Origin of the sequence: Enterovibrio makurazakiensis (assembly GCF_050336585.1) — a bacterium.
In the GTDB taxonomy this organism is placed as follows: Bacteria; Pseudomonadota; Gammaproteobacteria; order Enterobacterales; family Vibrionaceae; genus Enterovibrio; species Enterovibrio gelatinilyticus.
Genome location: NZ_JAKJSE010000016.1, coordinates 1 through 115,343, shown reverse-complemented (window position 1 = coordinate 115,343; position 115,343 = coordinate 1). Strand labels below are relative to the sequence as shown.

General features: G+C 46.2%; 108 protein-coding genes (1 of these 108 running past the window's edge). 67 read left to right on the top strand and 41 right to left on the bottom strand.

Going from position 1 to position 115,343, the window contains the following annotated elements; all coding sequences use genetic code 11:
- Window positions 1-81, bottom strand: the beginning of a protein-coding gene (locus L4D06_RS13300) for a hypothetical protein (protein ID WP_429739886.1). 189 nt of this gene lie to the left of the window's left edge; the window shows 81 of its 270 coding nt (coding positions 1-81); its start codon is at window positions 79-81; its stop codon lies beyond the left edge, outside the window.
- A gap of 182 nt (window positions 82-263) precedes the next feature.
- Complete coding sequence (locus L4D06_RS13295; protein WP_429739884.1) at window positions 264-986, bottom strand: alpha/beta fold hydrolase; 723 nt, start codon at window positions 984-986, stop codon at window positions 264-266.
- 292 nt (window positions 987-1,278) lie between these two features.
- Here L4D06_RS13295 and L4D06_RS13290 point away from each other — a divergent pair, with 292 nt between their 5' ends.
- On the top strand, window positions 1,279-1,572 hold the full coding sequence (locus tag L4D06_RS13290; protein WP_429739882.1) for a hypothetical protein: 294 nt from the start codon (window positions 1,279-1,281) through the stop codon (window positions 1,570-1,572).
- A gap of 93 nt (window positions 1,573-1,665) precedes the next feature.
- On the opposite strand, the gene L4D06_RS13285 is transcribed toward L4D06_RS13290, so the two are convergent.
- Complete coding sequence (locus tag L4D06_RS13285; protein WP_429739880.1) at window positions 1,666-1,980, bottom strand: hypothetical protein; 315 nt, start codon at window positions 1,978-1,980, stop codon at window positions 1,666-1,668.
- A 340-nt stretch (window positions 1,981-2,320) separates the two neighbouring features.
- Here L4D06_RS13285 and L4D06_RS13280 point away from each other — a divergent pair, with 340 nt between their 5' ends.
- The gene (locus L4D06_RS13280) at window positions 2,321-4,294 is read left to right on the top strand and encodes a methyl-accepting chemotaxis protein (RefSeq protein ID WP_429739878.1); all 1,974 of its coding nucleotides are present in this window, start codon (window positions 2,321-2,323) and stop codon (window positions 4,292-4,294) included.
- 160 nt (window positions 4,295-4,454) lie between these two features.
- Entirely contained in the window at window positions 4,455-5,405 is a 951-nt protein-coding gene (locus L4D06_RS13275; RefSeq protein ID WP_429739876.1) for a sensor domain-containing diguanylate cyclase, read from the top strand.
- 170 nt (window positions 5,406-5,575) lie between these two features.
- On the opposite strand, the gene L4D06_RS13270 is transcribed toward L4D06_RS13275, so the two are convergent.
- Entirely contained in the window at window positions 5,576-5,926 is a 351-nt protein-coding gene (locus L4D06_RS13270) for a DMT family transporter (protein ID WP_274164826.1), read from the bottom strand.
- A gap of 103 nt (window positions 5,927-6,029) precedes the next feature.
- Entirely contained in the window at window positions 6,030-6,551 is a 522-nt protein-coding gene (locus L4D06_RS13265; protein WP_274164827.1) for a DUF3332 domain-containing protein, read from the bottom strand.
- A gap of 335 nt (window positions 6,552-6,886) precedes the next feature.
- Here L4D06_RS13265 and L4D06_RS13260 point away from each other — a divergent pair, with 335 nt between their 5' ends.
- From L4D06_RS13260 to L4D06_RS13250, 3 genes are all read left to right on the top strand, one after another.
- Window positions 6,887-7,096: a DUF2986 domain-containing protein gene (locus L4D06_RS13260; RefSeq protein WP_429739873.1), complete on the top strand. Its 210-nt coding sequence runs from the start codon at window positions 6,887-6,889 to the stop codon at window positions 7,094-7,096.
- Between the two features lie 162 nt (window positions 7,097-7,258).
- Window positions 7,259-9,067, top strand: coding sequence for a M3 family oligoendopeptidase (locus tag L4D06_RS13255; protein ID WP_429739871.1), 1,809 nt, complete (start codon window positions 7,259-7,261; stop codon window positions 9,065-9,067).
- Between the two features lie 395 nt (window positions 9,068-9,462).
- Window positions 9,463-10,266 carry a M48 family metallopeptidase gene (locus tag L4D06_RS13250; protein ID WP_429739869.1) on the top strand — a complete coding sequence of 268 codons (804 nt, stop codon included), beginning with the start codon at window positions 9,463-9,465 and terminating at the stop codon, window positions 10,264-10,266.
- A gap of 94 nt (window positions 10,267-10,360) precedes the next feature.
- Here L4D06_RS13250 and L4D06_RS13245 read toward each other — a convergent pair whose 3' ends face one another.
- On the bottom strand, window positions 10,361-11,953 hold the full coding sequence (locus tag L4D06_RS13245) for an ABC-F family ATPase (RefSeq protein WP_274164831.1): 1,593 nt from the start codon (window positions 11,951-11,953) through the stop codon (window positions 10,361-10,363).
- A 317-nt stretch (window positions 11,954-12,270) separates the two neighbouring features.
- On the opposite strand from L4D06_RS13245, the gene L4D06_RS13240 reads away from it, so the two are divergent.
- The 7 genes from L4D06_RS13240 to L4D06_RS13210 all read left to right on the top strand — a co-directional run bounded on the left by L4D06_RS13240 (window position 12,271) and on the right by L4D06_RS13210 (window position 20,098).
- Complete coding sequence (locus L4D06_RS13240) at window positions 12,271-14,091, top strand: diguanylate cyclase domain-containing protein (RefSeq protein ID WP_429739866.1); 1,821 nt, start codon at window positions 12,271-12,273, stop codon at window positions 14,089-14,091.
- A gap of 363 nt (window positions 14,092-14,454) precedes the next feature.
- On the top strand, window positions 14,455-15,480 hold the full coding sequence (locus L4D06_RS13235; protein ID WP_274164833.1) for a sensor histidine kinase: 1,026 nt from the start codon (window positions 14,455-14,457) through the stop codon (window positions 15,478-15,480).
- Window positions 15,468-16,217: a LytR/AlgR family response regulator transcription factor gene (locus tag L4D06_RS13230; RefSeq protein ID WP_429739865.1), complete on the top strand. Its 750-nt coding sequence runs from the start codon at window positions 15,468-15,470 to the stop codon at window positions 16,215-16,217. The genes L4D06_RS13235 and L4D06_RS13230 overlap by 13 nt, the downstream gene beginning before the upstream one ends.
- 312 nt (window positions 16,218-16,529) lie before the next feature.
- Window positions 16,530-17,192, top strand: coding sequence for a hypothetical protein (locus L4D06_RS13225; RefSeq protein ID WP_429739863.1), 663 nt, complete (start codon window positions 16,530-16,532; stop codon window positions 17,190-17,192).
- A gap of 293 nt (window positions 17,193-17,485) precedes the next feature.
- Window positions 17,486-18,022, top strand: a complete 537-nt coding sequence (locus L4D06_RS13220; protein WP_429739862.1) for a DUF4136 domain-containing protein — start codon at window positions 17,486-17,488, stop codon at window positions 18,020-18,022.
- A gap of 44 nt (window positions 18,023-18,066) precedes the next feature.
- A complete protein-coding gene (locus L4D06_RS13215) occupies window positions 18,067-19,347 on the top strand; it encodes a cytosine deaminase (protein ID WP_429739861.1) in 1,281 nt (426 codons plus the stop codon).
- 175 nt (window positions 19,348-19,522) lie between these two features.
- A complete protein-coding gene (locus L4D06_RS13210; protein ID WP_274164838.1) occupies window positions 19,523-20,098 on the top strand; it encodes a chloramphenicol phosphotransferase CPT family protein in 576 nt (191 codons plus the stop codon).
- A 20-nt stretch (window positions 20,099-20,118) separates the two neighbouring features.
- Here L4D06_RS13210 and L4D06_RS13205 read toward each other — a convergent pair whose 3' ends face one another.
- Window positions 20,119-22,791, bottom strand: coding sequence for a M4 family metallopeptidase (locus L4D06_RS13205; RefSeq protein WP_429739859.1), 2,673 nt, complete (start codon window positions 22,789-22,791; stop codon window positions 20,119-20,121).
- Window positions 22,792-23,176: 385 nt separating this feature from the next.
- Between L4D06_RS13205 and L4D06_RS13200 the strand changes: the two genes are divergently transcribed.
- From L4D06_RS13200 to L4D06_RS13160, 9 genes are all read left to right on the top strand, one after another.
- A complete protein-coding gene (locus tag L4D06_RS13200; RefSeq protein WP_274164840.1) occupies window positions 23,177-24,076 on the top strand; it encodes a mechanosensitive ion channel family protein in 900 nt (299 codons plus the stop codon).
- A gap of 232 nt (window positions 24,077-24,308) precedes the next feature.
- A complete protein-coding gene (locus L4D06_RS13195) occupies window positions 24,309-25,625 on the top strand; it encodes an ABC transporter substrate-binding protein (RefSeq protein WP_274164841.1) in 1,317 nt (438 codons plus the stop codon).
- A gap of 65 nt (window positions 25,626-25,690) precedes the next feature.
- Complete coding sequence (locus tag L4D06_RS13190) at window positions 25,691-26,551, top strand: carbohydrate ABC transporter permease (RefSeq protein ID WP_028023983.1); 861 nt, start codon at window positions 25,691-25,693, stop codon at window positions 26,549-26,551.
- 9 nt (window positions 26,552-26,560) lie between these two features.
- Window positions 26,561-27,394 carry a carbohydrate ABC transporter permease gene (locus L4D06_RS13185; protein WP_274164842.1) on the top strand — a complete coding sequence of 278 codons (834 nt, stop codon included), beginning with the start codon at window positions 26,561-26,563 and terminating at the stop codon, window positions 27,392-27,394.
- Window positions 27,391-28,494, top strand: a complete 1,104-nt coding sequence (locus L4D06_RS13180) for an ABC transporter ATP-binding protein (protein ID WP_274164843.1) — start codon at window positions 27,391-27,393, stop codon at window positions 28,492-28,494. The genes L4D06_RS13185 and L4D06_RS13180 overlap by 4 nt, the downstream gene beginning before the upstream one ends.
- Window positions 28,487-29,887: a mannitol dehydrogenase family protein gene (locus L4D06_RS13175; protein WP_429739856.1), complete on the top strand. Its 1,401-nt coding sequence runs from the start codon at window positions 28,487-28,489 to the stop codon at window positions 29,885-29,887. The genes L4D06_RS13180 and L4D06_RS13175 overlap by 8 nt, the downstream gene beginning before the upstream one ends.
- A complete protein-coding gene (locus L4D06_RS13170) occupies window positions 29,884-30,693 on the top strand; it encodes an L-iditol 2-dehydrogenase (protein WP_429739855.1) in 810 nt (269 codons plus the stop codon). Before L4D06_RS13175 ends, L4D06_RS13170 begins: the two co-directional genes overlap by 4 nt.
- 4 nt (window positions 30,694-30,697) lie before the next feature.
- A complete protein-coding gene (xylB, locus tag L4D06_RS13165; RefSeq protein ID WP_429739853.1) occupies window positions 30,698-32,173 on the top strand; it encodes a xylulokinase in 1,476 nt (491 codons plus the stop codon).
- A 14-nt stretch (window positions 32,174-32,187) separates the two neighbouring features.
- Window positions 32,188-33,087: a helix-turn-helix domain-containing protein gene (locus L4D06_RS13160; RefSeq protein ID WP_429739852.1), complete on the top strand. Its 900-nt coding sequence runs from the start codon at window positions 32,188-32,190 to the stop codon at window positions 33,085-33,087.
- Window positions 33,088-33,137: 50 nt separating this feature from the next.
- On the opposite strand, the gene L4D06_RS13155 is transcribed toward L4D06_RS13160, so the two are convergent.
- The 5 genes from L4D06_RS13155 to L4D06_RS13135 all read right to left on the bottom strand — a co-directional run bounded on the left by L4D06_RS13155 (window position 33,138) and on the right by L4D06_RS13135 (window position 36,935).
- Entirely contained in the window at window positions 33,138-33,542 is a 405-nt protein-coding gene (locus tag L4D06_RS13155) for a hypothetical protein (protein ID WP_429739850.1), read from the bottom strand.
- 162 nt (window positions 33,543-33,704) lie between these two features.
- Window positions 33,705-34,463 (bottom strand): SDR family oxidoreductase, encoded by a 759-nt coding sequence (locus L4D06_RS13150; RefSeq protein WP_429739849.1) that lies wholly within the window; start codon window positions 34,461-34,463, stop codon window positions 33,705-33,707.
- Window positions 34,464-34,943, bottom strand: coding sequence for a cupin domain-containing protein (locus L4D06_RS13145; protein ID WP_274164850.1), 480 nt, complete (start codon window positions 34,941-34,943; stop codon window positions 34,464-34,466).
- A 323-nt stretch (window positions 34,944-35,266) separates the two neighbouring features.
- Window positions 35,267-35,602 (bottom strand): DUF1428 domain-containing protein, encoded by a 336-nt coding sequence (locus tag L4D06_RS13140; protein ID WP_274164851.1) that lies wholly within the window; start codon window positions 35,600-35,602, stop codon window positions 35,267-35,269.
- 469 nt (window positions 35,603-36,071) lie between these two features.
- Window positions 36,072-36,935, bottom strand: coding sequence for an MBL fold metallo-hydrolase (locus L4D06_RS13135; RefSeq protein WP_429739848.1), 864 nt, complete (start codon window positions 36,933-36,935; stop codon window positions 36,072-36,074).
- Window positions 36,936-37,052: 117 nt separating this feature from the next.
- On the opposite strand from L4D06_RS13135, the gene L4D06_RS13130 reads away from it, so the two are divergent.
- Window positions 37,053-37,937 carry a LysR family transcriptional regulator gene (locus tag L4D06_RS13130; protein WP_429739846.1) on the top strand — a complete coding sequence of 295 codons (885 nt, stop codon included), beginning with the start codon at window positions 37,053-37,055 and terminating at the stop codon, window positions 37,935-37,937.
- Window positions 37,938-38,020: 83 nt separating this feature from the next.
- Here the strand turns inward: L4D06_RS13130 and L4D06_RS13125 are convergent, their stop codons facing one another.
- The 3 genes from L4D06_RS13125 to L4D06_RS13115 all read right to left on the bottom strand — a co-directional run bounded on the left by L4D06_RS13125 (window position 38,021) and on the right by L4D06_RS13115 (window position 39,436).
- Window positions 38,021-38,437: a BLUF domain-containing protein gene (locus L4D06_RS13125; protein WP_274164854.1), complete on the bottom strand. Its 417-nt coding sequence runs from the start codon at window positions 38,435-38,437 to the stop codon at window positions 38,021-38,023.
- Window positions 38,438-38,608: 171 nt separating this feature from the next.
- Window positions 38,609-38,872 carry a ParB N-terminal domain-containing protein gene (locus L4D06_RS13120; RefSeq protein ID WP_274164855.1) on the bottom strand — a complete coding sequence of 88 codons (264 nt, stop codon included), beginning with the start codon at window positions 38,870-38,872 and terminating at the stop codon, window positions 38,609-38,611.
- An 87-nt stretch (window positions 38,873-38,959) separates the two neighbouring features.
- Entirely contained in the window at window positions 38,960-39,436 is a 477-nt protein-coding gene (locus L4D06_RS13115; RefSeq protein WP_429739844.1) for a MarR family winged helix-turn-helix transcriptional regulator, read from the bottom strand.
- Window positions 39,437-39,569: 133 nt separating this feature from the next.
- Between L4D06_RS13115 and L4D06_RS13110 the strand changes: the two genes are divergently transcribed.
- The 8 genes from L4D06_RS13110 (at window position 39,570) to L4D06_RS13075 (ending at window position 46,980) form a co-directional block, all read left to right on the top strand.
- Entirely contained in the window at window positions 39,570-40,430 is an 861-nt protein-coding gene (locus L4D06_RS13110) for a DMT family transporter (protein ID WP_274164856.1), read from the top strand.
- A gap of 413 nt (window positions 40,431-40,843) precedes the next feature.
- Window positions 40,844-41,320, top strand: coding sequence for a GNAT family N-acetyltransferase (locus L4D06_RS13105; protein ID WP_274164857.1), 477 nt, complete (start codon window positions 40,844-40,846; stop codon window positions 41,318-41,320).
- Between the two features lie 35 nt (window positions 41,321-41,355).
- A complete protein-coding gene (locus tag L4D06_RS13100) occupies window positions 41,356-41,838 on the top strand; it encodes a GNAT family N-acetyltransferase (protein ID WP_429739841.1) in 483 nt (160 codons plus the stop codon).
- 593 nt (window positions 41,839-42,431) lie between these two features.
- Window positions 42,432-42,860: an ATP-dependent zinc protease family protein gene (locus tag L4D06_RS13095; protein ID WP_337992916.1), complete on the top strand. Its 429-nt coding sequence runs from the start codon at window positions 42,432-42,434 to the stop codon at window positions 42,858-42,860.
- 4 nt (window positions 42,861-42,864) lie between these two features.
- The gene (rimK, locus tag L4D06_RS13090; protein WP_028023965.1) at window positions 42,865-43,773 is read left to right on the top strand and encodes a 30S ribosomal protein S6--L-glutamate ligase; all 909 of its coding nucleotides are present in this window, start codon (window positions 42,865-42,867) and stop codon (window positions 43,771-43,773) included.
- Window positions 43,757-44,821, top strand: a complete 1,065-nt coding sequence (locus L4D06_RS13085) for a succinylglutamate desuccinylase/aspartoacylase family protein (RefSeq protein ID WP_274164860.1) — start codon at window positions 43,757-43,759, stop codon at window positions 44,819-44,821. The genes rimK and L4D06_RS13085 overlap by 17 nt, the downstream gene beginning before the upstream one ends.
- Window positions 44,822-45,067: 246 nt before the next feature.
- Entirely contained in the window at window positions 45,068-46,009 is a 942-nt protein-coding gene (locus tag L4D06_RS13080; RefSeq protein ID WP_420791221.1) for a lipase family alpha/beta hydrolase, read from the top strand.
- A gap of 107 nt (window positions 46,010-46,116) precedes the next feature.
- Window positions 46,117-46,980, top strand: coding sequence for a lipase secretion chaperone (locus tag L4D06_RS13075; RefSeq protein WP_274164861.1), 864 nt, complete (start codon window positions 46,117-46,119; stop codon window positions 46,978-46,980).
- An 86-nt stretch (window positions 46,981-47,066) separates the two neighbouring features.
- Here the strand turns inward: L4D06_RS13075 and L4D06_RS13070 are convergent, their stop codons facing one another.
- Window positions 47,067-47,726 (bottom strand): hypothetical protein, encoded by a 660-nt coding sequence (locus L4D06_RS13070; RefSeq protein ID WP_274164862.1) that lies wholly within the window; start codon window positions 47,724-47,726, stop codon window positions 47,067-47,069.
- A gap of 144 nt (window positions 47,727-47,870) precedes the next feature.
- Here L4D06_RS13070 and msrB point away from each other — a divergent pair, with 144 nt between their 5' ends.
- Complete coding sequence (msrB, locus tag L4D06_RS13065; RefSeq protein ID WP_429739839.1) at window positions 47,871-48,314, top strand: peptide-methionine (R)-S-oxide reductase MsrB; 444 nt, start codon at window positions 47,871-47,873, stop codon at window positions 48,312-48,314.
- Between the two features lie 91 nt (window positions 48,315-48,405).
- On the opposite strand, the gene L4D06_RS13060 is transcribed toward msrB, so the two are convergent.
- Complete coding sequence (locus tag L4D06_RS13060) at window positions 48,406-48,645, bottom strand: RNA recognition motif domain-containing protein (protein ID WP_274164864.1); 240 nt, start codon at window positions 48,643-48,645, stop codon at window positions 48,406-48,408.
- Window positions 48,646-48,916: 271 nt separating this feature from the next.
- On the opposite strand from L4D06_RS13060, the gene L4D06_RS13055 reads away from it, so the two are divergent.
- On the top strand, window positions 48,917-49,189 hold the full coding sequence (locus L4D06_RS13055; protein ID WP_028023959.1) for a hypothetical protein: 273 nt from the start codon (window positions 48,917-48,919) through the stop codon (window positions 49,187-49,189).
- 37 nt (window positions 49,190-49,226) lie between these two features.
- Here L4D06_RS13055 and L4D06_RS13050 read toward each other — a convergent pair whose 3' ends face one another.
- The 3 genes from L4D06_RS13050 to rluF form a co-directional block, all read right to left on the bottom strand.
- Complete coding sequence (locus L4D06_RS13050; protein WP_274164865.1) at window positions 49,227-49,691, bottom strand: DUF3429 domain-containing protein; 465 nt, start codon at window positions 49,689-49,691, stop codon at window positions 49,227-49,229.
- A 64-nt stretch (window positions 49,692-49,755) separates the two neighbouring features.
- Entirely contained in the window at window positions 49,756-50,019 is a 264-nt protein-coding gene (locus L4D06_RS13045) for a DUF5062 family protein (RefSeq protein WP_274164866.1), read from the bottom strand.
- A gap of 223 nt (window positions 50,020-50,242) precedes the next feature.
- Entirely contained in the window at window positions 50,243-51,526 is a 1,284-nt protein-coding gene (gene rluF, locus L4D06_RS13040; protein ID WP_429739834.1) for a 23S rRNA pseudouridine(2604) synthase RluF, read from the bottom strand.
- A gap of 297 nt (window positions 51,527-51,823) precedes the next feature.
- Here rluF and yqfB point away from each other — a divergent pair, with 297 nt between their 5' ends.
- Window positions 51,824-52,147 (top strand): N(4)-acetylcytidine aminohydrolase, encoded by a 324-nt coding sequence (gene yqfB / locus L4D06_RS13035; RefSeq protein WP_274164871.1) that lies wholly within the window; start codon window positions 51,824-51,826, stop codon window positions 52,145-52,147.
- A gap of 81 nt (window positions 52,148-52,228) precedes the next feature.
- Here the strand turns inward: yqfB and L4D06_RS13030 are convergent, their stop codons facing one another.
- Together L4D06_RS13030 and L4D06_RS13025 are read right to left on the bottom strand one after the other, a co-directional pair.
- Window positions 52,229-53,482, bottom strand: coding sequence for a cysteine desulfurase-like protein (locus L4D06_RS13030; protein WP_429739833.1), 1,254 nt, complete (start codon window positions 53,480-53,482; stop codon window positions 52,229-52,231).
- A complete protein-coding gene (locus tag L4D06_RS13025; RefSeq protein WP_274164873.1) occupies window positions 53,460-54,095 on the bottom strand; it encodes a 2OG-Fe dioxygenase family protein in 636 nt (211 codons plus the stop codon). The genes L4D06_RS13030 and L4D06_RS13025 overlap by 23 nt, the downstream gene beginning before the upstream one ends.
- A 298-nt stretch (window positions 54,096-54,393) precedes the next feature.
- Here L4D06_RS13025 and L4D06_RS13020 point away from each other — a divergent pair, with 298 nt between their 5' ends.
- On the top strand, window positions 54,394-55,566 hold the full coding sequence (locus L4D06_RS13020) for a GNAT family N-acetyltransferase (RefSeq protein ID WP_429739831.1): 1,173 nt from the start codon (window positions 54,394-54,396) through the stop codon (window positions 55,564-55,566).
- A 58-nt stretch (window positions 55,567-55,624) separates the two neighbouring features.
- Here the strand turns inward: L4D06_RS13020 and L4D06_RS13015 are convergent, their stop codons facing one another.
- Entirely contained in the window at window positions 55,625-57,151 is a 1,527-nt protein-coding gene (locus L4D06_RS13015; RefSeq protein WP_429739830.1) for a sensor domain-containing diguanylate cyclase, read from the bottom strand.
- Window positions 57,152-57,483: 332 nt separating this feature from the next.
- A complete protein-coding gene (locus tag L4D06_RS13010) occupies window positions 57,484-57,858 on the bottom strand; it encodes an NADH:ubiquinone oxidoreductase (protein ID WP_429739828.1) in 375 nt (124 codons plus the stop codon).
- A gap of 467 nt (window positions 57,859-58,325) precedes the next feature.
- On the opposite strand from L4D06_RS13010, the gene L4D06_RS13005 reads away from it, so the two are divergent.
- Both L4D06_RS13005 and arsJ read left to right on the top strand, forming a co-directional pair.
- A complete protein-coding gene (locus L4D06_RS13005; RefSeq protein ID WP_274164878.1) occupies window positions 58,326-59,342 on the top strand; it encodes an ArsJ-associated glyceraldehyde-3-phosphate dehydrogenase in 1,017 nt (338 codons plus the stop codon).
- Between the two features lie 13 nt (window positions 59,343-59,355).
- Window positions 59,356-60,594, top strand: coding sequence for an organoarsenical effux MFS transporter ArsJ (gene arsJ / locus L4D06_RS13000; RefSeq protein WP_274164879.1), 1,239 nt, complete (start codon window positions 59,356-59,358; stop codon window positions 60,592-60,594).
- Window positions 60,595-60,680: 86 nt separating this feature from the next.
- Here the strand turns inward: arsJ and L4D06_RS12995 are convergent, their stop codons facing one another.
- Window positions 60,681-61,028 carry a hypothetical protein gene (locus tag L4D06_RS12995; RefSeq protein ID WP_429739825.1) on the bottom strand — a complete coding sequence of 116 codons (348 nt, stop codon included), beginning with the start codon at window positions 61,026-61,028 and terminating at the stop codon, window positions 60,681-60,683.
- Between the two features lie 367 nt (window positions 61,029-61,395).
- Here L4D06_RS12995 and L4D06_RS12990 point away from each other — a divergent pair, with 367 nt between their 5' ends.
- From L4D06_RS12990 to L4D06_RS12975, 4 genes are all read left to right on the top strand, one after another.
- On the top strand, window positions 61,396-61,560 hold the full coding sequence (locus L4D06_RS12990; RefSeq protein WP_274164881.1) for a hypothetical protein: 165 nt from the start codon (window positions 61,396-61,398) through the stop codon (window positions 61,558-61,560).
- A 258-nt stretch (window positions 61,561-61,818) separates the two neighbouring features.
- Complete coding sequence (locus L4D06_RS12985; protein ID WP_429739823.1) at window positions 61,819-63,666, top strand: GGDEF domain-containing protein; 1,848 nt, start codon at window positions 61,819-61,821, stop codon at window positions 63,664-63,666.
- Window positions 63,667-63,849: 183 nt separating this feature from the next.
- A complete protein-coding gene (locus L4D06_RS12980; RefSeq protein ID WP_429739821.1) occupies window positions 63,850-65,070 on the top strand; it encodes a glycosyltransferase in 1,221 nt (406 codons plus the stop codon).
- 180 nt (window positions 65,071-65,250) lie between these two features.
- Window positions 65,251-65,640 (top strand): response regulator, encoded by a 390-nt coding sequence (locus L4D06_RS12975; RefSeq protein WP_429739820.1) that lies wholly within the window; start codon window positions 65,251-65,253, stop codon window positions 65,638-65,640.
- Window positions 65,641-65,686: 46 nt separating this feature from the next.
- Here the strand turns inward: L4D06_RS12975 and L4D06_RS12970 are convergent, their stop codons facing one another.
- The 3 genes from L4D06_RS12970 to L4D06_RS12960 form a co-directional block, all read right to left on the bottom strand.
- Window positions 65,687-66,418, bottom strand: a complete 732-nt coding sequence (locus L4D06_RS12970) for a UTRA domain-containing protein (protein ID WP_429739818.1) — start codon at window positions 66,416-66,418, stop codon at window positions 65,687-65,689.
- 83 nt (window positions 66,419-66,501) lie between these two features.
- The gene (locus tag L4D06_RS12965) at window positions 66,502-66,816 is read right to left on the bottom strand and encodes a hypothetical protein (protein ID WP_274164886.1); all 315 of its coding nucleotides are present in this window, start codon (window positions 66,814-66,816) and stop codon (window positions 66,502-66,504) included.
- Window positions 66,817-67,127: 311 nt separating this feature from the next.
- The gene (locus L4D06_RS12960; protein ID WP_274164887.1) at window positions 67,128-68,483 is read right to left on the bottom strand and encodes a sigma 54-interacting transcriptional regulator; all 1,356 of its coding nucleotides are present in this window, start codon (window positions 68,481-68,483) and stop codon (window positions 67,128-67,130) included.
- A gap of 795 nt (window positions 68,484-69,278) precedes the next feature.
- On the opposite strand from L4D06_RS12960, the gene L4D06_RS12955 reads away from it, so the two are divergent.
- Entirely contained in the window at window positions 69,279-69,878 is a 600-nt protein-coding gene (locus L4D06_RS12955) for a pentapeptide repeat-containing protein (RefSeq protein ID WP_429739815.1), read from the top strand.
- Here the strand turns inward: L4D06_RS12955 and pdxR are convergent.
- Window positions 69,875-71,395 (bottom strand): MocR-like pyridoxine biosynthesis transcription factor PdxR, encoded by a 1,521-nt coding sequence (pdxR, locus tag L4D06_RS12950; RefSeq protein ID WP_429739813.1) that lies wholly within the window; start codon window positions 71,393-71,395, stop codon window positions 69,875-69,877. The genes L4D06_RS12955 and pdxR overlap by 4 nt on opposite strands.
- A 128-nt stretch (window positions 71,396-71,523) precedes the next feature.
- Between pdxR and L4D06_RS12945 the strand changes: the two genes are divergently transcribed.
- A complete protein-coding gene (locus L4D06_RS12945; RefSeq protein WP_429739811.1) occupies window positions 71,524-72,183 on the top strand; it encodes a pyridoxamine 5'-phosphate oxidase family protein in 660 nt (219 codons plus the stop codon).
- Between the two features lie 150 nt (window positions 72,184-72,333).
- On the top strand, window positions 72,334-73,224 hold the full coding sequence (locus L4D06_RS12940) for an aspartoacylase (RefSeq protein ID WP_429739809.1): 891 nt from the start codon (window positions 72,334-72,336) through the stop codon (window positions 73,222-73,224).
- A gap of 62 nt (window positions 73,225-73,286) precedes the next feature.
- Here L4D06_RS12940 and L4D06_RS12935 read toward each other — a convergent pair whose 3' ends face one another.
- From L4D06_RS12935 to L4D06_RS12920, 4 genes are all read right to left on the bottom strand, one after another.
- Window positions 73,287-73,811, bottom strand: a complete 525-nt coding sequence (locus L4D06_RS12935) for a gamma carbonic anhydrase family protein (RefSeq protein WP_274164892.1) — start codon at window positions 73,809-73,811, stop codon at window positions 73,287-73,289.
- A gap of 83 nt (window positions 73,812-73,894) precedes the next feature.
- A complete protein-coding gene (gene kce / locus L4D06_RS12930; RefSeq protein WP_274164893.1) occupies window positions 73,895-74,827 on the bottom strand; it encodes a 3,5-dioxohexanoate:acetyl-CoA acetone transferase in 933 nt (310 codons plus the stop codon).
- A 36-nt stretch (window positions 74,828-74,863) separates the two neighbouring features.
- Window positions 74,864-75,652 (bottom strand): SDR family oxidoreductase, encoded by a 789-nt coding sequence (locus L4D06_RS12925; RefSeq protein ID WP_429739807.1) that lies wholly within the window; start codon window positions 75,650-75,652, stop codon window positions 74,864-74,866.
- Between the two features lie 133 nt (window positions 75,653-75,785).
- On the bottom strand, window positions 75,786-76,805 hold the full coding sequence (locus L4D06_RS12920; RefSeq protein WP_429739805.1) for a LacI family DNA-binding transcriptional regulator: 1,020 nt from the start codon (window positions 76,803-76,805) through the stop codon (window positions 75,786-75,788).
- A 358-nt stretch (window positions 76,806-77,163) separates the two neighbouring features.
- On the opposite strand from L4D06_RS12920, the gene L4D06_RS12915 reads away from it, so the two are divergent.
- The 10 genes from L4D06_RS12915 (at window position 77,164) to L4D06_RS12870 (ending at window position 87,107) form a co-directional block, all read left to right on the top strand.
- Window positions 77,164-78,201, top strand: coding sequence for a TRAP transporter substrate-binding protein (locus tag L4D06_RS12915; protein WP_429739803.1), 1,038 nt, complete (start codon window positions 77,164-77,166; stop codon window positions 78,199-78,201).
- 15 nt (window positions 78,202-78,216) lie between these two features.
- On the top strand, window positions 78,217-78,807 hold the full coding sequence (locus tag L4D06_RS12910) for a TRAP transporter small permease subunit (protein ID WP_274164897.1): 591 nt from the start codon (window positions 78,217-78,219) through the stop codon (window positions 78,805-78,807).
- A complete protein-coding gene (locus L4D06_RS12905; protein ID WP_429739801.1) occupies window positions 78,808-80,145 on the top strand; it encodes a TRAP transporter large permease in 1,338 nt (445 codons plus the stop codon).
- Between the two features lie 86 nt (window positions 80,146-80,231).
- Entirely contained in the window at window positions 80,232-81,155 is a 924-nt protein-coding gene (locus L4D06_RS12900; protein WP_429739799.1) for a 3-hydroxyacyl-CoA dehydrogenase, read from the top strand.
- Between the two features lie 30 nt (window positions 81,156-81,185).
- Entirely contained in the window at window positions 81,186-82,721 is a 1,536-nt protein-coding gene (locus L4D06_RS12895; RefSeq protein ID WP_429739797.1) for a UxaA family hydrolase, read from the top strand.
- A 265-nt stretch (window positions 82,722-82,986) separates the two neighbouring features.
- Window positions 82,987-83,877, top strand: a complete 891-nt coding sequence (locus tag L4D06_RS12890; RefSeq protein WP_429739796.1) for a LysR family transcriptional regulator — start codon at window positions 82,987-82,989, stop codon at window positions 83,875-83,877.
- 154 nt (window positions 83,878-84,031) lie between these two features.
- Window positions 84,032-85,237, top strand: a complete 1,206-nt coding sequence (locus L4D06_RS12885; protein WP_429739794.1) for an acetyl-CoA C-acetyltransferase — start codon at window positions 84,032-84,034, stop codon at window positions 85,235-85,237.
- Between the two features lie 13 nt (window positions 85,238-85,250).
- Window positions 85,251-85,907, top strand: coding sequence for a CoA transferase subunit A (locus tag L4D06_RS12880; RefSeq protein WP_429739792.1), 657 nt, complete (start codon window positions 85,251-85,253; stop codon window positions 85,905-85,907).
- A complete protein-coding gene (locus L4D06_RS12875; protein WP_429739791.1) occupies window positions 85,904-86,584 on the top strand; it encodes a 3-oxoacid CoA-transferase subunit B in 681 nt (226 codons plus the stop codon). The genes L4D06_RS12880 and L4D06_RS12875 overlap by 4 nt, the downstream gene beginning before the upstream one ends.
- 136 nt (window positions 86,585-86,720) lie before the next feature.
- Window positions 86,721-87,107: a hypothetical protein gene (locus L4D06_RS12870; RefSeq protein WP_429739790.1), complete on the top strand. Its 387-nt coding sequence runs from the start codon at window positions 86,721-86,723 to the stop codon at window positions 87,105-87,107.
- Between the two features lie 84 nt (window positions 87,108-87,191).
- Here L4D06_RS12870 and L4D06_RS12865 read toward each other — a convergent pair whose 3' ends face one another.
- Entirely contained in the window at window positions 87,192-87,482 is a 291-nt protein-coding gene (locus L4D06_RS12865) for a hypothetical protein (protein ID WP_429739788.1), read from the bottom strand.
- A 488-nt stretch (window positions 87,483-87,970) separates the two neighbouring features.
- Between L4D06_RS12865 and L4D06_RS12860 the strand changes: the two genes are divergently transcribed.
- Entirely contained in the window at window positions 87,971-90,166 is a 2,196-nt protein-coding gene (locus L4D06_RS12860) for an immunoglobulin-like domain-containing protein (protein ID WP_429739786.1), read from the top strand.
- Window positions 90,167-90,341: 175 nt separating this feature from the next.
- Here the strand turns inward: L4D06_RS12860 and L4D06_RS12855 are convergent, their stop codons facing one another.
- Both L4D06_RS12855 and L4D06_RS12850 read right to left on the bottom strand, forming a co-directional pair.
- Window positions 90,342-92,516, bottom strand: a complete 2,175-nt coding sequence (locus tag L4D06_RS12855; protein ID WP_429739784.1) for a hypothetical protein — start codon at window positions 92,514-92,516, stop codon at window positions 90,342-90,344.
- Window positions 92,503-92,655, bottom strand: a complete 153-nt coding sequence (locus L4D06_RS12850) for a hypothetical protein (protein WP_429739783.1) — start codon at window positions 92,653-92,655, stop codon at window positions 92,503-92,505. The genes L4D06_RS12855 and L4D06_RS12850 overlap by 14 nt, the downstream gene beginning before the upstream one ends.
- A gap of 535 nt (window positions 92,656-93,190) precedes the next feature.
- Between L4D06_RS12850 and L4D06_RS12845 the strand changes: the two genes are divergently transcribed.
- Complete coding sequence (locus L4D06_RS12845; protein WP_274164910.1) at window positions 93,191-94,654, top strand: lactate dehydrogenase; 1,464 nt, start codon at window positions 93,191-93,193, stop codon at window positions 94,652-94,654.
- Between the two features lie 62 nt (window positions 94,655-94,716).
- Here L4D06_RS12845 and L4D06_RS12840 read toward each other — a convergent pair whose 3' ends face one another.
- Window positions 94,717-95,046 (bottom strand): MaoP family protein, encoded by a 330-nt coding sequence (locus L4D06_RS12840; RefSeq protein ID WP_274164911.1) that lies wholly within the window; start codon window positions 95,044-95,046, stop codon window positions 94,717-94,719.
- A gap of 652 nt (window positions 95,047-95,698) precedes the next feature.
- Between L4D06_RS12840 and L4D06_RS12835 the strand changes: the two genes are divergently transcribed.
- A complete protein-coding gene (locus L4D06_RS12835) occupies window positions 95,699-95,857 on the top strand; it encodes a hypothetical protein (protein WP_274164912.1) in 159 nt (52 codons plus the stop codon).
- A gap of 80 nt (window positions 95,858-95,937) precedes the next feature.
- Here L4D06_RS12835 and L4D06_RS12830 read toward each other — a convergent pair whose 3' ends face one another.
- Window positions 95,938-96,852, bottom strand: a complete 915-nt coding sequence (locus L4D06_RS12830; protein WP_274164913.1) for a permease — start codon at window positions 96,850-96,852, stop codon at window positions 95,938-95,940.
- Window positions 96,853-96,965: 113 nt separating this feature from the next.
- Here L4D06_RS12830 and L4D06_RS12825 point away from each other — a divergent pair, with 113 nt between their 5' ends.
- Complete coding sequence (locus L4D06_RS12825; protein ID WP_429739780.1) at window positions 96,966-97,289, top strand: ArsR/SmtB family transcription factor; 324 nt, start codon at window positions 96,966-96,968, stop codon at window positions 97,287-97,289.
- A gap of 159 nt (window positions 97,290-97,448) precedes the next feature.
- Here the strand turns inward: L4D06_RS12825 and nagZ are convergent, their stop codons facing one another.
- Window positions 97,449-98,453: a beta-N-acetylhexosaminidase gene (gene nagZ, locus L4D06_RS12820; protein WP_429739779.1), complete on the bottom strand. Its 1,005-nt coding sequence runs from the start codon at window positions 98,451-98,453 to the stop codon at window positions 97,449-97,451.
- 141 nt (window positions 98,454-98,594) lie between these two features.
- Between nagZ and L4D06_RS12815 the strand changes: the two genes are divergently transcribed.
- Complete coding sequence (locus L4D06_RS12815; RefSeq protein ID WP_429739929.1) at window positions 98,595-99,689, top strand: anhydro-N-acetylmuramic acid kinase; 1,095 nt, start codon at window positions 98,595-98,597, stop codon at window positions 99,687-99,689.
- A 19-nt stretch (window positions 99,690-99,708) separates the two neighbouring features.
- On the opposite strand, the gene L4D06_RS12810 is transcribed toward L4D06_RS12815, so the two are convergent.
- The gene (locus L4D06_RS12810) at window positions 99,709-102,279 is read right to left on the bottom strand and encodes an EAL domain-containing protein (protein WP_274164916.1); all 2,571 of its coding nucleotides are present in this window, start codon (window positions 102,277-102,279) and stop codon (window positions 99,709-99,711) included.
- Between the two features lie 391 nt (window positions 102,280-102,670).
- On the opposite strand from L4D06_RS12810, the gene L4D06_RS12805 reads away from it, so the two are divergent.
- The 6 genes from L4D06_RS12805 to L4D06_RS12780 all read left to right on the top strand — a co-directional run bounded on the left by L4D06_RS12805 (window position 102,671) and on the right by L4D06_RS12780 (window position 109,461).
- Window positions 102,671-103,663 carry a sugar-binding transcriptional regulator gene (locus tag L4D06_RS12805; RefSeq protein WP_274164917.1) on the top strand — a complete coding sequence of 331 codons (993 nt, stop codon included), beginning with the start codon at window positions 102,671-102,673 and terminating at the stop codon, window positions 103,661-103,663.
- Window positions 103,664-103,957: 294 nt separating this feature from the next.
- On the top strand, window positions 103,958-104,908 hold the full coding sequence (gene tal / locus L4D06_RS12800; RefSeq protein WP_429739777.1) for a transaldolase: 951 nt from the start codon (window positions 103,958-103,960) through the stop codon (window positions 104,906-104,908).
- Window positions 104,909-105,014: 106 nt separating this feature from the next.
- Entirely contained in the window at window positions 105,015-107,009 is a 1,995-nt protein-coding gene (gene tkt, locus L4D06_RS12795) for a transketolase (protein ID WP_429739775.1), read from the top strand.
- A gap of 246 nt (window positions 107,010-107,255) precedes the next feature.
- Entirely contained in the window at window positions 107,256-107,957 is a 702-nt protein-coding gene (locus L4D06_RS12790; RefSeq protein ID WP_429739774.1) for a cupin domain-containing protein, read from the top strand.
- 64 nt (window positions 107,958-108,021) lie between these two features.
- Entirely contained in the window at window positions 108,022-108,663 is a 642-nt protein-coding gene (locus L4D06_RS12785; protein ID WP_429739773.1) for a glutathione S-transferase, read from the top strand.
- 15 nt (window positions 108,664-108,678) lie between these two features.
- On the top strand, window positions 108,679-109,461 hold the full coding sequence (locus L4D06_RS12780) for an MBL fold metallo-hydrolase (protein WP_429739772.1): 783 nt from the start codon (window positions 108,679-108,681) through the stop codon (window positions 109,459-109,461).
- 64 nt (window positions 109,462-109,525) lie between these two features.
- Here L4D06_RS12780 and L4D06_RS12775 read toward each other — a convergent pair whose 3' ends face one another.
- Window positions 109,526-110,488 (bottom strand): LysR substrate-binding domain-containing protein, encoded by a 963-nt coding sequence (locus L4D06_RS12775; protein ID WP_420791222.1) that lies wholly within the window; start codon window positions 110,486-110,488, stop codon window positions 109,526-109,528.
- Window positions 110,489-110,826: 338 nt separating this feature from the next.
- Between L4D06_RS12775 and L4D06_RS12770 the strand changes: the two genes are divergently transcribed.
- A complete protein-coding gene (locus L4D06_RS12770) occupies window positions 110,827-111,933 on the top strand; it encodes a flavin monoamine oxidase family protein (RefSeq protein ID WP_429739770.1) in 1,107 nt (368 codons plus the stop codon).
- A gap of 974 nt (window positions 111,934-112,907) precedes the next feature.
- On the top strand, window positions 112,908-115,343 hold a 2,436-nt coding region (locus L4D06_RS12765; protein ID WP_429739768.1), incomplete at its 3' end, for a calcium-binding protein.

The window sequence follows — 115,343 nt, the reverse complement described above, 5'->3', positions numbered from 1 at the left end:
AATCAGGCCAAACACAGCGGCAAACATCAAAGTAAAGAAGCCGAGAATAAGTGTAACCACACCGATCAGGATTTGTCTCATGTATATTTCCCGTGGATTAAAATCGTATTGACTTCCGATACCGAAGCAACCTGCAAACACCTTTCGCATCAAGTCGCTTGGGTATAGTTGATAAAATGCGCCTAGCAAGGACACTTTTCAAGGGTACTTTACAGATATTTACACTCTTAGTGTGCAACCACTTCTAGCTAGAAGTGCACTTGTCATTGAGACGAAGCAATCATTTCATTGATTTGATTCACTAATACGGGCACATTTTGCCACAATACAAAATGCCCCTCATCCTTGAGTATTTTTAAATTAGCATGAGGTAAGCGCTTTTTTGCAAAGTAAGAGTTATTCGGGTCAGCCAAATCATCGTCTTCACCATGCACCAACACGATAGGCATGGTTAATGACTTCCAATCTTGCGCCGCCAGCTTTTGCAATTCCATCTCAAGCACCATCATTTCTTCATTGGAACGAAGCATATCGTCTGGAATAACCCATTTAGCCAATAGGGTATCAGCCATGTAGTTATACCATTTTGGTGCTTCTAATTGAGGGTCAAACGCAGATGCAATAAGTAATAAACTGTCTACATAATCAGGGGCAAGTAGCGCCAATTGCAACGCAATCGGTCCTCCAAGAGAGTGGCCAACCAACAAGGTTTTTTTCTTCTCTTGCAGTAATGGTAGCAATACTTGAGCTTGTTTTTTCAATGAGGTCTCAACGGGCGTTTGCGATTGCCCGAAACCCAGCCTATCGACAGCCACCAAATCAAGATTTTGCAACGCGGGATGACCGAGGTAGTCGTCATAGCCCTCTTTACTGCCTGGCGAGCCGTGGATGAAAATTATTCGGTGATCTGACTCAGGGTCTCCCGATGCTTTTAGAGACACGGAACGAATATCTGTGCCCTGCTCTGGATAATTTCCCTTATTCATGCTGTTTTCACTATGGCTTGAAGCACTAAACAGACATGCAATCAGCAACATTGTTTTTTTGACTATGTGTACCCTTTCCACAACTATTCACGACCCCTCTTTCAGATTGCTTAAATAGGTAGACCGCTCAAATGGTATTTGAATCCCACCGAATCGCGACAAAATGTGCCGAAAGAGAGACTTTTTATCCGCACTTACTAATGAGACAGATTCACCACTCAACACCGATCTAGTCTACTCATATGTCATCGAAGGCACATTGCCTCAACATGTCAGTAAGAGGATGTTTGGCATGAGTAACCCCCTTAGCATTAAACCCACGATATATATTGTTTGTCTTATCACTGCATTAATCGCCCTGAGTGCGTGTACAAGTTCTCGACACGACCAACTCGCAGACTTAGGGTTTGCGACGCCTTACCTCGAGGGTTATGACGACGGTTGCCACAGCAAAGTCACGGCAGCTAAAACCATTGGCGAGGGTTTTCGACAGGATCCAGAGCGTATGTTCAAAGAAGCACGTTATGCGAATGGTTGGCGTGACGGATATGAGCAGTGCTATGTCGCTAAGCACAGTTTCTACTAATAAGCCTTTATAGAAAAAATCCTGTCATCGCTGACAGGATTTTTGACGACTCTACACGGCTAACCCGCGTATCAGTTTGCACGATAACGGCAACTAGTGATCGCGAGGGATCACAACAGATCGTTCAATCTCTTGTCCATCTTTTAACATTGCGGTGAATACACCCGTCCTCGTGTTCGGGGCAGCTGTCATCACAAACACTCGGCCATTTTCTGGTGTTTGATATTCACCCAGATTACCAGACAAAGTCACGGTGGCACCTTCAACTGGCTCACCATTTTGTATCAGTTGAACCCAAGCACCTTGACCTACGGTAGTTACACGCATATCTAAACCACTGTTCGTTGCTCCCGCGTAAGCGGTAGAAGAAGCCAATATCATTCCCACTGCAATCACAAATTTACTCATCACACCCTCTCTTTTTTAGTTATTGAGATCTATGCCTTTATCTCCTTAAACATAGTTCGCGATGGTGCTCAATGCCAATACAAATGCAGGTAAGCAGATGTCCACGTTGAATCAACTAAACGCTACAGAGCGCACTCAACATTCGCAGAAAAATAACAATGCATCGCAATTAAAAGTGGCCCTGTAATATTTTTGCAACATTTTTCGTGACGCATCATATTTATGTCCTACATTTAAGACAGAAAATGTACAGACAAGCGTATTCAACAGCGTGATATTGAAGCAGTGGTCATCGAAGCGGTAGCTATCAATGCGCAATCAATGATTCATAGGAGAGAACATGCGTAAGCCCATCCCTCAAACCATCAAGGCACAGTTGAGCAGTATTGTCCTTCTGATTTTGGCATCCGTTTTCGTGTTTGCCATCACGTTTCAGCTTTCATTCAAAGAGCTAAGTACGCTCGATAGCGCTTCTGTCGACATTCTAAAAAGCCAAACCTCCGTGCTGATGTTACGCCGCCACGAAAAAGACTTTATGGCTCGTAGTGACGTTAAATATAAAGACAAATTTGATAAAGAATACAATGCGATTAGAGGGAGGCTCTCCAACGCATTAGACAAACTAACGGCCTTGGATATGCCTGGACGAGAAGCAATCAGAAACATGCTGTCCAAACTGAGTAATTATCAACGGGACTTCGATTCTTTGGTGACCCAACGTGTCAAGGTTGGTGTGGAACATGATACCGGGCTTAAAGGGGCTACCCGCACAGCATCACATAGAGTTGAACAAGCAATACAACACGCCCAAGACGACACCATTTACCGAATGCTGCTTATGCTCCGTCGCCATGAAAAAGATTTCCTCCTACGTGCAGATGAAAGGTATATCGACGAGTTCAATGCACTATTTTCGACTTTAGGTCTTGCTCTTACTAAACGCGAAATCCCAACAAGTGATCGTCTCCTGATGACCACCTCGCTGAATGATTACCATCAAGCATTTAACTCGTTAGCGGAGAGTTTGAAGAAAATTGGCCTTAGCCCAAAACAAGGGTTACACGGAAGCTTGAGAGCCACAGTGCAAGAAACAGAAACGCAAATGAAATCATTGAGTGAAGAGCTGATTCACGCCATTGACCAACGCGAACATCAAATCACAAATACACTCACTCTCATCGGTGGCTCACTGGCAGTCATCGTATGCTTGTCACTGATTTTGATTATCCGCCACGTCACACAAAAAATTGCGGTGGCAAATCATCTTATGGCGAACATTGCCAAAGGAAACAGTTCACTTAATGTACGTATGAAACTCCCAGGAAACGACGAATTGTCTCAACTCGCCTCTCATTTCAATCAATTCATCACGAGCCTACAACACACAATGGAAAAGATATCCGCCATTTCTACCGAGCTGTCATCAAATGCTCGACACAGTCGTGTCATGGCCGGATCCACCGCCAACAACGCAGAGAAGCAACGTGCTGAATCAGATTCAGTTTCAACAGCCATGAACGAAATGACAGCAACGAGTCGTGAAATTGCTCAAAGTGTGGCGCGAGCCGCCAGTGTGGCTCAAGAGTTACAATCATCAGCCACTACAGGACGTGAGGTGAACAGTGAAACCTCAGTAAAAGCCACACAACTTTCTGAAAGTATGAGAAGTGCCAGCGACAACATGCAGCGCTTAAATGATGACAGTGAAGATATCGGCTCTGTGATCGACGTAATTCGATCCATTACTGAACAGACAAACCTATTGGCTTTAAACGCGGCGATAGAAGCAGCACGTGCTGGCGACCAAGGGCGAGGCTTTGCCGTTGTTGCGGATCAAGTGCGAGAACTTGCCATGAAAACCCATCAATCTACCGATGAAATCACAAAGATCATAGAGCAGTTACAAGGCGGAATTCGCCATAGCGTTTCCGTCATGAATGAAAGTAGCGAGATGGCCACAATCAGTGTCAATCAAGCACGTGAAGGTGCCGCAGTGATGAGTGCAATGGTAGAGCAAATCGAAGATATTGCAGGGCAAAATATGCAAATCGCCACTGCATCAGAAGAACAAACCACGGTGACAGACAGCGTTGATCGTAACATTGTGATCATCGCAGAACTTGCTGGAGAAACCGCATCTGCCGCTCAAAAATCCAGTCATTCAGCGACCACAATCGAACAATTGGCCAATGAACTAGATGGTCTTGTTGGAACGTTCACAGGAAAACAAGAACATTCGTCTTTACAACATGCGAGCCAAGCACACATAAATGACCAACGAGACCTGACAGATACATCTTTGGTACACGCTTAACGCAACATCTTGATACCCAGAGCCACTTATTCAAATAGCAACCGCAGAGTCAGTGGGTTTGGGTATCCTATTCCTTATACCGAATCAACCTGACTCCAGCATCTTCAAGTAGCTTGGGTATAGGCTATAGTAATGAAATCACCCATGCATTGGATTGCTCATGAAAAAGCCAGCATTGCCTGCAGATGAAGCGCTCAGACTCAAGTCATTACATAGCCTCAATATTGTAGATACAGCAGATGATGAGAGATTTGACAGACTATGCCGGCTTGCGAGACAAATGTTTGCTACCAAAGTGGCAGCCATTAGCTTTATCGACAGCGACCGTCAGTGGGCTAAATCCTGTATTGGCCCGCTTGATCGAACCATTCCACGTGACATCTCTTTCTGCGCCCACACCATATTGAATTCTGAACCGCTCGTGGTAAATCACGCAGCCAACGACACACGATTTCACGATAATCCCTTAGTGACATCTGAGCCCAATATCCAATTCTATGCAGGATACCCTGTTAAGCATGTCAATGGCGCCATCATCGGTACACTCTCGATCATGGATGATGAACCTAGGGGCTTTGACGCGGAAGACCTTAAATGCTTGAAAGACATTGCCGAATTAGTTCAAAGTGAATTACACGCCATTCTCTTAACCACTCAGGATCAGTTAACCGGTCTTCTGAATGCTAATGGGTTTCGGGTTCTCTCTCAAAACAGTCTCAATATGTGTGAGCGCTTGGGAGCCCCAGCGGCCTTAGCCTACTTTGATGTGAGGGATGTGAAACAAATCAACACAATGCAAGGCAATCGTGAAGGAGACCATGCTCTCATGATTTTTGCAGAACTTTTGACCTTTGGCTTTCGCGATTCAGATGTGCTGTCTCGCCTAGCGAGCGACAAATTTTCCGTACTTCTCACCAACACTTCCATCGCAAATACACGAGATATCTTGGATCGCTTCAAAGAAAGAGTGGATAGGTATGCCGTTGAAAATCGGCTTTCATATACGCTTGATTACAACGTGGGAGTATCATGGGTGGATGTCGACGGAGATTATGACTTCGATAACCTTTTTGACGAAGCGAGAAACCTCGCACTAAAAACCAAAACTTGAAAGCTCTCTATTGAAATCGCTCTCTTCATTACTTGCGTTTTATAACTCGTGCTTTGATGCTATCGCTTGAAAGACACAGCAATCAAACCTAACTTAACTTAACTAGCAGGATGCCGCAGTGTAAAAGACGCTTTTCAGCGCCCAAGGGCAACCTTCATATCGTGCGAAAGTTAATGTGCAACGGTCGAAAATAAATTAATTACCACAACGCCAATAATAATCAACGACATACCGAGCATAGCGGCAAGATCAAGTTGTTGACCGTGCCATAACCATGCCACTAAGGACACCAGCACAATACCTGCAGCACTCCAAATTGCGTAAGCAATGCCTAGTGGCATCGTTTTAACGGTAATGGAGAGAAGATAAAACGATATGGCGTAGCACGACAAGACGACAGCAGTGATCACTGGATGAGTGAAAGACTGCGTTTTTGGCATCATAGATGTAGCAATGATTTCGAATAGAATCGCTACCGATAGCGAAGCCAGTGGAGGAACAGTGGATAGAATTTTAATCATAATGCTGTCTACTCTATTTCGGCATCCCTTCGTCGTTTAACGTTCCTAAATAGCAAAGCCTCGTCCAATAAGGACGAGGCTCTATGTATCGAATTAAAACTAATTATACGCGGTTTGCCGCGTACTCATTCAATTCTTCAACAGACACAGTGGTGATGAACTCTTCATTCAAGTAGAAATTCACCATTTCACCGTCTTTCTCGCCGCGCAGTACTTGAGTGGTACCGTCTGCGTAAGCAACTGACATTTCGATAGATTGATCGTTTACTTGCTTAACATCAGCAGAAGAGATTTTGATCGGTGCAGTTGTCAGATCTTTATCCAGCTTTTGGTTGATTCTGAAAATTGCATCAGCAGGCATGTCTGCAACTGCCGGCGACTTACCTGAAATTGGGTTAGTACCTGTCCAAAACTCAATAGAGTTGAAAATGAAAAGGTCAGCAGTCGCTGCAATACCGTAAACTGGGCTCATCAGCAAGTACAGACCCGCGCGAGCATAACGGTTGTCAACAGCAGTCAGGTTCATTTTCATAACCATACCTGAGGTTGCCATTTGGCCAATACAACCCGTTAAAGATGAAGCCAGCACAACAGCTGCAATAGCTTTAATAGCAATTTTTTTCATTGTTTTACACACTATGAGTTCAAAAAGTTGGCGAAGTATACAGCGAATTTTCCATTTTAAAAGCGCAAGAAACATCCGTGAACGGCGAGCAAATAACAGGCAATTAACAGCCATTTGTCAGCGCAAAGTCAGCACAGTTAACATCTAGTTACAACCCAAAGAATGCGAAACAGATCACTTGTATAAAAACCCGAAACCATTGAGCGTGTGAATGAGTGAGGCGGGATTCAATTGCTGTTTATTTGCACTAATAGCGTGATGTTCGGTGTTTGTGCTTGAGTCTATGTGCTATTTGTCCTTACAATCCCCCCTCGAAAAATTGACGGTCATTCCTAATGAACAGAAAAAAGAAAATCATTCAAACGCTAAAGAAACGTGAGAAGAAGCAAAAGGCCAAATTGCACACTTCTAACAAGCCAAAATACGTTTCAAAAGCCGATCGTGAGAAGCTGGCATTAGAAGCACAAGCAGTGGAAGAAGCGCAAGCATCAACCTCAGAAAACTCAGGTGCTGAAGAAAATACCAGCGCTCAAGAGAACGCATGATCTGACTTCCCCAGCAACGTCAAGATGCTCGGGTACCAATGACTGCTGTGGAAAATTTCGAAGCAGTCATCACTTCCAGCTTGGTGTTGTACCGCCACAGTTACGTTCACCCTCTGTATTGCGCTATGGTTACCTCACACTAGCAAGCAAGAGGAAGACGGAATGTCAGCGCCAAGTTGGGATTTTTCATTTGTTTACCAAAGCCTTCAAGATCCAGAAATTAATAACGACTTACTTCTCAGCAAGCAGAATTTAGATGCTCTCGCGCACTTATCTATCGACAATGTTGAAGACTGCCAGCGAGCATTAAGCCTTTACGACGACATCCATATCCTCATTCAGTCCGTATCAAATTACGCCGCTTGTCAGTCTGCTGTCGATGCAACAAACGAGGCAGCAAAAGCGTTGGTGATTAAAACCGATGTGATGCAATCCACACTGACACAAGCATTCAGCCCTTTCGAAAGTCAGCTTGCGGGCTGTGACCCTGTATTTTTTGATGCCGTCATGTCTGGCAATGATGAAACTGGAAGCTACGACCGCCATGCGTTTCGCTTTTCCCGTATGCGTCAACACCGCGTCTATCGCTTGTCAGTGCCTGAAGAACAACTCTTAGCTGCTACGCAAGTCGATGGGCGAAATGCATGGGGAAGACTCTACGACGCCATCACTGGTACAGCCAAGGTGGTGCTGACATTCCCCGATGGCAGCGAAGAAACCATGGGATTATCTCAGGCAGCCAGCCTGTTATATGGTGGAGACACTTATCGCCGTGAACCTGCATGGCGTGCTATTCATCAAGCGATGGAAAAACAAGAAATCACGTTTGCTGCCATTCTCAATGCACTGGCAGGTGGACGTTTAGCTGAATATGAGAAACGCAGCCACACCAAACCGCTTCATTTCCTTTCGCCAGCGCTAGAAGAAAGTCGCATTGAGAAAAAAACGCTTGAAGCCATGATGGGCATCACGGAGAAGCATAAAGCGCTATCCCGCCGAGCCGCTAAGAGCATGGCCAAAATGTTTGGTAACGATACCTTGGCTCCGTGGGATGAAATGGCAGCAATGCCTTCTTTGGAAGCCAAAGTATCGACCAACTACACGTTTGAACAAGCTATCGTCATCATTCGTCGTGCTTTCGACTCTGTTAACCCTGAAATGGCAGAGTTCGTGGATATGATGGTAGAGCAACGCTTGATCGATGCTGCGCCTCAGCCCAATAAAGTCATGGGTGCTTTCTGCACGAAAATCGCGAAAACACGTACCCCATTAGTGTTTATGAGTTACGGCGGCAGTATGTCTGACGTGCTGACGCTTGCACATGAACTTGGTCATGCTTTCCATAATTGGGTGATGAAAGACATGCCAATGGTGGAAACGGATTACCCAATGACATTGGCAGAAACAGCGTCAATTTTCGCTGAGAACGTGGTGCGTGACGCGTTGTTGGAAGAAGCCGAGAGTGACAGCGACAAGCTACTGATGCTTTGGGAAGAAGCCCAAACAGCCGTCGCGCTGATGCTTAACATTCCGGTGCGCTTTGAATTCGAGCGAGCCTTTTATCAGCAGCGACTTGAAGGTGAACTCACGCCACGACAATTACGCAACCTAATGTCCGACACATGGAAGCAGTGGTATGGCGACGCTATGTCTGAGCCGAATGATTTGTTTTGGGCGAGTAAGCTTCATTTCAGCATCGCTGAAATCAGCTTTTATAACTACCCCTACTTGTTTGGGTATCTGTTCAGCACGGGTGTTTACGCACAGCGAAACAGTAAAGGCGAACGCTTTTATGAAGACTACAAATCGCTGCTCAAAGACACGGGCAGAATGAGCGCAGAAGAAGTCGCGCTTAAGCATCTCGGGGCCAACTTAGAACAACCGGATTTCTGGCAGCAAAGTATCTCAATCGCAGAAAAACGCATTGAGGCGTTTGAAGCTTTGGTCGATAAAACGGTCGTTAAACGTTAATTTTTTCCCCCTTTTCAAAAACTGGCTTTTCAATTTTGTTTTTGGGAGGGGGTAAATAACGTACTTATATAGGCCCGTTCAGTACATATAGTTAATCAACATGAGGGTGGTTGGATTTCAGCGGAAAATCCAGTGAAGCCTTACTCATGTTATCTTTTTTGATTACGATAACTACGCTGGGGAATGGGTCCTAAAGTAGAACATCAGAAAAATTCAATAAATAGTCCTCCCTCGGGTTTACACACACATTTGTGCATATTGATTTATATGTTATTGCAAGTGATATCGTGTCGGTTCACACAAATTAATTTACCTCATTTAAATGCTTTGTCTGAGCATTTATTAATCACATATAGTCCTGCGAAATTATTATTAAAGGACTAGGTCATTAACCAATGAATATTTCAGAAATTCGACACCCCAAAGAAGCACTTTACCGGACGATATGTTTGATCGTGGGATCACTCATTTGGTTAGCCCTTCTACTTGGAACTTATTTCTTCGTTCTAATTTTTCTCATTCCCATTGCAATTTCATTGTGGATTGCAGAAAAATTTTTCCAAGTCAGTGTTTATGGAAATGCTGTAAACGTAAACAGCAAACAATATCCAGCTATAGACACAATTGCTAAGGAATTTACTGCTTCTCTTGACCTAAAAAAACAACCTGAAATATTTGTTGTTAACTCCCAAGGTATGACAAATGCGTTAGCCATTAAGTTTCTATCGGGGAAATACGTTCTACTGTACAGTGATTTGGTCGACTTATTGTGGCAAAAAGATAACAAAGAAGACCAATTGCGATTTGTCATCGCACATGAACTCGCACATCACGCTGCTGGACACATGAATTTCTGGACCAATCTAATCATGAAACCAGCAAAGTTAATACCATTCCTTGGTGCAGCCTATAATCGCTCTTGCGAGCTAACGTCCGATCGTATTGCTGCCGAACTGGTCAAAAATCAAAAAGCGAGTATTGATGCACTCATTGCTTTAGCATCAGGTAGTGCAAGTTTGTTTGATTTAACAGATAAAGTGGCCTTCATCGAACAAGAGAATCGCGTTCCTTCAGGCTTTGGTTTTATTCAAGAGGTTGGCTCAAGTCACCCGAGAATGACAAAACGCGTCATGGCAGTGAATGAGTACGGCCACTCCAAACCCGCCGCAGTGCGCAACCCAAACGTTCAGGCTGCGTAACTGACTTTGTTGACCCAACTACAAACGCAAACAAAAACACCCGCCTTAGCGGGTGTTTTTTAACTAATACCAATCGGATCGGTATTAAGCTCGACTAGTGATCAACACCGCGAGACTTAAGGAATTCAGCGTAGGTGCCTTTGAAGTCAGTGATTTTGTTATCTCTGATTTCAATGATGCGAGTCGCTAACGAATCAACAAAAATACGGTCATGCGAAGCGAAGAACAAGGTGCCTTTGAACTGCTCTAAGGCTGTGTTCAATGCTTCGATCGATTCCATGTCCATGTGGTTGGTTGGTTCATCAAGTAACAACATGTTTGGCTTGTGCATCATTAGCTTACCAAGCAACATACGGCCTTGCTCGCCACCAGACAGAACCTTCACAGACTTTTTAATATCATCTTGTGAGAACAGCATGCGACCAAGGAAGCCACGGACAACTTGCTCGTCTTCACCTTCCTGACGCCACTGACCCATCCAATCCATCAGTTTCAAATCTTCTTCGAAATCCGATGCGTGATCCTGTGCATAGTAGCCAAGATTCGTATTTTCTGACCATTTGTAAAAACCGGTACGCGGCTCTAGCACACCAGCAAGGGTGTTGAGCAGCGTCGTTTTACCCACGCCGTTTTCACCGATGATCGCGATACGCTCGCCCACTTCAAAAATACCAGAGAAATTCGAGAACAAGTCATGGTCAAAACCTTGGCTCAAGTTTTCAACTTCAAGCGCGTTACGGAACAGCTCTTTTGATTGCTCAAAACGAATAAACGGCGTTTGACGGCTAGACGCTTTCACTTCATCAAGCTTGATCTTATCAATCTGCTTCGCACGAGATGTCGCCTGCTTTGCTTTTGAGGCGTTAGCAGAAAAACGAGCAACGAAGGTTTGCAATTCAGCAATCTGTGCTTTCTTCTTCGCGTTGTCAGTCAGCAAACGGTCACGGGCTTGAGAGGCCGCTGTCATGTACTCATCGTAGTTACCTGGATATACGCGCAATTCACCGTAATCCAAATCCGCCATGTGTGTACACACTGAGTTTAGGAAGTGACGGTCGTGCGAGATAATGATCATGGTGCAGTTACGTTCATTCAACGTATCTTCCAACCAACGGATAGTGTCGATATCCAAGTTGTTCGTTGGTTCATCAAGCAGCATGATATCTGGATCAGCAAAAAGCACCTGAGCCAGAAGAACACGTAATTTCCAACCTGGAGCAACGCTGCTCATCAAGCCGTAATGCTGTTCCAATGGAATACCCACGGCAAGAAGCAGTTCACCTGCTTTTGACTCTGCCATGTAGCCATCCATTTCAGCAAACTCCACTTCCAGATCAGCAACACGCATACCATCGTCTTCGCTCATATCTGGGAGCGCATAAATGCGATCACGTTCTTGTTTCACGTTCCACAGCTCTTTGTGGCCCATGATAACGGTATCAATCACCGAATATTCTTCGTATGCGAACTGGTTCTGGTTTAGCTTGGCAACACGTTCATTAGGATCAACGCTCACGTTACCGCCGCTTGGCTCCAGCTCACCGCTCAGGATTTTCATGAAGGTTGATTTTCCGCAACCATTTGCACCGATAAGGCCGTAACGATTGCCATCGCCAAACTTAACCGAAATGTTTTCGAAAAGGGGCTTGGCGCCAAATTGCTGGGTGATATTCGCTGTACTAATCAAAGTGATTACAATCCTGAGCTATGAATACAAAACGCCGCAAGAGTACAGAGATTGCTCCATTACTTCAAGCAAACAGCGAATTGAGTCACAGACTTGTCATAAAAAATCGGCTACTGAGAAAGCGAATGATGACTCAGAACAATCATTGTCATTAACACTACCAGTCATTGCCCTAAAAAATGCTAACTGTTCACACATCTCAAAACTTGCTATTTGTTTGACTTAACAGCTGAAAATGTAACTACACTTACAAGCTAATCGGCTCACTTATGAGTCAGACGATCACTAAATATGACAAAAAAGCAGATGAGAACGCTATGAGCAAACGCTTTCTATTTACGGTCACAGCCCTAATCGCTCGATGTTTCAATATTCAATTTGCAAGTATCGTGATGATTTTTCTGCTTTCAGCAAGCGCCGTTTCTCTTTCATCATCGCCCGTCTCAGCAGAAACAAGTGCCAAGAAAATACTGTTCATCAATTCATTCCATCGAGGGTATGGATGGAGTGACGAGGTCGAAAATGGTTTGAGAGAAACGCTCTCCGCTTCTGGGCAGCCAATCGAGCTTTCTGTCGTATACCTTGATACGCTTCGCCACGATGCCGTCCCGATTAAAGACAAACTTGCCGATATTCTTGCGTTGAAGAATGTTAACGAAGCGATTGATCTCGTTATCACTTCAGACAAGCCCGCTATTGAATTTGCATTGACGCATCAAAACACTTTGTTTCCACGACAACCTATTATCTATACCGCACTTACCGACTCTTCAACCGAGACAATGGATAATGGCCCACGTATCACTGGTATTTCGGAATTTACGGATTACCTCAATGCCATTGACGTCGCCCTAACGCTTCACCCAGACGCTGATAGCATCGCGTTTATTGGCTCTGAGCGCGAGGGGCACAACCAACATATGGTTGATGTCATTAAGGATAATGTTCTCCCTACACTTTCAACGAAAATAAACACTGAAATCTATCTCGATAAACCCCTAGATGAACTTGATGAATCACTAAGCCACCTATCAGCCAACACAATCATCTTCGCACTAAGTAATACTATTCCCAAAATGGACGGTAGCCTATACAGCCCAGCAGAAACTGCACGCCTGCTAGCTTCTGTAACACCATTACCTGTTTATTCTTTTTGGCACTCCCACATAGGTCATGGTCCCGTAGGAGGACAAATCGTAACAGGTTTCAGTCAAGGTAAAGCGGCAGCACAGCTCGCCTTACAAGTGCTTAATCAAGACATTGATGCGCCCTTGCCTGCCGATCAGGTTGCACCTGCATCACTGTTTTTTGATTTGGAAGCTGTTGAAAAGCATCAAATTGACTCAACGATGCTGCCAGAAGGTTCTCGGTTCATAAACTACCAAGCCCCCATTTGGCAAGAATATAAAACGGAAGCGCTGACTACCCTTGTCATCGTGTTTGGGCTCAGTTCGATGGTACTTGCCTTTGTATTACTCGCAAGACGCCAAACAGAAACTATACATCAGATGAGCGATGAAAACGTCGAACTTAATCAGGCGTTAGACCTAAACCAAGAAGCACTTGATGACGTTACCCATCAGTTAGAAGAAGTCAATATCGTAGATGAGCTAACCGGATTAGGAAATACTCGTCATTTCAATGATATGTTGGACAAAGAGTTACGCCGAGCCAGTCGCTACAAAACGCCCTTGAGCCTATTGCTCATTTCTGTTGACCAATTTGATGCGTACGTAAATACGCAAGGGCAAGAAGATGCAGACAAGCAATTGATGGTCATTGGTCAAATTATCAAAGACACTTGCCAGCGCTCCTCTGATGTTCTAGCTTTCCTTCACAACGCAAAGTTTGCGATCATTTTGCCACATACAACACGAGACAACTCTCAGGTAGTGTGCCAAAAACTTCATAGTGGACTGAAACACAAAAGCCTTCCATTTATGCTGTCCCAAACAGGGGCTTTAACTCTGAGTATTGGCTTATCTTCACTCGAAAGTACCGAAGATCGCATTAATCCTCAACATATGTTCAATACCAGTGAAATGATGCGCCTTGATGCAGAACGAAAAGGCGGAAACGGCACTCAATCTGATGTTATTTCTGTACACTCTTCGTCAAGCACATCGAATGGAAAATGAGTATCCTCGCCGTTTACTCCAGTTTAAAACCACTTATCGCGTCATAATGACGCTTATCTCATCATACTGACGACAAACACAGTTTTAGTTAACGTGCTTGTGTTGGTTGTTTTTCCAAACTGTTTTCCCAAACATGACGGAAAAGCCACTGTGCATCCGAAATACCTTATCGAAAGGCGCGCATATTTTTTGCTGCGCCTATTTTTTATGAATGTTTCAACATGCATCCATTTTCGGTTCCGAATGATTGAAACCAAATAATTTTAGTTTCCGCGACACTTATCACTCTTATTCATCTATATAGATGTTTCGAATTGCCTTGATAAAAATTAACATCGACTATGACTCAAGAGGCACCGACAAATGGACAATAATCCAACATACAAAGTTATCAATTTATCTAATATTTCATACACCGTTGTTCTATGCTTTATTGTTGCTTTTCTCACCCAATTTCTATTTGCAGGATCCTACCTTTACCATGTCGCTATTTCCTTCGGATATTGCTTAACCTTTACCTTATCCAACAATTTCATTGCTAAAACTTACCCTAATCGACCTCATTGGAAAAATGTCATTGTCGCCACTTTAGTCGGTATGCCCTTTGGTGGTGCAAACATGTTGTTTTGGATGAACTACTACAAGGGATTATCAGAAACAGATAGTATTCTCCCTGCTCTTGCTATCACCACAGCCATTGCTTTTTGTATTGCTTATTTTTTTATTACGCAAGCGCGAGCGACCACAGCAGAGTCACAATTGAAGGACATTAAGCTACAACAAGCTGAGCAAGAAAAAGCACTGATCAATAGTCAATTAAGAAGCCTACAGGGGCAAATGGAGCCACATTTCTTGTTTAACACCTTGGCGAACATCCAAGTATTGATTGATAGCGATTCTCACAAAGCAAAAATGTTACTCGAAAAAATCACAGATCTGCTTCGTGCAAGTCTTAAGCAGCACCGCAAAGATACCATTTCTCTAACCGATGAATTACGACTGTTAGATAGCTACTTATCAATCCAACAAATACGACTTTCCGATCGAATGGGTTATACGATTTCACTTGATGATTCCATTTCGCCACAAACGCTTATCCCTCCCTTTTTGATTCAACCCGCAGTTGAAAATGCCGTTGTCCACGGAATAGAGCCTTCGATAAAAGGGGGACACGTTCAACTTAACATCTCAAAAGAGGGCAATAGGATAACGGTTGAAGTGACGGATAATGGCATTGGTTTCAACGACGCATCAAAAGGTCACGGGCTCAGCATGAAAAATGTGCGACAGCGCCTTTCTGCCCTTTATGGTGAAGGCGGAAAGTTAGAACTTATTCCTCATAGCAGAGGTGGATTCACGACAAGGATCTCTATTCAATGCGAGCAGTGATTGCTGATGACGAACCGTTACTACGACACCATTTGAGCAAGCTACTGGGTGAACTAAGCTCATCTATTGAAGTGGTTGCAAGTGCCAAAGATGGGATAGAAGCCGTTGAAAAAATCAAAGCGCTCAAACCTGATATCGTGTTTTTAGACATTCGAATGCCAGGGCTAAATGGCCTAGAGGTCGCCACCATCATTAACGAACTAGATGTGTTGCCTCGTATTATTTTCGTTACAGCCTACGACCACTACGCGATTGAGGCCTTCGAGCAGGGCGCTGTCGACTACCTCGTTAAGCCAATTGACGAATCTCGACTGCTAAAAACATGTGAGCGACTTGAATGCCAGCAAGAACAGTCGTTAAATCGTGAAGAGTTGATCAACATACTGTCGCAAACTCAAGTTAAAAAAGAAGCGCCGCTTACGTGGCTAAAAGCAGCGAAAGGTGAGGATATCCATCTCATCCATGTAGACGATGTCGAGTATTTTAAAGCAGAAGACAAATACGTCACTGTAGTGACACAGAGCAGTGAATACATTATTCGAACGCCGCTGAAAAACCTCTCGAGGAATTTATGTAGTGACACTTTTTGGCAGATACACCGCTCAATTATCGTCAAAGTCTCATCGATTCACCGCGTATCTCGAGACATAACGGGAAAAATGATCGTCGAACTCAATGGCAGTGCTCATAAATTGCCCGTAAGCCGAAATGCAAACGCGCTATTCAAACAAATGTAACACAACAGAATTACCCTTAATTTCATTCCTTTTCAGCAATCTAAATCCGCAGAATAAAAAAAGACATTCAATCGTTCACTTTGGGTAGCTTGGGTATCAGGTAGCGCTGTAGTTTTATCAATTCGTTTCATCAATTCTTTCCGCCCAGCTCATTACAAACGCAAATGTTTGCCATTCATCGTCAGGATTCACCGTTTGTCGCACCGCACTTTTCATTGTCATTAATCAGGATAAAGTGACCCTAATAACCAAGTATGTTGAAACCACTTGGTACTCATCAAAAACCAGCGGTACATGAATGGAGTCAAGGATATGACCCTTAAAAACAATCTATTTGGTCGGTCACTGATCCTCGTTTTCGTTGTATTAACCAGCATTTTTCCCATTTGGTTCGCCCAAGTGAATGCTGATCCAGCCCCTAGAACACTGCAAGAATTCTTTCTCGACGCATCATCAGGAAGAAGTGAAGCAAGAGAGGTTGTATTGAGTTCAGTCGAGAGCCTACTGAGACAATACCCAAATGACCCGCTACTGACAGCCTATTACGGTAGTACACTGAGCATGAAAGCTCGGGATTCTTGGCTCCCCTGGAAGCAAGAAGAATACATTGCACTTGGCTTAGAAAACCTCAATAAATCGTTAAATCTTTTGAGCATGGATGCCTATTCCAAGCCTTATTATGGCCTTAACGAAGGAATTTTCACTCAATCCATCGCCGCAATCACATTCGTCAACAGCCCCGATTACTTCCATCAAAAAGAGCGTGGGTATGAGATGTTGAAGCACATGATGGCTTCTGAGCAATTACAAAATTATCCCTTTGGACCGCAAGCGTGGATACATATTGGTGCAGTAGAAGCTGCGCTAACCATGAAAGACGACAAAGTGGCTAAAGGGTGGGCTCAAAACATGCAAAAACTGGCACCTACACACCCAATGACTAAAAAAGCACTTTCTCTCACCACCAAAGCTTAATCAAGACGTCACACACGCTCATTTTCTCCATACCCCCATACCCAAGCACCTTTAAGTTGTTTGGGTATAAAAGTCTTTCATTTACTGTCTGTTGAAATCCAAGTTCACTCTCTGGCAACTTTTTCAGATTTTTGGTGGTCTTATTCAAGTCCTGTTCACATTTGGAATGTTAACGTTAATATCGTTCTAAGAAAGCACCTAGGACAATGAAGCAATACCTAAAGCGAATGCCCATCATGCTTGGCCACCTCTCGTTAGCGAAGCATAAATTTCACTGAACCCGAGAAAACACTATGTACTTACGCCTGATTTCACTCATTTTTATTCTGACGTTGGTAGGATGCGCAAAAAGTGTTTATACCGATTATGATCAACAATATGACTATAGCGACATACAGTCTTACAAGATTGTCAGTCCCGCCGGTTCAAACCCGACATCGCTAGACGATGGACGTATGAAGCAAGCGGTGAAAGAGGAGTTGACCGCCATGGGACTCATCGAAACTGGCAGTGAGCCAAACGTAAACGTTCGTTACTTCATTGAGCCCAAAACCGAGAATGTCGCTTATGGTTCATCCGTTCGATTTGGATATGGCTCTCGACGATTCGGCGTGGGTTATGAAACGCCAACTCGCTATGAAGAAAGAAGCTACGGGCAACTCGTTGTAGAAATGGTCAACACGACATCCAACCAAGTGATTTGGCGCGCCGTATCGAAGAGAAAACTGACTGACCGAATGACGCCAGCAAGTAAAAATGCCTTTATACAAGAGCAGATTAAAGAGATGTTTGAAGAGTTTCCGCCGACAGCAACGGAGCCTGAGTATTAATCTTAGGTCGACGATGAATATTCAATGACAGGGAAGATCGCTTGATGACAACTGATTTACTTATTACCAATGCCGTCATTCGAGGCCAAAATGCCCCGTCCAACATATTAATTAGAAATGGGATAATCTGCGCCATCGAAGCCACCGATATTCAAGTTGAATCAAATATCGTGACGATTGACGCTGAAGGCGGATTGGTACTTCCCCCATTTTGCGAGCCGCATGTTCATTTAGACACAACCCAAACGGCTGGCGAACCGAGTTGGAACATTTCAGGAACCTTATTTGAAGGAATTGAACGATGGTCAGAACGTAAAGCAACGCTATCGATTGAAGACGTGAAGGTACGAGCCAAACAAACACTAACATGGCAAATTGCCAACGGTATCCAACACGTTCGAACCCATGTTGATGTTTCTGACCCGACACTCATAGCATTAAAGGCAATGCTAGAAGTTAGAGAGGAGATGAAAGAATGGATTGATATTCAGATTGTCGCCTTTCCACAAGAAGGCATTCTTTCATACCCTAATGGAAAAGCCATTCTGGAAGAAGCCGTCAAACTGGGCGCAGACGTTGTGGGCGCAATTCCTCACTTTGAGTTCACTCGTGAATACGGCATTGAATCTCTGCATTTTGCCTTTGAATTGGCCCATCAATATGGCTGTCTCATCGACATACATTGCGATGAGATTGACGATGAGCAGTCCCGTTTCGTTGAAACCGTGGCAGCACTGGCGCATAAATACAGTATGGGCAGCAAGGTCACAGCCAGTCACACCACAGCGATGCATTCGTACAATGGCGCGTATACCTCTCGATTATTCCGCTTACTGAAACTGTCTGAAATTAACTTTGTTGCCAACCCTCTGGTCAACATTCATCTGCAAGGCCGCTTTGATGACTACCCAAAGCGTCGTGGTATCACTCGTGTCAAAGAGATGCTGGCCTCGAACATCAATGTATGTTTTGGCCACGATGATATCTTTGACCCTTGGTATCCACTCGGTACAGCGAACATGTTGCAGGTACTGCATATGGGGCTACATGTTTGTCAAATCATGGGATATGACCAACTCAACCAATCTCTCGATCTAATTACTCACCATTCAGCACGCACACTAAACATCGAGGCTAACTATGGGATCGCCGTTGGTAAACCAGGGAATCTTATCATCCTGCCTGCTGACAATGATTTTGATGCCGTTCGTCGGCAAGTGCCCGTGAGGTATTCCATTCGCTTTGGACGGGTGATCGCGCAAACCCAGCCTTCAATTACATCCGTTCACCTCAACACCACTGAAAATGTGACGTTTAAGCGCTAAGAACTCTGAACGGATTGAAGTCATACTTAGGGGGAATGAGAAGTAAGTGCAAAAACACTGGCGCTCTCCTAATAAATTTGCGACTCCCTATTCAATTGGTTATGACATGCCTATACACCTGAAAAATCTGTGTGTTTAAATCACTTAATGTCATTCCCGCTAGGTTGAAAACGTCATGTATCCACAAATCATTTTGCTCAATGGTACAGGTAGCTCAGGAAAAACCAGTATAGCTAACACCTTGATTGAACAGTTGCCCGTTCAATACCTTAACTTCAGCATTGATAGCGTACTCTACGCTTTACCGCCTAGTGACCTTGAAAAAATGATGGAAGGAAAAGCCATTACACGCCAAGGATATGATTACCCCACACTGGTACGCGGGTATCACCAAGCAGCAAAAGGGCTTGCAAACGCAGGATGTAAACTCATCCTCGATAATGCATGGATCCCAGATGAAGAAAAACGTGACATGCTAGAAGCATTTTCTGAGTTTGATGTTTGTCTCGTGGGAGTCAAATGCCACTTACTTGTAGCTATGGAGAGAGAACGCCAACGCGGAGATCGCGCCATTGGACTGGCGGAAAGCGAATACAACCATGTACACACCAATATGAACTACGACTTTGAAGTAGACACGACAACACTCTCCCCACAAGCCAATACCGATAAAATAATGACATTTCTAAAGAATAAACCTGTACTTTCAGGCGCATCCATCAGCAAAAAAGAGTTAGAACAGATCGCATGATCTGACATCGATGTCGCTAACTAACGTAGGTGAAGCCTACGATTTTTTGCTTGCTTAGAACCTAACAAGAACATCAACGCGAAGCAGTATAAAAATAGCGTGCTCCCACTTCCCCCTCCGCCTCCCGAATCGACTGTCGATTGAGGCGCCGTTGTTTCCGACATTGACAACGTTGCCCCTTCAAAAGCTTCTGAACCATATATCATCACATAGTATGTGCCTGCACTCATCCCCGACAATGAGCATGACTCCTGATTCGAACTGCCCCCTGACTGACAATCATACGACGTCGTTGTTGGCGCTACCCCTTCCCGAATGTAAAGATCGGCGTCTCCAATCCCCCCTGATAGTGAGACAGTCACCGTAGTAGAAGAAAGCGTTGATGCTCCTACACTTAAAGCGGATTTTAAAGATGATTGGTTAGACGCCAATACACCGGCATTCGTGACGGTGAACGAATAATAAATCGCTTCGCCAACCAACCCTTCAAGATTAGAAATCGGTGAATCTGGATCAATAGGCTGTGCACGCTCTTCAGGAGGCAGTACCACACTCCCCTGCTCGACGGCTAGCGTCACACCTGAGTAGCTACTGTAACCATGAAGCATGATGTAAACATCTTCACCCGCGCCACCAGTCACTTCACAGGTTTCGTTATTGCCATAGTAGTAAGGTCGGCAATCATAGTCAGATTGAGACGGGGCACTGCCCTTATTCACATACAGGTCAGCATCACCATCACCATTTGCAATACTCACGCGCACATCACTGCCATCTTCTGGCATCGCGAACTTATAGAACAGCATGTCACCACGAGAACCCGCTAGGTTCAAAAGGCTGTCGCCAATCGAAAGCACTTGTGGTGGTGTCAATGTGATATCCAACTCAATGGTTACGCCAGAAAAGCTCGTCTCACCCACCAGCAAGACATTGTATTCACCGCTACCTTGGAATGTGACATCACACACTTCATTGTTATCAGACCCTGTCGATGCACAATCATAGTCAGACGGTGAAGGCAGACCATTGTATTTCACAAACAGGTTCGCGTTGCCCGCACCTCCAGATAGCGTCACACTGGCACTGTCTGTGTTAACAGGTAGCGAAAAGTAGAACGACGTCTCTGAACCCAATCCACCACTCACATTGGTCACCGGGACCTCATCGATTAACTCGATTGAGTCCAAACACGCATATACACCGACCTGCTCAAACGCATTCACAACATCGGATGTGCTATAGCCAAGATCACTGGCAGCACGAACAACCCCACATCCGCCATCATCAAAATTCGAGTCGGCCTCCCAATAGAGTTTGTTAGCAAAAGCAAATGCTTCAAACGCTTTTCGTACATCCCAACCAGAGGTTGTGGCAAGAAGATAAAAAGCACGATTGAACACGCCGCTAGAATAATGAACATCCATGCCTGAGTAATATTCATTCGCATGGTCAATAGAGCGTCCGTCATCTGATGGCGTGATAAAATATCGCAGTCCACGACCGGTTTTAAATATGTCCGAGCCAACGACCCAATCAATCGTACCCTTCCAGTAATATTCGGCCGCTTCACCCGCTATGTCAGAAAAAGACTCATTAATACCGCCAGACATACCCGAATAAATCAGATTCGAGTTTTGACTTGTAAATCCATGGCTCACTTCATGCGCAGACACATTGACATCCACCAAAGGATAAAAGGTGCTGTAACCGTCGCCAAACGTCATTGAAGAGCCATTCCAAAACGCATTTTCATAGTTATTGCTGTAGTGAACACGCATGACCAACTGAAACGTTAACGGTGCCATACTTAGCCAGTCGTTATACATATCAAACACTAACTGGCCGAAAAAATGCGCGTCATTCAGCGGAGAGTAAGCACCATTTATCGTTTTGTATGAATTGGTATTACTCGCGTCATTACATGTATAGGAATAAGCCGTCGACCCGGATGTACCATGATTCAAATTGACGGTTTTCACGTTCGCATTTTCCATCTTGCATGTCGTACCCACTTTGTCGACCGCAAAACCCGCGTAATCTGAACCAAATACGTATTGCCCTGTTTTCTCATTGCCACCTGGGCCTCCACCTATATCAGATGCGTGCGCCAGACCTTCCCACATTTTCAAAATTTTACCGGTCTTAGCGTCAATATAAGCATGGGGCCGAGTCGGTTTTGTCGTCGGCATGAAAAAGCTCACTTCATACACGAGGTGGGGTTGAGTGTTTTCGTCAAGCCATACAAATAACTCGCTCGACTCATCTTCCGGCACGACAATATTGTTGTAAGGTGGGGAAGTAGGATGCTGATTCTTTAACAGTTGTCTCGCTCGATGATGGCTAACAGAAGGCGTTGTCTTCGTTAAGGTTTGGGATAGACCAACAACGCGTTTACCCCGTGCATTGGCGAATCCGTCAATGCCTTTGTCTGAAACAACCCGCCCTTTTCGGACAGGCAACCCTTGAAAATACTGCTGGTGCTTAGTTTTAACTTTGCCATTAGGAAGTACGACGGTTTCGGTAGGTACGAAGCCTGAGAATGGCGAACCTTGCTGCGTTGAGTAACCCGTCGGATGAGCATTTGACAAGATAGAGACATCGCCGTGGACAGATTCAACGATAGTTCCACTGGCTGACTCAGCGGAGAAAATTACTAAAAATAGCACTAAGCATTGGCATCGCAGTATCGACATTAACCCACCAGAATCTTATTTGAGACACATGATCTCTAATTAATAATGGTAGAGGTTTTGGAATTGATAAAGGCAGATACCGCAGTTCTTACTGCTTTTTTTTCGTTCACTTTTCACCCAACAAAAAGCGCCTTACTAAACGTTTGATACCGAAAGATTTCAACCTATTTCTGGTCTATGCCTCCAGTAAGCACAATGAACACGGCGTTGACTTTCGCTAACCGCTAGCAATCACCGAGCACGCTAAACTTGAAGCAATCACCTAAGCGCAATCAAGTTGAACTCAAAACAGTCACGTCCCTCTCTTGATAAGACGGTATATAGTCAGTAGTGTGGCAAAAAAGGTTTCTACCTATTGAATACACTCGTATAACAGGAAACGCCAGTGGAACAACTTCAGTCGCTCATCACGTTCTTTACTGAACACAAATTTCTCCTCACCTTACTGATCATTTTCGTTATCTGGACCATTCGACGCATCATGATCAAGCTCATCTGGGGCGATACCAACTTCCTGAGTGAAGAACAACGTAAGTGGATATCACAGACAAAGAATGGCTCTTTTACTCTTCTTCTCATCGTGATGTTTTTGGTTTGGCGATCAGAAATCAACGAATTTGCTTTGTCACTCACCGCCATCGCAGTCGCGGTCGTCGTTGCTTCAAAAGAAATCATTCTTTGCTTTACGGGATCGATTCAACGAGCCAGTTCTCGCTCGTTTCAGATTGGTGAATGGATCGAAGTGGGTTCATTGTGTGGTGAAGTGATCGAACACAACTTAATGGCAACCAAGATTCAAGAAATCGATCTTCACCATGGTACCTATAACTACACGGGAAAAACCGTTACTTTTCCCAATAGCTTGTTTTTTACCACACCCGTGAAAAACTTAAATTTCATGAAACGCTATGTTTATCATGAGTTTAAAATCACCGTAAAAGAAACAGCAAACCTCTACCCTATGGTGCCAAGTTTGCTCGCACGTATTGACGATCACTGTGAAGATTTCTATGAAGTTGCTACAAGATATAACCATATGATTGAGCGCCATGCTGGCGTAGATTTACCCGGTGCAGATCCACATATCCATGTAACATCAACCGATCTTGGCGACCCACAAGTACATATTCGCTTATTCTGCCCCACTGAACGTGCGCCAGAATTAGAGCAAATGATCAGGGAAGATTTTATGACGCTTTACTGTGAACGAATTCTCAAGCAAGCACCCGTTGCGATAGCGGATGACCTCCTATCAGAACTCGAATCGAATGCTCTTCACTGTTGATTCTCGCTAAAACGCACCACAAATCTGCCTAACCTAATGGGCAGATTTGTGTCTTATTTACCATCCAAACTCAGCATCAAATACCCTCTCTAAGTAAAAAAATCATCATTCCACATACGGAAAAGTACTTTTCTTCACTGCTTTTGTTCCCACACGTCTTTTTTTGTACTTTCATTGTTAAACAGATGTTAACAACAACCGATGTGCATCTTATAACCATGAGGAACTAAAAATGCTGTCTACAAGGAAAACGTTAACTGCCTTTGCCGCATGCTGTACCGCTTTCTCAATGTCTGCATACGCAGCTACTGAGTTGACCATTGCAACGGTCAACAACGGTCACATGATTGAAATGCAGAAACTTAGCGAAGAGTTCGAAAAACAAAACCCCGACATTAAACTCAATTGGGTAACACTAGAAGAAGGTGTACTTCGCCAGCGCGTCACCACTGATATCGCCACAAAAGGCGGACAGTTTGACGTGATGACTATCGGTATGTACGAAACACCAATCTGGGGCAAAAAAGGTTGGCTAAAAGAAATTGAAACCGACGAAGCCTATGATGTGGACGACCTACTTCCTGCGATGCGAGCAGGCCTGTCGGTAGATGACAAACTTTATGCTGTGCCATTTTATGGTGAAAGCTCAATGGTCATGTACCGCAAAGATCTCGTGGACAAAGCTGGCATGACAGTACCTGATCGTGCCACATGGGGCCACATCCGTGACGTAGCAGCGGCTATCCACGACCCTGACAACGGCGTTTATGGTATTTGTTTACGCGGTAAACCAGGCTGGGGCGACAACACTGCATTCGTAACCACCATGGCAAACTCATTTGGTGCGCAATGGTTCGACGAAGATTGGAAGCCACAGTTAAATTCACCTGAATGGAACCATGCTGTCAGCTTCTATGTAGACCTTCTCAGCACTTATGGTCCTCCAGGTTCGAGCTCTAACAGCTTCAACGAAATTCTTGCACTGTTCAACGAAGGTAAATGTGGCATGTGGATAGACGCCACGATTGCTGCATCATTCGTCACCGATCCAAAGCAGAGCAAAGTGCACGACAAAGTTGCTTTTGCACAGTCTCCTGTGGCTGTTACCGACCGCGGTGCAAACTGGCTTTGGGCATGGGCTTTGGCCGTTCCTTCTGCCACCAAAAATACGGAAGCCGCACAGAAATTCGTAACTTGGGCTACCTCGAAAGACTACATCAAGTTAGTGGCTGAGAAGAATGGTTGGGCAAGCGTGCCAACAGGTACACGCCAATCGACGTATGAAACACAAGCGTTCCTCGATGCAGCATCGTTTGCAGAAGCGGAATTGGCTGCAATCAACTCAGCAGACCCATCAAACAGCACACAGAACCCAAGCCCATATGTTGGCGTTCAGTTCGCTGCTATCCCAGAATTCCAAGCCATCGGTATTGCAACTGGACAACAATTGTCTTCTGCATTGGCGGGGAAAACCACGGTAGAAAAAGCGCTTCAAAGTGCAAACAAGTCAGCAGACCGCGAAATGCGTAAGTCTGGTTACTACAAGTAAAAGCACCTCCTTTGGCCGGGCAGCTATATGCCCGGCTTCATCTTCAGTTTTATTGGTAGTCGCTCATGCAAAAATGGTTGCCTCGACTGTTGGTTGCCCCATCCTTTATCAGCTTGCTGCTTTGGATGATCGTCCCGCTCTCTATGACGATATATTTCTCAACCATCAGATATAACCTACTTTACCCCGGAGAGAACGAGTTTGTCGGTTGGATGAACTTCGATTTCTTCTATACAGATGACGCATTCTGGCCAGCACTGTTCAATACCTTGACGTTAGTGGGCATGGTATTGGTGGTCACCGTACTCGGTGCGCTGCTGATTGCTATCGCACTCGACAAGCCCTTTTTTGGCCGTGGAATAGCACGCGTTTTACTGATCTCACCTTTTTTCATCATGCCAACAGTAAATGCGCTGATATGGAAAAACATGATGATGCACCCAGTTTACGGTGTACTGGCATCGCTTTGGGAAAGCGTCGGACTAGAGCCTATCGACTGGCTTACCCAGTTTCCGCTGGGATCAATCATCGCCATGATAAGTTGGCAATGGATGCCCTTCGCCCTCTTGATATTTATCACATCGTTGCAATCGATGGATCACGAGCAAAAAGAAGCAGCATTGCTTGATGGCGCAACGGGTTGGCAAGTATTCCGTTACCTCACATTGCCGCACCTAGCACGTCCAATTGCTGTTGTCATGATGATTGAAACTATCTTCATGCTATCCATATTTGCAGAGATTTTTGTCACTACGGGTGGTGGCCCTGGCTATGAATCGACCAACCTCGCGTATTTGATCTTCGCGCAAGCACTGATGCAATTTGATGTGGGTGTCGCCTCTGCTGGGGGACTGATTGCCGTCATTCTTGCCAACATTGTCGCGTTCTTTCTTATCCGAGCAATCGGCAAAAACTTGGTCGCTTAAGGAGGCATCATGGCTAAAGACGTTTCACTCATCGATCAAACCGGATGGCTCCGCCCAATTATTTGCTGGGCGCTGGCACTGCTGGTTTTCTTTCCAATTTTCATGATGTTAATTACGGCATTCAAAACAGAGCAGCAGGCAATTTCCGTTCCTCCTACGTTCATATTTGAACCAACCGCAGAGAACTTTGGCATTGTTCAAGAACGCAGCGACTACATGAAGTTTGCTATCAACTCCGTGATCACCGCATTTGGTTCCACTATTTTGGCTCTGATTATTGCTATTCCAGCAGCGTACTCGATGGCGTTTTATCCTCAAAAACGCACCAAAGATATGTTGTTGTGGATGCTATCCACCAAGATGTTGCCGGCCGTCGGCGTGCTGGTTCCTATCTACGTGTTATGTCAGAAGACAGGACTGTTAGATACCACCTTTGCGCTAACGATCATTTATACCTTGATTAACTTACCCATCGTGGTCTGGATGCTGTTCTCCTATTTCAAGGATATCCCGCGTGACATCCTTGAAGCCGTGCGTCTTGACGGCGCAGACACGCTAGGCGAAATCCGCCATGTTCTGCTGCCCTTATCACTAGGTGGTATTGCGTCAACAGCGCTTCTATCCATCGTGCTGAGTTGGAACGAAGCATTCTGGTCAATCAACCTGACTTCAGCCAATGCTGGAACCCTCGCCACCATGATTTCGACGTATTCCAGTCCGGAAGGGTTGTTCTGGGCGAAGTTGTCTGCTGCGTCCACACTCGCGTGTGCGCCTATCGTCATTCTTGGTTGGTTCTGTCAGAAACAACTGGTTCAAGGATTAACCTTTGGGGCTGTGAAATGAGTTACTTACAAGTCAAAAATCTCTATAAAAAATACGGCGAAACGCTGGCACTTAAGAACATTGATTTCGAAATCAAGAAAGGCGAGTTTGTGGTTTTTGTTGGCCCATCAGGCTGCGGGAAATCAACATTGCTTCGTACCATTGCGGGTTTAGAATCTTCGTCAGACGGTGACATTCATCTTGATGGTGAATCCATCATTGAAACCCATCCGTCAAAACGCGACGTGGCTATGGTATTCCAAAGTTACGCCTTGTATCCCCACATGTCGGTCAAAGACAACATGTCTTTTGCACTTAAGCTGGCGAAACGACCTCAGCAAGAAATCGAAGAAAAAGTTGGGAAGGTCGCAAAAGCGCTCAAGCTGGAAGCCTTGTTAGATCGCAAACCCAAGGCGCTTTCTGGTGGTCAACGCCAACGTGTTGCCATTGGGCGAGCCATTGTGAGAAACCCAAAAGTCTTCTTGTTTGATGAGCCTCTGTCTAACCTCGATGCTGCGTTGCGTGTCGAAATGCGTATTGAGCTTTCACGACTCCACCAAGAGTTAGAGAGCACCATGATCTACGTGACACACGACCAAATCGAAGCCATGACGCTCGCTGACAAAGTGGTGATCATGAGCCAAGGTGAAGTCGCACAAATCGGCACACCATTAGAACTGTACCATCAGCCAGCCAGTCGCTTTGTGGCGACATTTATCGGTACGCCTAAGATGAATGTCTTGCCCGTGAATAAGGTCGGTGATGGTGACACTCTTGATGTTCATTTTAACGATGACGCCAACATTCGCTTGTCCAAATCGGCCTATGAAGATCGCGCATTGTCTTCAGCCAGCATTGGTTTTCGCCCTGAATCGCTAACCCTTTGTGCCCCAGAAGATGGGGATCTCAAAGGCGATGTTGAAGTTATCGAGCAATTAGGTAGTGAAACGCTGACCTATGTCCGCACGTTAAGCGGAGAAACTATTGTGGTAAGAGCGGACCCCATCTACACACCGAAACTGCGTGACACCGTTGGTATAAAGCTAGATTCAGAAAAAGTGTACTTGTTTGATAGTGATGATAAAACCACCAACATCTACGGTGAGGTAAGTCATGTCTGAAAACAATCGTCTCGTTCACTTTGGCATCGGTGCCTTCCACCGAGGTCATCAAGCCTATTACCTGCAATTGCTGAACGATACCTTACCGGAAGAAGAGCACTGGTATTACACGGTCATCAATCTTCGGCAGGAAACACGAGCGATTCCAACGGTGCTGAAAAAACAAAACGGCAGTTACCACTTTAAACGAATTGCGCCGAATGGGTCGGCGCAATTCGTCAACATACGCAGTATTAATGCCGTTGAAGATGCCTCTGAAGACACAAGTGTGATTGCACAGGTTTTCAATGATGACAAGGTCAAGGCCATCACCATTACAGTGACCGAAGGCGGTTACTATTTAACGGATAGTGATGACCTCAACCTTGCACATCCCGAAATTGCGCACGATGTTGAGGTAATATGCCAACAACAAGGTCAGCCCAAAACGCTTTTTGGTTTTCTCACCTTGGCACTGATAACGCGCCAGAAAATGAAACATGGCGCTATCACTGTCGCGACTTGCGATAACTTGCGTGACAACGGTAATCGACTAAGAAATGTGTTTTATCAATTCCTTGAAGCCACCAAGCTAACTGACCTTATCGCTTGGCTTGATGAGAATGCTACATTCCCATGCTCCATGGTCGACAGAATTACGCCCGTACCCACTACATCACTGGTCGAAGAGGTTAAACAACACACCGGCATAGATGATGAGTGCCCCATCATGGGCGAGGATTTTGAACAATGGGTGATAGAAGACAAATTTGCGACAACGTTCCCGCCGCTGGAAACAGTAGGCGTCACGCTCACTAACAATGTCCATGCCTATGAGGAAGCAAAAATTCGCATTCTCAATGGCGGCCATTTCCTGCTGTCCTATGTTGGGGCACTGCGCGGTTACGTGACTTTTGACGAGAATATTCGCGATCCGGAACTCAATGAGTGGCTCAAGCAATATCACCAGAACGAAGTGATACCAACCATTTATGATCGTCCGTTTGATCTTGAAGCATACAGGGAAGTGATTATCTCCCGCTTTAGTAATCGTTATATCGCAGATTCCATTGAGCGCATCGCAATGGACAGCATTAGTAAGTTTCCGCAGTTCATTTTACCTACATTGAAACTCAATCTTGATAGGGATTACATGCCGACAGCCGCCATTAGGTTGATCGCATATTGGTATTGCTTTCTTGTACTCAATATCAGTGATCGTTTTGAGTTCAATTATAAAGATCCGTATATCTCAGTTGCACGAAAATGGATGCAAAGCCCTGAGCCGATCGAGGCATTTCTAAATGATTCTGATATTTGGCACGGGTTAACAACTCGCTTTCCCATGTTTAGCCAAGCCCTAGCAAATCAAATTCAGCAAACCTTAAACATCTACGAGGAGCGCTACCCATGACACTTGCACTAGAACACGACGGAAGGCCACTGCTTCAAGGAAAAGTGGCGTTGTTAACCGGTGCAAATGGAGGTATAGGTCTCGCAGTCACCGATGCTTATCTCGCCAGTGGCGCAAAGTGTGTTGTGGCTGATTTACCCAAGGATCCGTCAGCGGGTATTTCAGCCTTACTTGACCAATACGGTGACAGCCTTTGCTACCTGCATGCTGACATTACCAACGCAGAATCTCGTCAATTATTGGTGAGAACTACCTTGTCACAGTATGGCTCTATTGATGTGCTATTTAACAATGCCGCCGTGTTTGACATGGGCCCATTGCTTGACGCAACTGAAGCACAATTTGATCGGCTTTTCGATGTCAACGTCAAAGCCATGTTTTTCCTGATGCAAGCTGTTGCGAAAGAGATGATACAAGCAGGCAATGGCGGCAAAATCATCAACATGGCGTCACAAGCAGGTCGACGAGGAGAAGCGTTAGTTGCCCACTACTGCGCAACCAAAGCCGCCGTGATCAATTACACCCAATCTGCCGCCTTAGCATTGGCTGAGTATGGCATTACAGTGAACGGTATCTCACCTGGCGTCATAGATACGCCAATGTGGGACAATGTCGATGCCCTATTCGCAAAATACGAGCATCGCCCATTAGGCGAAAAGAAAAAACAAGTTGGCGAAGACGTCCCGCTGAAACGCATGGGTGTGCCCAACGATATTGCGGGTACAGCGTTATTTCTTGCCTCTCCACTTTCCGATTACATCACTGCCCAGACATACAATGTCGACGGCGGCAACGTCATGAGCTAAACAAATGACAGCATACCTAGGTATTGATATTGGCACTTCTGCCGTCAAGGTTCTTCTCGTTGACTCGCTTGGCAATGTCCTTGATAGTCATTCAGAAACCTACGGTATCGACTCACCAAAACCGTTATGGAACGAACAAAATCCTGACATTTGGTGGCGTGCAACTTGCTCATCAATCCATGCGCTTAAATCAAAGAACACAACGGTATGGCAAGATATCGCGGCGATCGGACTATCAGGACAGATGCACGGTGCCGTATGTTTAGATGAGAACGGAACACCGCTACGCCCCGCTATTCTATGGAACGATGGGCGAGCCTTTGAACAAAGCCAAACGCTTAACCGAATATGTCCCAATATCGGGCATGTCGCCGGCGTACCCGCTATGCCGGGATTCACTGCACCCAAATTGCTGTGGCTACACGACAACGAACCCGAGTTGTTCCGACGTATCCACAAAGTGCTTCTACCGAAAGACTACGTTCGCTTGCAGCTCACAGGCACTTACTTTACCGATATCAGCGACGCGGCGGGTACATTGTGGCTTGATGAAGCAAAACGAAATTGGGATGACGACATACTTGGTGCATGTCACCTTAATCGTTCGCAAATGCCCTCGCTAGCAGAAGGCAATGAAAACACCGGAGCGCTGCTCGCCCATGTTGCAATAGAATGGGGACTTTCCCAAGATGTCTTCGTGGTAGGGGGAGCAGGCGATGCGTCTGCTGGCGGCATAGGTATTGGCGCGATCAACGAAGGGGACGCCTTCCTATCACTAGGGACGTCTGGGCAGATATTTGTTGCTAAGGAGCAATACACCGCAAACCCAGATGCATACATCCATGCGTTTGCGCATGCGTTGCCGAACCGATGGTGTCATATGGCGTGCTTACTCAATGGTGCCAGTCCGCTGAACTGGTTCGCGTCAATCACATCAACCCCCATTGCTACGCTACTTGAAGAAGCAGAGTCACATTACGACATTCATCAAACCGTATATTTTCTGCCCTATCTCACGGGGGAGCGCACTCCACACAACAATCCTTTTGCAACGGGCGCTTTCGATGGGCTAACAGCCCACACGCAACGCTATGACATGGCTGTGGCTATTTTGGAAGGTATCGCTTTCAGCTTCCGAGATTGCATAGAAGCGCTTAACCAAAACGATCACCCATTGACTGCGCTAGGTGCTATTGGTGGTGGTACAAAAAGTGCGTTCTGGCTTCAAATTCTTGCGGATGTGTTGAACGTATCGATTCATAAGTACCAAGGCTCGGAAACAGGCCCCGCTATGGGGGCAGCGAGGCTCGCCATACTGGGCCATACTCAGCAAGATATTGAAGCGATTTGCACAGCCCCTAGCGTTGAGAGAGTGTTTCAGCCGAATAGAAACAGGCACAGTGTTTATTTAAAGAAACATGCACACTTTGGCCAATTGTACCAAGCATTGCTACCAACCAATCGACAAGAAACGTGTTAGAGAGGAAACCCCTGATGTCAGCTGAGAAAGATCCAGTTTGGGAGTTTATTCAGATTGAAGACAAGTCGGTGTTTTACAAGGAGCATGGTGTTCCTCATCACAGCATCCACTGGCATGTCCACGAACAATATGAATTACATCTCATCGTAAAAACCAATGGGAAAGCCATGATCGGAAACCATCTTGGTCCCTTTTCACCCGGTCAACTCACACTGGTTGGCCCATGGCTGCCCCATAACTGGGAAAGTCAATTAACACCAGGAGAAACTCACGAACTCCGTGACATGGTGATATTGTTCAAGCCGGACTTGTTTTACACAGCAGCAAAGTCATTCCCAGAATTGGTCCAGTTTGGTCCACTCTTAGAACAAGCAAAAATGGGAATCGAGTTTTTGAATGTGCCTTTTGACACTGCAGTGGAATACTTCATGAAAGTGAAAGAAAGCCAAGGCGTAACGCGACTAATTAATTTTCTCTCCTTTATTAACTATCTCAGCCGAAGCAACACACGCTTACTATCAAACATGCCCGCTTCGGAAGTAAAAGATGCGGGTACCTTGCAAAGTCGAATTAACGAGGTAGTTGATTATGTCATGCAAAACTATCAACACCCTCTTCGATTAAAAACACTCGCCGACAAATTAGGCATGTCAGAATCTTATTTCTCTCGATTTTTTCACCAGTCATCGGGACACCGATTCACCGACTTCGTCAATCGCGTGAGGATCCAGCGTGCCTGTATCTTATTAAGTGACACCAATGACACCATTGCAGACATTAGCCAAACAGTTGGCTTTCATAACCTTGCCAACTTCAGCCGACAGTTCCGCAGGATCAATGGGCTAAGCCCATTGGCTTATCGCAAGAAACACGCAACTCCTACTCGCAAAGTTAACCTCGACTTGTCTCCTTGAATGACACTTCGTTGCAGTTAACGCTAGGTTTGAACACTCGATAATATCCTCTACCGACGTGTATCTAGGCTCTGTATCTGACCAGTTTTAGGTATTTGTGCCTTTTCCAGTTCTTCATTTTCGAGGAAACGCGTCAAAGCCATGCTGGCATCACAATAGCTCTGATTTTCAGTAAACACTGCGCGTGCAACATCAATACTCTCTTCAGCAAGCCGTCTTTCTTCCAAGGGTTGTCGACTATCACTGAATACGATTTGCTGCTGCAATAACAGTGTTCGAAGTTTGTCTCGGCAAATTGGTTCACTGATGTTCACCTGCTGATGATCATATTTGTCGGTGCTGAATCCAACCGTTGAACGGGTCAAATACTCCGCAGAAAGTGCTGTTGGCGCATTCAATATGAATAAACATACAACAAGGGAAATTTTGGAAGGTCGAACAAGAAACAACATCATACTTATCAGCCATTTATGATGTTCAGCATTATTTCACAAATAGGGAAAGTTGTTTATCCTAAATCACATTTTTTGAAGCAAGGTATGTAATCAAACACCCTGACATTCGAGCCAATCCCGATCACACAAAGCCACCGAGAAGGCCCGGTATGTAGAGCCCTATTAAATCCCCCCCGAAACGTCAATGATACTCCCCGTGGTAAACGACGACGCGTCAGACAAAAGAAAGCAAATTGAGGCAGCCACTTCATCCGGACGACCACCGCGCTGCATAGGGATTTTGTCCTGAAGACGATCAATGCGGTTCGGCTCTCCACCATCAGCATGAATATCCGTATGAATTAGCCCCGGGCGGACACCATTCACTCGAATACCTTCTCCAGCCACTTCTTTGGATAAACCAATGGTGAACGTATCCACTGCGCCTTTGCTCGCAGCATAATCAACATACTCATTAGGAGAACCTAACCGAGAAGCCCCTGAAGAGACATTCACGATAGATCCCCCTTTACCCCCATTAGAACGCGCCATACGCTTCACAGCTTCTCTCGCACACAACAAGGAGCCAGTCACATTAGCGAGCAAAACACGATTAATACGCTCGGCGGTCATATCCACCAATTTGCTTTGTTTAAACAAAATACCGGCATTGTTCACCAAACGAGTGAGAGGTAAACCGACATCATCGATACTGGCAAAAAGCTGGAGCACTTCCTCTTCCTGAGAGATATCAGCTTGAACGGCGAAAGCTCGCCCACCAGCATCATCAATCGATTGAACCACAGCAAGCGCCGCATCTTTTCTTGCTTGATAGTTAACACACACCACATATCCTTGTGCAGCGAGCTGTCTTGCAGTCGCTGCACCAATACCCCTGCTTGCACCTGTTACCAGCGCAATTTCACCATAAGAATGCGACACTTATTTCTTTCCTGCATTTGGAAAATCAATCGTATCAATATCTACCACTTGCCAAGGTCTTCCTTGGTTGCGAAAAATTCGCTTATTGAGTCGTGGATAATCCGCCTCATCATGGGCGAGGCGCTGCCCAACCACGATACAACGCAACGTGGTATCGCCCGTATTCACCATGGTATGAGGTAGGCCACCAGCGGGATAGCCAATAAAGTCGCCTTCTGCGACAGGAAATGCTTCCTCTCCAATGGTCACTTCCGCGCTGCCCGATAGTACATAGACGCATTCGTCTTCAAAGTAGTGAACATGATATTGCGTAGATTCATAGGTTGGTTCGATTTCAACAATATGAAATCCAATACCCGTTAAGCCAACGAGATCACCCAGTGATTTATTCGTTCTCACTGCGTTGGGATTCAAAAAATGGGTTTTAGTGATCCCTTCCATTGATTCAATCTTGTCTTTTTTCACAATGTAATCACTCATCGCAATATTCCTTATCAACGCGCCAACAAACGAACAGAATAACAACACTCCCCGTCGAAATAACAGGCAATATAAAACGTTCCTTGGATAACAGGAGAAAAGGGTGCGAATCAGGTCTCAGAAAGTGGATTTGTTTTGGTTAGCTTTGCTTTGATTAGCTTTGGTTAGCTTTGGTTAGCTTTGGTTAGCTTTGGTTAGCTTTGTGGAGCCTAGTCCTTAGGGGATGACATCCATGCCTCGTGCACTCCAAATATATTGTTCAACGAGCCTCAATTCATATACGCCGAGGTTTTTCGGTAAGACGAAGGGATTGAGGCGGGCTGTTAATGCAACTGTGGAAATAGCGAGTCATCAAGATCGATCCTCTCTCCGTCGAAAGACGCCGGATTCATGACATCATCAAAACGCGGATCGGAAAGCATTTTTTCCATACCCTGATCACGAACCTCACGCGACGGCCATACAATCCAAGAAAACAACACGACCGAGGCTGCTAATCGATGATTCGAGCGCGATTGAGCCACACTTTCATCCGCACAATGCACCACATTCAATGCGCCATAGGTTCTCATTAGAGGGATCACTGACGTCACTAATCGTCGGTAGATTTCTTTATTCGTCACCGGCAACGCTGTAATTAAACCATCAACATAAAGCACGATCCATTTCCTCAACTCTTCGAAGTATTCACTATCGCAACCGAGTAAGCATCATCATGTCTAACCACTGACTCTGCGCTCGCGCTGACCCTTTTCTGAGTTTCTAGTTCTTGAACTACAAATAAAACAACATATGCCAATTGAAATTCAGTTGACTGATATCATTAGGAATATTCCAAAATCTGCCCACCCATACGAAAACAAACCTCGCATTTAGACACTTAACAGAATTCTAATGCAGGCGCTCTGGTTAGAAATGAATCAACCATGAGAAATGCAAATAGTCTCTTATACTCTGTTGGTTTTATTGATGAATGATGACAAGAAAAAATTAGCGGCTACGTAACATAGGAACGAGTGAACAACACAACAAAGACAATGCGATTACACAATGAACTCTAAGGAACCCGAGCCACCCACCATGGCGGTGGCAGTTCACCCTAGATAGGCAAACTGCCTGATTCGCTCATTACCACTGAACCTCACCTTCGTGCACCTGTGCGCCGAGCTCAAGCGTGAAGGTCGCCCCTAATTCTGGGTAAAAACCGACCATGGTATCTATCACGCCTTTGCTGTCCTTGCTCTTGGCTTTTGCATCAGCAAAGCGTTCAATCCAAGTTGCCGTGTATTCGATGGTTGAAGGATCCAGCTTGCCCTTAGTTTTCATATGTCCAGGGATCACCAGTTCAGATTTCAGTGACTGCATTTCATGGAGTTGCTCTAGCCAGGCTGTCACTTCTTCTTCAGTTTGAGTGTCTGCCATCCAAACGTGCATCCCTTCTACGATACCGACATTACCCAGAATCGCTTTTTCTGAAGGAATCCAGAGGTAAGGTCGATGCGCCAGCACACCGTCAGTACCCTTGAGTTGGATAACTGTGTCATCAATTTTCAGCTCCTTGCCTTTGAATACATCCGGCACACGTGGTTGTTGAGGGGCATTAGCTCCCATTTTCGGGCCCCAGAAACTGATTTTAGTTTCCAGTTTTTTCACGATCTCATCCCTTACCGCTTGGGTCGTCACCACATTCACGTGGGGGAAAATTTCCAGCAATTGCGAAGCACCGAAGTAATAATCCGGGTCTGCCTGACTGATATAAATGGTGTTCAGCTCTTTACCGGAATCCAACACCTTGGCGGCAATCTGCAGGGCGTCTGCACGAGTAAAGCCAGTGTCGATTACCATCACTTCTTTTTCGCCTGAAACGACAGTAGAAGTCACGTTAAAGCTATTGTCGTCACCGTAGTAAACGTCAAATGTCAGTGGTGTACTCTGTGCCATCACTGGAGTGACGAGAGCAAAAGATAGCGCGAATGCGATTGCTGTTTTCATTGTTTTACTTCCTCTTTATTTGGGCTTGGGAAGAAGCATAACGATTGGATATGCTCGGAAATAGCGCCTATTCTTTGCATCATTGTTTCTTAAATCACTCCAATAAAGACTGAACTTATGGATAAGTTAACTGCCGCAAGAGTATTGCTAGATGTCGCCCAAACCGAAAGTTTCACTGCTACCGCTGACAGGCTGGCAATGTCTCGCCCTATGGTGACACGCTATGTCGAAGCGATGGAAAACTGGCTTGGGGCAAGGCTTTTGAACCGCACCACCCGCAAGGTATCACTCACCAATATGGGTAAGCAGGTACTGCCAGATATGCAGCGATGGGTTGAACAAGCATTACATTTAGAAGAAAGCCTGATGCCGGGTGAATCCCTGAGTGGATTCATTCGCATCAGTACCAGTATGTCTTTTGGTTTTTCCCAACTCATGCCCGCGTTACACGAATTTCGGGAATGTCATCCGGGAGTGATCATCGACATTGATGCTCAGGACAGAGCTGTCGATCTGGTCGCTGAGCGCGTCGACCTTGCCATACGCACAGCCAGTAACCCAGATCCCTCACTGATTGGCCGCCCACTCGCCCCATGTGAATCAACATTGGTTGCATCACCTGCCTACCTAAAATCGAAGCCACCGATTAAAGTACCTGAAGACCTCAGGGAACATGAATGTCTGGGCTACAAAAACTTTGGCCGACATGAATGGCATCTCACCCAAGGCCACAATAAATGCAGCATAGACGTGACTTGTCATATCACGGGGAACGAAGCCACGGTGCTGCTTCACGGTTCACTGGCAGGCATGGGGATTTCAATGCAACCCACCTATCTGGTCGAAGAGATGATTGATAAAGGTGAATTGGAAGTGGTATTACCGGAATGGGAGTTGAATACCCTGACCATCTATCTGCTTTATGCCTCACGCAAACATCTTTCAAGGCCGGTGCGTGCCTTGATTGATTTTCTTGTCGAGTATTTTGATGGGAAGTTCTAATGTCTACTGGCTTTGGTTGCCAAAAAATTGGCCATCACCTTAAAGGAGAAACGGTCAATTACYTGTATGTACTCTCCACGTAACTACCAAATGCGTTTGAATTGTTCGATAAGATAGATGACATCAGGGCCTATTTCACCAAAGTCTTCTGCTGTTAACTGTCGTTCAAGAAAGTCGTTGTAACCACGCAACTGAGTTTTATCAAACTGCTCGAGGTTTTTGAAACCCATTGACCAATTCGGAAAGTTTCGGTGAGTGATTTCACTCCGATCAAGCACCACAACACTCGTATGACGTTCGTCTTGCTGTATCCTGCTAAATAGCACCTCGACAGCCGATTTCTCACCTTCCAATACTTGGAAGAAATTTCCCTTTGCATAGAGTAGAAGCCCGCTCACATTGGCAGTTTCATTGTTTGATCTTGCCTTACCCAACAATTGCATCAATTTTGATTCTGAGAAATCGCAAGTCGCTGCGCTTGCATAGATAAGACGAATCATTCAGTCCACCCAAAATACGTATATCGTACTGTTAAATAGTTTATTTTCCTTATTAGTTTACTCTAGCAGTTAATCACCGCTCTACGCATTCCCTCAGCACCCCTTCATAAGAAAATCGCTTAATCATGGCGTTACCTCGACTTTCTCTGATCGTGGGATGAGCGAGGGAAGTTAGGGGATATCTGATTGGAAAATTGATACCGGGATGCGCAAGTCGTTGCCAGTTTCTTTAAATATTTTAAAGGCGGCAGAGATACGATGACCACCATCTTGCAGGATATACGTTTTACCACAGGCACATCGAATCAACTGGATGGCTTCGTTAATCCCCTCACCTTGTTTTAGGCTTCTCAACACAGATTTAAAGCGATTATCTTCACCACGCAGCCAATGTAGATCCATCTTCACAAGCTCACTGATAGGCATGAATTCCATGCAATCTCCTTCTTAGCCAATTCAATACAGTATGTCGCGCACGCTCATCACTGCGTCAACTAATAGTGAGAAAAAGCCGCTTTAACGCTATTCGTTCGCAACAAGCCATTTTTTAAGTAACATCGCCAATTGCGCTTGTTCCTCTTCCGTTAAGGCGAGAAGCATCTGGTGTTCATTTGCAACATGCGCTTCTACCACCTTATCGATTAATGCCAACCCTTCCGTTGTCAGCGTCACGAGACAACTTCTTCGGTCTATTTCACTTGCTTGTCGCTCAACCAATCCGCGTTTCACCAACCCGTCAACACGTGTGCTCATAGCACCAGAAGAGAGCATCAAGGTTTGGTAGAGCTCAGTTGGCGTCACCGCCTCTCCTAAGCGTCTTAGTGAGGCAAGAATATCAAACTCTATACTGCTCAACTCATAACGTTTATAGACGTCATCAAGTTTGTTCGTCATCAGCTGTCTTGCTCGTCCAACTCGTCCAATAACGCCCATAGGTGAACAGTCTAAATCTGGCCTTTGTTTCTTCCATTGCCCCAATATTGTCTCTACGTGATCCATCTCTAATACCATCACTTGAAATATCTTTTTCAAAAGATACTTGAATGAAAGTTAAAAAGCGAATACTTTATCTTTCAGGAAAGATACTTTCTGATAAGAAAACCTTGGTTCACAATAAAAATAGGAGCTCAATGTGGCAAACTACTTACTCGCGGCACTCGTCCCTTTACTTTGGGGAAGCACCTATGCCGCTGTGAGCCTCTTCTTACAGGATTTGTCGCCATTTTGGGTCGCCGTTTGGCGTGCGTTACCCGCAGGCTTGCTCTTGTTGCTCCTAAAACCCGGCAAACCTCCTCTCCCTTGGGGAAAAATGACGCTGCTCAGTGTGTTTAACATTGCCGCCTTCTTTCCCCTGCTTTTTATTGCTGCTTACAAGCTCCCTGGGTCAGTGGCGGGTACACTCGGCGCGACACTACCTTTACAACTCATGTTTATGCAATGGCTAGTAGAAGGAAAAAGACCCGAATTTAAAATGTTACTGCTCGCCATAATTGGGCTGGGCGGTGTTGTGCTGATTCTTAACCCCAGTGCCGACATCGATCCAATCGGCGCCGCAGCAGCGCTGTGCGCTACGGCTTTAGTCGCGAGATCTTCGTTGTGGTTAAAGAGCTGGCCCGTCACCGATATTTTCAGGCTGACCGCGTGGCAATTAACGCTGGGGGGACTGCTGTTAGTGCCTATCGCGTTTCTCATTGAGGGCATGCCAAAAGCCATCACTCTTCATGAACTTCCAGGCCTACTTTGGGTTAGCTTACTGAATAGTTCGTTTGCCTACTGGGCATTCTCACGCTCCATTAAGAAGATAGGCGCTGATTCCATGGCCATGATCAGCATGTTAAACCCCGTTGCTGCGGTCAGCTTAGGGATCCTCTTAGTGGGAGAAGTGCTTGGCCCCTATCAATGGATGGGCATTGGCGTGGTGATAATTAGCCTTTTGTTAATGATAAAAATAAAACAAAAAGCAGCGCGTACGCGTATCCAAAGACCTCTTTAACCTGCAATAAGCGTGACCCATTCGCGCTTTAAACTCGGATCGTCGACCTCTTTACATCAGTGAGAAATACGCCATTGGCGTATTTCTCTTTCTATTCCTCTTTCTCTTCCTATTTAATTAAGAGTTCAAAGCAACAAATATTGGTAATAAAAGCGCTTTCAAACACACTAATTGTGTGACTTACATCAGAAAATAAAACTCACACACATACATCCCCCCTCCCATTTCGTTTGAATCAATCCACCACAAAATAAGTGCAACTCAGTGAATAACGTTACTCATACAACACGCATTGGGTATTTACCACTCTCCTATTCCGAATATCGCTCCATATCTTCCAAGTTTTCAAACTTGAACAGCGCCGAAACACAGTGCTAAATGCTGATTGAATTTAGTTTTAGGAGGAAATGATCATGGAAATACGAATAGACGATCTTAGCGGCAAAGAGATTCAAGCCCTCCTCCAGCAGCACCTAACACGTATGCATGAAATTAGCCCCGCAGAAAGCGTTCATGCACTTGACCTCTCTGGATTACAAAGCTCCGACGTAACGCTTTGGAGTGCATGGATTGACGGTCAGCTTGCGGGCTGTGGCGCACTGAAAAAGCTCAGCCCAACACACGGTGAGATTAAGTCAATGCGGACGTCAGAAAACTTTCTCCGTCGAGGCGTCGCTGCGAACCTGCTCGCACATATTCTTCAAGAGTCACGCAGGCGCCAATACTCACGTCTAAGTTTAGAGACGGGCACTGAAATAGAATTCGACGCTGCGCGAAAACTGTATGAACGTTTTGGTTTCGAAATCTGCTCCCCGTTCGCTGACTACGTAGAAGACCCTAATAGCGCCTTTTATACTCGTGCACTGCAGCAGTTCAGTCCAGCCCTCTAAATTCAGCAAAATAGACGTTTGATTCAGAAGAGCCTATGAACCCAAGAATTGAGATTGTTGACTACCACCCACGATATACCGAACAAACGATTGAAATGTGGCGCTTGAGTAAAGAAAAAGCCTTAGGTATTCCTGAAATGCACGACCTTGATGCTCATCGCTACTACTTGAACAGAATTCTTGCCGCAACCAATCGTATTTACCTCGGCATTGAACGCAGAACAGGCCGAGTTTTGGGAATGATTGCCGCCGACGGCGAATTTATTACGCAACTTTACGTCGCGCCAGGTTCTCAACGAATGGGGATTGGTTCGTTACTCGTGCAATTGATCAAGGATACGAGCCTCGGCGATCTCAAGCTTTATACTTTTAAAATTAACCATGGTGCTCGTACATTCTGGCAAAAGCACGGTTTCGTTGAATGCCAAGTTGGTCAGCACCACAATGAAGAAGGGTTAGTCGATATTCTTTGTGAATGGCGCAATGCGACAGCATACAGCCATATCAGCTATGCCTAAGTAAGCTTTGGCTAAGCAAGCTACGCCTAAATATCAGCCACACTATTTACTCTACTCTTACACGAATAAAACTAAACAGATGGCGCTGTTTTAACACTAAAATATCGCCACGTTTAATTCATATATCACTCTGTTACAGCAAACAAAATCTCGACTTCTCATTCCCTCAGCAAGGCATCAGGCACACCGCGAACTCGCTAGTGTCATACCTTTCAAACCGCCCCCTTTTTTACGCATTAAACTCACACATAACATCGATAAAATAAATTCATCGTCACGAGTTAAAGATTGACTTGTCGACCACAATGCAAAGCTGTAACTTGCGCCCTCCTTAGTGCGGTGCTGTCAATGTGGATGCGATAATTGTGCCGCCGGAGCTGTAACGATAGTGTTGATTATTCAATCGGTTCTTATAAATGTGAGCGGAAAAAATTCGCAGAGCAGCTATCGTTTTACTTGAGTTAGTGTCAACGACTGGCGCGCTCACTCCATCATACCGAAATACACTATCCGGGGCATTGACAGAGATGACTGACAACAACGCAGCTCGACCAACACAGGTCGAAGAATCAAACCAAACTAAAGCAAATGCAATGACGACTGTCGGCTGGCGTGAATGGGTGGGCCTTCCAGAGCTAAACATCTCTGCAATTAAAGCAAAAGTGGACACCGGGGCTAGAACATCGTGCCTGCACACTTTTGGTATTGAAGAATACGAAAAAAATGACGAAAAATGGGTGAAGTTTTGGGTTCATCCAATTCAAGATGACAGCGTTACAGAGCAAGAATGCCACGCGAAAGTCATCGACATGCGAACAGTTCGCGACTCGGGCGGTCATGAGACTTTCCGCTATGTCATCCTAACAACATTAGTTATTGGGACAATGCGCTACCCAATAGAGATGACATTAACAGCACGCGATAACATGCAATTTAGAATGTTACTGGGACGAACCGCTATGGAAGGCCGACTACTGGTCGATTCAGAAGCATCATTCATCGTTGAAGCGCCACAAGGTTAAGTTTATGAAAATTGGAATTCTATCTCGCAACGCAAACCTTTACTCGACCCGTCGCCTGATCGAAGCGTGTGAAGCACGTGGGCACGAATACAAAATCATTGACGCACTGCGCTGTTATATGAACATCAACTCAACACAGCCTTCTATTCATCTTATGGGTGAAGATCTGGTAGGTTTTGATGCTGTTATTCCACGTATTGGTGCTTCTGTGACCTTCTATGGTTGTGCCGTATTACGTCAGTTTGAAATGCTGGGTATCTACACCGTTAACGATTCAGTGGCTATCTCACGCTCACGTGACAAGCTTCGTTCGCTTCAATTACTGTCTCGTAAAAATATTGGTATGCCCATCACAGGTTTTGCAAGCAAACCAGGTGATATTAAAGACCTTCTGAGCATGGTTGGTGGCACACCCGTTGTTATCAAGCTGTTGGAAGGCACACAAGGTATTGGTGTGGTTTTGGCTGAAACGCGTAAAGCTGCTGAGAGTGTAATCGAAGCCTTTATGGGTCTGAAAGCTAACATCATGGTGCAGGAATACATCAAGGAAGCTGGCGGTGCTGATATTCGCTGTTTCGTTATCGGTGACAAAGTCATCGCAGCGATGAAGCGTCAAGCTCTGCCGGGTGAATTCCGTTCAAACCTTCACCGTGGTGGTAGTGCGTCACTTGTTCGCATTACACCAGAAGAACGTAAAACAGCGGTTGCTGCTGCGAAGGCTATGGGCCTACATGTTGCAGGCGTTGATTTACTGCGCTCTGAGCGCGGCCCCCTAGTGATGGAAGTTAACTCATCACCAGGTCTAGAAGGGATCGAAACTGCAACGGGTAAAGACGTGGCAAGTTTGGTCATAGAACATATAGAGAAAATAGTCTCTTCTCCGAGGACAAGGACACGTGTCAAAAGCCAATAATAAAAATAACGCATTTGAAATTGGCGGGATAACCATCCCGCCAGGTGAACGCGCAAGCGTTGAATTTGAAGTTGCCAAGCTTTATACACACTCGCCGCTGTCAGTGACAGCGGAAGTTATTCATGGAAAGAAGCCCGGCCCTGTTCTAATGATTAACGCCGCCATTCATGGCGACGAATTGAATGGTGTTGAAGTTGTCCGTCAGACGCTAGAACGCATTAACCCAGCGACGCTGAAAGGCACGCTTATTGCGATTCCAGTCGTCAATGTTTTCGGCTTCATTCACAAGTCTCGTTATCTTCCAGATCGCCGAGACCTAAACCGCTGTTTCCCAGGTTCAGAACGTGGCTCGATAGCAGGACGCATGGCATACCAGATCTTCGAACAGATCGTACGCCGATGCACCCATATTATGGATCTGCATACTGCCGCTATCTATCGTACAAATTTGCCACAAATTCGTGCAAACTTGTCTAACGAAGAAACCAATGAAATGGCCATTGCATTCGGTACGCCTGTTGTTATCGATGCTGCACTTCGTGAAGGCTCTCTACGTTCTGAAGCCGAGAAAATTGGCATACCTGTAATCACCTATGAAGCGGGTGAAGCGCTTCGATTCGAACCGTATGCGATTACTGCAGGTGTGAACGGTGTGAAACGCGTAATGCAGCACTTAGGCATGATCCGTAAGAGTGCACGCAAGTCGAAAGTTGAACCTGTTATTGCTCGCGCTACGCGTTGGCTTCGTGCAGAGTCAGACGGTATTTTGCGTTCACACGTATCCCTAGGCCAGCGTGTCAGTAAAGGCCAACTGTTAGCATCAATCAGCAGCCCAGGCGGAAGCGAAGAAATCCAGACCATTGCTCCACTAGGTGGCATCATCATTGGTCAGCAAACGTTGCCGTTGGTTAACGAAGGAGATGCAATTTTCCACATTGCTTACTTTGAAGAGCCAGATCGCTTGGTAGAACAACAAGTAGAACATTACTTGGATGAAGTGACCGACGATTCAAGCAATGAAATCAAGTTTGGTATCGGCGTTCAATAAGCTATCCCATCATTGATTTAACACATCGGATAACCTCGCTTCTAACAGGTTATCCTGCATTAAAGAGCTGCCGTTCTCACGCAGCTCTTTTTTTTGCCTGCTCCTTGCTGACAACCCGCTCTCTCCGTTAGTTTCCACACAATAAAATTTAACAATTAACAAACATCTCACTAATGAGACAAAAACCATAGTTAACAGGTGGCTAATATGTAACCGACATCAGAGGACTGACCAGAGGTAATTATTGTGAAAGGATTCATACTGTCACTGCTACTCGCAACAACGTCTATTTCTGTTTTTGCAGGATCAAGCACCAGCGGCACCTCCACGACAGGCTACACACAAACAAAATATCCCATTGTGCTGGTTCATGGCCTATTTGGGTTTGACCGGATCCTCGGTGTCGATTACTTCCACGCCATTCCTCAAGCATTAACACGCAGTGGCGCTAAAGTTTTTGTTGCTCAAGTCTCTGCGACTAACAGTTCGGAAGCACGCGGCGAGCAACTATTACAGCAAGTTCGTTGGATACGCGCCGTCACTGGTGCGCAAAAGGTTAATCTCATCGGACACAGTCATGGCAGCCCAACAGCGCGCTATGTGGCTTCTGTAGCACCCCATTATGTGGCATCAGTCGCCAGTGTTGGCGGTGTCAATAAAGGCTCTGAGTTTGCCGATGTGGTGAGAAAAGCATTTGCTCCAAATTCTGCAGGGGAAGCCTTAGCGGTCAGTGCCGCTCGCGCTTTATCGGGTTTAATTAGTGCCCTGTCTGGTGGCAGCCATCTGCCTCAAGACCCGCTTGCTTCCCTTCACTCTTTAACCACCAAAGGTTCACGAGCGTTCAATGCCAAATATCCCGAAGGCATTCCGACTTCGCGATGCGGAGAGGGTCGCTACCGTGAAGCCAATGGCGTTTACTACTACTCATGGTCAGGCACTAGCACTGCCACCAACATTCTTGATATCACCGACCCAGCGCTGTTTGTGACGGGGCTGTTCTTTTCAGAACCTAACGATGGCCTTGTCGGTCGCTGTGCAACGCACTTGGGTCGTGTTATTCGCAGTAACTACCGCATGAATCATCTGGATGAGGTGAATCAGTTTTTCGGACTGCACCACTTGTTTGAAACCGATCCAGTGACGATTTTTCGTCAACACGCTAATCGATTAAAACGACAAGGTTTGTAATAAAGCGATACCGAACATCGGTACACGCCCAGAAATTAACGCTCACCCCTTGCAAGAAAATTGACTCGGTACTTGAGCGTTAATTCAACGATGACAAGGAGCACGCCATGCGCATTAGCTTTACAACTTACAAAATTCTTCTATTGCTTGTGGCAGGCGTCATCTTTGCCGTGTTTGTTTCGGTTTACTCAAAAGATGAGAACGAGGAACAGTCACAAGTGCGCTCACACCAAGGCACAGACGTTGATATTTCATCAGATCGCGATACGTTTGAATATTTTCTTTCAACGTTGGGCGAACAAAACCTAGCACAGCTTAATGAATCCTATACCGACTTTGCGGACACAATGAGCTTTGGTGAACGCCAAAAAATACTGTTTGAAAAATATCAGGCGTATCGTCAATCACTGGCTCTTATCACACCGCCACAATCACTTTCTGGCATTGATTATTTGCAATATATCCATCATCAAAGCCTGTCGATGCAATCAGAGCATTTCAGTGAAGAAGAACAAAAACGTCTATTCTATGAACAAAACCTGACGCGAGAAATGGCGATAAAGCGATTGGAGATTGAACTACTAGGGCTGGATGAAGACAGCTACCAAGCACAGTGGCAGTCAGAACTCGACCAACTAACCCCTGACATGAAAGAGAGCTACCAAAATGCCGCGCTGATTGGGCAACTAAGTACCGCCCTATCACTCGATGACAAGACGAAGTCGGAGAGAATTCGTGACCTCGTCGGGGAGGAAGCCGCATCACGACTTGAGGCTCTTGAGACACAAGAAGCCGCCTTTAAACAAACATTTCAACAGTATCTTGCCCAACGCAGCGAAATACTGCAAAAGGCCACACTATCGAAGGATGAGCAAGATCAGGCACTCGCTACACTCAAGCATTCTCACTTCGATCTCGAAGATTTCCGTCGCGTTGAAGCCTTAGAGACCCTAAGTGAGCAAAGCCAATGATCCAGCGTGATGTTCAGGCTTTTTCTCATTGAAGAACATACATATGGATATGGCAATAGTCTTGAGAGCAAACAGTCGTGATCAAATCATTGCAGATAGTCAGAGGGTGCCAGTAAAGACACACGGAAACGAATCTGCTCACCAAAGCGCTGACGAATACGTTGGCGGGCTGACTTAGATTCATCCACAACTTCTACGGCAACAATCTCGTCGAACTCATCAACATAGACACGCAGATTGCCAATGTACACGGCAACATCGTCGGCACGCACAAGTACAGTAAACCACTCAGGCAGCACCAAGTTGACATAACGCAACGATTCTCCCTCACGAAGAGCACGCTCAAGTCCAGTCAGCATCTGGGTTTGTTTTGGGATCGCTATATAAAAGGGAATGTTCCAGTCAGCCAACAGACCAAGCGCACTGCTCGAGGTCACGGCCATTTTCCCACGGGAGTCATTTTCTGGCACATTCGTATCCAGCCAGACCAGCACCCGTTCACCGTCAAATGGCATAAAGGTGTCAGTCTCTTGTTTTAACGACGCCCCCACTACTGCGGGGAGCACGGTAACGCGACCAACAAGAAGAACCTCATCATCTTTGATCTGAGAAAAATCCGACAACGTATCTGTCGTAGAGTTTGATGTGGAACAACCACCAGCAGACACGATCAGCAAAACCAGCCATGTGCGTAACACTGACAAACTAAAGCACTGTTGGAGCAATAAATGGGGATAACGAACCATGGATCAACCTTAGTACAAATCATCCCACACTGAGGTCACGTTGTTCATAATGAAATATTTGTTGTGGCACGTCGGTCTTTTCATTCACCACGCGTGTTCATGCGCGACGTGGGTTATCAATTAAATAGATAGGAAGGTGACACTATGCTTAACTGGGAGTCTGTATTAACCACAGCAAAACACGGTAACCCTACCCCTCCACGTCGGGTTGAGAAAACAGAAGTGGAATGGCAGGCCGAGCTAAGCGAAGAGCAATTTTATGTCACACGTAAGCACGGCACCGAGCGTCCATTTAGCTCAGAGATGTGCGGTATTTTTCAGCCCGGCGTTTATGCCTGCGCATGCTGCGCCACTCGCCTGTTTGATGCGCAAGAGAAATTCGACTCTGGAACAGGTTGGCCGTCATTCACCGCACCACTCGAGGAAAATGTAGTGGCGTATACCATGGATATTTCGCACGGAATGACGCGTGTTGAAGTGACATGCAACGTGTGTGATGCGCACCTTGGTCATGTCTTCCCTGATGGACCTGAACCCACCAAACTTCGTTACTGCATTAATGCTGTCGCTATGAACAAAGAAGCGTAGCCACTAACAAGCACTTAATGTTCATAGAAGTCTAAAGCAAAAAAGCCAGCCCGTTGAAAGGCTGGCTTTTAAGGTTTTAGAGAAAGCAGAATTAACGATCAGCTTTCTTTACGCGGATCTTGCTCTTGGCAACATCGCTAAGATTTAGGCCAGCAATCGCTGCTTTTGCTTCATCTTCATTTGGCATTTCAACAAACGCAAATCCCTTCGATAGACCCGTTTCTTGGTCTAGAACAAGCGTACACTCTCCCACTGAACCATGTGTGGAGAAAAGAACACGGATTTCATGCTCAGTCATGGTGCGCGCTAGGTTGCGAACTAAAAGTTTCATATTAAGCCGTCTGATATAAAAATTACCGCTGAATTGTCTCAGGTAAGCATGAGCAAACCAAGAAAAGAATCATCACATTGACCGTTCGTTGCTTTTTTGGTCCAGTTTTATCCTTGAACCTCATCCAGCGAGCACTTTCGACCGAACTCTCGAATGCCAGTTTCAGTCAAGGGAGTAAAAATTTTGTCGTCTCGGTGGCGAGAAGTACGCTTTTTGCCGTACCATACAGCGGTAAAAACTTAATAACAACGCGAGCGCAAGGCGAAAATTCATGAACGATGACGACATCCTCACCAGCGAACATCTTTTAGAGATCGTTGAAAACCAACTCAACGACAATCACCCTAAAAAAGTGAAAGAAACATTGATGCGTCTGCGTATGACAGGTTCTTCACAGGAAGAAGCCATTGAGTACATTGCATGTGCGCTGATGGTCGAAGTCTATGACGTGGCAAAAGGTGGTGGTGAGTTCAACCTTAAACGCTACCAAGAACATTTAGATATGTTGCCTGAAATGCCATGGCAAGATGATTTAGAAGACTAAAGCAATAGAGAGAAAAAAGCGCCCTTAGGCGCTTTTTTTATGCTGCTTGTGTGGCTAGCCCACTCATACCGTTGCCTTCCAACCAGTAAAGCAGGAACACATGGCAAACCACCACAACCGCCGTAAGTACCGCTCGCATTAACGTGTACCAAAACGGATAAATCCCTTTGAACATCAGCCCAACTTCTAACGCAAACAAAATCACAAAGGACGCGATCAGTAAGTAGAGTGAGTAAGGATACGGCATCAACAATGCGCCCACCGCAACCAAAGAGAAAACAATGCCTACAGTAAGACCGTTTGTCGGTTTGTCAGGCTTTGCGCCACTGATTGTCATTCCCCAGACTGCGCCAGAAAGAAAGGCCAAAATCACCGCGCTATAACTCAAGAAGGTATGGATTAGAGCGCCTTGCCAATCAATAGGCCAAATGGGCAACAAGATGCCAAAAGCAATAAACGGGATTAATCCCATTGCGCCGTAGATAAGTGCTGTTTTTTTCATGCTCAGAACCTCTCATGTTGCTTTAGCTTATGGTCAATCTACGTAGATGACTTGCAGTGGGTTATCAGTCGACGAGAAGTGGGTGCCCTTCGGGAAGCTGTTTTTGAATCCAAAGCACCAGTTTATGCTTCATATTTGGGCCGTCTTCTTTGTCAGAAGCAAGGGGAACTATCACTTTATCATCCACCAACAAGCGGTAGATGCATTCAATTTTTATCTTATTAGACGTTCCTTCATCAAAAGTTATGTACCCACGCTTCTTGGCGTATTGCTCACCAATACTCAATGCCTTTTTTAATAACTGGGCTTCGTGCTTAATTTTTTTCATTCTTTCACTCCAGCGTAATTCCTCGAACCAGCATATCAGAGAGATAACGATACTCAAACTGGCTCAATGGATGTGCTCCATTAAATACTGTTAGCTCAGTCAGTTAATCTCTGCGATTAACAAGCTTCACCTTTCCGTATTTCGTTCTGTTTGGCAACGCCAATGAAAAAGGGGAGTGACATTATCACTCCCCTTTGTATATCGCTATGCTAAAACGCAGCCCTTATGGACGGCGATCTTTTGGTTTACGCCCACTCGGTGCGCCACCGCTTCGACCACCCTCTTTGCGAGAACCCTCATTACGCGAGCCATGTGAGCGATCGTTCTGCGGACGACCGCTTGGACGTGGGCGCTGCTTGCGCGAGTCACCATTGTTAGAACCCGTTGGACGTGTATCGTCGCGGCGAGGTCTCCCCTCATTACGCGGAGCATCTTTTTTCGGGCGCTCACTTCGATTGTCATCTCTACGACCATTACGGCGGGCATCATCAGAACGCGCATTCTCTTTGCGATCACTCTCTTTGCGATCATTGTCTTTGCGTCCGCCATCTTGGCGAGATGACGGCGAACGTCCGCCGTCCTTACGTTGACCACCCTGACGTTGCCCCTCCTTAGAGAAAGAACGTTGGCCTCCACGACCGCTGCGAGCCGCCGGTTTAGGTTTGGCAAAAGAAATTTTGCCGGAACTCAAGTTCTGTTTTGCCGCATCGCTAGCAGCACTTTTTACATCGCCGTTGCCAATCCCTTCCTCAGAAAACGCCGCATCAGGTTCAAAGGTGCTCTTTGAATCCACTACAGCTGCGTTAATGTCGTCCATTTCCTGCGCCGTCAGTTCACGCCACTCGCCCAATTTCAGCGTACCCAAACGCACATTCATGATGCGGATACGCTTTAGCTTGGTGACCTCAAAACCTAGATATTCACACATGCGGCGAATTTGGCGATTCAAACCCTGAGTCAGAATGATTTTGAAAACAAACTTACTCTGTCTTTCTACAACACAAGGTTTGGTCACGGTATCTAGGATCGGGATACCGTTAGACATCAGCTCAACGAACTTAGGTGTGATAGGACGATCAACGGTCACCAAGTATTCTTTCTCGTGGTTGTTACCAGCGCGAAGAATCTTGTTCACGATATCGCCATCGCTCGTGAGAAAGATAAGCCCTTCTGATGGCTTATCTAGACGTCCGATAGGGAAAATACGTTTAGGATGACCAATTGCTTCCACAATATTCCCGCGCACATTTCGCGCCGTCGTACAGGTGATACCAATTGGTTTGTTGTAAGCAATGTAAACACGATCGACTTTGCTTTCAGGCACTTTATCGATGCGTTTGTTGTTCACCATGACTTCATCACCCGGCAACACTTTCGTGCCAAGCTCAGGGATGATGCCATTGATGGTGACCTTTTGCTGTTCAATGAATTTGTCTGCTTCGCGGCGCGAGCAAAAACCAGAATCACTGATGAATTTATTTAGACGTATTCCGCTACTTGTGTTCACAAACGTTTCTTATCTCAAATTGTACTGTTCTCGTTCAACCAAGCGATCAAAGCGCTATGCCATTTTGAAGGCTGGCGCTCCGCGGTTGACGCGGGTATAACCGCTAATTATACGTTAAACCAAACCCTGCAAGATAGCGGGATACAGGCTTTTATCTATGCCAATCGCTTTAACCCTCCCCCCTCGCGTCGTTTATCACCAAAAAATCGGCTTCTTTCTCTAAAATCCCAATGCAATCGCACCACTCTGTGCTTTAATGCGCACCTATTGTCATCTCACTTATTTGAGGCAATCTCTGTGAGCCAAGCACCCACTAAAATCACGTTCTTTGAATGGCTGACGCCGCTTGTTGCGTCAGGTAAGAAAACCATCACGATCAGAGATGAATCTGAATCCCATTATGTTCCAGGCACACGCGTGGATGTTCATACGCTGGAGAAAGACGCATACGTCTGTCAGATTGACATCGTATCAGTCGAAAAAATTGGCTTTGATGACATCAACGAAGAACACGCAGCTCAAGAGTTCATTGCGCTGGATGAACTCAAGCCGCTGATCCGCGAGATCTACCCGAACGACGAAGATTTCTATGTGATCACCTATACGTTAGTCGGCGAATAAATCCCTATTGCCAAATAACGAAAGAACGCCGACCCAAAAGGTCGGCGAATCATCAACGAACGCATTACAACTTACTGGTTGTTAGGGCTGTGTTGATAAAACCTCTTTTAGTGCATCGAAGAAAACATCGATCTCTTCTATCGTATTGTAATGCATCAAGCCCACGCGCAAGATGCCGCCTTTCGCAGTCACACCAAACGCGTCAGTGAGTTTATCGGCGTAGAGATGACCGCTCCAAACATAGATTTGTCGCTTGCCTAGCGCCTCTGCAACCACCGTTGGGTCTATGTCACCGAATCTCAGAGCAAAAGTCGCCGTGCGCCCTTTTACCTCCTCGACACCATACAACTGCACATTTTCCAGCCTCTGTAACTGCGCTAAGAAATAAGCGGATAGCGTTATTTCATACTGATGAATGTTGTCATATCCCGAAGCCAATCGTTCACGAAGTGTTTCACCATCGCCCAGCGAGGCTAAATAATCCACAGCTGCAACAAATGCACTTAGCGCTTCAAAATTCAGTGTGCCGGTTTCCCAACAATTTGGCGTAACGGTTGGCGCAGGCTCAACTTTATAAGGGGGAATTGACGAGAGCCACTCCTGCTTACCGTACAGAAAACCAAGATGTGGGCCATAGAATTTGTACGCAGAGCCTGCAAGAAAATCGACATCCAATGCGTGTACATCAACCAGTTGGTGCGGCAGTAAATGCACCGCATCCACAAATACTTTCGCGCCCACGTCGTGGCTCATTGCAATCACCGTTTCCAAATCAGTCATGGTGCCAGTGATATTGCTGGCAGCGGTCACAGCCACCAGCCGAGTTCGGCTATTCAGTAAGGCTGCCAACGCATCTAAATCTAACGCACTGGAATCATCGATAACGGGAAGATAATGCACCGTCACGCCTCGGTCTTGTGCTGCCATGACCCAGCTTGATCGGTTCGCACCATGATCAGCCACAGAGACAATCACTTCATCCTCACTTTGCCACTCTTGGCTTAGTGCTCGGCTAAAAGAGAAGGTTATCGACGTCATGTTTGCGCCAAAGAAAATACCCTCTGTCGAAGAGGCCCCCACCAGCGCAGCCGCACTAGCACGAGCACGATCCACCAACGATACCGTTTCCTGACTGACGAGAAACTTGCCACCTAAATTTGAGTTTCCACTGCGAAGGTAATGTCCAAATGCATCAATCACCGAATCTGGAAGCTGAGTGCCACCAGGGCCATCTAGGTATACCGGCGACACGCCGTTAACGGTTCGTTTCAACGCGGGAAACATTGCCCGCAGCTGCTCTACATTGTCTTGATTAAGCAGTGAAAACGAAGACATCACGCACTCCCTCCTCGCCGGCTTCGCTCGACAGCGTTTCTGATATGTGGTGGTAGTATCGCTGATCATCGAGGATCACGAATTGATTAGGCTCGAGTACGGTATTGAGGTGTGGGTGTTGCTCAACGGGCGAGGTATAGATTTGAGTGAATCCACCCGCGATATTTTGGCGCTGAACACAGAAAATACCCACAAAACGAAATCCGTCTTGATGAATGCCCTCTGGCGCGGGGGCACTGGTGTCTTGCGCTGAGCAGGTCACTCGAATTTGGTGCACATCAATATCGCCACTGGCGTGATCCAAACCTGTTGCAGATGCGAACGAGCGCAATAGGTGAACAAATTCAGGAAGTGCCACCATGTCATCATCCATCGGTGCAAAGTGACGTTCAACATCCCCCACCACCCGATTAACATCTGAAGACTGCATAAATGATTGATGAGGTAAGCGTGTTATTTCGCCCCTGTCGTTTAACGTAAAGCGCGCGTAGCTTCTAAAGCGTACGTTACTGTCGACATACGGGTCTTCACTCAGTTTGGCAAAGTAAGGAAGTAACGTTGACGATACTTCTTCTGGTGTTTGGAAAGCTTCGATCAGAAATTTATTTTGCATCTTTCATTCCCTGTTAACCGTAGCAGAACCCAACCTGTTATCAGATTGTTAATGAAATCTTATGCCACACCAAAGGCAAACATCAAGCCCAAAACACCAATAAAGACTGATAAGCCAGTATTAAATATCACCACACTGTCAATCTGGCATATTGCATTGCTTTTGCTCCCGCCGTCGGTATTTTGTACCTCGCTGGGGTATATACCCCTCAATTCTGTGGGTTGTTATTTAACCAAGGCTCAATCAAGATGCGAGTAGAAAATGCTGACGGTTTAAAGCGAAGGACACGAAAAACGGAATGAGTAAGCAGCAAAACGAAACAGACGAATTAACATGCCACGTAGTCTCTTCTATCGCAGAGATTGCAGAAGAAGAATGGAATGCGCTTCTACCGGATGATTATCCGTTTGCTCGTTATGCATTTTTTACCACCCTAGAACAAAGTGAAGTCATTGGTCGAAAAAGCGGTTGGCTACCTCAGTATCTAGCGGTTTACCATCGAAACCACCTTGTTGGCGCAATGCCTTGCTTCTTGAAAACTCACCCTTATGGAGAATATGTGTTTGATTGGTCATGGGCTGAAGCTTATGAAGATGCGGGTATTGAATACTACCCAAAGTTGATCTGTGCGATTCCGTTTACTCCTGCTTCCGGTGAGCGTCTTTTTGTTTCACCAACACATGACCAGCGTGCAGTGAGAGCTTACCTGCTCGGTGGCATGCGCTCTCTCGCCAATCAGTTGGGCTGTTCAGGCACTCACATATTATTCCCGACCGAAACGTCACTCTCTTCAATAACCCATTACGGGTATATGGAACGGCGTGCCGTTCAGTTTCATTGGTTCAATCGAGGTTACGAAACGTTCGACAATTTTCTCGCCACGTTGACATCACGCCGAAGGAAGAATATTCGTAAGGAACGCAAGAGTATTTCGGTGCAAAACGTTAACGTTGAGATACGTGAAGGTGATGATATTTGTCCATCAGATTGGCAAACCTTCTACCGTTTTTATCAGCGAACATATTTGAAACGTTCGGGGCACACTGGCTATCTCAATCAGGCGTTTTTTGAGCAATTGGGTGCCTCTTTAACAGACAACCTTGTATTAGCTCTGGCATTTATTGACGATGAACCGGTTGCTGGCGCACTGTATTTCAAATCGACACACACTCTTTATGGGCGCTACTGGGGATGTCTAGCAGAATACGAAAATCTTCATTTCGAGCTTTGCTACTACCAAGGTATCGAATACTGCATTAAGCATGGTCTTCACCGTTTCGATGCGGGTGCTCAGGGTGAACACAAACTTATGCGTGGGTTTGAACCCATACTCACCTACTCAGCCCACCACTTAGAACACCAAGGCTTTCATCAAGCGATCGGCGATTACTTACAGCGAGAACATCACCTTATTCAGCAATACCTAGAAGATGCCAAGGCACACCTGCCATATCGAATGGAATCACAATAACCTCACCATTCTCGAACTTTGCAACGCGCCACAACACATCCTGGCTATCCCAAATTGGCTAGTTGACCAATTTGGGCCGCCGCAATGATCTGAAATGTTGCTGTCGGTTTCGCCCTTGCGCTTTTGCAGCGTACAGCGCTTTATCCGCTTCTTTGAACAAGGTTTCCACGGAGCCTGAAGCACGATTGGGCGACATAGAAGCGATGCCAATGCTCATTGTGATCCGGCAATCCCACGAATATGGCAATTTAGAGAAGCTCATACACACACGGTCCGCGAGACACTCTGCTTCTTCTGCGCTCAATTCTGGACAGACAACCATAAATTCATCGCCTCCCCATCGGCCAATATGATCCACCTTGCGAAAGACATTGCGGAGGTGATCTGCTGTCATTACCAACCCTTCATCACCGGCTGTGTGACCTTCACTGTCATTTAGCTCTTTAAAATGATCAATATCGATGAGTAACACTGAAAGGTTTCGCCCATATCGCTTGGCACGTTTCACTTCGACACCAAACAACTGCTCCATCGAGCGGCGATTTCGCAGATTCGTTAAAAGGTCGTATTGAGACTCTTTTTCAAGTTTCTTGTGATGTGATAAGTCGCGAACTATCGCAATATTTCGATGCGTTTTATTGTGCTGAAAAGACGCAATCGTCACGGATAGAGGCATGGTATCACCCGACTTTGACAGCCCTCTCACTTCAGTTGATGAGTTTGACATTCGCCTCATTCGAACAGCCTCTGAAAAATCTTCTCGATATTTAACATGAGCTTCGCGTAAAGATTCGTCCATCAAGCTTTCAATTTCCATTCCCATTAGCTCTTTCTCGTTGTAACCAAAAATTGTTGTTACAGCATGGTTCGTTCGCAAGATACGGCCTTGATCGTCTACGTATATGCACCCATCTGGAGATGAGTTAAAAATTGCATCTGTCTCTTGTAACCGATAGAACAAACGCCGAGCGATAATAGAAACCGAAAGTGCTAGAGCAAGGATCACGACCAAAGGGAATGATGAAGACACATAAAGCCAGAACTGATTTTTCTGATTACTTTCATTAATTGAGGTGTATTTCAAAGAGACTTTTGTTTCTAAGTCCGCACGAAGACGTGTCAGTGCTTTTCGAGATTCGTTGTCATCAACCTTAACGAGTTTGTCCACTTCAACGGCAGGTTCATACTTATACTCCACATAGATTAGGTTCAGCATTTGAAAGTACTCATTCAATGTGCTTTGGACAACAATGAGATCTTTCATGTGGGTTTCAGACAGATCAGCAAGAAACAAATTCAACAAGGCATCATTGGCCTTCCAATAGCTCTCAGTCGCCTCAATGTAGTAGTAGTCCGTTCTTCTCAAAACATAATTTTTAAAATGATGAATAAAACCCAAATAGCCAAATGCGCGCTCTAGCGCCGCCAGCTCGAGTGCCACATTCACCTGTTCTTGTGACTCTATGTGCCAATCTTCATTTAGCTTTTCAATGTAGTCAGTCTGCTTAACGGTATAGCCTAACGAAATCGTCAGCATGGATATGCACAAAGCAAAGAGAGTGAGATTTAGGTTTCTCTTCGACATGCTTCCTCGAAAATTTATTTTATTTATTAGTACTATGTATTGTAGTAAAGAGACCGAGAGTGCAGTGTGTTACACCAAATTCTGTGAGTCCTACGTCAATGCAACTCGACAAACCCGCTGATGGATGTTTAGGAAAGCGAAAAGAAGATCAAACAACAGAAATAGAACGGGAAATTGTTACGGCTATCAAACACGTAACATGGTTAGGCAGAAACATCGTTACGCAGAAACAGTTAACCGGCAGCAGAAGAGTGTGGTTTAAGGTTGAAAACAAAAAAGGTGGCATAGCCACCTTCTGTTTTCATCGAAACGGTTTTATAGATTTACCTGCATTAGCCTTCGCTTGTTTGCAGTTTCGCCTTCACTGCGTCAATTCGCTTGCCCATGTATTCTCTGTACTTGAAGTAGCCATACGTGGCGACCAAAGAGAAGAACAAGTATGACAATGCAAAAATAAAAGGCGATGTGAGCAATTCTCTTTCAACACTCCACATAACACCAAATACGGTGATGCCCATCTTGACGGCGAAACCCGAAATAAGCATGAGAAGAGCAAGTTGTGGGTATTTCGTATGGCGAAAACTTAGCCAATAACAACAGCCTACCGCCAATGTGGCTAGTGAGAACCCCACCATGTACGAGTGGAAATGATCACCAGCAAGGATGCCGCCGACAACCGATAGAAAAATAACCACAAAAAAGGCCATCTCAACTCCTACAACCATAAAGAATGAACATACTGAGCACCTTTTGCTCGCTGATGCGTATTTTTGCACACTTTGTAGACAGTTGCTAAAACATAAAATGTTACATTTCAGCTACATTTCTTTACCAATTCATACCTTTGTATACAATGAAACATCTATTTTTCTTTGGGTTAGCATCAAAATTCCGAGTTAATAATTTGTTGTCTTGTTACCGCTGGAAACATATTGTTACGAATTAAATAATTTTTTTGCGACTCAGCGAGTGTTACCGTTCTGCATACGCTACTTTTTGTTCGACTCAAGCTCTGGATTTCGCCACACAGTCCTTCAGTTTTCCGGGTTTTCGCACTCTTCTATTTACTGTCAACGAAGTTTCACTTTACATATGTTATTTCGTATATATGATTTTCCGCATATTAGTTTTTCATCGCATTCCGTTTTCACGGAGAGATAAGTAAGGATCAAGAATGACAATCAAAATCGGCATCAATGGATTTGGAAGAATGGGCCGCCTCACGTTTCGAGCTGCATTTGATCAAAGCGACGTAGAATTTGTTGCGATCAATGACCCAGAGGGCGATGCTGCAACACTTGCTCACCTTGCAAATTTCGACTCTGTTCATGGCCGCTGGCATCACGAAGCACACGCTGACGGAAACCAAATCACCGTCAATGATACCGTGATCACATGCAGCCAAAACCGCGCCATTGAAGATACTGATTGGTCGGGTTGCGACATCGTTATCGAAGCATCAGGCAAAATGAAAACCAAATCATTGCTAGACGCTTACCTCGCACAAGGCGTAAAACGCGTGGTTGTGACTGCACCTGTCAAAGAAGATGGCGTACTTAACGTTGTCATGGGCGTTAACCACGAAGACTACGACCCTGAAAACCACCCCATTGTGACCGCAGCATCTTGTACAACAAACTGCTTGGCGCCTGTCGTTAAGGTCATCCATGAACAATTGGGGATTGTGCATGGTTCAATGACAACGATCCACGACATTACCAACACACAAACCATCATCGATGCGCCACATAAAGACCTTCGTCGTGCTCGCGCCTGTGGAAGTTCACTTATTCCAACCACAACGGGGTCTGCAACTGCTATTACGCATATTTTCCCTGAGCTTAAAGGCAAGCTTAACGGTCATGCTGTGCGCGTTCCATTAACCAACGCGTCGTTGACTGACTGTGTTTTTGAAGTCAGCCGCTCCACAACCGAGCAAGAAGTTAACCAAATGCTCAAAGAAGCTGCTGACGGCGCTCTCAAAGGGATCATGGGATATGAAGAACGTCCATTGGTGTCGATCGACTACCGAACCGACCCTCGCTCTGGAATCATAGACGCCCTATCCACCATGGTGATTAACGGCACTCAGGTTAAGCTCTACGTCTGGTATGACAATGAGTGGGGTTATGCAAACCGTACCGCCGAACTCGCACTCATGGTTGGTCGCAAAGACAAAGCGACACAGTAGGAGATAACAATTCATGGCATTGGCGTCTCTTTCGTCAGAACTGAAACAATACCTGATTGTTACTGGCAACTACTGGGCATTCACGCTCACTGATGGTGCCTTAAGAATGCTGGTTGTCCTTCACTTTCATAGTTTGGGATACAGCCCGCTTGATATCGCGTTACTGTTTTTGTTTTACGAACTGTTTGGTGTCGTCACCAATCTCGTGGGTGGGTGGCTAGGTGCACATATCGGCCTGAATCGCACCATGAACATCGGATTGGGCCTGCAAATCTTAGCGCTAGGCATGCTATTGGTGCCGACTACATTGCTGTCTGTAGGATGGGTCATGGCAGCACAAGCAGTGTCAGGTATCGCTAAAGACCTCAATAAAATGAGTGCTAAGAGCGCGGTCAAAACACTTGTTCCTGCCAATGCAGAAGGCAAACTCTATCAATGGGTCGCGGTGCTGACAGGGTCAAAGAATGCGCTCAAAGGCGCGGGGTTTTTCCTGGGTGGTGCGTTACTTTCGCTGTTCGGCTTTCAAGGTGCGGTTGGGCTGATGGCTGCCATGTTGACCATTGTGTGGATAAGCAGTTTGTTTTTCTTACATGCCGATATTGGGCAAGCAAAGAACAAACCCAAATTCACGCAACTGTTCTCAAAGAGTGCACCAATCAATGTGCTGTCTGCTGCGCGTATGTGCTTGTTTGGCGCCCGAGATGTTTGGTTTGTCGTTGCACTTCCCGTGTTCCTTGCAAGTCAATTAGGTTGGAACCATTGGTACGTCGGCGGATTCCTCGCATGCTGGGTGATTGGCTATGGCATAGTGCAAGGATTCGCGCCTAGTATCACGGGTAAAGCATCGGGTAAGGTTCCCGATGGGCGCGTGGCCATGATATGGGCTGGAATGTTAACCGTGATACCGGCGCTCATTGCATTGGCGCTGGCTAATGGTATAGCGCCAATATTTAGCGTCGTGATTGGATTACTAGTTTTCGGCGGGATATTCGCAGTCAATTCGTCTCTTCACAGCTATCTCATTGTGAGTTATGCACGAGAAGACGGGGTATCACTCGACGTTGGGTTTTACTACATGGCGAATGCCATGGGCCGTCTACTTGGGACACTGCTATCAGGGTGGATATACCAAGAACATGGACTAGTAGCGTGTTTGTGGGCTTCCAGCATTCTGCTCGCCATTGCCTGTACTGTCTCTTACTGGTTACCCACTGGTAGTCAGAATGTGTCGAGCTCTTCGTCGCGTTTGTGATTTTTAAACTTACCTAGTACAGTACAGACACAAAAATGCCGAGCAAAATACTCGGCATTTTTTCATCTATAGACCAATGCTATTGGCTATGCCACAGGGCACATTTCCGCGCATTCGCGCTGCTTTTCCAAATAAGCGTTATTCAGTGCGCTGACTTCAACAACAGGCCCTAGCATTTTGACGCGCATTAATGCGCCATGTGAACCCGAGATTTCTGCAACATGCCCCTCTGAGTAGTCACTCTCGTAGGAAAATGTCTCAATGGCTAAATGCAGCAAGTTGAAATCTTGTCTGCGGACAGAAAGGTAAGAACGCCACATCAGAGCATCAAAAACTTCTGAAGTGCTATAGGCTCTAATGACAAAACGCCACCCTCTGTCTGCCCCATAAAAATCTAACGGGAAGAACTTTCTGATTCGTTTTTTAGTTTTCAATGTTGTATCTCTTTTCCATGTGAAAACCGAGGTGTACAAGAATTGAGTATAGAGGGAGATCGTAGGGATGCCATRAAATCATTGGAAATAAATTGTTGTTTTCATTACAGTCTATACTTTCAATTTTACAGATCTGGGTCTATCGGCTCAGCATAATCTGCTAACACGAAGGCTCGACCGTTCCCATGAGTTTTATAGCCTAATCTTGCCTTGAAGCCACCTCGACGTTGCCTATCACACCGATCAAACCGATTGCTTCATCCATCACAGAGCACTGGCACTCGTCGGGAGGGTATACTCGATGAGGTATACACGATAATCTGATGTCACTCGAAATGATTGGCGAACTTTGGGGCGAGAATATTACATGAAATTAAAGATTTTCCGATGGGTTATTGTCGTCGTACTGGTTTTTGGCGCATTCATTCTTGGTGTCGAGTTTCAAAAATTCACCTACTTAGATGCTTGTCTCGACATGGGTGAAGAAAGCCAAGTAGGTAGTCATCGTATCTGTGTCTTGCAAGAACAATAATCCTAACCAAAATCGAACGTTAAAGTCTTGAGGTGACTCTCGAACAAAACTTTCTCAAGGTCGCTATCCTGACGCTACGGTTCAACGCATTGAGGCTTTTTCATTAAAGATAACTCTTTGAATGTCCCTTCATTTTAATGGATAATGATAATATGCTCAATTGATACTATAAACAGCAGATCAATTTAAACTGAGTTGGGCACCTTTTGAGGTAAACTATCAAAAAGACAGTGTTCTGTTCATCACAATGAGTCGTGCATGCAAAATCCTTTTTCAACATTGCGCCAAAGTATCCAGTCAAAAATTACTGCAATAGTCCTTGGATTAAGCCTTACATTCGCTGTCGTTTCTATTTCCGTGCAACTTCACCTCAATTATACCGGTATCCATTCATTAACGGTCACTGCACTAGAAAACAGAGCAAAAGACACCTTGTCGACCATTCGCTACTCCCTGAAAAAACAAGATACGTCTTTGCTTTTTCATCAATTGCTTAGCCTTGCTGATATGCCCTATGTGTCAAATGTCTACTTCGTCACAAGCAATGGTGAAGAGTTTTGGGCAGACAATGTGACCCGAATAGACCAAGAAGGTCAGAATAAAGAACACACTATATCAATAGCGGAGGATGGCGTCGGCGAGCTCAATATCTATTTAGCACTTGATACAATCGAAAACGATGCCTTCAATCATGCCTTGCCTTCTGCGCTGATCTACCTCGTCGAAGCGTTAGCTATCGCAATGTTATTGCTGATCACGCTGAGAAAAACATACATAAAACCTGTTAAAGCTCTCGTTAATAGTATCGACAAAATTGATCTATACCGTGTCAACAAGTTCGCGATCCCAAAAACGCTAACACGCCATGAAGATGAAATTGGTCAAGTAGCAAGATCTGTGCAAGAGCTTTACATGCGTATTCGCGCCGACGCTATCGAAAAACGACTGAGTGAACGCACATTGAAACAACATAAGTCGCTGTTGTTAGAAGAAGTCAACGCGCGCACTCAAACTGTCGAGTGGCAAAATCTCGCCAATAAATTACTAGCCGATTTATCACTAAGACTCTTAAAAGGCCACAAAACCAATATCGAACATGATGTTCGCTGCAGCATGCCAAGATTGGCGGAGCTATTCGGATCTGACCATATTTTCTGGTTGTCGTTTGAACAAGACATGATTAGCTATCGCGCTTCGTTTCCAGAAGACAGCCATCAGCCAACCATCGACTTCAGCAACATGTATAAAGTGAAGCGATGGTTGATGGAGGCGCAAAGTGTCGCCGTGGTCGACATTGAAAACCTCAGTGACAACGCGTTGGCTGAGCGTGATTTCCTTGAAGATGTCGGCATCCACAGCTTGGCTATGTTCCCCCTCACTGATGGTCGAAAGAGCTTTGGGCTGCTCGCCGCGACCAACAATCACACCTCACTTGATTGGAACGAGAATAAAAGTCTGCTTCTAACACGTTTTGCCACCATGCTCAGTGAACTGACCATTCGCGAGCGTGACCACTTCGCAATGACTGAGCTACAAGAAGAACTCATCATGGCTAATGAAAGACTGCGGGTGGAAGCAGAAACCGATGAACTGACGAACTTACTAAACCGTCGCCCTTTTAGTCGTCAGTTAAGTGCTGCCTTATACAACGCTGTAGATGACTCATCCAGTGTGGCGGTGATGATGATCGATATCGACCACTTTAAAGCATACAACGACATCTACGGCCACCTGCAAGGTGATAACGTTTTGTCTCGTGTTGCACACGCAATGAGCCGAGTTGCTAAAGCTTGGAATGCGCCCATTGCTAGATTCGGCGGCGAAGAATTTTCCGTTTTAATACCCAACTGTAACTTGGATAAAGCGCAAAAAATTGCCTGGCAATTGTGCCAAACCGTCAGAGATCTGTGTATCTCACACCAAGGCAGCGTAAACAGCGGGATTATCACTATCAGTATTGGCGGTGTTACTTGTGAACCACATGGTAGGACCAAGCCTAATGAGCTTTTAGAATCTGCTGATCAGAGTTTATACAAAGCCAAACATGCGGGTCGAAATCGGGCTGTCATGCAGCCTTACCTTGCTTTAGACAAAGAGCACCTTTAGCCCATTTTAATACTCATTTGTACCGACGCCCTGCACTCTTAACGTCGGTACGCCTCTCCATTTAACGTCAGCACGCCTAATTTCAGCCATTTTTTTCGCTTTTGTCTCTGAATTCAGAAAAGTAGCCTTGCGCAACCATGCGACTATGTGAACATCGTCTTCGTTTGTGTAAGAGTCACTGAAATGTTAGTTGAACCTTCACCTATTCATATCTGCCACATCGTGAGCTCAATGGGCGACGCGATGCAGAATGATCAGGTATTCTCTAACATTCGTCAGTTTCGACAACCCGAATTTGAACACACTTTAATCGTACTTAAGCGATCGAAAATATTATCTACCAAACACTTACCCGCAAACGTCTCTTGTTTAGAATTAAACGTCGGAGACTCGCACCTCCGCCAATATCTAGAGTGCAGAGATGCGCTCATTGCCCTTAAACCTCATGTTTGTGTGACCTATGGCAGCAAACTCTATCCAATGCAGTGGGTAGCAAAAAGGCTGAATGTACCAGTAAAACTGCATGTTCATCGTCAGGAAGAAAAGCCGCGTAATGCGCTCAGTGTGTGGTTTCATGAGTGGATGCATCGCACGCTCTCACATTCATCTGACTTCGTGGTCGCTCCTTCGGATAAGTCGCTGGCTTGGCTAACCCAAAATGCAAAGATCCCCAGCGCCAAAATCAAGTTGATTCGCCAAGGTATCGAGAGCCAAAAATTCTGCCCACCACTGAGAGCCGTTGACAACACAATTACCGAAAGCCTTGTTGGCAGTGTTGCTGTTCCCTCACACCGCTTGGTGATTGGCTTAAGCGTGTCGGGTCTAAGTAAGCACGTCATAACCGAATTTTTTGACGAGTATTTTGCCGCTTGCTTACACTCTCCCATGTTTGCACAACAAACGTTGCTGCTAGTTGTTGGTAAGACGCCATATCAAAACACGTTACAAAAAGAAGTCGACAATCGCGGATTCACTGAGAAGCAAGTCAGTTTCACGGGTCATTTGAACAACCTCACTTTCTTTCTCAAGCATATCGACATCTACGTTTATCTGCAGCCGCAAGAAATGGCGGTTTCGTTGCTTAAAGCCATGTCTATGGGCCTGCCCATTGCTTCAACTCGACCGGCCAATCAATATCCAAACGATAACGAAGCGCATCCGATTTATTGGTCAACGGATACGGAACATGATCTGCTTCGAGATCAACTGTTGGATCTATTTTTGAAAAGCAACAAGCGATTGAAATTGGGCCGAGCTTCACGGCGCTATGTCCAAGATAAACATCACCCCGCCGTCTATGAAGCTCAATATCGAGATTTGTTTAAACGCAGCAAATTACCAAACGCGTCGCAGGTCTCAGACAACGATTCAAGTCATATTCATTCTTCGCGGATTAATCACTGATCCGCGACAAGCTTACTCAGCGCTAACACCCTCAAACACACCACTTCACGCTAGCAGCATGGATAATGTCTGGCTGCTGGGCGCCTATGTCTTTCCAAAATCCTCTTTAAAGCCGCTCGAAGTTACTGAGGTTTGGGCTATATTTTATTCAAGCAGCCGATTTTAAGGTAATTCTCATCGATGAAAATTCTGGTCGTGGATGACATGACATCCATCAGACATGTCATGCTAAATTTGCTCAGAAGCATCAATTACTTTGATCTAGAGGAAGCGACCAATGGTTGGCAGGCTTTGCAAATGGTCAAAAAGAATCGCTATGATCTGCTGATCACTGATTTAAATATGCCTAAAATGGATGGACGAGAGTTGCTCAAAGAAGTTCGAGCAGACCCGACACTCAAACACACTCCCGTACTAGTTGTTTCTAGTGAACAAGATAAAGAACGCGTTAAAGAACTCATACAGAATGGCGTCAATGGATTCGTCATAAAACCCTTTAACGCAGCGACGCTACAAAAGCAGATCCAACGGATAGAACGCCAAATAAAGTTAAAGTCGGCCGATAAATAAGCGTTATATCACCTCGTCATGCAGAGAGTCGCCTGATGCCATTTCTCTATGATAGCGATGTGAATTCAATCGCCATATCCAACGTCACTGCATTATGACGCCAATGCTCTACGACGTATTCTTGCGCGACACCTGTTTCGTCAACATTCACTTTAGAAATACGCAAAGCTGGCGCGCCCATTGTCGCTTTTATCTTGCTTGCAATATCATCGTCAAAGGTCGAAGAACGCACCGAGTATTTGCAGGATGTGGTAATTAGCTGCCAATGTTCACGATAGAGCGAGGATAAATCTCCATCCAATGGATGCTGAAGTAGGTTGGGAACCCTATCCGCTCGCACATAATGCTGGGCATACATCACCGCTTTACCATCGAGGTAGTGAATACGCCCAAACGCGAAGACTTCCGTAAAGGGGGGAAGAGATAGATATTGCGTGCTTTCTTTATTACCCATCACACTCTCAGCAACGTCCAACTCAGTACGAGAAGAGCGCCCCTGAGCCTGAGCTACCGATGAAAATGCAAAAGGTACGGACAAGTCGAGACGAAGTGCACGATGAGCAATAAACCAACCACGCCTGTCTTCGCGATAAATCAAACCATCAGCTTCAAGCAACGAAAGCGATTCTCTCAAGGTAACTCGGGTAGTTTTGAAAGATTCAGACAGTTTTCTTTCAGAAGGAAGCTTTGCTCCAGCCGCTAACTGACCACTTTGAATTTGCTCTTTGATGGCATTCTTGATTTTGATGTATTGCAAGGTCGTGATTTCGCTCAACAATTAACAATCGTTTTAGCATACCGCAGGTACAGAGAGAATACAGCTTAGAGAAACACGATAGGTGGACGTTCGAAGGAAGTTTTTTAGCTCTCACGAACGCCAGTAAGCCTGATTATGTCCATACGCTCTAGCTCTTGAAGCAAACGTCGAGCGTATTGAGCTTCGCAAACAGACAAAGCAGACAATGCCGCTCCAAGAGGGAGGTTCTTTTCTATCAGAGACAAGAAGACGCTAGTTGCACTATCACAAATCATCACATCATCCGTGTTAGGGCTAAATAGAACAAGCTGATCGCCAGATTCGTAGCTACACACATCAAGTGAAAAATTTTCAGAAAGAGATACATCGACTTCAGCTTTCAGAACCAAATTGCTATCCACTAATTCAGCCACTCTCATCCTGCTACTCCATATCGCTATCGCCAAAACGCCACAAACAAGGGAAACATCAACAAGCGAGGGTTGTGGAAACACCGCTTGTTGCTACAACAAATTTTCATCAAGAAGAAGTAGGCAGGTTAATTCAATTTACGTTGACGTTATTCGTGCCAGAGACAATCAACGACACATACATCAACCGCTACAATTAACCCATACCTATATTCACTGTATATGCTCCTCAAAGAAGCCAAAGCAAAAGGAACACCTATTTCACCTTCAGTCTCACTATTGACTCAAGCCACGATAACCAACTTATGGCACAGCGTTGGTTAGCGCTGCAGCGCATATTTATCAATCAAGGTGTATAAAGTCGGACGAGAGACTCCTAACAAGTTTGCAGTTTGAGACATATTTCCTTCCGCTCTAGCCAGAGCACGCGTGACTGCTTGGCGCTCTGCTTCCTCTCTTACCTGGCGGATGTTCAGTGGTAAGCCTGAATCCTTCTTGTGTTCTTTTGTTAGCGCCAAGTCGGATGCTGTAATGTGGTTTCCATCGGCCATAATCACGGCAGACTTAATCTTGTTTTGAAGCTCCCTAACATTCCCAGGCCATACATGAGCCTGCAAGGCTTCCAAGGCATCTTCAGTAAAGCCTGAAACATTACGATTCATCGACTGATTAAACTGAAGCAAGAAGGTCTTGGCGAGCAATAGAATGTCATCGCTGCGCTCTCTTAAGGGGGGAATGGAAATTGCCACTTCGCCAACGATGTTTAACAAATCATCTCGAAAGCGCTTTTCCGAACTCTTTTGCCTCAAATCCTGATGTGTCGCGCAAACAATTTTCACATCGACAGGAATGGCATGCCTACCTGAAACACGGTCCACGAGCCTACTTTGCAAGAATCGTAAAATCTTGCCTTGAATGTGCAGTGGCATGTCGCCAATTTCATCCAAAAACAAGGTTCCACCATGTGCAGATTCGATTTTACCCAGCTTCACTCGATGAACACCGGAGGTGTCATTTTCAACACCAAATAATTCGTTTTCGAGCAATGCTTCTGGAATAGACGCACAGTTAATCGTGATAAACGGTTTCTCACTTCGAGAACTACGATCATGAACTGCTCTAGCAAGCAGACCTTTTCCCGTCCCACTTTCACCAATGATAAGAGTGTTGATATCCGTTAACGACACACGGTCAACCATTCGTAGCAACTGCATCATCTGTGGGCTTCCACCCACAATAGAATCTTGCCGACGCTCAAAACTCTTAAGACGATAAACTTCTTGTTCCAACTTAGCGACATGACGGGCACGGCGCATAAGCAGCCTTAAGTATTCATCACTAAATGGCCGCTCTATCACATCAAATGCGCCAGCTTCTAAAGCAAGCACGGCATCGCTGTCTTTGTCATTTTCTACCACAACCAAGATTTTCGTGCGCGGCGCATAAGACAGCATCTCTTTTATCAAAGACAAGGTATTTGCGTCACACCGCCCAATCAAAACAACTGCGGTCAAAAACTGCTGCAAAGATGCAGATACCCCCAAAGAGTTCGCAGTGAGTAAAGAGCCTTCGCCTTCCAGCGCTTGGCTATATTTTCTTTGTGTTTCTGGGTCATCCTCTACAATTAGCAGCGCTTCATGTAACTGAGAAGCCAAACCCTGATGAGTATCGACCATGGTTCTCCCCCTTTATGGGTATTAACACCTTATGTGTGAAAGGCCTCAGGCCAAGCGTGAGTGCATTGCAAGCAGTCACATTCGGAAGCAACACGGAAGCCGTGTTTATTGCCTTTTTGGCGCATCAAACCCATTGGAGTAAATCTGGCTAAGGAATCAAACTACACACTACTTTCCACTCGCCTTAAGTTATTATTTTGATTACCCCATTGGTTTTATTAAAGTCACAGGTGTTATGTCGTTATAGCTAAAAACGATATACATCGAAAAAGTAACAACAGAGAGTGCCGGAAATCTATTTTGATATAAGACCACATTTCTGACTCTCTCAGCGAGATAATCAAGAGCATATAGACTGAGAACAATTGCCCACAATAATATGCAATAAGATGCGCCTATTGCGTTGCATTCAATATGTACCCAGCCTCTTCAATCACACGAATACCCAGAAAGAATCTTTTGCTTTCTCCTGACAATTCTGTTCCGTGAAAGGTATCCAACCCTCGTCAAGACCAACACCAGAACAGTCAAGCGCAATAGCAGACCACGCCTAGACCTATTCATATCCGCATGATTTCTAACCGCTCGATAGTCACTCTAGCAGCACGGATTAACGTCGCGTTGCGCAATATTTAGAATTACGTTTAATTCTTATTTTCTAGGCACATTCTTTGATCTTGAATGGCGATCTGCACAGCAAATTCTTTACGAAGTTTGCAGGAACTCCTCTGTATAATCGCACCATTATCCGTCCTTAATTGGTCGGGATACGCCATTACAAACAACGAGAGCACCATGAATAAACCGCAAAGCCACTCTGAGTACTATGATCAGACTTTCGACCGAATTGATTTAACAGGAGAAAACCTCGAATCTATTGAATTCGAAGAGTGTGAATTTCGAGACTGTCAGTTCTCTGAATCAAGATTTAGACAGTGCAAATTCATCAACTGCACCTTCATTCGATGCAATCTGAGCTTAATGAAAGTCCCCTTTGCCCGCTTTTCAGAGGTTTCTTTCATTGAGTGTAAGCTCGTAGGCATTGACTGGAGCTTGGCTGATTGGCCGAATTATCGCGCTGATGCCGACATGTCTTTTCGCCAGTGCATCATGAACGACAATTCGTTTTTTGGGTTAACCTTGAAAGGACTGATTCTCAAAGAGTGCAAACTTCACGACGCGGATTTTAGAGAAGGTGATTTCAGCGATGCGTCAATGACCTACTGTGATTTCACTCATAGCGTGTTTATGCGTACCAACTTACAAAACGCAGATTTTACGGAGTCCACCAACCTGTTTCTTAGTGTTCTTGATAACAATCTCACCGCCGCCAAATTTTCTCGCTATGAAGCGCTTGGCTTGTTAGAAGCGCTGGGTATCGAATTGGTTGACTAAACCTGCTGGTTGGAAAAACAATCCGCCAGTTTTTTTACGCCTTCTCGGATATCGTTCAGCGAACTGTTACCAAACCCTGCTACCAAGGTTCGCTGCATCCACTCGGGCATGTCACTCACTGAGTCGGCATCGCAGTAAAACAGCAATGTGCGGATCGTAACCCCCTTCTCTTCTAACAACGCTTTCGCTTCAAATGCGGTTAATCCACCTTGCCATCGGAAGGTGACATGCAACCCTGCCGCTTGGCTGATCACCTCCACTTCGCCACCGAAGTGCTGATATAAAGCTTCAACAAACACGCGCTGTTTTTCTTGATACAAGGTGCGCATTTTTCGGATGTGCCGGAGGTAGTCTCCTTCTGCAATGAACTCCGCCAACACTTCTTCGATGTGCATGGCAGTATCGCCACCGATGGCATCTTTTACACTCAAGCATTTCTCGACAAGAGACTCTGGCACCACCATGTAGCCGACACGAATGGCGGGCAGCAAGGTTTTACTAAACGTACCAACATAAATGACGTTCGCGGCGTCGCCATGAAACTTGGTTGCTAAACCTTGAAGTGAAGGATAGGGGCGATTCGCGAATTGAAATTCGCTGTCGTAATCATCTTCGATGATCCACCTTGCGTGCTCTCCTTGGGTTTTCTTCGCCGCCCATTCAATGCATCGCATCCGATCATTGGTGTTGAGGCTCGTTCCCATGGGGTATTGATTACTTGGCGTCAGGTACACCGCTTTGCCATCAAACTGATCGAGCAATGAAATGTCTGCCCCCGTTTTTGCGTCCACAGGCAAATAAGAAACATCAATCTTGCTGCGATCGAGCACCTTACGCATTTGCGCGTAGCCGGGGTTTTCCATCATCACCTTCTCACCCGCATCAAGAATGGCGTTAATGGCGATATACAACGCTTGTTGTGCGCCCACGGTAATGATGATGCGCTGCGGCAACGCATCCACTGAGCGGCTAAATGACAGGTAGTCACTCAGGGCTTGGCGAAGCGCAAGATTGCCTTGAATGTCATTCTGCCCTCCGAGGATGGATCGTTGAAAATGACATTGCAGCGAACGTGCCCACTTTTTGTAGGGAAATTGCACAAGATCGGGCACCCCAGGGGCGAAAGGTCGATTTCGAACATGTGCATCAAACGGCGGACGTTGATGCGTTTCCTCCCCTTCTAAGGGCAAGTCTGAAAGAGAAGGAGGCGGCACAGATCGTTGAAGATCGCCCTGCGTGTTCGTGTGTAGATAGTGATCCGGCGTTGCCCATTGAATGAAATACCCCGCTCCCCGGCGACTCTCAATGTAGCCTTCCGCTTTCAATTGCTCATACACCGCCGTGACCGTGTTGCGACTGACGCGTAATTCCTCCGCCAACAAGCGAGTGGCGGGTAAGCGTCCGTTTGTCGGCCACTGGCCATTCAAAATCTTGTCTTGAATCGCAAGGTACAAGGCGCTTTGCTTAGACGTATTGCCCGCATCTAAGCGTAAATCACCGATATCAATGGGTTGCATGGTATCCCGCCTCAAAATTGGATCTATTGAGTTATTAAAACTGGCTCTATTTAAGGTGCCAGTTTATCCGTAGATTGCAAGTCAACGGACAAACAAACGCAAAACAGTACCAAAAGAAGGGAAAGGTTATGACAGTAGGAACAACAGAAAGAACACGCGTAAGAAAAGGCGCACACAAAGCCGTGAAAGACCAAGAAGCGCTTTACAGCATCATTGATGAATCCAAACTCGCGCACGTCGCGTTCAATGACAAACGCGGCCCTACTGTCATCCCTATGCTTGCATGGCGTATTGGTAACAACATCTATATTCATGGCGCGAAAAACAGCCAAATGCTGAAGCACCTTAAAAATGGTGAGCCATGCAGCATGACGTTCTCAATTTTGGATGCATGGGTATTGGCACGCTCTGCCTTTCACCACAGTGCGCATTATCGCTGCGCAATGGCTTTTGGTCGCTTTTCTGTCGTGGAAGACAACGACGAAAAATCCTTTGCACTTGATGCGTTTCTTGAGCAAATTGCCCCAGGAAGAAGCAAGGAAGCACGCCCTGGGAATGAGAAAGAACTTACCGCCACTGAAATGCTGGTGATGCCACTCGATGAAACCTCGGTAAAAATTGGACGTCATGGCGTGAACGATGATTTGGCAGACATGGACATTGATGTATGGGCGGGTATTTTGCCGTTTCGCACTGTCGTTGGGCCGCTGGAGCCGACATCTGACAACAAAGTCACCGCTGTACCAGACTACTCGAGCGCGTACGAAGGCCGTTGGCATGAAGAATAGATTAAAATAGATGCATGACTATGCATCCCCAAGTGTCTACCCAAACAATCTGAAGATACTCGAATTCGAGTTGCTTGGGTATGTCGAAGCACTTGGGGATTGTTCATCTCCCTGATATATTGAATTTTCGTCTATCAGGAGAGGACAAGGATGAGCACATTCAATCGGGTAGCCATTGTCGGCGGTACCCACGGAAACGAATTCAGCGGAATTTACCTTCTTAAAAAATGGCAGGCTTCCCCTGCACTGATCAGCCGCTCAAGCTTTGAAACGGAGACGCTCTTTGCTAACCCCAATGGTTTTCGCGATAACAAACGTTATCTCGACGTCGACCTAAACCGACAGTTCCTTCCTGCCGACCTCGCGAACATGGAATTAAGCAATTACGAGCAAAGCCGCGCCAAAGTGATCAACGCTCAGCTTGGACCGAAAGGCAATGCCCGCACCGATTTGGTTATCGACTTGCACAACACCACCAGCAACATGGGCCCGACCATCATCTTGCTGAAAGCAGATGCGTTTAACACCCAGCTAGCCGCGTATGTGTCTGCCCGTATGGCCAACGCCGTTATCCTGTTTGAAGACCATTGTTCAATGGAAGAGCATTACTTCCTCTGCTCCATCGCAGACCAAGGCATCATTGTTGAAATTGGCCCTCAGTCTCAATCAGTGGTTCGCCAAGATGTGCTGGATTGGATGGACGAAATGACCGCCCACATTCTGGATTTTGTAGAGCTGTTTAATAAGAACGAAGTGCCTGAACTGCCTGCCACCGTTTCTGCCTACCGCTACGAAGAGACGCTCAAATTACCTGAAAGTGAAGACGGCGAACGCCTCGGTATGGTGCATAAAAATGTGCAAGATGCTGACTTCACCGTGCTGCGCAGCGGCGACCCAATCTTCACCCTGTTTGACGGCACCGAAGTCTGCTGGGAAGGCGATTACGATGCTTACCCGCATTTCATCAATGAAGCCGCGTATTACGACAACAACCTTGCTATGTCGCTCGGTAAGAAAGTCGAGATTGATGTGATTCGTTAATTATTTACGGATTCGAATTAGATAAGAAAGCGCCGTTCACACGGCGCTTTTACGTTGTCACTTTACTGTTGAATTTTAAGCCCTTCCCGAAAACGAATACCATTTTCCACATAGTGTTTTGCAGACTCGTATAAGCCCTCTTTCTCTGCGTCTGAAAGCTGTCGTTTCACTTTTCCTGGAGAGCCAATCACGAGTGAACCGTCGGGAACATTCATTCCCTCAGGTATCAGCGCGTTCGCGCCAATTAAACAATTCCGACCGATTGATGCACCATTTAAGACAACGGTATTAATACCAATGAGACTGCCATCACCGATGGTACAACCATGAATCACGGCTTTATGGCCTATAGTCACGTTGCAACCAATGTGGAGCGGATAGCCGGGATCGGCGTGTAAAACGGCACCATCTTGGACATTGGTTCTCATGCCAACCACAACTGGGCTAGTGTCTGCTCGTACAACAGCATGGAACCATACACTGACAGACTCGCCTAAAGTGACGGAGCCAATCACATCTGCGCTTTCTGCAATAAAACAGTTTTCTGGATCATAGTGAACTTGGGCTTCATCCAGCTGATATATCATGATTATGTTCCTTTCATTTCAGATTACGCGTCATGTGCTTGGATCCGGTGTATTTTGCGTCTAAAAGCATGCTTATCGCTGAACTAGAACGCGACGTTATTCGCCCCTTTCAGCGCCAACATCTTTCTTGCTTCTTCTGGCGTCGCGATGTCGAGCGAAAGCCCGCTAAGCACTTGCCGAATCATCGATACCTGAGTGGCATTTGACTCGGCCATACGACCGGGGCCAGCCCAAAGAGAATCCTCTAGTCCTACCCTCACATTAGCCCCCATGGATGCACCCATAGTGGCGAGCGAGATCTGACTACGCCCCGCACCCAGAATTGACCAATGATATTCATCACCAAACAACCGATCAGCGGTCCTTTTCATGTGCATCAGATCTTCCGGATGTCCGCCAATCCCGCCTAACAGCCCAAAGACTGTCTGAACAAAGAAAGGGGGTTTTACGAGTCCACGGTCGACAAAGTGCGCCAAGTTATAGAGGTGAGAAGTGTCATAACATTCAAATTCGAACCTTGTGCCATTATTGCCGCAAGTTTCCAATATGTACTCAATGTCGGAAAAGGTGTTTTTAAACACCAAGTCACGGCTGTTCTCTAGGTGTGCTTTCTCCCACTCATGATTGAAATCTTTAAACCGCTTCAACATCGGGTACAAACCAAAATTCATTGATCCCATGTTTAGCGAAGCCAATTCAGGCTGAAATTTCAGTGCGGGTTGTAATCGCTCCTGAACCGTCATGTGGGGGCTGCCGCCCGTTGTAATGTTAATGACCGCGTTGGTACTTTCTTTGATGTGTGGTAGAAACTTTTCAAACTCTGCGGGTTCTTGAGTCGGTCGCCCATCAATGGGGTCTCTGGCATGCAGGTGAAGCACTGCCGCACCCGCTTCCGCTGCTTCAATGGCAGATTTCGCAATGTCCTCTGCCGTCACGGGTAAATGAGGTGACATAGAGGGCGTATGAATTGCACCTGTCACCGCACAAGTGATGATTACTTTGTTCGATTTAGCCATATTATTTCTCACTAGGTTGGGAACACGATTCACGCGCTACAGCGATTCAACATTTCCACACACGCTGATAGATTGTCCAGATATGTTGCCCCCAGCAGGCATACACAGAAACAGCGCCATGTCAGCGATGTCCTCTGCTGACACCATTCGCCTTAGTGAAATTTGATCTAAGCTCTGCTGCCTAGTTTCTTCATAACTCGTTCCAGTAAGCTCAGCACGGGCGCGAATCACTCCCTCGATACGTGGACCTTCGACGATGCCAGGCAAGATACTGTTTACCCGAATGCCATCAGGCCCCAACTCTTTGGCTAAACTCGCGGTCAGCCCAACTATTCCCCATTTCGCAGCGGCGTAGGGAGTGCGGTTGGCAAAGCCAAAACGGCCGGCTTGAGACGAGATATTAATGATCACACCATCACCTTGTTGTTTAAGGATTGGTGCCGCTAACCGTGTACAGAGGTACTGACTGCTTAAGTTGATGTTGATCGTCTGATTCCACTGTTCTTCATCAATGTCTTCTATTGCCGCTGTTGGCCCAGCGATACCGGCGTTATTGATCAGCACATCAAGACCACCAAGATGGTGGATAGCGTCATTAAATAGCTGTTTAATTTGAGATGAGTCACTGACATCACAACGCGTCACCCCAAATTCTGGGCGCTCTTTCTGAACACGCACAAGCGCTTCTTCCGAAATGTCACAGACATGCACCTTGGCACCACTGTCAGAAAAACGTTCCGCCATGGCTCTTCCAATGCCAGAGGCACCAGCCGTGATCAAAACCCTTAGCCCCGGTTTTAACGTAAACCGCTCCTGAACTTTCATGATTTACTCCTTGTGTGGCGTCACTGTTTTTCATGACAATCACGCCGGTTTAATCGTTTCACGAAAAGGTAATCGTTTACCCTGTTCGTTTAAAAAAAACGGCGCAGAATGACGCCGAATTTTTCTTTTGGTATTAAACCGAAGTTCTTTGTGTAACAGAAAATGGCAAAATCGTTTCCATTTCCTGTGAGCCTGATTCATTACCCCAAGTGCGTTCGAACGCACTCACGACTGCAGCACCAAAACTGTCATAGGGTGCATGAATGGTACTCAACCAAGGTGCTAACCATTGATTAAGGGGATTGTCATCAAATCCGAATAGCGCGATATCTTTAGGTATCTGTAGGCCCAGATCTTGGCAGCGTCGATAAGTCCCGTAGGCAATCGGATCGTTTCCGCAAAATATTGCTCTTGGAAAAGACTTGTCTGAGGCTGTCAGCAAAGATGAAGCGGCAGAGTAACCTGATTCAATGGTGAGCTTCGCTTCGCGTACCCATTCTGGTCGCAATTGAATCCCTTCTTGCGATAGCCTATCAACGTAGCCTTGATAGCGATCCTGCTGCGCTGGCGAGTGCAATGGTCCATGAATCGCGGCACATTCAGTGTACCCTTGATTGATAAACTGCTCGGCGACACAGGCTCCAGCCGCATAGTTGTCTATTCCTATAAAGGGAGCCATCAAACCTTTCGGCGCTTTACGGTTAATAAAGACAACAGGAAATCCGCTGTTTACCATTTTTTCAAGTTCAGGACTGGGCACAGCACCGAGTAAGGCCACCCCACTGACCAATAGCGAGCGCATCTCTGTTAAATAGAGATCTTGTGTGTCTGCGTCTTCATCTGAGTTACACAGAATCATCGAGTAACCTTTTTGGCGAAGTGCTGACTCGACGGATGTAGCTACCGCAGCGTAAAACGCATTATTCGCGTCTGGTATCACCATCGCGATTAAATGGGACTTGTTGCGGCGCAGTGCTCTACCTACGCCAGAAGGCTGGTAATTCAGTTCTGCAATCGCAGCTTTTACTTTACGCACAGTGTCGGGCGAGGCTTTTTTCGCCACGCCATTAATTATCCTCGACACGGTGGCAACAGACACACCGGCAAGGTTTGCAACATCTGTGATTTTCGCTTTTTTGGCCTTGTCTGCCACTCTATTTTCCTATCTCTAATTGTGCCGATTATCCACTCACATCGACCAGTATTGTGAAAGTCAGGTGAACACATGAAGGGTAATCGATTTACCTAAAATAGTGGCTATGACGTACATCTTTGTCAAGCAACATAACATACATTCAGCACCTGAATGTCGCAATTCAATTCTTTTAAATAAAATATATTTCTTAAGTAACAATCATTTAAGTTAATAAAATTACAGAATGGCTGACGTTGTCTCAGCACAACTACAATTGCAATGTTGACAAATTGTTAATCAATCAGCAGACTTTTAGGTAATCGTTTACCCTGTTTTTATTTCCATAATGTAACGCTAAAACGTTTGGAGAAAACGCATGAAGAAACTATTGATGAAAAGCATGGTTGCTGTTTCTGCGATTGCTGTACTAGCAAGTGGAGCCGCGTCTGCCAAAGAGTTAGATGTTCACTTGAGTATCCCTAAAGACCTCGTTTTTTTAAGTGACAGTACAAAACTCATGGATAAAACGTTGAGAGATATGTCGGGTGGGAAAATGGGTTTTAAACTCTATGGTGCAGGTGAACTCGTTCCTGCAGGAGAGATCCTTGAAAGCGTCGGCTCAGGCGCAATTCCAGCAGGTTGGACATTCCTCGGTCAATGGGGTGGACAAGTTCCGGTCGCTAAAATTGCTGCAACCCCATTTGGCGCTGACCCAAGTGTTTTAGCTTCATGGCTACACCTTGGTGGCGGCCTTGAAATCATCCAACGTGGTTTTGATAAGCTGAATGTCAAAGTACTCGCATGCCACGTGACAAACCCAGAGCCAGGCGGTTGGTTTAATAAAGAAATCAATTCCATCAAAGATTTTAACGGGTTGAAAATGCGTATGGCCGGTGTCGGTGCCCGCGTACTGAATGAACTCGGTGCCTCTGCACAGTATTTACCTGCTGGCGAAATCTATCTGGCATTGGAACGCGGACGTATCGACGCGACCGAGTTTTCCCTCCCAATCATTGATAAGCAACTGGGCTTTAATAAAATTGCCAAGTTTTACTACTACCCAGGTTGGCATCAGCCAGCCAGTGTCGACACGTTACTGATCAACATGGATGTGTGGAAAAGCTACTCCAAACAGGAGCAAGCAATGATGGAAGCTGCGTGTCAGACCAGCCTAATGTGGACGCTGAACGCAGCACCTCCGGCACAAACACCTCAAATCGAAGCGTTTGAGGCGACGGGAACTGTTGTAAAACGATTCCCTGATCCGGTATTGGCGGAACTCCGCACGGTTGCAGAAGCAGTGTTGGAAGAAGAAGTGGCAAAAGACGCACTGTATGGCGAAGCCTATCAGTCAATGAAAGCCTACGCTTCTGCAGCGGACCGCTGGAACTCGCTTCAATCAATCCCTAAATAAAGCAGGTTGGCAGTAATGAGTGATGAATTAAAAACTCATGACAGCCAGCGCGGTATCACCCAAACAGTCCTGAAAGGGATTGTTTGGGTGAGTGAAATCGCAGCGTGGCTCATTATCCCGATAGTCTTCCTTGTGGGCCTTTCAGTTTTGGCCTCCCTTCTAGACATTGGCAAAATTGCTGAATGGAAGGACGACATCCTACTCTTTGGCTCGCGATTGACGTCAGCAAGTCTTGGTGATCTTCAATGGCACCTGTTTGGTCTTATGCTGATGCTAACCATTGCAGGTGGACTGGTGACAGATTCTCACGTCAGAGTCGATTTTATCCGCCAGAATATGTCTAGCCGAACCAAACGTATCGTAGACACGATTGGGCACATCATTTTTCTACTCCCGTTTTGCTATGTCGTTGTTGATCTTGGCATAGACTCCACGGCTCGCGCATTAAGGATTGATGAAGGGTCAGACTATGACGGTTTATATGACCGGTTTTTAATTAAATCAACCATCCCAATTGGCTTTGCTTTATTAATGGCCGCAGGCGTTTTCCTTATCATCAAGAACATTAAGCGTTTAATTAAACCCAACCAGAGTGAGGGTAAATAAATGGAATATATCCTCCCGTTATCCATGGTTATTTGTTTAATGATGGGTATTTTTGTTGGCTATCCTGTTGCCTTTGTTCTTGGTGGCGTTGGCGTTGTTTTTGCCTTTGTCGGAGATTTACCATATGCATTTCTCGGCATCGGTGTGTCACGTATTTATGCCAGTGTTATTTCCAACTGGCTTCTTCTCGCTGTTCCCCTTTTTGTTTTCATGGGCACGTTATTAGATAAATCAGGGCTTGCTGAAAACCTTCTTTATTCATTGGAACGCCTTTTAGGGGGTCGACGAGGTGGGTTAGCAATATCCGTGGCGTTACTTGGCATCATTATGGCGGCAAGTACGGGTATTGTGGGGGCATCCGTCGTTATGCTGGGTGTGCTAGCCTTGCCGGTCATGTTGAAAGAGAAATATGACCCCAAGCTCGCCGTCGGGACGATTGCCGCATCCGGCACCTTGGGGATATTAATTCCGCCCTCCATCATGTTGGTGCTTGTGGGCGATATCCTACAAATATCAGTAGGAGATCTCTTTCTTGCTGCTGTCTTCCCCGGCATGTTGCTTGGCGGGCTCTATATCGGATACATCATTTTCATTTCCATTATCAAACCCGACGTCGCACCCGCTGTGAAGAAAAGGGAAAACGAAGGTTCGCTATTCCTTGCTTTATGTCGAGACCTCTTTGCGCCTTTGGCGCTCATCCTGACCGTTCTTGGCACCATTGCTACGGGAGTTGCAACGCCAACAGAAGCGGCAGGCCTCGGGGTGATTTGTGCAATTATCCTTGCTGCTATAAACCGAAAACTCACGTATCAAAATCTGAAGACATGTGTTCTCGAAACAGGAAGGACATCAGGGATGATTTTGGCCGTTCTTGTTGGTGCGACGCTGTTCAGCATGGTTTTTAAAGGGCTTAAAGGCAATGGAATGATTGAAGCTGCCATCTTTTCATTCGATTTTGGCCCATACGGAACCCTTTTACTTTTGTTGGGAATCATATTTGTTCTGGGCTTTTTCCTTGAATGGGTAGAAATCAGCTTCATTGTGCTCCCGCTTTTCGCCCCGATTATTGCCAATATGGATTTTGGTCTTGGCCTAACACCCGAACAACAATTGCTATGGTTTGCGATGTTGGTGGCGATTAATCTTCAAACCAGTTTTCTCACACCACCTTTTGGCTACGCGTTGTTTTATATAAAGGGTGTCGCTAAAGGCATCAATATTAAAACCATATATCGGGCCATTATTCCCTTTGTCATCATTCAGGTTTTGGGTTTGGCTATTGCATTAATTTGGCCGCAACTCACTCTATGGTTACCTCTTACGATCTTGGGTGAATGACATTATTTAACCCTAACAGTGAGACATTCTATTTTGAATGATTTATCTCACCACCAATTAAAGCAGATACTGAAAAGAGAATATTCATGTTTAAAGTCACCGTAATTGGTTCCGGGCTCATTGGCTCCTCATGGGCTATCGCATTTGCTAATGCTGGCTATGACGTTCATATATATGACAGAGATGACACATCCTTTGCGAACTCTGAGCGTTATATCCGACAAGAGCTTGCATCGTTAAACACAAGTGCGAATGCGGATGAGGTCATTCAACGAATCAAGTACACCGCATCGCTGGCTGAAGCGTTAAATGGCGCAGGTTATGTTCAAGAGTCGATTTTTGAAACACTGGAGGCCAAACAAGAGATTTTCTCGGCTATGGATAGCTTGGTGGATGACGATGTCATTCTTGCCAGCTCGTCATCCAGCATTCCCTGTTCGGCATTTTCTGAAGCGTTAAGCCACAGAGCGCAGTGCCTTATCGCGCACCCTGTTAACCCCCCGCACTTGATCCCTTTAGTTGAAATGGTGCCTGCCCCTTGGACAGATCCAAATGTCACGGAGAAAGCCACGGCGCTAATGAACGACATTGGTCAAACCCCTGTGGTGGTGAGCAAAGAAATAGAAGGCTTTATTTTGAACCGACTGCAAGGCGCGCTGCTCAATGAAGCATGGTGGCTATACCAAGAAGGTTATGCGTCCGTCGACGTCATTGATAAGTGCATAAGCGACGGGCTGAGTCATCGCTGGGCATTCATGGGGCCATTTCAAACGATTTCTCACAATGCTCCAGGGGGATTGGTTGATTACGCGGAAAGGTTCAGAGGCTTTAACTTCGGTATCGCTCAAAGTCGTTCCAACCCAACTAAGTGGGATCTTAACGCTGCTAAAAATGCCGCTGCCGAGGTAGATGCGCTTGAGAAAGAGATGGGATTGAAGGATGCGGTTGCGTGGAGAAACGACATGCTTCGTTCATTTAAACAATGGAAATCTAACGGCTCTGAAAGCTAGAGCGTTCGTTTGGGAAAAGGGAAAGTCGCTATGAGCAACCCATCAATAAAGAAAGTCGCACTCCTCAATGAAAAAGACAGTGTCGCACTGGCACTTGAAGATATTCCTGCCGGATCCCGCATCTCGGTAGGCGATCTGGTTGTAACAAACGGCATCCCAAGAGGTCACAAGGTGGCGATTAAAGCCCACAGAGAGGGTGATGAAATCACCAAATATGCGCAGGTGATTGGGTTTGCCAGAACGGCTATTTCGGCTGGGGATCATGTCCACAGCCATAATTGTGGCGTAGAAGATGTTGAACGGGATTACGATTTCTGCAGTGATGCCAATCGGTTTACGCCTGATTTAAGTCAGGCTGACCGCACCTTTATGGGCTTTAAGCGTAGGTCTGGAAAAGTGGGAACCCGCAACTACATTGGTATCCTGACCAGCGTGAACTGCTCAGCTACCGTGGCAAAACTGATCGCCGAAGCAGTAAAGGAAAGCGGCATCCTCAAGAATTATCCCAATATTGATGGCGTCGTGCCGCTCGTGCATGGCGCAGGTTGCTGCATCAAATCTGATGGCGAGGGATACCATAACCTTCAACGCACATTTATGGGTTACGCTTGCCACCCCAATTTCGCATCCGTGCTCATGGTGGGATTAGGCTGCGAAGTCATGCAAATCTCTCGAATGGTCGAAGAAACGGGCATCGTGGAAGGCGAAGGATTTCGAAAGCTCATCATTCAAGATGAAGGTGGGACACGCAAAACGATCCAAGCTGGCGTCGAGCTCATCAAAGCTATGCTGCTCACAGCCAATGAGAGCAAGCGAACAGAGCAGCCAGTATCAGAGCTCACCATCGCACTCCAGTGCGGAGGTTCTGATGGTTATTCGGGGATCACTGCCAATCCTGCATTGGGTGTCGCTGCCGATCTGTTGGTGAGCGCAGGCGGGACGGTAGTGCTTTCTGAAACCCCTGAAGTGTATGGCGCGGAACACCTGCTCACAAAGCGAGCCGCAACGCTAGAGGCTGGGCAAAAGTTGGTAGAGAGGATCAAGTGGTGGGAAAACTATGCTGCTAAAAACGGTGGGGAAATGGACAACAACCCAACGCCCGGCAACAAAGCGGGCGGGTTAACCACCATTTTCGAAAAATCATTGGGTGCTATCGCCAAAGCAGGAACCTCTCCGCTGATGGGTGTGTACTTATACTCAGAAAAAATTGATAAGAAAGGCTTTGTCCTTATGGATGGGCCTGGTTATGACCCGTGCGCCATCACAGGACAAGTCGCCTCTGGATCAACACTGATTTGCTTTACCACAGGACGTGGCTCGGTATTTGGCTACAAGCCCGCACCGTCGATCAAGCTAGCCACTAACTCCAGCCTCTACGAAAAAATGGAAGAGGATATGGATATCAACTGCGGTGACATCATCGATGAAGGCGTTTCCTTACAAGATAAAGGAAAGGAAGTCTTTGACCTGATCATTGCCGTAGCTTCTGGGGATGCGTCCAAAAGCGAGCAGAATGGGCTGGGTGATCATGAATTTGTTCCTTGGCAACTTGGGGCACAAATGTAGTCAGTTCCGTTAGATTTACAGTCTCTTTTCCACCGCGCCTTGGTTTCGTTGCCAAAGCGCTTTTTTAGGTTTATCCCGTATTCAATCGCCGTAGCATGTAAGGCCGACGAAATCGCGGGTAATGACCACCAACCATTCGAATAACCGCTATCCCCGTGATAACAACGCACTAAATCTGAAAACTGCTTGTTGCGCACGTGCAAAAGTTAACCGAATCTTTTACAAAGGGATTTAGCATATACCCAAACAGCCTCGGAGAGATTTCATGCTCGATAAAATGGCATTCTTTATCTACGTGATCCGCACAGGGTCTATCTCTTCGGCGGCGCGTCAGTTTAATGTCTCCGTCTCTGCGGGAAGCCGTTGGCTTCAAGAATTGGAGCAACATTTCGGCACTACCCTCTGCCACCGCTCGAACCGCTTGTTAGAAGCCACACAGGCGGGTCAAACCCTCTATGAAGAATTCTCACCCATCGTCGATAAAGCGGAGCGCGTCACTCAGAAGCTAGCTGGGTTTCAGGATAACGAAAAAGGCCACATCAACATTGCCTGCACGCCTGTTTATGCCAACCACTATTTGATGGACAAAATCACCGAGTACACCCGACTCAACCCGAAAGTGACGTTCAATATTAACGTGACGCCTTGGGCACTCGACCATGCGAGCACCAGCGATTTGATGATCAGTGCCAACGCCCGCTTTCAGGGCTACCGAGAAAAAGACTTACTCTTGGTCAAACGGGAACTGTTGGCCTCTCCGTTTGTGGTGGTGGCTGCGCCGCACTACACAGAAAAACAAGGGCTACCCACCCAACCGGAAGATTTGCAGGATCACGCCTGTTTGGTCGCGACCACACTCACGGGCAGTAACGAATGGATCTTTCAAAAAGGCGTTGAAAACATCGTACTGAAAGTGCCGAAAACCATTGAGGTGAATGACAGCGACCTCTTATTGCGCGGCGTCTCCCAAGGCGCGGGGATTGCTTACCTTCCCCAATTCGTCACCCAAGATGCGGTTGAAAACGGTGCGCTTATTCCCTTGCTGCAAGACTTTACGACCAGTACTTGGAGTTTGAATCTTTACTATCACCCTGCTTCGGTGGCCTCACCTGTTGCCAGTAAATTTAAAGATTTCTTACTGGATAATCCTTGCTGACTCCTTGCTAACGCATCTTCACACGCCTCATCCCCCTGCTTTGCATTTTCGCAAAGCCACTTTGAATTTCTGTCTATATCGCCACTCGCTCCCCTTCCGTAAGCTAGAAAGCAGTTAGCAAATAACACATCGCAAGCATGGGAGTAGTGGTGACATGGAACGCATCTATATTGTGGCGGCAAAGCGCACGCCAATAGGCAGCTTTAACGGATCTCTCGCGTCATTGTCAGGCGTTGAGCTTGGCGCACATGCAATGAAAGCCGCACTTGAACAGGTAGACATCACGCCGGATCTTATCGACGAAGTGATTGTGGGCAATGTGCTGACCGGCGGTGCGGGTATGGGGCCAGGCCGTCAAGCTGCCATCAATGCAGGTGTTCCAGATACGGTGCCTGCTTACACGCTGAACATGATTTGTGGCAGCGGCATGAAAGTCATCATGGACGGTGCGAGCCACATTCGTGCTGGCGATGCACAAATTGTTCTCACTTGCGGCATGGAAAGCATGTCCAACGCGCCGTTTATCACCTCTGGGCAAATTCGCCGCGGCGTTCGTATGGGCCAACAAATGCAGGAAGACAGCATCATCAAAGACGGCTTAACGGATGCTTTCCATCACTACCACATGGGTGTGACCGCAGAGAACATCGCCTCCCAGTGCAATATCAGCCGCGAAGCGCAAGACCAGTTTGCCTTGCAGAGCCAACAGAAAGCCGTGAACGCCATTGAAAACGGTCATTTCGAAGCGGAAATCGCATCAATCACTGTGACAGAGCGAAAACGCCAGTTTGACGTCAAAGACGATGAATACCCCAAAGCAAACGCCACCTTTGAAGGGCTTCAAGCGCTGCGACCAGCCTTCGACAAACAAGGCAGCGTGACGGCGGGCAACGCGTCTGGCATTAACGATGGCGCATCCGCCATTTTGCTGGCATCAGAAAGCGCGGTGAAACGTCACAACCTCACCCCACTGGCTGAGTTGGTGGAATACGGACAGGGCGCCATTGCACCAGAAGTGATGGGACTTGGGCCTGTTTCAGCCATAGCCAACACGTTAACCAAGGCCAAAATGGCCATCGAAGACATCAATGTATTCGAACTGAACGAAGCGTTTGCGGCACAAGCGCTTGGTGTGATCAAAGACGTCGCTGAAGAGCATCAGATCGAACAAGACTGGCTGTTGGAACGCAGCAACCTAAGCGGCGGCGCGATTGCCCTCGGTCACCCGATTGGCGCGTCTGGCAACCGTATTGTCACCACGCTGGTTTACCAACTGCAACGCACGCAGCAAGAGTATGGTCTGGCGTCGTTGTGCATTGGTGGCGGCATGGGCACCGCACTCATTCTGAAACGTTGCTAAGGGAATGGACACCATGAAAAAAGCAGCGACCGCCCAACAGATTGAACACCTTTTGCATGACGGCATGACCATCATGATCGGTGGCTTTATGGCGACAGGCGCACCAGAGCGCTTGATCGATCTCTTGATTCAAAAAGACATCAAAGACATTACGCTGATCACCACTGACACCGGTTCTCCCGGTCGTGGTTCAAGCCGTTTGATTGCTGATAAGCGAGTGAAAAAACTCTATGCCTCTCACATTGGGACGAACCCTGAAACGGGCAAGCAAATGAACGAAGAGACGCTGGAGGTTGAGCTGGTTCCTCAAGGCACGCTCGCGGAGCGTATTCGCTCTGCAGGTGCAGGGTTAGGCGGCGTACTCACGCCAACAGGGCTCGGCACCATCGTCGCGGAAAACAAACGCGTGATAGACATCGATGGGCAACCATTTTTGCTCGAAACACCGCTAAAAGCCGATTTGGCTTTGATCAGGGGTTCAAAAGTCGATCGTCGTGGCAACGTGTTTTACAGCAAAACCACCCAGAATTTTAATCCGCTCATGGCGACCGCGGCTGAAACCGTCATTGTCGAACCTGAACAACTTGTTGAGCTTGGCGAGATTGCACCTGAAGCGGTTCATACCCCAAGCATTTTTGTCGATCACATTCTGGTGGAGGACACGCAATGACAGCGCAATTAGACAAAAATACCATCCGACGTCGCATTGCATGGCGTGTCGCCCGAGAGATGAAAGACGGCGACGTGGTAAACCTGGGTATTGGCTTGCCAACACTGGTCGCCAACCATGTCGACAAAGAAGTAGAGCTATTACTTCATGGGGAAAACGGCCTGCTAGGCATTGATCAACTGGCGTGTGAAAACACCCTAGATGCCGATCTGGTGAATGCGGGTGGTCAACACATTACTGCCGTAAACGGGGCGTGTTACTTCAACAGCGCCGACTCTTTCGCCATCATCCGTGGCGGCCATGTCGATGCCACGGTATTGGGCGCGCTGCAGGTTGATGAAAAGGGCAACCTCGCCAACTGGATCATCCCAGGAAAAATGGTGCCGGGCATGGGCGGCGCAATGGATCTGGTCGTCGGTGCCAAGAAGGTGATAGTTGCTATGGAACACACCGTAAAGGGGCAACCCAAGCTGTTGAAGCATTGCTCCTTGCCACTCACAGCCGCGAATCAAGTCAACCTGATCGTGACAGAAATGGGGGTATTTGAAATCAATGAACGCGGTATGGTACTCACTGAGCTTGCCCCTGAGTTTTCCATCGAAGACGTTCAAGCCGCCACAGAAGCCACGCTTTTGGTATCACCTGATTTAGCGCCGATGCAATTGCCAATTGGCTAACTCATTCGCGTCTATCTAAGAACAAACATGTTTAGAATAATTTGACTCATTCAGTACTCAGAAAATAGGATATAAAGGTGCATGATAATCATGTTCCGTGACATGCCGTATATCTTAATGAGTAAGAGCAATCCCAATGCCTAATGTCGTTCAGTTCTCTAAATTTAGTGGTAGCAAAAAGACCAACACTACGCCAGCAACCCAATCGCCAAGCCCTAAAGCGTTAAGGGAAGAGGCAGCATTGAAGCAAGATAATCAATGCTACTTCTGTGGCGCACGTAAAGAACCCAAAGAACTGCACTGGCTGGATAAGGTAGGGTTTAAGCAAAAAACACATGTTGTCTGTGGTACGTGTAGCTCTGAGGCTAAATCACGTTCAATGGACGAACTGAGGATCATCCTTGCGCTCAAGGCGATGGATTTCAGAACCGTGAAACTCAAGCAATACCTTGAGCTGAGAGAGAAAGGCGTGCAGATAGACGGTGTGCGCGAATACAAATTCCACTTTGAAACGATTGAGTGATGATGAGAATAAATACACATACCCATGAAACTGATACATGGGTACTTTTCTTAAAGCGTGCCCCAGTTGTTTTTCACACTTACATTACTCAGGCAAATCTACACCGCCCTCGCTCGCCGTAGTGCCGAACAATCGCTCACAATGGATCCAATCGGGCGCCTGATCTTCGCTCTTACTGACATTAACGACACACTGGCCAGTTAATAAACGCACTTCCGTTTCTTTCTTCAAGTCATACTGCACTTTCCATCCGTAGATGAAATCCGGTAAACGATACGCATACAGTCCCGCAACCGTAAGAACAACCAATAATATAGGAACCACTATTTTCTTGTTCTCTTTTGCAAAGTCTAATAAAACTTCAAAATTGCTCATTCGCATTTCCCTGCTTTGAATATGATCCCGTCGCTCTGCCAGTATACGGGCATAAAGTGAATATAAAAGTCCATTGGCTGGAAAAGCAGCCCTTTATAGGATTGCTCTCAAGCGACAAAATAGTAGAGCACTCACCCAAGGATGAAACCAGAACAAACGTGCCTATATACAAAAGCATCGTCACGGCTGTCTGGAAACTCATTATATGCCTGAGTTTTTATTGTTCAACACGGCGACTCCTGACATTCCCCTGACGTTTTTTCATCATTGCCCTGATATTTCGCCTACATCCCACCCCTACAATTCGCGCCGATTTTCAGTGAGTTACACAGAAGAATTTTGTATAGCCTTGTCAGAATAGTGGACAAGGCGTGATCGTACTTCCATGTAAAAAAAGCAGACATAGATTTCGCTTATGTCTTTTAAAAACATCCCGTAACTTACTGGCGAAAATACCTGTCTCTTCTTTTTTAAGGAATAAAACGGCCATGACGTTCAAGCCGAATGCAATTTGTGCTGCGCTCTTTCTGGGCTTAGCGAGCTTCTCTTCCCACGCTTCTGTGTCAGCGGTAAACGGCGACGCTATGGTGAACCCTAAGGGTGGCGTTGTTGTGGGTTACTGGCACAACTGGTGTGATGGTGCAGGTTATAAACGCGGCAACGCACCGTGTGTCACGTTGGAAGAAGTGAACCCAATGTATAACGTGGTCGACGTGTCTTTCATGAAAGTGTTCGATACCGCAGAAGGCCGCATTCCTACTTTCCGCCTTGACCCTATGATTGGCTTGTCTGAGCAAGATTTCATTAACGAAATCGCTGAGCTAAACCGTCAAGGTCGTTCTGTCTTGCTAGCTCTTGGTGGTGCGGATGCACACGTAGAATTGAAGACTGGCGATGAACAAGCATTTGCCGATGAAATCATTCGTCTTACCGACCTGTACGGCTTCGATGGTTTAGACATCGACCTAGAACAAGCGGCGGTTACCGCGGCAGACAACCAAACCGTGATTCCTGCTGCACTGCGTATGGTCAAAGACCACTATGCGGCGCAAGGTAAAAACTTCCTGATCACCATGGCACCAGAGTTTCCCTACCTGACAGAAGGCGGTAAATACGTGCCTTACATAACGGCTCTGGAAGGTTACTACGATTGGATCAACCCACAGTTTTACAACCAAGGCGGCGACGGCATTTGGATTGATGGTGTGGGCTGGATTGCACAAAATAACGATGAGCTAAAACAAGAGTTTATCTATTACATCTCTGATTCGTTGATCAACGGTACCCGTGGCTTCCACAAGATCCCGCACGACAAACTGGTATTCGGTATTCCTTCAAGCGACGATGCGGCAGCAACCGGTTTTGTAAAAGATCCTGCCAAGCTATATGCAGCCTTTGGACAGTTAAGTAACCAAGGTCAGCCACTACGCGGTGTCATGACATGGTCAGTAAACTGGGACATGGGAACAGATGCAGCGGGTAACCAATACAACGAGCAGTTCATTAAAGATTACGGTCCATTTATTCACGGTCAAACGCCACCACCACCAGCGGAAGGCAAACCTGTGTTCAGCGGTGTGAATGACGCTCGCGTTCGCCACGGTGATGAATTCGATGCCATGGCAGGCGTTTCTGCCATGGACGAAGAAAATGGCGACCTGACCTTTAGCATTGTGATTGACGGCAGCGTTGATACCTCGCGTTTGGGTCAATACGTGCTGGTTTACAGTGTTTCTGATGAAGACGACAACGAAACCAAAGCAACGCGCACTGTTGAGGTTTACAGCCAAAAACCTGTTTTCTCTGGCGTGGAAAAACTTACCCTAAAACTGGGCACTGAATTCGACGCAATGGCAGGCGTAAAAGCCACTGATGCAGAAGATGGCGACCTAACCAGCACCGTATCGGTTGAAAGTAACGTCGATACATCCCTTGTTGGTAAATACAACATAAGTTACAGCGTCACTGATAGTGCACTTCAAACCGTGACAGTAGACCGTGTCATTTCTGTTACCGACGGCAGCACCTGTGCAAACGCATGGGGTGCCTCTGAAGTTTACAACACGGACGATATCGTGAGCCACACCGGAAAAACCTGGCAAGCGGGTTGGTGGACGCGCGGTGAAGAACCTGGCACAACGGGCGAATGGGGTGTTTGGCGCGAAACAGGCGACAGCGATTGTGGCGACACTGGCACGCCAGCGGCATCGTTGAAACTGTCAGGCGTTCAAAGCACCTACACTGCCGACAATGGCAGTATCACGCTAGAGCTTTCTCTGGAAAGCAACCAAGTGATGACAGCAGATATTTCTGTGTCAGGCGCTTCAATGGTGTCTGGCGGCGAAACTCAAGTCACCGTTGACGGCAAACTGGCTGTGTCTTTGTCACTGAGCAACGTTGAAGTTGGTCCGTACTCAATCTCTGTTATTGGTACAACGGAAAATGGTACGACCGTGAAGAAAAACGCGGCGTTTACCGTGAAAGATGAGGCAATTACGCCGCCTCCGGGCGGAGAATATCCTGACTATGTATCAGGCACGGCTTACGCGGCGGGCGATTTGGTGACAGGTGTAGACGCTAATATTTACGAATGTAAGCCTTGGCCTTACACCAGCTGGTGTGCCAATGCGTCTTACGCACCGGGTGATAGCCTTTACTGGGCTGATGCGTGGGATAAGCGATAACAAAACCGCTGACGGTGATCTCTGTTCATCATGAATATCTCCTGCATGAACATCTTCAGCGGTGAACTTCAGGTGAACCACTGAGGGACAGAACAGCTAAACAAGAAAAGCGCCAGATATTCTCTGGCGCTTTTTCCGTTGTAACTCCCAAGATCCTTCCGCGTTGACAGCCGCGCTACTGAGTAACGCCAGCTATTACTGAAGGGTCACCTTCAACAATCGGCATAGTGCCAATATCGGCAGAACCCGTAACAGAGGTCGGTACTGCAACCGCTGGGTCACTCAAGGTTAGCGCCGAACATTGCCCTGTCGCACTTTGCATCGATTGCTCAATTTCACGCGCTTTTATGACATACTCGTTGGAAGCGCCCATTAATACACCATCCGCTAACGAAAATTCAGGCGTATATCGCTCGTCTGTTTGAGAGTACGGAATTCCCCAAAAATCGCCATTCCCACCGTAATTAACGAGGAAGGTTTGCCCCGCAAAATTACCAGCATTCCCTGAACGGTCATTCGCATCAGCGTGGGTATAAGCAAATTGAATTGGCTTTTCAAAACTCACCACATCTCCACTGCCATCAGTGATCGCTGTCAACTGATTCCAATTCTGAAGGCCCGTCTCCCAGACATAGTACTCAGTCACGATCGAAGGATCGTAAATGTCATAGGAGTTAGTTACTGTCGATGTCACCATCGGCCCACTTCTTACGCCCCAACTGTTTGGCGTTGAGTTGATATCGTTTTGTGTCAGGGAAGCATCGTAACGAACTGGCTCAGAGCTATTCACACTCACCAGTGTCAACGCATTACCGCCAGAAGTACTAAAGGTAAACTGTCTTTGGACACCATTGGTTTCAAAAGGCCCGCTCCACGTGCCTAAATCACCAATAGCCAAAGTACCAATAGGGCAATTATCGTAACAGTACAAGGTGACAGAACCACCATTCAGTAATTCGCCAGACCCTGTTTCACTGCCATTGACGAAGCTTTGCTCATAGTACGTCAGTGATGTTTTACCTTGTAGATACTTCACTTCACCACCGAGTTGCTCGGAATACATGTACAAAGATTCATTACTCGACAATACGATTTGTGTCGGGCCAAATGCGGTGATCGTTGGTCCATTTTGTCCCCAACTGAGCTTGCCCGTTTTATAGAAACCATCAGATCCCACACTGTCTTGAGACGCCGTCATGTAACTCACTACCCACTGGTCAAAGCTGCTATCACTGAACACCGAATTGTCCCAGTATGAAAAGCTAACCCCACGCGCATCCGATAAAGACAGGGTTTTCACTGTGTTCTTTATGAGGCGGCCAGGTGCAGTGACGACCGTATAGGGCGTTTGTACTCCCCCATCATCTTTGACGACCGTCTCGCCATTCGTGACAGCACCTTCAACTTCACTCCACAGCCCCCAGTAACCAATGTACCCGTAGCTGTCGTAGTTGGCGTCGTTAGCACTGGCATAACGAATAGGGAAACCTGAGTTAACGTCTATTTGCGCTCCGGTGGATGCATTAAACAAATCATAACGATTCACCGAGCTATCAAAATCCGTTCGGCTAAGACACGTGCCTGTGTTATCGCCCGACTTGTATGGCAAACTACTAAAATCACTCGCATTTTGGAGTAACACATTGCTTGAACTAAACGATAATGCATAAGCGCCACCGTTATCTGATGACGTTAAAGCAATGCCGTCAGATCGATCACTCGACATCACAACACTGGCGCTTTGGGTATATGTACTTGCTCCATGTTGACTCGACTCATACAAGGTAAAGCCAATAGAGCCTTCCACCGAATCAACAGTCAGCACTTCACCGCCGCCTAGTGCGGTTAAGTCAGAAAAATTATCGAAGAAGTCAAAATTGAAGGTGAACTGACCAAAGGGATCAGAATCTGATGCTCCCTCAGTAATCACGGCTTTAAATCGAATGGCTTGTTCATCCGACCCCGTACCCATCTCAGGGATCCAGACGTTGGCAATCAATGGGGACGAGTCAGACTCTCGAGTCACATTTGCTACCGCTTTCAAGTACGATGGCGTATTACTTGCCCCTGATGACTGACCTGTCGAGCCATCTTCTGAATCATCAAAACATGCACCCTCATCGGCAAGCACCAGATAAGGCCCAGAATTGGCAAATTCCGTCATATTGAATTGAGCCGTAAAGCACAAAATACTGTTAACCAGTTCAATCGGTTCTAACGCTTCGTTCCATACATAGCTCTTCGTCGTTGCATTGGAGTACTCAGTTCCTGCGTCGTTAAACGCAGCAATAGAAATCCCTGACCACATCATTGACGAAAGCAATAGGCATGCTGTGTTAGTCGTTTTCATTTGTCACAACCTCCAACTGCTGTGGTAATTGCAAACTGCTGGTTGAAGTCGTACTCGCCGCAGTAGTGCCGCTGTCACCACACCCCCAAAGCACACTGCAAAACGCAATGATACCGATGAGCTGAATTACACCTTTCATACAAACACCCCTTACACGTCCACCTTCCAACTAGAGATTTCCATCTCATTATTGAGATTCAATTTAAGCCTAGTTTTTATGTGGAAATTAGCGACAAAGAAATGCCACACATACAAGTTCACGCTATTAACTTGATTTAAAAGATTTTTCTTGGGTCAGGAAAAAATAGGAAAATTAAGAGGCTATAAAAATCAATTTGTTGAAGCTTAATTACTGACCAGCAATCTAGACGGATACAACCAAAAGTGTGACAAATATCACTAAATAAACACATATGGTAAATTAGGAATGAAAAGACAAATAGAATGCCGACGAATGTGATCATGATCTGCTGATGGATATTGCAGGTTTCATAGACTGGGCTCAGAAACGTTAACAGGACATACACAATTACTATTACAAATTTGCTGGTAGCCCGAACACAATCAAGTGAAATAGCAATAGTGAACTTCTTTTCATAACCCCTTATGGTTGGCGCGTTTTCACATAACGAACAACCAATCAATACGTAAGAAAAATAATCCGAGGAGGACTGGTGTCTACAGGGAAGCTACCGTTGGCGGCAGATGGATTACAACTCAACTTTTGTAAAACATTGGCGTGTCGAAACTTTGGATTGAGTGACGAGAAGCATTACCTGCTTCAAGACACAGATCCGTCTCGCCCCGGCTTGGTGTGCCGTGAGTGTGGCGCCTTTCCTCCTCTCCTTAACAACCATGCAGTGCGTAAAGAATTTTCACGACTCAAAAAACAAGATTCTGGAAATTTAGCGGCTTGCAGTACCGATACATGCATTGCTTACGGTAAGCCAGTGCTTACACATCGTGAGCTTTACCATGCATTTGGCTATAGCGGGGAACGACAACGCTATCGTTGCAAACATTGTCAATCGACGTTTGTAGACCGCTGGTCTAATGCAAATCCAAAGCTAGATTTGCAACAAAAACTCCTCGGGCTTCTCTTCACCGGTTATCCCGTCCGAGAGATTTGCCGCCGACTGCAAATGAACCCAAAGACGTTCTATGATCACCTAGACCAGATTGCCGCGCGATGCCGCAACAAACTGGCCAGTGTTGACGCCCGTTACTTACAACTCGCCAAAGATGCGCCACTCGCCTCCACCCTTACAACGCTGCAACCACGCAGCGAAAATGGTGTTATGTGGTTAGCCACTGGCGATGCTACCCACGGCTATGTGCTCTTGCAAAACATCAACTATTCGCCAGAAGAGGATAAACCTGACGAAAATGCTGATGTCTATATGCCCAACACAAGGCGGATGCCTGACAGTTTCTTACATCTTGAGGATGGCCCAGAATCCGCACAAGACACCTTGCTCAATCAGGTCAACGCCAAGTATCAAGAAGTCCTCTCTCGCAGTAATGTCGAAGATTTATATACTCGGCCGATCCATATTGACTACCCGTCGAAAGGGTGTTTGATTCGTCCTCAATACACGGCCTACGCGCAGTATTTACGTCTACGCGAACTTGTTCCTCATTGGGACGAAATCACGCTGTATCTTCCACAGGAGCCCCTGTTGCGCTCCGCGGTGTTTAGTATTTTCAAAGACAAATTGCTAACAAGGCAGTGCCATCCCGTCTATGTGGAACAAAACGAAATGTGGCAAGAAAACGACAACGCAGAGAACGTCGATATCATGTTGCTAAGCTGGTGGAGAGACCGATGGGCGTTTACACAAAAAGGAAAAGCAGAAAAAGCGATATGCCATTTATGGCGAGAAACGGGAAAAGAGCATAAGTGGCTACAACAAGCCAGCACCTTCAGGCTAGAAGAGTATCAAGCCCGCTTTCATATAAACTTCCGCTCGCTGGTTGATGAACCAAGAAGACGGCTTCGCCCTGGTGGCTTGCTTCCATTGTTGGATATATTCCGTGCGTGGAACAATTTATGTCATCAAAACAACGAAGGGTTCACGCCAGCACAGGCGCTAAACCTCACGAGACAACCTTACACATTGGCTCAATTACTGGGGTAACCTTTCGACGACAAAACAAAAAAGCGAGCCCAAGGCTCGCTTTTTTTCATTCTGAAATCTGCTTATTCGTCCGCTTCTGCTTCTGAATAATCTTCCGCTGCGCCATTGCGAGACGTTGAGCAGAGGTTATAAACCACGTGCTTGTGGTTGATCTCTCTTAGATACTTTAGCCAACAAAGCGCGTATTGCGTTTCCGCAGCACGACGGCCATTGATCTCATCAACAAATTTTTGCTGTTCTTCATCTTGTGGAACCATGGTGCCTTCAAACAGCGCTTTCATGGTACGGCCACAGGTTTCCAAAAGTTGCGATTCCTTTATGGTGAAATAGCCGGATCGAGCAAAACCTTTTGGAAAATGCCTGTCATCAAAAAACCTTTGACCACTAAACATTATTTAGCTCCTTTACATACTTTGCGCAATATTCTTCATTAAACCATTAAGGTGTAAAGCAAAATATTATTAATCTGACAATAAAGAATTTTAATTCTTATTGCGTTATAGCGATGTTTTGGATGCTTGTCGAGCCCTTAACACCACTTCATTGGTTAACTTTAAACGTAAGGTAGCCAATAACTTTTGCTTGGTCGAGCCTCAATGAAGTAAGTTATTGTAACAATGTGAAAAACATCATCATATAACAAAAATTATGCCACTTTTCTTCAAATTTACGCCCGCCATCACACATTAAAACTGAGAAGCCACTACTCTACATGCCCTGTTTTTACAGGGATACAGCCAACATTCTGTGCCTACTACAAAGGTAGACAAGAACGTAAAAAGAAGTGTTAAAAAAAAGAGACGTTATACATTGATACAATCAATTTTTTTAATCAATCACGATGAATTTTTTTGCTGTATTTAACTAACACACTAGAACTATGCTTGCTTTGAATTGGCGTAACGCAAACGCCAAAGAAACTTCATCAATATGTCATGTTACTTTGGCTATATTTAACAAACATGGACTTATCGACGGGAAGCTATATTTCCATTGAATTCTAAGTCCCAACCAAAGTAACGAGAAAGAACAGGGTAAAATAAGATGGCCAAGTGGGAACAGTGGCTGAAAAACGACACTAATCGAAAAGAGAAAGTACATTCTAAGTTCAACGACGAATTCGGAGACGCTCCTCAACGCGACAAGAAGCGCCGTAAACCGCGCCCAAGTCGACCATCCCACGAGGATTACCCGTTCGATTGATGACAAAAAGCCAGCGATGCAACGCATCACTGGCTTTTATTGTTTACCCTCGGCTTATGAGCTCCCTGCCTACAGGCTGGTTAGAAAAAGATCCCGTAGCTATAGCCAGTAAAAACTGCCATTCCCAGTACCACTGCGAGAAAAGCAATTATCATCTGATTACGAAACAGTGACTTGAGCAAAATCACTTCCGTTAAGCTCGCGCCTGCACTGCCGATCACCAGCGCCATGATTGCTCCCATGCTCATGCCTTTTGCTGCCAATGGCGCACTCAGCAAAATCACCGCTTCCGCTCGAATGTAGAGTGGAATACCTACAATCGCCGCAAATGGAATCGCGAACGGGTTGTCATTACCCGCATAAGATGCGATCCATTCAGTTGGCATCGCCCCATAGATCAGCGAACCAATACCGACACCGACCAAGATATATGGCATCGCCTTTTTGAAATCTTTCCAAACGCCTTGCCACACTTTCAGCCATTTGTTTACGGGTTTTGCCTTGCCACCACATGACGCGCCACATCCTGACGTTTTCGCTTCAGGTTCAACATACGCTTCTTCTTTCACGTACTTTTCGAACCCAAGCTTCTCCAATAGGTATCCGCCTATAACCGATACCAGTAACGCTGACGAGAAATAGTAAACCGTGACTTCCATGCCAAACGTGACCGCAAATAGCCCAATGATCATTGGGTTTAGCAGTGGGCTTGCTAGCAGGAATACCATCATGGTGCCAAAACCCGCTTGTGCACGAATCAATCCCTTTAGGAAGGGAATGGTTGAGCACGAACAGAACGGCGTAATTGCCCCTAAGAACGCTGCCATAAAGTAGCCCTTGCCGTTCTTACTGCTAAGGATGTTGCGGATCCGTTCTGGCGGAATGTACATCTGCAATACACCCACAAAATAGCTAATTGCCAAAAACAAAATGGTAATTTCCACTGCGAGAAAGGCAAACATGCCGAGCGTGGCGGTTATAACGTCAGTATTCATAGTTACTCTCTTGGACTATATTTCTAGAATGATCGAAATATAGTTATCTATAGAGACGAGATCAAGATATTTCTGGTATTATCGAAATATAATTTTTTTCGAAGGCTGGTTTTATGGAACTCGACGCAGTAGCAAAAGCATTGAAAGAACTGGGACATCCTACCCGTTTAACCATTTTTAGGCGCTTGGTACGCTCAGGCTATAACGGCATCGCCGTGGGTGAAGTTCAAGAGGATCTAGGGATTCCCGGCTCTACGCTCTCCCACCACCTTTCCAGTTTGATGTCAGCAGGCCTGATTGCACAACGTCGAGAAGGACGCGTTCTTTACTGCGTCGCTCAGTTTGAACAATTGGAGGCGGTATTGGCGTTTTTGCAGGATGAATGCTGTGTGGATGAAGGACAAGAGCCAGAAAGAGAAGGAAAAGCCAGGACCTAGGTCCTAGGAAAAGCTAAGAGCGGACAAAAAGACAAAAGCGAAAAAGAAAGTAAGCTATCAGCATTTTATCTTCGCTCTTTAGCTACGCTCTTCCTAGCCACTAGGACCTAGGACCTTCTCTGCCGCTTTTTGCTTTTTCTTCCGCTCTCGCTCTAATGCCTAGCTGTTTTTCTCTTGCCACTGCGTATTGAAGGTCATCACACGTTGTTGCACTTCACGCCATTTTGTTGAGCTTTGTAGCTCTTTGACAGAGAACTGCGTTTTCTTCAGCAACGTTGATGCTTGTGTTACATCACTAATGGCTATGTTATCGAGCACCTCTATCGAGGATTGACGATTGTTGCAAAGCAGCAACATGTCGCAGCCCGCATCCAACGCTTGTTGGCTACGCTCGGCAGGGCTACCCATCACAGTAGCACCTTCCATATTTAGGTCATCGGAGAAAACGATGCCTTTAAACGCCAGCTGTTCTCGAAGTATTTTCTTCAACCAATACGGTGAGCCACTGGCGGGCAATACGTCATAGTGGGGGTAAATGACATGTGCTGGCATCATGGCATCCAATAGGCCTGCATCTACTTGGGCTTTAAATATCGCCATGTCTTGCTCAAACAGATTGTCTCGGTCATCGACAGGGCTCTCTACGTGAGAATCAGCCAAAACCGCACCATGACCAGGAAAGTGCTTACCTGTTGTTGCCATACCTGCGTCTTTCATTCCCGCCATAAACGCCGTAGAGAAGCGAATAACCGTCTCGTTGTCGTCACCAAATGCACGGCTACCAATCGCTTTGCAATCAAATCCACGATCTAGCACAGGCGCAAAACTCAAATCAAAGTCATGCGCCATCAGTTCTGCTGCCATTAACCAGCCTGATTCACGAGCCAGCACGTCACCTTGTGGCATAAGTGCATAAGACTGCGCGGGAGGAATAATTGTAAATTGCTCTCTGAATCGCTGAACACGTCCGCCTTCTTGGTCAACGCCAATTAAAATTGGGCGTTTCGCTGCTTTGCGGATCGATTGGTTCAGCGCAGCAAGTTGCTGGCTATCATGAAAATTACGCGAAAAAATAATCACGCCGCCAACAGTCGGATGTGCCAATAACTCACGCTCTTCTGCGTCTAGCTCACATCCTTCCACATCAAGCCACAATGGGCCCATGGTGCTCTCCTATTAGATAAATATCTCTTGGGTTAATACTACGATGAGTCACATCTTCAACACAATTTCGATCACCAATTTCTTTGGTCTGTGAGAGACTTAAGTTATCAAACCAAATCAAAAAGAGGCTTATCCGTGAGCATGTATATTGGCATTATGTCCGGCACAAGTTTGGATGGTATCGATCTGGTCGTTGCGGATTTCGAAAACCATTCCGCCCAACTCCATCACCAAGCCATGTATCCCTTTCCGGAAGAACTCAAATCCAAACTCATTGCCCTAAGCCAAGGTGTGCCTGTGACCTTGCAAGAAATTGGCACCATAGACCATTTTCTCGGCAAAACTTACGCCAGAGTGGTCAATCAGTTCTTACGCGAAGCCGGACTGAACGCTAAAGACATCACTGCCATTGGCTGCCACGGGCAAACGGTTTTTCATCAACCCGATGGGCCTATGCCCTTTACCATGCAACTTGGCGATGCCAATCTCATCGCGGCACTAACGGGGATCACGACAGTGGCTGATTTTCGCCGAAAAGACATGGCGTTAGGAGGCCAAGGAGCGCCGCTGGTTCCAGCGTTCCATCGCTATCTATTCGGTAAATCAGATCAAATTCGCGTGGTGCTTAACATTGGCGGTATCGCCAACATTTCAGTACTTGCCCCAAATACACCTGTGATCGGTTATGACACGGGCCCTGGCAACATGCTGATGGACAGCTGGATCGATCAACATCTTCAGCAACCCTACGACAAAGATGGTGCTTGGGCGGCATCTGGGACGGTCAACATAGCCCTTCTAACCCAAATGCTGAATGACGACTACTTCGCACTGTCTGCACCGAAAAGTACTGGGCGAGAGCGTTTCCATCACGGATGGTTAACAGCGCAACTTGCGCAGTTCAGTCAGGCAATATCACCAGAAGATGTACAAGCAACGTTGCTGGTACTAACTGCGCAATCTATTGCCAATGAGTTGAGCAACGACGATGCGGGAGAGTTGTTAGTGTGTGGTGGCGGCGCAAGAAACACCGCACTGATGAAGGCATTGCAAACCGCCCTTCCTCGCTGGCACGTTATGCCAACCGATGCCAAAGGCGTAGAGGGAGATTCATTGGAGGCACTTGCGTTTGCATGGCTCGCACGACAAGCGCTCAACGGCGAACCTGGCAACCTTCCAGAAGTCACAGGCGCAAGCCGAGCATGCCGTCTCGGCGCAATCTATCATCCGGACTAAGGATTTTTCGACAGATGCATTACCCCGACTGAGAACCCATTCGACGTGAACGTTTGGTCGGCATTGGCGTTTTATCACACGTCCGTTTAAGGTACAGCAAGTATTGGCTGAAACTCAGCGGGCGTGAGTAATGATAGCCTTGTGCGATATCAACACCATATCGCTTAAGTACTACAGCGGTTTCTAAGTCTTCCACGCCTTCCGCAACAACCATTAACCCCAATGATTTGGCCATTTCTGTCGTTGCTCGAACGATGTTTTGCTGACGTGGGCTGTTCGTTAAGGTTTGGATGAAACTGCGATCAATTTTCAGCTCAGTAAACGGTAACTGGGAGAGATACGTCAACGAAGAATATCCAGTCCCATAGTCATCGATGGAGACTTCAATGTCGTGCTGTGACAGTTTTTCAATCACATCATTCAATCGATCATAATCTGACACCATGGTCGATTCAGTGAGTTCAAGTGACAGTGTTCCAGTGGGTACATTGTAGTGATGGGCAATGTCGGCCACTTTATCGACTAAATTCGGTATCGCGATATCTGAGGCACTGACATTAATAGACAAACGACGGCCAAAACCAAGCTCAACCAATTTACTTTGTTGATAGAAAGCGCGCTTAATCACCCAGATGGTCAGATCGTTAATCATCCCAACTTCTTCCGCGAGCTTAACGAACACTTCCGGTGAAACTTGTCCAAATTTAGGGTGTTCCCAACGAAGCAATACTTCTGAGCCGTGAATTGAGCCCGTACGTAAATCAATCTGAGGTTGGTGATAAAGCTGCAACTCATCGTTGTCGATGGCTTTTCTTAGGTCAGCCACCAGAGACATATTCAAAGTTCGATTGAAGTTGTTGAGTGAGTCGTAGGCGTTGACTTTATTATTTGACGACGAGGTCTCCGTTAATGCTTGCAGTGCCTTGTTGAACAGCACGTCCGTGCGGTTACCATCTTTGGGATGCACGCTGGTTCCAATGGACCCTTGTATCCGAATCGCAAAATTGTTCAATTCAACATAGCTGTCTAGCTCGTCAAGAACACTGGCCAATAGAAGCTGAACTTTTTCCTCATCCGCTGACAGTACAATGAAGCCAAACTGCCCTTCCTTAATGCTGGCGATGCGATATGACTGTCGATAGCCAACTTCGAGCACATGCACTTCATCACTGTCCAGCGCCGTATCCAACCTCGAACAGACCTTACCAACAAGATGCCGCTTTTCTTTGTCTGACATATATGGCGCAAGGCTTGAGAATCGCGCAATCTGAAAACAACACAAACTGAAACTCACGTTCTTGCCAATCAAGTTTTCAATTTCTAAACGCAGCACGTTCGCATTAGGCAGATCTGAAATCGCATCGTGCGTAAGTTGATAGACAGACTCTTCACGCTGATGGCGAAAGCGTTCAGCAAGTGCTAGCGCCATACACAACACGGCAAGTACAGTACCCAGCATAAACGCATAGCGAGATAGCAAGGTGTACTCAATGACCCCCGTCACCAACAACGGAGGGAATATGCCAGCCACTACCAAAGGCAACCACGAAAACATGAACATGCCGCTCCAACGACCACCCACATTCCAACGTCGCCAAATCAACACGCCAATAAGACAATAAAACACAGGTTGAACAGCGATCAAAAACGTTCCAGATATGTGTTCAGGCAGTACAAAGGACATCAACATTAGCCCGAGAAGCACCATGATCCCGTAGTGAACGATTTGTTTCAGCAAGGATTGCACTTTGTGCACTCTTAAATACAAATGTGCGAATAGCAGGGACAACAAAAACAACCCAAAGGTCAGAGCAACAACGTTGTTACTAAAAAAGATTTGAAGGGCTGGTGGGAACAAATAGATACCAAAGCCGTGAATAGCGCCCAATTGAACCATGGCTGTTAATACATAACCGGCATAAACGAGATAGACGCGTTCTTTCAATGAAACGTAAACAGCAAGGTTATACACCGCGACTAAAATCATAATCGCGATAAAGCCTCCCCATAACGTATGAATCAACTGAGCAAGTAAATTGAATTCTTCTGCATCCATCAACCAAATGGGCATAACAGGAATGCCCGTCGAATAAATGTGTAAATAGATTGTCGACTGCTCAAAAGCATCAAGTGTAAAACGGACAGAAGGCGGCATGTTCCCTTGGCTATAGCCTCTATCAATGCTGTCACCCAAGTTCCATTGATTGATCTCTTCTCCGTCTGGGGTGTATTGATAGATATTGAGTCTGTCTATCATTGGTGTGTCGAAATACAGAGACATATGGCGATGGTCTATAGCCAAATTCTCTAGATCCATTTTTACCCAATACGACTTGTTCCCTAATTTCCAAGGAATATTCTTAGGGTCATCAATTCTCCTAAAAATGGCGGACTCTTTAACATAGCCAAGAATATGACTGTTGGTGCTATCAACAAAATACCCATAGTTCACACTGATGTTGGGAGAAAAAGATGACAACGAAGGAAACAACCCACCAAAGCGGATGCCTGCAATGATGAAGGTAACAACAATCAGTAACGTGACTGAAACCCAAAGAGAGCGATTCGGTATGAGAGACTGGTACCTCATGCAATCACCCTCCTGTAGAAGTGACGTTGCAAAGGGATGAATCTAACAACAATAAGAATGCCAACCCATATAGGAATATATGGTTTCGGTGTAACCTTCATAGACAACCCAACTAACAAGCGACGAAATCAAAAAGTAATGTGATGCGTTCAAATTAATTTTCTTCACTGGCAAAAGAGTGATGTGTTATGTGCCAGAAATATTTGAATCATATACTCTCAATTTAGATACGGATGACCACTTTTTCAAACAAGAAAGCTGGTCTAAGCACAAATTATCGACAATTTATGACCACCCCCTCCAAGTGAACAGATGTCCGAACATCAAACATTTGTTCACGCTCAAAAAAGTCAGTAGACTAAGCCAACTCCAATCTGAGTAGGACGTTACAATGAGCACCACGCGAACATTGAGTAGCAACTTTGAAAGTCTGCTCGACGACACCAACCTTCTCACTGAAATCGCGATTCTTTACTACCAACAAAATACAACGCAGGAAGAGATATCAAAGAAATTTGGTATTAGCCGCGCCAAAGTAAGTAGGCTGCTTAGACGTGCTCGCGAAGAAGGCATTGTGGAAATAACGGTGAAATTCCACCCGGTACATAGTGCGCAACTCGAACAACGTTTAATGGAAAAGTTTAACCTCAAGCGCGCTTTAATCGCCCTTGACCAGCCCAGCGTACAAGAGCAACGAACGCAAGTGGCCACCCTGGTGTCTTCATTTCTCGATGGAAATTTACAAGATGGTATGGTCGTCGCGGTGGGACAAGGTCAAAACGTGGCTGCTGTCGCGGACCAACCCGGTATTGTTTCACACCGTAACGCCCGATTTGTTTGCGCAATTGGTGGTACACACCGCAGTGGTGACATCATCAATGCAGACCACATCTGTCGCCGCCTTGCCAAGAAGTTCGGGGGCAGCAGTGAAACCTTATATGCCCCTGCATACGTTGATACGCCTGAGATCCGCGATGTTTTTCTCAATCATCCAAACATCAATGAAACATTGAACCAAGCACGCAAAGCGGAGTTTGCGCTTGTGGGCATCGGTGACATGGACGAAAACAGTCACATGGTTAAGCTAGGGTGCTTTTCTGCCCGTGAATTTGTCGAGGCGAGAGTCAACGATGGCATCGTTGGGGATATAGGCGGATTCGACTTCTTTAAACTTGATGGAAGTCGCGCCAACACCCTGATGCGAGATCGTGTTGTCGGCTTGGAAATGCAAGATCTCACCAACATTCCCAATGTTATTGCCATGGCAAGTGAAAGCCGAAAGGCACTGTCAATTCTAGGCGCATTAAAAACCGAAACCATTGATGTGTTAGCAACCAGTGCAAGTTGTGCCATGGCGCTACTGAACATGGTCGACAATGGTTAATGATTGGCGTGGCGATCACACTCAATTGGCTAGATTTCCAGCCCCCTTTCAACACATTTAGTGATTAAGGGTAAAATGAGTGAGATCGTCGTGATATTTATCCAATGATAGCGTTGACTTTGTCGCACAAAAACACAAACATAACCCTATCATTTGCTCAGGTGTGTTGCATTTGTTCAACCTGTTACTGACTCTCTCGAAGATCGCTATTCAAACAGGTTGCTAAAAATGCCACTGGGCGCTTGCAGGCTGCCAAAGCAGTCATTGTGAAACTCTACATTAAAGGTTTAAAAGATGAGCACGAAACTCGAACAATTACGCAAGCTCACAACCGTGGTTGCGGACACTGGTGATATTGATGCGATTGCGAAATACCAACCACAAGATGCCACCACTAACCCTTCATTGATTCTTAAAGCCGCCCAAATTCCTGAGTATGCGCCTCTTATTGAAGAAGCGATTACTTACGCAAAATCAAAAAGCCAAGACGCCGACCAGCAACTTGCTGACGCGAGTGACCGCCTTGCTGTTAATATCGGTAAAGAAATCCTGAACGTCGTTCCTGGCCGTATCTCAACCGAAGTTGACGCACGCCTTTCTTATGATTTCGAAGGCAGCGTGGCAAAAGCTCGCAAACTGATCAGCATGTATAACGAAGCGGGTATCAGTAACGATCGCATCCTGATCAAGCTGGCGTCAACGTGGGAAGGTATCCGTGCAGCAGAAGTGCTAGAGAAAGAAGGCATCAACTGTAACCTGACACTGTTGTTCTCATTCGCGCAAGCACGCGCATGTGCAGAAGCCGGTGTTTACCTTATCTCTCCTTTCGTTGGTCGCATCATGGACTGGTATAAAGCGAAAGAAGGCCGCGATTTCGAAGCGTCAGAAGATCCAGGTGTACAATCTGTGTCTGCCATTTACGATTACTACAAATCTCATGGCTACAACACTGTCGTGATGGGCGCAAGCTTCCGTAACATTGGCGAAATCTTGGAATTGGCTGGCTGTGACCGCCTGACTATCAGCCCTGACTTGCTGCAAGTCCTGTCTGAAGAACAAGGTGAAGTGGTACAAAAACTGTCTGATGACGTAGAAGTTCAACAACGTCCATCGCCAATGACACACGCTGAGTTCCTTTGGGAGCATAATATGGATGCGATGGCAGTAGAAAAACTTGCCGAAGGCATTCGCAATTTCGCGATTGACCAAGGCAAACTAGAAGTCATGATTCGCGAAAAGCTGTAAACTCGCAAAACACATTTTCAAGAGCGGCTATTGCCGCTCTCTTATTTCTTATATCATTCTGTTGATTGATATCAGGTCTGAAATTCATAGTTAAGGTAAGCCCAAGATGGAACGTAAAACCCTTGCCAATGCGATCCGTGCGCTAAGCATGGACGGTGTACAACAAGCCAACTCTGGTCACCCTGGAGCCCCAATGGGCATGGCTGACATTGCAGAAGTCCTGTGGCGTGACCACATGAACCACAACCCACAAAACCCTGAGTGGGCTGACCGCGACCGTTTCGTCCTGTCGAACGGTCACGGTTCAATGCTGATTTACTCTCTGCTTCACCTCACTGGTTACGATCTGTCGATTGACGATCTGAAAAACTTCCGCCAACTGCATTCAAAAACTCCAGGTCACCCTGAATACGGTTATGCACCAGGCGTTGAAACCACAACCGGTCCGCTAGGCCAAGGCATCACCAATGCGGTGGGCATGGCAATGGCAGAGAAATCGTTGGCAGCACAATTCAACCGTGACGGTCACGACATCGTTGACCACAACACTTACGTGTTCTTGGGCGACGGCTGTTTGATGGAAGGCATCTCTCACGAAGCCTGTTCACTGGCGGGTACATTAGGCTTGGGCAAGCTGGTTGCATTCTGGGATGACAACGGTATTTCTATCGATGGTCATGTTGAAGGCTGGTTCACTGACGACACGCCTAAGCGTTTTGAAGCGTACGGCTGGCATGTTATTCCTGCTGTTGATGGTCATGACGCTGACGCAATCAATGCCGCTATTGAAGCAGCTAAAGCAGAAACAGGCCGCCCTACCCTTATCTGTACCAAAACTGTGATTGGTTTCGGTTCACCTAACAAAGCAGGCACCCACGATTGTCACGGCGCACCACTAGGCGCAGATGAAATCGCAGCAACCCGCAAACAGCTTGGTTGGGAACACGGCCCGTTTGACATCCCTGCTGACGTTTATGGCGCATGGGATGCTAAAGAAGCGGGTGCGGCAAAAGAATCGTCTTGGAATGAAAAGTTTGCTGCGTATGAAGCGGCTTATCCTGAACTGGCTGCTGAATTCAAGCGCCGCGTAAACGGTGACTTGCCAGCAGAATGGGATGCAAAAGCAAACGCAATCATTGCTGACCTGCAAGCGAACCCTGCAAACATTGCTTCACGTAAAGCGTCTCAAAACGCGCTAGAAGCGTTCGGTGCGATGCTACCTGAGTTCATGGGCGGCTCTGCTGACCTTGCACCTTCAAACCTGACCATGTGGTCTGGTTCGAAAGCCGTGACAGCTGACGACGCATCAGGCAACTACATCCACTACGGTGTGCGTGAGTTCGCAATGACCGCGATCATCAACGGTATCGCACTGCATGGCGGTTTTGTTCCTTACGGCGCTACCTTCCTGATGTTTATGGAATACGCACGTAATGCAATGCGCATGGCTGCATTGATGAAGGTTCAAAACATCCAAGTTTACACCCACGATTCAATCGGTCTGGGTGAAGATGGTCCAACTCACCAGCCTGTTGAACAAATTTCTTCACTGCGCCTAACGCCAAACATGAGCACATGGCGTCCGTGTGACCAAGTGGAATCTGCAGTTGCGTGGAAACTGGCGATTGAACGCAAAGACGGTCCGACGTCACTGATCTTCTCGCGTCAGAACTTGGCACAACAAGCGCGTGATGCAGAACAAGTGGCGAACATTGCTAAGGGTGGTTACATCCTGAAAGACAGCATTGGCCAACCTGAGCTGATCCTTATCGCGACGGGTTCTGAAGTTGAACTGGCAGTGGACGCGGCAACTAAGCTAACTGCTGATGGCATACAAGTACGCGTTGTTTCTATGCCTGCAACTGACGTGTTCGATAAGCAAGATGCGGCATACCGTGAATCGGTATTGCCTTCAGACGTGACAGCGCGTGTTGCGATTGAAGCAGGTATTGCTGACTTCTGGTACAAGTACGTCGGTTTCGACGGCCGTATCATCGGTATGCACACCTTCGGCGAATCTGCACCAGCGGGTGAGCTGTTCAAGATGTTCGGTTTCACTGTTGAAAACGTGGTTGAAACGGCAAAAGAGTTGGTTGAATAAGCCGTCTTTACCATCAGTCACTAGACGTTTTTGATTCCAAAAACCCGCTGAAAAGCGGGTTTTTTTATTGCCTTAACGTCACTCCTCGATCGTAATATGGAAACCATTTCCCTTTAGATATAAGTAATTAGACCAAACCCTCCCCACCGACATACCAAAACTATCTCACCCTCATAAATTTTATGCCTCGTGCGCAGAATTCACTCTCCTTAAACTGGCTACAAATCAACGCTAAGGAGTTGCGAAATGACAACCACAGATACAAAAACTGCGAGCCAAGAATACATCGAATGGAATGTGGATCTGTCTGTTCCGATTACCATATCTGGCGGTTCATTGCCTTTCTCTGATACCCCGATGGTAGGCGTGAAGCGCATGATGTTTGAACGCCGTGGTGATGAAATCGCAAGACGAGCAACGTCCTGTGTTCGCTATGCCGAAGGCAGTTCATTTAAACCTCACAGCCACCCAGGGGGAGAAGAGTACATCGTTCTTGATGGCACCTTTTCTGACCACAATGGTGATTTCACCAAAGGCTGGTATGTGCGTAACCCTGTTGGTTCAACCCATGCCCCCTTCACCAAAGAAGGCTGCGAAATTTTCGTGAAGCTTTCCCAAGTGCCATCTAACGAGCCTGATTACTTCTACCTCAATACTCATGAAGCAGACTGGAAAGCCGTTGAAGATAAGCATTTTCAACTTCAACTGTGGCAATCAGAAATCGAGAACACGACGTTAAATCAGTTTAAAGCTGGCTATACCTCGACCGTCATCAAACATGACGAAGTAACGGAATTCTTCGTGTTGTCAGGCACAGCAATCATTAACGACGTTAGTTACGAACACCACTCTTGGATTCGTTTTCCAGCAGGTACCACAATAACCGTCTCCACGACATTGGGCGCTGTGGTTTATCAAAAAATAGGGTCAGGCGAAGTACGCGTCTAGTCTCCCAAAAAATCATATTGGATTAACAACATAACGACCGAGAAGACTCGGATAAGGAAAAGTCATGTCCTCAGAAAATACAATTACCCTTTATGAAACCACAGGCTTCCCTAACCCTGCACGTATTCGCGCTGCACTGGCAGAGAAAAATGCGCTTAATCAGGTGGCATTTATAGAAGTTGATGTGATGAATCTTGAGCATCGTTCAGAGGAATTCTATGCCAAGAACCCCACAGGTACTGTGCCCGTGCTTCGTACGTTAGAGGGGGAATACCTCTCCGAATCTACAGCCATTACTGAATATATTGATGCACTTTTTGATGGACCGTCGCTCACAGGTACAACACCGTTAGAGCGTGGGGTGATCCACATGATGCAACGCAGAGCCGAGTCGATGGTTATGGATGCGGTAGCAACCTATTTTCACCACGCCACCGACGGCTTAGGCCCAGCGCTAGAAACCTACCAATGTTCGGAATGGGGCAACAACCAGAAGCAGCGTGCTCTCGCCGGGTTTGCCTATTTTAACAAGCTATTAGAAAACAACTTATACGTCGCTGTTAATACGTTTTCTATGGCTGATATCACCTTGTTTTACGGGCTGGCGTTTGCCGAATTTGCAGGTCTTCAGATTCCTAGCGAATTGACAAATCTCATTGCATGGCGCGAAACCATGTCTCAAAGAGACTGTTTCTCGGCAAACTAACTAAGGAGTGAGAACATGAAAGTACAACCTTTTTTTCATGTGGAAACGGGCTCACTCACCTATGTTGTTTCAGACAGTGGGTTCGCACTCATTGTAGACCCTGTTCTCGACTATAAAGATGGCAATATTACGTACACACATGTTGATTCTGTGTTGGACTATATCAAACGGAAAGGACTGGATTTACGCTTTGTGCTAGAGACACATATTCACGCTGACCATCTCTCTGCATCTCAATATGTGAAAGACATCACAGGTGCTAAATCAATGATAAGCGCAAAGATAAAAGAAGTATTTAGTCAATGGAAAGCAAAGCTAAACCTGAAAAATGTCGCGAATTTCGATTACTTTGTCGATAGTGACTCTAGGGTTCCGTTTGGTTCAAAAGTCATCGAAGTCATCGAAACTCCTGGGCATACCCCTGCTTGCATTACATATAAAATTGATGATCATATTTTTGTTGGGGACACACTTTTTGCCCCTGACAAGGGCACATCGAGGGCTGATTTTCCAGGCGGTAGTTCAACCACGTTGTTTCATTCGATACAAAAGCTCTATCAGTTACCGAATGACACAACCGTTTATCTCTGCCACGACTACCCTCCGTTGGGAGCTTCACCAACAACGCATGTAAAGTTGGACTGGCAAAAAAGACGGAACGTCATGCTAAATCAACAGACCTCACTGAATGAATATGTCTTTTCGCGAGATAGAAGAGATCGTTCACTCTTGGAGCCAAAACTGTTGAACGTCGCGATTCCATTCAATCTCACTTTCCGCTTACCGGCCAATAGCTAACGTAATAAAAAGGGACTCACAATGTGTGAGTCCCTTGCCTCAAAGTACGTAATAAGCAACGCATTCACGCTGTAGAAAGCAACCAACTCCTAAAAGCATCAATGTGTTCGCTCATATCACTCTGCACTTCATCTTGTTTCCAAACGAGAAAATAACAAAATCTAGACCGAAATTGATATTTACTCACGTCAAACGGGCACACTAACTCCCCCGACTTGAGTTCATCTTCAATCAATCGACTTCTACCCAAGGCAAGTCCATTCCCTCTACGCGCGAGTTCAATCACGCTTGCGAAGTCATTAATCTTTAATCCATGCAATTTATTCGGAACGGCGACATCCACGCGATCTGACCATTCTTGCCAGGAAGGGTATCCACTGCTGGAAGCTACGGAGTGATCATGAAGTAGAGGAATACCTTTCAGCAAATGAGGCGGAGTTTCATTCAGGCCATGCTGCTTCGCAAACTCAGGGCTACACACTGGAAAAACATCTTCAAACATTAAATGCTGAGCACACAGATCTTCCCACTGCCCAAGCCCATAACGGATGCCAACATCAATTCCTTGCTCGGCGTAATCAACAATGGAGATACTTGTTTCCACCTGAATATCAATATCATCATGCTGCATTTGATACTGATTTACCCGCGTTAGCAGCCATTTAGATGCAATCGAAGGGCTAGCAGATACGGTGATAATGTCCTCTGCGGGTTCATCAATAAGGTGATTTAACCCCCGCAGGATCAGTTCAAACCCTCTATGGATATCAGGGAATGCATTCACTCCCTCGGCCGTCAATGTTAAGCGGGATGATCCCGACGTCGCACGATTAAATAGTCGAACATTGAGCCAGTCTTCCAATTGTCTGACTTGTTGACCCACTGCAGCAGGCGTGACATTAAGTTCCTGCGCTGCGCCAGCAAAGCTATGGTGCCTCGCGGTCGCTTCAAATGCCCGTATACCGTTTAGATGGGTAATTTTATTCATTCTAAATTTTTTTAGCCGTTTATTAGATGCGTCCATCATCTACCTCATTGCTAACATGGCCTGAGTGCATAAAAGCGCGTCATGTCGTCGAACTCATTCATTTGTATACCCAATCAACCTGAAGATGCGGAATTCAGGTTGATTAGTTATATCAATTTAGCATGCAAAACATCACGTTTGGCCTATTTATATGTCCTGACTGTATTACAGCGCGTCATAAATCATGGCAGTGAATATGCTGAAAGCATACCAATACCCAGCGGTAACGCTACGTTTTACTGGGAAAGAAAAACTATCTCTCCGCTGAACAAATCATGCCTCGTCACCGATTGTTTGTTCGATAAAATCCACAAGGATAAATGGCTATGGAGTTTGGAATGAGCACAGTAGTTGAAACAGCAATTATCGGTGGCGGGTTAAGCGGTTTGTTCGCCGCACACCTGTTAGAACGACAAGGGCGAGACTATGTGCTGTTTGAAGCTCGAGAGCGTTTCGGTGGTCGAATTATCTCACTCCCCTCAAATGATGCCAACCAAGCGAACGTCGATTTAGGTCCATCTTGGTATTGGCCTAACATTAATCCACGACTATCTGCACTCGTCACCTCACTTGAAATCATGAGCTACAAGCAATTTTCATCAGGTCGTTATCTCATCGAAGAAACGCGTGGTGCACCTGCTCAAGCCATCGATATCGGTCAGGACATCATGCCAGACACTTACCGTCTTCGAGGAGGAATGCAGGCACTGATCAATGGCTTGTTGAAGAAGATACGTTCTGAACAATGCTTCCTCGGTACACCAGTGAAAACAGTCAGCAAACAAAGCGATAATACTTATCTATTAGAGTATGAGCATCGTGGTGGCAAAGGCGCATTGGTCGCAAAACATGTTGTGTTTGCCATGCCCCTGAGACTCATCTCTAACACGATATCCTTCCACCCAGCTCTCTCTCCAGCGCTGAAAAGATCCTTTGATGGCACTGAAACATGGATGGCCGCCCACGCCAAAGTCGTATTAACATATGCCACACCTTTTTGGCGCGACAAAGGGTTTTCTGGCTCTGCATCTAGCCGCGTGGGGCCAATGGTAGAAATACATGACGCTTCTCCAGAGAATGATCAAGCAGAGCCGGAATATGGCGCCTTGATGGGTTTTATTGGCATCAATGGTGCGGCAAGAAAAACAGCTGGTGATGGCACGTTGAAACGTCTCATCCTTCAACAGGCGGCGAAGTTATTTGGACCAGAAGCGCAACACCCTCTGAGCATCGAATATGTTGATTGGTACCAAGAAACTTTTACATCCACAACCAATGACCTGTCAGCCTCACATGGCATCTATGGCATTGACATAGAAGACATCGAACACCCACATATTTTCTTTGCAGGAACGGAAGCCTCTCATAGCTTTGGCGGTTATTTAGAAGGGGCTCTAGATGCTGCAAGCCTGGCGGTGAATGCCATCACATCCCTTTCTCACTGACTCCCCCTTCACCTTGGTTTCGCTTAACCGAAGCTCCCACGAACCCGAAGCCCGTACTAATAATTCGGAGACGTTGTTGATTCCCAAATTTCGATATAAAGCGGGTTATTTCTTGCCTAAAACCCCACGCCCATAGCCTTAATTAATGCTACGACACCCCATTCATCCAAACTAAAAAACCAAACTTATCTCTCGCATACACTTAAAAAATACAAACATTACAATATTCTAATTACTCGAACATGATACTCATCTAGTTTAGTAATCAATTACGCACTCAGAGAAAGAGTAAGATAAATCACTTATCTATGAGCCAAATTATCGACCAAGAGAAATCATTAATACTAAAACATCATATTTGTATAAGTATTCACATTTAGTAACATATCACCCAATGCAGACTAAAGGCCGCCTAGCCAGAAAAGTTCAGTATTTTTTAACCAATCCACACTACCACACCAAGTAAATATAACTCATTGAAATATAAACACCTCCATGACCATACAATGCTAAAGCATTGACTGATTGAAAGTCATGCGCCTCAGTTTCAATGATAAATGCATTTACTCAATGCAAAGCCCTACTTTTTTCATGCTTATTTAATACCTAATAAAATTATATAAACATTAGAAAACACTGAATAAACGAATGCAAAAATACTCTTCACATTTCCACACCCTCTCACATGTAATTTAATCATTAAATTACAAAGCTCTACATATGAAACATTTATATTGAGAGGACAGCTCTCTACATTCACACCCTCCAGGTGTGGTTCTTTCGATTATATATAATTAAGTCTTTCTTCATACTTAGCTTAGATCCAATTCATAAGCTCACATTAATAGTCTCGCATGTGAGCCATCCGGCTCTGTAAAAAACCACTCATGTTGAGTATATGTTAACGCATCAATCGATTGCATTAACAAACAATCACTCATATTAAAACAAGTGCATCATTTCTGGAGAGCAAAATGGCCAACATCATCAAAGGAACTGAAGGAAACGACAAGATAAAAGGAACAGACGGCGTAGATATTATCTATGGATATGGTGGCGATGATTACATCGAAGGCTGGGACGGCACTGACTATATCTATGGTGGCGATGGTGATGACACTGTTATTGGCGGTGATGGTACAGATGAGGTGCATGGTGATGCAGGAAACGACTGGGTTCGCGGTGGACTGCTGAATGACAATCTATATGGCGACTCGGGCGATGACCGAATAGAAGGCTTCCACGGTGACGATAACCTTTATGGCGGCACAGGTAACGATAGGCTTTATGGCGGTGAAGGTCATGACAATCTTTATGGCGGTGAAGGTGACGACAAAGTTCGCAGTGGGGAAGGCGACGACATTGCACATGGCGGCGATGGAAACGACGTCATGTTTGGTGACGACGGTAACGACACAATCAATGGTGACAATGGCAATGATATTCTCTGGGGTAATGAAGGAGAAGATACGCTCAACGGAGGTAATGACAACGATGGACTCTGGGGCGGAGACGGCAATGACAAGTTAAATGGTGATGCTGGCGATGACAACCTTCATGGCCAAGATGGTGATGACACCCTAAACGGTGGTGAAGGCAATGATAGTCTCTATGGCGACGCTGGCAACGATACTCTCGATGGCGGATCCGGTGATGATTCACTGTTTGGCGGAGATGGCTCAGATAACCTCAAAGGCGGCATAGGTAACGATACCCTCTCTGGAGGCAACGGAAACGATAACCTTGCTGGCGATGATGGTAACGATACCGTCTATGGCGGAAGCGGAGACGACACCATTAGTGGTGGTAAAGGTGACGATGTTTTATTCGGTGATACGGGCCTAGACGGCTCAACCGACCCTCACCCACCTCTCGATGAACTCAATTCGGCAAGAAACCTGTCAACAACGGCTGCTGTTGCTGCTGCTGCTGGCAATGACACTATCCATGCGGGCGACGGTAATGACACTGTTTACGGTGAAGGTGGTGACGATAAACTCTACGGCGAAACAGGTGACGACAAGTTACACGGCGGTAAAGGGATCGATACCCTTTCTGGTGGTCTTGGCGATGACCTTCTGCATGGTGGTGAGGATAACGACAACCTTGATGGCGGTGCAGACAATGACTCCCTTTACGGCGAAAGTGGCGCAGATCGATTAGTAGGTGGGACCGGTAATGACTTTCTTGACGGCGGCTCCGAAAATGATGTGCTTTATGGTCAAGATGAAAATGACACGCTTGTAGGTGGAACTGGCAATGACCACTTAGATGGTGGTAACCACAATGACCGCTTGTTCGGCGGTGATGGGAACGACGTTCTCGTTGGCGGTTCAGGTGACGATGAGCTTGATGGCGGTGATGATAACGACAGGCTCTTTGGACAAGACGGTAACGACCAGATTAGCGGCGGAAACGGAAACGATTATGTCGAAGCTGGTACGGGCGACGATACCGTAGATGGTGGCGCAGGCAATGACGTTATCTATGGTCAAGACGGCAATGACACCCTCTCCGGCGGGACTGGCGACGACGGTATTGACGGCGGCACAGGCAATGACCGTGTATACGGCAATGACGGTAACGATGGCCTCTCCGGCGGCGATGGCAACGACTACGTTAACGGCGGCACAGGCAACGACCGCCTCTATGGTAACGACGGCGATGACCACCTTGTGGGTGAGCTCGGCGATGATTTGCTTGTCGGTGGCAAGGGTAATGACCTGCTTCAAGCGGGTGAGGGTAATGACAAGCTCTACGGCGAATTAGGCAACGACCGCTTAGACGGCGGTGAAGGCAATGATGAACTTTATGGTCAAGACGGTGATGACCGCCTGCGCGGTGGTGATGGGAATGACCTGTTAAAAGGTGGTATTGGTAACGATGAACTGCATGGCGATGCGGGTAACGACACCATCTATGGTGAAGACGGCCACGACAAGGTCTATGCAGGAACCGGTGATGACACTGTAGACGGCGGTACGGGCAACGATACCCTTTATGGTCAGGACGGAAATGACACACTCTCCGGTGGTGTCGGCAATGACCATTTAGATGGTGGTAACCACAACGACCGCCTATTCGGCAATGATGGGAATGACGTTATCGTTGGCGGCTCAGGTAATGATGAACTCGATGGTGGCGAAGGCAACGACCGTCTTTATGGCGGCGATGGCAATGACATCCTCATCGGCGGGCTCGGTGATGATCACCAAGAAGGTGGTAAGGGCGACGACAAACTCTACGGCGGTGCTGGCAATGACGTTATCTATGGTCAAGACGGCAATGACACCCTCTCCGGCGGGACTGGCGACGACGGCATTGACGGCGGCACGGGTCATGACCGTGTGTACGGTAATGACGGTAATGATGGCCTAAGCGGCGGCGAAGGCAACGACTACGTCAACGGC

Coding starts and splice junctions, on each gene's coding strand:
- L4D06_RS13100 (WP_429739841.1), top strand. CDS start 41,356: ATGAACCCAAGAATTGAGATTGTTGACTACCACCCACGATATACCGAA.
- L4D06_RS13120 (WP_274164855.1), bottom strand. CDS start 38,872: ATGGAATTCATGCCTATCAGTGAGCTTGTGAAGATGGATCTACATTGG.
- L4D06_RS12940 (WP_429739809.1), top strand. CDS start 72,334: ATGAGCACATTCAATCGGGTAGCCATTGTCGGCGGTACCCACGGAAAC.
- L4D06_RS13180 (WP_274164843.1), top strand. CDS start 27,391: ATGAGTTACTTACAAGTCAAAAATCTCTATAAAAAATACGGCGAAACG.
- L4D06_RS13075 (WP_274164861.1), top strand. CDS start 46,117: ATGCGCATTAGCTTTACAACTTACAAAATTCTTCTATTGCTTGTGGCA.
- L4D06_RS12960 (WP_274164887.1), bottom strand. CDS start 68,483: ATGGTCGATACTCATCAGGGTTTGGCTTCTCAGTTACATGAAGCGCTG.
- L4D06_RS12885 (WP_429739794.1), top strand. CDS start 84,032: ATGGAACGCATCTATATTGTGGCGGCAAAGCGCACGCCAATAGGCAGC.
- L4D06_RS13070 (WP_274164862.1), bottom strand. CDS start 47,726: ATGGTTCGTTATCCCCATTTATTGCTCCAACAGTGCTTTAGTTTGTCA.
- tkt (WP_429739775.1), top strand. CDS start 105,015: ATGGAACGTAAAACCCTTGCCAATGCGATCCGTGCGCTAAGCATGGAC.
- pdxR (WP_429739813.1), bottom strand. CDS start 71,395: ATGCAACCCATTGATATCGGTGATTTACGCTTAGATGCGGGCAATACG.
- L4D06_RS12875 (WP_429739791.1), top strand. CDS start 85,904: ATGACAGCGCAATTAGACAAAAATACCATCCGACGTCGCATTGCATGG.
- L4D06_RS13265 (WP_274164827.1), bottom strand. CDS start 6,551: ATGAAAAAAATTGCTATTAAAGCTATTGCAGCTGTTGTGCTGGCTTCA.
- msrB (WP_429739839.1), top strand. CDS start 47,871: ATGCTTAACTGGGAGTCTGTATTAACCACAGCAAAACACGGTAACCCT.
- L4D06_RS13155 (WP_429739850.1), bottom strand. CDS start 33,542: ATGATGTTGTTTCTTGTTCGACCTTCCAAAATTTCCCTTGTTGTATGT.
- L4D06_RS13185 (WP_274164842.1), top strand. CDS start 26,561: ATGGCTAAAGACGTTTCACTCATCGATCAAACCGGATGGCTCCGCCCA.
- L4D06_RS13160 (WP_429739852.1), top strand. CDS start 32,188: ATGTCAGCTGAGAAAGATCCAGTTTGGGAGTTTATTCAGATTGAAGAC.
- L4D06_RS13130 (WP_429739846.1), top strand. CDS start 37,053: ATGGATAAGTTAACTGCCGCAAGAGTATTGCTAGATGTCGCCCAAACC.
- L4D06_RS13125 (WP_274164854.1), bottom strand. CDS start 38,437: ATGATTCGTCTTATCTATGCAAGCGCAGCGACTTGCGATTTCTCAGAA.
- L4D06_RS13240 (WP_429739866.1), top strand. CDS start 12,271: ATGAGCAAACGCTTTCTATTTACGGTCACAGCCCTAATCGCTCGATGT.
- L4D06_RS13015 (WP_429739830.1), bottom strand. CDS start 57,151: ATGTCGAAGAGAAACCTAAATCTCACTCTCTTTGCTTTGTGCATATCC.
- L4D06_RS13145 (WP_274164850.1), bottom strand. CDS start 34,943: ATGAGTGATTACATTGTGAAAAAAGACAAGATTGAATCAATGGAAGGG.
- L4D06_RS13290 (WP_429739882.1), top strand. CDS start 1,279: ATGAGTAACCCCCTTAGCATTAAACCCACGATATATATTGTTTGTCTT.
- L4D06_RS13045 (WP_274164866.1), bottom strand. CDS start 50,019: ATGAAAAAAATTAAGCACGAAGCCCAGTTATTAAAAAAGGCATTGAGT.
- L4D06_RS12790 (WP_429739774.1), top strand. CDS start 107,256: ATGACAACCACAGATACAAAAACTGCGAGCCAAGAATACATCGAATGG.
- L4D06_RS13225 (WP_429739863.1), top strand. CDS start 16,530: ATGACCCTTAAAAACAATCTATTTGGTCGGTCACTGATCCTCGTTTTC.
- L4D06_RS12900 (WP_429739799.1), top strand. CDS start 80,232: ATGTTTAAAGTCACCGTAATTGGTTCCGGGCTCATTGGCTCCTCATGG.
- L4D06_RS12835 (WP_274164912.1), top strand. CDS start 95,699: ATGGCCAAGTGGGAACAGTGGCTGAAAAACGACACTAATCGAAAAGAG.
- L4D06_RS12785 (WP_429739773.1), top strand. CDS start 108,022: ATGTCCTCAGAAAATACAATTACCCTTTATGAAACCACAGGCTTCCCT.
- nagZ (WP_429739779.1), bottom strand. CDS start 98,453: ATGGGCCCATTGTGGCTTGATGTGGAAGGATGTGAGCTAGACGCAGAA.
- L4D06_RS13010 (WP_429739828.1), bottom strand. CDS start 57,858: ATGGCCTTTTTTGTGGTTATTTTTCTATCGGTTGTCGGCGGCATCCTT.
- L4D06_RS13025 (WP_274164873.1), bottom strand. CDS start 54,095: ATGCAAAATAAATTTCTGATCGAAGCTTTCCAAACACCAGAAGAAGTA.
- L4D06_RS12895 (WP_429739797.1), top strand. CDS start 81,186: ATGAGCAACCCATCAATAAAGAAAGTCGCACTCCTCAATGAAAAAGAC.
- L4D06_RS13230 (WP_429739865.1), top strand. CDS start 15,468: ATGCGAGCAGTGATTGCTGATGACGAACCGTTACTACGACACCATTTG.
- L4D06_RS12925 (WP_429739807.1), bottom strand. CDS start 75,652: ATGAAAGTTCAGGAGCGGTTTACGTTAAAACCGGGGCTAAGGGTTTTG.
- L4D06_RS13210 (WP_274164838.1), top strand. CDS start 19,523: ATGTATCCACAAATCATTTTGCTCAATGGTACAGGTAGCTCAGGAAAA.
- L4D06_RS13260 (WP_429739873.1), top strand. CDS start 6,887: ATGAACAGAAAAAAGAAAATCATTCAAACGCTAAAGAAACGTGAGAAG.
- L4D06_RS13095 (WP_337992916.1), top strand. CDS start 42,432: ATGACGACTGTCGGCTGGCGTGAATGGGTGGGCCTTCCAGAGCTAAAC.
- L4D06_RS13175 (WP_429739856.1), top strand. CDS start 28,487: ATGTCTGAAAACAATCGTCTCGTTCACTTTGGCATCGGTGCCTTCCAC.
- tal (WP_429739777.1), top strand. CDS start 103,958: ATGAGCACGAAACTCGAACAATTACGCAAGCTCACAACCGTGGTTGCG.
- L4D06_RS12780 (WP_429739772.1), top strand. CDS start 108,679: ATGAAAGTACAACCTTTTTTTCATGTGGAAACGGGCTCACTCACCTAT.
- L4D06_RS12965 (WP_274164886.1), bottom strand. CDS start 66,816: ATGAGAGTGGCTGAATTAGTGGATAGCAATTTGGTTCTGAAAGCTGAA.
- arsJ (WP_274164879.1), top strand. CDS start 59,356: ATGGCATTGGCGTCTCTTTCGTCAGAACTGAAACAATACCTGATTGTT.
- L4D06_RS13205 (WP_429739859.1), bottom strand. CDS start 22,791: ATGTCGATACTGCGATGCCAATGCTTAGTGCTATTTTTAGTAATTTTC.
- L4D06_RS13250 (WP_429739869.1), top strand. CDS start 9,463: ATGAATATTTCAGAAATTCGACACCCCAAAGAAGCACTTTACCGGACG.
- L4D06_RS12955 (WP_429739815.1), top strand. CDS start 69,279: ATGAATAAACCGCAAAGCCACTCTGAGTACTATGATCAGACTTTCGAC.
- L4D06_RS13255 (WP_429739871.1), top strand. CDS start 7,259: ATGTCAGCGCCAAGTTGGGATTTTTCATTTGTTTACCAAAGCCTTCAA.
- L4D06_RS13285 (WP_429739880.1), bottom strand. CDS start 1,980: ATGAGTAAATTTGTGATTGCAGTGGGAATGATATTGGCTTCTTCTACC.
- L4D06_RS12945 (WP_429739811.1), top strand. CDS start 71,524: ATGACAGTAGGAACAACAGAAAGAACACGCGTAAGAAAAGGCGCACAC.
- L4D06_RS12860 (WP_429739786.1), top strand. CDS start 87,971: ATGACGTTCAAGCCGAATGCAATTTGTGCTGCGCTCTTTCTGGGCTTA.
- rimK (WP_028023965.1), top strand. CDS start 42,865: ATGAAAATTGGAATTCTATCTCGCAACGCAAACCTTTACTCGACCCGT.
- L4D06_RS12910 (WP_274164897.1), top strand. CDS start 78,217: ATGAGTGATGAATTAAAAACTCATGACAGCCAGCGCGGTATCACCCAA.
- L4D06_RS13215 (WP_429739861.1), top strand. CDS start 18,067: ATGACAACTGATTTACTTATTACCAATGCCGTCATTCGAGGCCAAAAT.
- L4D06_RS13275 (WP_429739876.1), top strand. CDS start 4,455: ATGAAAAAGCCAGCATTGCCTGCAGATGAAGCGCTCAGACTCAAGTCA.
- L4D06_RS13060 (WP_274164864.1), bottom strand. CDS start 48,645: ATGAAACTTTTAGTTCGCAACCTAGCGCGCACCATGACTGAGCATGAA.
- L4D06_RS12775 (WP_420791222.1), bottom strand. CDS start 110,488: ATGATGGACGCATCTAATAAACGGCTAAAAAAATTTAGAATGAATAAA.
- L4D06_RS13055 (WP_028023959.1), top strand. CDS start 48,917: ATGAACGATGACGACATCCTCACCAGCGAACATCTTTTAGAGATCGTT.
- L4D06_RS12810 (WP_274164916.1), bottom strand. CDS start 102,279: ATGAGGTACCAGTCTCTCATACCGAATCGCTCTCTTTGGGTTTCAGTC.
- L4D06_RS13235 (WP_274164833.1), top strand. CDS start 14,455: ATGGACAATAATCCAACATACAAAGTTATCAATTTATCTAATATTTCA.
- L4D06_RS13050 (WP_274164865.1), bottom strand. CDS start 49,691: ATGAAAAAAACAGCACTTATCTACGGCGCAATGGGATTAATCCCGTTT.
- L4D06_RS13030 (WP_429739833.1), bottom strand. CDS start 53,482: ATGTCTTCGTTTTCACTGCTTAATCAAGACAATGTAGAGCAGCTGCGG.
- kce (WP_274164893.1), bottom strand. CDS start 74,827: ATGGCTAAATCGAACAAAGTAATCATCACTTGTGCGGTGACAGGTGCA.
- L4D06_RS12805 (WP_274164917.1), top strand. CDS start 102,671: ATGAGCACCACGCGAACATTGAGTAGCAACTTTGAAAGTCTGCTCGAC.
- L4D06_RS12935 (WP_274164892.1), bottom strand. CDS start 73,811: ATGATATATCAGCTGGATGAAGCCCAAGTTCACTATGATCCAGAAAAC.
- L4D06_RS12890 (WP_429739796.1), top strand. CDS start 82,987: ATGCTCGATAAAATGGCATTCTTTATCTACGTGATCCGCACAGGGTCT.
- L4D06_RS12850 (WP_429739783.1), bottom strand. CDS start 92,655: ATGAAAGGTGTAATTCAGCTCATCGGTATCATTGCGTTTTGCAGTGTG.
- L4D06_RS13295 (WP_429739884.1), bottom strand. CDS start 986: ATGAATAAGGGAAATTATCCAGAGCAGGGCACAGATATTCGTTCCGTG.
- L4D06_RS12855 (WP_429739784.1), bottom strand. CDS start 92,516: ATGAAAACGACTAACACAGCATGCCTATTGCTTTCGTCAATGATGTGG.
- L4D06_RS12990 (WP_274164881.1), top strand. CDS start 61,396: ATGAAATTAAAGATTTTCCGATGGGTTATTGTCGTCGTACTGGTTTTT.
- L4D06_RS13195 (WP_274164841.1), top strand. CDS start 24,309: ATGCTGTCTACAAGGAAAACGTTAACTGCCTTTGCCGCATGCTGTACC.
- L4D06_RS13020 (WP_429739831.1), top strand. CDS start 54,394: ATGAGTAAGCAGCAAAACGAAACAGACGAATTAACATGCCACGTAGTC.
- L4D06_RS13270 (WP_274164826.1), bottom strand. CDS start 5,926: ATGATTAAAATTCTATCCACTGTTCCTCCACTGGCTTCGCTATCGGTA.
- L4D06_RS12830 (WP_274164913.1), bottom strand. CDS start 96,852: ATGAATACTGACGTTATAACCGCCACGCTCGGCATGTTTGCCTTTCTC.
- L4D06_RS12825 (WP_429739780.1), top strand. CDS start 96,966: ATGGAACTCGACGCAGTAGCAAAAGCATTGAAAGAACTGGGACATCCT.
- L4D06_RS12815 (WP_429739929.1), top strand. CDS start 98,595: ATGTATATTGGCATTATGTCCGGCACAAGTTTGGATGGTATCGATCTG.
- L4D06_RS12980 (WP_429739821.1), top strand. CDS start 63,850: ATGTTAGTTGAACCTTCACCTATTCATATCTGCCACATCGTGAGCTCA.
- L4D06_RS13170 (WP_429739855.1), top strand. CDS start 29,884: ATGACACTTGCACTAGAACACGACGGAAGGCCACTGCTTCAAGGAAAA.
- L4D06_RS13135 (WP_429739848.1), bottom strand. CDS start 36,935: ATGAAAACAGCAATCGCATTCGCGCTATCTTTTGCTCTCGTCACTCCA.
- L4D06_RS13105 (WP_274164857.1), top strand. CDS start 40,844: ATGGAAATACGAATAGACGATCTTAGCGGCAAAGAGATTCAAGCCCTC.
- L4D06_RS12975 (WP_429739820.1), top strand. CDS start 65,251: ATGAAAATTCTGGTCGTGGATGACATGACATCCATCAGACATGTCATG.
- L4D06_RS12915 (WP_429739803.1), top strand. CDS start 77,164: ATGAAGAAACTATTGATGAAAAGCATGGTTGCTGTTTCTGCGATTGCT.
- L4D06_RS13280 (WP_429739878.1), top strand. CDS start 2,321: ATGCGTAAGCCCATCCCTCAAACCATCAAGGCACAGTTGAGCAGTATT.
- L4D06_RS12840 (WP_274164911.1), bottom strand. CDS start 95,046: ATGTTTAGTGGTCAAAGGTTTTTTGATGACAGGCATTTTCCAAAAGGT.
- L4D06_RS13115 (WP_429739844.1), bottom strand. CDS start 39,436: ATGGATCACGTAGAGACAATATTGGGGCAATGGAAGAAACAAAGGCCA.
- L4D06_RS12870 (WP_429739790.1), top strand. CDS start 86,721: ATGCCTAATGTCGTTCAGTTCTCTAAATTTAGTGGTAGCAAAAAGACC.
- L4D06_RS13190 (WP_028023983.1), top strand. CDS start 25,691: ATGCAAAAATGGTTGCCTCGACTGTTGGTTGCCCCATCCTTTATCAGC.
- L4D06_RS12770 (WP_429739770.1), top strand. CDS start 110,827: ATGAGCACAGTAGTTGAAACAGCAATTATCGGTGGCGGGTTAAGCGGT.
- L4D06_RS12865 (WP_429739788.1), bottom strand. CDS start 87,482: ATGAGCAATTTTGAAGTTTTATTAGACTTTGCAAAAGAGAACAAGAAA.
- L4D06_RS12985 (WP_429739823.1), top strand. CDS start 61,819: ATGCAAAATCCTTTTTCAACATTGCGCCAAAGTATCCAGTCAAAAATT.
- L4D06_RS12905 (WP_429739801.1), top strand. CDS start 78,808: ATGGAATATATCCTCCCGTTATCCATGGTTATTTGTTTAATGATGGGT.
- L4D06_RS12880 (WP_429739792.1), top strand. CDS start 85,251: ATGAAAAAAGCAGCGACCGCCCAACAGATTGAACACCTTTTGCATGAC.
- xylB (WP_429739853.1), top strand. CDS start 30,698: ATGACAGCATACCTAGGTATTGATATTGGCACTTCTGCCGTCAAGGTT.
- L4D06_RS13220 (WP_429739862.1), top strand. CDS start 17,486: ATGTACTTACGCCTGATTTCACTCATTTTTATTCTGACGTTGGTAGGA.
- L4D06_RS13005 (WP_274164878.1), top strand. CDS start 58,326: ATGACAATCAAAATCGGCATCAATGGATTTGGAAGAATGGGCCGCCTC.